This window comes from Priestia koreensis, from assembly GCF_001274935.1.
GTDB classification, from domain to species: domain Bacteria; phylum Bacillota; class Bacilli; order Bacillales; family Bacillaceae_H; genus Bacillus_AG; species Bacillus_AG koreensis.
Genome location: NZ_LILC01000011.1, coordinates 1 through 115,343, shown reverse-complemented (window position 1 = coordinate 115,343; position 115,343 = coordinate 1). Strand labels below are relative to the sequence as shown.

General features: G+C 40.0%; 108 protein-coding genes, 13 tRNA genes, 1 pseudogene, 2 riboswitches and 2 other annotated features (1 of these 126 running past the window's edge). Of the genes and pseudogenes, 37 read left to right on the top strand and 85 right to left on the bottom strand.

The window, feature by feature from the left end; genetic code table 11:
* Nucleotides 1–824: the 5' portion of a signal peptide peptidase SppA gene (gene sppA / locus AMD01_RS07835; protein WP_053400833.1), read on the bottom strand. 187 nt of this gene lie to the left of the window's left edge; only the first 824 of its 1,011 coding nucleotides appear in the window; the start codon lies at nucleotides 822–824; its stop codon lies off the left edge, out of view.
* A gap of 149 nt (nucleotides 825–973) precedes the next feature.
* On the opposite strand from sppA, the gene AMD01_RS07830 reads away from it, so the two are divergent.
* Nucleotides 974–1,777 (top strand): NAD kinase, encoded by an 804-nt coding sequence (locus AMD01_RS07830; protein WP_053400832.1) that lies wholly within the window; start codon nucleotides 974–976, stop codon nucleotides 1,775–1,777.
* Between the two features lie 62 nt (nucleotides 1,778–1,839).
* Here the strand turns inward: AMD01_RS07830 and AMD01_RS07825 are convergent, their stop codons facing one another.
* From AMD01_RS07825 to AMD01_RS07810, 4 genes are all read right to left on the bottom strand, one after another.
* Nucleotides 1,840–3,435: an amidohydrolase gene (locus AMD01_RS07825; protein WP_425415121.1), complete on the bottom strand. Its 1,596-nt coding sequence runs from the start codon at nucleotides 3,433–3,435 to the stop codon at nucleotides 1,840–1,842.
* Between the two features lie 95 nt (nucleotides 3,436–3,530).
* Nucleotides 3,531–3,725, bottom strand: a complete 195-nt coding sequence (locus tag AMD01_RS07820) for an alpha/beta-type small acid-soluble spore protein (RefSeq protein ID WP_053401048.1) — start codon at nucleotides 3,723–3,725, stop codon at nucleotides 3,531–3,533.
* Nucleotides 3,726–3,961: 236 nt separating this feature from the next.
* Nucleotides 3,962–5,182 (bottom strand): tRNA uracil 4-sulfurtransferase ThiI, encoded by a 1,221-nt coding sequence (gene thiI / locus AMD01_RS07815; RefSeq protein WP_053400830.1) that lies wholly within the window; start codon nucleotides 5,180–5,182, stop codon nucleotides 3,962–3,964.
* Nucleotides 5,179–6,327: a cysteine desulfurase family protein gene (locus AMD01_RS07810; RefSeq protein ID WP_053400829.1), complete on the bottom strand. Its 1,149-nt coding sequence runs from the start codon at nucleotides 6,325–6,327 to the stop codon at nucleotides 5,179–5,181. Before AMD01_RS07810 ends, thiI begins: the two co-directional genes overlap by 4 nt.
* Nucleotides 6,328–6,517: 190 nt before the next feature.
* On the opposite strand from AMD01_RS07810, the gene brnQ reads away from it, so the two are divergent.
* Nucleotides 6,518–7,855 (top strand): branched-chain amino acid transport system II carrier protein, encoded by a 1,338-nt coding sequence (brnQ, locus tag AMD01_RS07805; RefSeq protein WP_053400828.1) that lies wholly within the window; start codon nucleotides 6,518–6,520, stop codon nucleotides 7,853–7,855.
* A gap of 36 nt (nucleotides 7,856–7,891) precedes the next feature.
* On the opposite strand, the gene ezrA is transcribed toward brnQ, so the two are convergent.
* A complete protein-coding gene (gene ezrA / locus AMD01_RS07800) occupies nucleotides 7,892–9,583 on the bottom strand; it encodes a septation ring formation regulator EzrA (protein WP_053400827.1) in 1,692 nt (563 codons plus the stop codon).
* A gap of 321 nt (nucleotides 9,584–9,904) precedes the next feature.
* Here ezrA and hisJ point away from each other — a divergent pair, with 321 nt between their 5' ends.
* Complete coding sequence (gene hisJ, locus AMD01_RS07795) at nucleotides 9,905–10,702, top strand: histidinol-phosphatase HisJ (RefSeq protein ID WP_053400826.1); 798 nt, start codon at nucleotides 9,905–9,907, stop codon at nucleotides 10,700–10,702.
* Here hisJ and refZ read toward each other — a convergent pair.
* The gene (gene refZ, locus AMD01_RS07790; RefSeq protein WP_053400825.1) at nucleotides 10,699–11,346 is read right to left on the bottom strand and encodes a forespore capture DNA-binding protein RefZ; all 648 of its coding nucleotides are present in this window, start codon (nucleotides 11,344–11,346) and stop codon (nucleotides 10,699–10,701) included. The two genes, hisJ and refZ, sit on opposite strands and share 4 nt — an antisense overlap.
* Before the next feature lie 390 nt (nucleotides 11,347–11,736).
* Between refZ and AMD01_RS07785 the strand changes: the two genes are divergently transcribed.
* Complete coding sequence (locus tag AMD01_RS07785; protein ID WP_053400824.1) at nucleotides 11,737–12,216, top strand: GAF domain-containing protein; 480 nt, start codon at nucleotides 11,737–11,739, stop codon at nucleotides 12,214–12,216.
* Between the two features lie 44 nt (nucleotides 12,217–12,260).
* Here AMD01_RS07785 and AMD01_RS07780 read toward each other — a convergent pair whose 3' ends face one another.
* Nucleotides 12,261–14,162: a sensor domain-containing diguanylate cyclase gene (locus tag AMD01_RS07780; protein WP_245638914.1), complete on the bottom strand. Its 1,902-nt coding sequence runs from the start codon at nucleotides 14,160–14,162 to the stop codon at nucleotides 12,261–12,263.
* Between the two features lie 401 nt (nucleotides 14,163–14,563).
* Between AMD01_RS07780 and rpsD the strand changes: the two genes are divergently transcribed.
* Nucleotides 14,564–15,166: a 30S ribosomal protein S4 gene (gene rpsD, locus AMD01_RS07775; RefSeq protein WP_053400823.1), complete on the top strand. Its 603-nt coding sequence runs from the start codon at nucleotides 14,564–14,566 to the stop codon at nucleotides 15,164–15,166.
* Between the two features lie 404 nt (nucleotides 15,167–15,570).
* On the opposite strand, the gene tyrS is transcribed toward rpsD, so the two are convergent.
* Nucleotides 15,571–16,827: a tyrosine--tRNA ligase gene (gene tyrS / locus AMD01_RS07770; protein ID WP_053401046.1), complete on the bottom strand. Its 1,257-nt coding sequence runs from the start codon at nucleotides 16,825–16,827 to the stop codon at nucleotides 15,571–15,573.
* A gap of 50 nt (nucleotides 16,828–16,877) precedes the next feature.
* Nucleotides 16,878–17,103: a binding site (T-box leader), on the bottom strand.
* Nucleotides 17,104–17,304: 201 nt separating this feature from the next.
* The gene (gene acsA / locus AMD01_RS07765; RefSeq protein ID WP_053400822.1) at nucleotides 17,305–19,020 is read right to left on the bottom strand and encodes an acetate--CoA ligase; all 1,716 of its coding nucleotides are present in this window, start codon (nucleotides 19,018–19,020) and stop codon (nucleotides 17,305–17,307) included.
* Nucleotides 19,021–19,201: 181 nt separating this feature from the next.
* Between acsA and AMD01_RS07760 the strand changes: the two genes are divergently transcribed.
* The 3 genes from AMD01_RS07760 (at nucleotide 19,202) to AMD01_RS07750 (ending at nucleotide 21,714) form a co-directional block, all read left to right on the top strand.
* Nucleotides 19,202–19,834, top strand: a complete 633-nt coding sequence (locus AMD01_RS07760; protein ID WP_053400821.1) for a GNAT family N-acetyltransferase — start codon at nucleotides 19,202–19,204, stop codon at nucleotides 19,832–19,834.
* A 63-nt stretch (nucleotides 19,835–19,897) separates the two neighbouring features.
* A complete protein-coding gene (locus AMD01_RS07755) occupies nucleotides 19,898–20,545 on the top strand; it encodes an acetoin utilization AcuB family protein (protein ID WP_053400820.1) in 648 nt (215 codons plus the stop codon).
* Nucleotides 20,542–21,714: an acetoin utilization protein AcuC gene (locus AMD01_RS07750; RefSeq protein WP_053400819.1), complete on the top strand. Its 1,173-nt coding sequence runs from the start codon at nucleotides 20,542–20,544 to the stop codon at nucleotides 21,712–21,714. The genes AMD01_RS07755 and AMD01_RS07750 overlap by 4 nt, the downstream gene beginning before the upstream one ends.
* A gap of 26 nt (nucleotides 21,715–21,740) precedes the next feature.
* On the opposite strand, the gene ccpA is transcribed toward AMD01_RS07750, so the two are convergent.
* From ccpA to AMD01_RS07730, 4 genes are all read right to left on the bottom strand, one after another.
* Nucleotides 21,741–22,742 carry a catabolite control protein A gene (gene ccpA, locus AMD01_RS07745; RefSeq protein ID WP_053400818.1) on the bottom strand — a complete coding sequence of 334 codons (1,002 nt, stop codon included), beginning with the start codon at nucleotides 22,740–22,742 and terminating at the stop codon, nucleotides 21,741–21,743.
* 322 nt (nucleotides 22,743–23,064) lie between these two features.
* Entirely contained in the window at nucleotides 23,065–23,388 is a 324-nt protein-coding gene (gene ytxJ / locus AMD01_RS07740; RefSeq protein WP_053400817.1) for a bacillithiol system redox-active protein YtxJ, read from the bottom strand.
* A 129-nt stretch (nucleotides 23,389–23,517) separates the two neighbouring features.
* On the bottom strand, nucleotides 23,518–23,964 hold the full coding sequence (locus AMD01_RS07735) for a YtxH domain-containing protein (RefSeq protein ID WP_053400816.1): 447 nt from the start codon (nucleotides 23,962–23,964) through the stop codon (nucleotides 23,518–23,520).
* 14 nt (nucleotides 23,965–23,978) lie between these two features.
* Nucleotides 23,979–24,455, bottom strand: coding sequence for a DUF948 domain-containing protein (locus tag AMD01_RS07730; protein ID WP_053400815.1), 477 nt, complete (start codon nucleotides 24,453–24,455; stop codon nucleotides 23,979–23,981).
* Nucleotides 24,456–24,675: 220 nt separating this feature from the next.
* Between AMD01_RS07730 and AMD01_RS07725 the strand changes: the two genes are divergently transcribed.
* The gene (locus AMD01_RS07725) at nucleotides 24,676–25,791 is read left to right on the top strand and encodes an aminopeptidase (protein ID WP_053400814.1); all 1,116 of its coding nucleotides are present in this window, start codon (nucleotides 24,676–24,678) and stop codon (nucleotides 25,789–25,791) included.
* A gap of 179 nt (nucleotides 25,792–25,970) precedes the next feature.
* Here the strand turns inward: AMD01_RS07725 and murC are convergent, their stop codons facing one another.
* From murC to AMD01_RS07690, 7 genes are all read right to left on the bottom strand, one after another.
* A complete protein-coding gene (gene murC / locus AMD01_RS07720) occupies nucleotides 25,971–27,263 on the bottom strand; it encodes a UDP-N-acetylmuramate--L-alanine ligase (protein ID WP_053400813.1) in 1,293 nt (430 codons plus the stop codon).
* Between the two features lie 349 nt (nucleotides 27,264–27,612).
* On the bottom strand, nucleotides 27,613–30,780 hold the full coding sequence (locus tag AMD01_RS07715) for a DNA translocase FtsK (RefSeq protein ID WP_053400812.1): 3,168 nt from the start codon (nucleotides 30,778–30,780) through the stop codon (nucleotides 27,613–27,615).
* 379 nt (nucleotides 30,781–31,159) lie between these two features.
* Nucleotides 31,160–31,768 carry a YtpR family tRNA-binding protein gene (gene ytpR / locus AMD01_RS07710; RefSeq protein ID WP_053400811.1) on the bottom strand — a complete coding sequence of 203 codons (609 nt, stop codon included), beginning with the start codon at nucleotides 31,766–31,768 and terminating at the stop codon, nucleotides 31,160–31,162.
* Nucleotides 31,769–31,784: 16 nt separating this feature from the next.
* Nucleotides 31,785–32,582: a DUF1444 domain-containing protein gene (locus tag AMD01_RS07705; RefSeq protein WP_053401045.1), complete on the bottom strand. Its 798-nt coding sequence runs from the start codon at nucleotides 32,580–32,582 to the stop codon at nucleotides 31,785–31,787.
* A gap of 28 nt (nucleotides 32,583–32,610) precedes the next feature.
* A complete protein-coding gene (locus AMD01_RS07700) occupies nucleotides 32,611–32,928 on the bottom strand; it encodes a thioredoxin family protein (protein WP_053400810.1) in 318 nt (105 codons plus the stop codon).
* A gap of 128 nt (nucleotides 32,929–33,056) precedes the next feature.
* Nucleotides 33,057–33,572 carry a DUF84 family protein gene (locus tag AMD01_RS07695; protein WP_053400809.1) on the bottom strand — a complete coding sequence of 172 codons (516 nt, stop codon included), beginning with the start codon at nucleotides 33,570–33,572 and terminating at the stop codon, nucleotides 33,057–33,059.
* A gap of 108 nt (nucleotides 33,573–33,680) precedes the next feature.
* Entirely contained in the window at nucleotides 33,681–34,754 is a 1,074-nt protein-coding gene (locus tag AMD01_RS07690) for a M42 family metallopeptidase (RefSeq protein WP_053400808.1), read from the bottom strand.
* Nucleotides 34,755–35,016: 262 nt separating this feature from the next.
* Here AMD01_RS07690 and AMD01_RS07685 point away from each other — a divergent pair, with 262 nt between their 5' ends.
* On the top strand, nucleotides 35,017–35,322 hold the full coding sequence (locus AMD01_RS07685; RefSeq protein ID WP_053400807.1) for a PepSY domain-containing protein: 306 nt from the start codon (nucleotides 35,017–35,019) through the stop codon (nucleotides 35,320–35,322).
* Here AMD01_RS07685 and AMD01_RS07680 read toward each other — a convergent pair.
* The gene (locus AMD01_RS07680) at nucleotides 35,317–36,162 is read right to left on the bottom strand and encodes a YtnP family quorum-quenching lactonase (RefSeq protein WP_053401044.1); all 846 of its coding nucleotides are present in this window, start codon (nucleotides 36,160–36,162) and stop codon (nucleotides 35,317–35,319) included. The two genes, AMD01_RS07685 and AMD01_RS07680, sit on opposite strands and share 6 nt — an antisense overlap.
* Before the next feature lie 85 nt (nucleotides 36,163–36,247).
* The gene (gene trmB, locus AMD01_RS07675) at nucleotides 36,248–36,892 is read right to left on the bottom strand and encodes a tRNA (guanosine(46)-N7)-methyltransferase TrmB (protein WP_053400806.1); all 645 of its coding nucleotides are present in this window, start codon (nucleotides 36,890–36,892) and stop codon (nucleotides 36,248–36,250) included.
* A gap of 209 nt (nucleotides 36,893–37,101) precedes the next feature.
* On the opposite strand from trmB, the gene AMD01_RS07670 reads away from it, so the two are divergent.
* Nucleotides 37,102–37,380 carry a YtzH-like family protein gene (locus AMD01_RS07670; protein WP_053400805.1) on the top strand — a complete coding sequence of 93 codons (279 nt, stop codon included), beginning with the start codon at nucleotides 37,102–37,104 and terminating at the stop codon, nucleotides 37,378–37,380.
* 1 nt (nucleotide 37,381) lies between these two features.
* Here AMD01_RS07670 and AMD01_RS07665 read toward each other — a convergent pair whose 3' ends face one another.
* The 4 genes from AMD01_RS07665 to thpR all read right to left on the bottom strand — a co-directional run bounded on the left by AMD01_RS07665 (nucleotide 37,382) and on the right by thpR (nucleotide 42,341).
* The gene (locus tag AMD01_RS07665; protein ID WP_053400804.1) at nucleotides 37,382–38,155 is read right to left on the bottom strand and encodes a phosphotransferase family protein; all 774 of its coding nucleotides are present in this window, start codon (nucleotides 38,153–38,155) and stop codon (nucleotides 37,382–37,384) included.
* Between the two features lie 223 nt (nucleotides 38,156–38,378).
* Nucleotides 38,379–40,526 carry a type I pullulanase gene (gene pulA, locus AMD01_RS07660; RefSeq protein WP_053400803.1) on the bottom strand — a complete coding sequence of 716 codons (2,148 nt, stop codon included), beginning with the start codon at nucleotides 40,524–40,526 and terminating at the stop codon, nucleotides 38,379–38,381.
* Nucleotides 40,527–40,727: 201 nt separating this feature from the next.
* Nucleotides 40,728–41,660: a nuclease-related domain-containing protein gene (locus tag AMD01_RS07655; protein WP_053400802.1), complete on the bottom strand. Its 933-nt coding sequence runs from the start codon at nucleotides 41,658–41,660 to the stop codon at nucleotides 40,728–40,730.
* Between the two features lie 105 nt (nucleotides 41,661–41,765).
* Entirely contained in the window at nucleotides 41,766–42,341 is a 576-nt protein-coding gene (gene thpR / locus AMD01_RS07650; protein ID WP_053400801.1) for an RNA 2',3'-cyclic phosphodiesterase, read from the bottom strand.
* Between the two features lie 249 nt (nucleotides 42,342–42,590).
* Between thpR and cysK the strand changes: the two genes are divergently transcribed.
* On the top strand, nucleotides 42,591–43,520 hold the full coding sequence (cysK, locus tag AMD01_RS07645) for a cysteine synthase A (protein ID WP_053400800.1): 930 nt from the start codon (nucleotides 42,591–42,593) through the stop codon (nucleotides 43,518–43,520).
* Nucleotides 43,521–43,672: 152 nt separating this feature from the next.
* On the opposite strand, the pseudogene AMD01_RS07640 reads toward cysK, so the two are convergent.
* Nucleotides 43,673–43,849, bottom strand: a pseudogene (locus AMD01_RS07640) (IS5/IS1182 family transposase); the annotation flags it as partial.
* A gap of 60 nt (nucleotides 43,850–43,909) precedes the next feature.
* Here AMD01_RS07640 and AMD01_RS23970 point away from each other — a divergent pair.
* On the top strand, nucleotides 43,910–44,176 hold the full coding sequence (locus tag AMD01_RS23970) for a hypothetical protein (RefSeq protein WP_245638913.1): 267 nt from the start codon (nucleotides 43,910–43,912) through the stop codon (nucleotides 44,174–44,176).
* Here AMD01_RS23970 and AMD01_RS07635 read toward each other — a convergent pair.
* From AMD01_RS07635 to pepV, 5 genes are all read right to left on the bottom strand, one after another.
* Nucleotides 44,139–44,924: a glycosyltransferase family 2 protein gene (locus AMD01_RS07635; protein WP_053400799.1), complete on the bottom strand. Its 786-nt coding sequence runs from the start codon at nucleotides 44,922–44,924 to the stop codon at nucleotides 44,139–44,141. The two genes, AMD01_RS23970 and AMD01_RS07635, sit on opposite strands and share 38 nt — an antisense overlap.
* Complete coding sequence (locus AMD01_RS07630) at nucleotides 44,921–45,943, bottom strand: NAD-dependent epimerase (protein ID WP_053400798.1); 1,023 nt, start codon at nucleotides 45,941–45,943, stop codon at nucleotides 44,921–44,923. Before AMD01_RS07630 ends, AMD01_RS07635 begins: the two co-directional genes overlap by 4 nt.
* Nucleotides 45,944–46,212: 269 nt before the next feature.
* Nucleotides 46,213–46,515 carry a hypothetical protein gene (locus AMD01_RS07625; protein WP_053400797.1) on the bottom strand — a complete coding sequence of 101 codons (303 nt, stop codon included), beginning with the start codon at nucleotides 46,513–46,515 and terminating at the stop codon, nucleotides 46,213–46,215.
* Nucleotides 46,505–47,698, bottom strand: coding sequence for an MFS transporter (locus AMD01_RS07620; RefSeq protein WP_053400796.1), 1,194 nt, complete (start codon nucleotides 47,696–47,698; stop codon nucleotides 46,505–46,507). The genes AMD01_RS07625 and AMD01_RS07620 overlap by 11 nt, the downstream gene beginning before the upstream one ends.
* Nucleotides 47,699–47,814: 116 nt before the next feature.
* A complete protein-coding gene (gene pepV / locus AMD01_RS07615; RefSeq protein WP_053400795.1) occupies nucleotides 47,815–49,227 on the bottom strand; it encodes a dipeptidase PepV in 1,413 nt (470 codons plus the stop codon).
* A gap of 379 nt (nucleotides 49,228–49,606) precedes the next feature.
* On the opposite strand from pepV, the gene AMD01_RS07610 reads away from it, so the two are divergent.
* Nucleotides 49,607–49,828, top strand: a complete 222-nt coding sequence (locus AMD01_RS07610; RefSeq protein WP_053400794.1) for a DeoR family transcriptional regulator — start codon at nucleotides 49,607–49,609, stop codon at nucleotides 49,826–49,828.
* A 107-nt stretch (nucleotides 49,829–49,935) separates the two neighbouring features.
* Here the strand turns inward: AMD01_RS07610 and AMD01_RS07605 are convergent, their stop codons facing one another.
* Together AMD01_RS07605 and AMD01_RS07600 are read right to left on the bottom strand one after the other, a co-directional pair.
* Nucleotides 49,936–50,649, bottom strand: a complete 714-nt coding sequence (locus AMD01_RS07605; RefSeq protein ID WP_053400793.1) for a pseudouridine synthase — start codon at nucleotides 50,647–50,649, stop codon at nucleotides 49,936–49,938.
* 93 nt (nucleotides 50,650–50,742) lie between these two features.
* Nucleotides 50,743–52,383: a putative polysaccharide biosynthesis protein gene (locus tag AMD01_RS07600; protein ID WP_053400792.1), complete on the bottom strand. Its 1,641-nt coding sequence runs from the start codon at nucleotides 52,381–52,383 to the stop codon at nucleotides 50,743–50,745.
* 173 nt (nucleotides 52,384–52,556) lie between these two features.
* Between AMD01_RS07600 and AMD01_RS07595 the strand changes: the two genes are divergently transcribed.
* Nucleotides 52,557–53,825, top strand: coding sequence for a BaiN/RdsA family NAD(P)/FAD-dependent oxidoreductase (locus AMD01_RS07595; RefSeq protein WP_053401042.1), 1,269 nt, complete (start codon nucleotides 52,557–52,559; stop codon nucleotides 53,823–53,825).
* A 19-nt stretch (nucleotides 53,826–53,844) separates the two neighbouring features.
* Here AMD01_RS07595 and AMD01_RS07590 read toward each other — a convergent pair whose 3' ends face one another.
* From AMD01_RS07590 to AMD01_RS07575, 4 genes are all read right to left on the bottom strand, one after another.
* The gene (locus AMD01_RS07590; RefSeq protein WP_053400791.1) at nucleotides 53,845–54,036 is read right to left on the bottom strand and encodes a sporulation protein Cse60; all 192 of its coding nucleotides are present in this window, start codon (nucleotides 54,034–54,036) and stop codon (nucleotides 53,845–53,847) included.
* A 6-nt stretch (nucleotides 54,037–54,042) separates the two neighbouring features.
* Entirely contained in the window at nucleotides 54,043–54,279 is a 237-nt protein-coding gene (locus AMD01_RS07585; RefSeq protein ID WP_053400790.1) for a DUF2553 family protein, read from the bottom strand.
* A gap of 117 nt (nucleotides 54,280–54,396) precedes the next feature.
* The gene (locus AMD01_RS07580) at nucleotides 54,397–54,702 is read right to left on the bottom strand and encodes a rhodanese-like domain-containing protein (protein WP_053400789.1); all 306 of its coding nucleotides are present in this window, start codon (nucleotides 54,700–54,702) and stop codon (nucleotides 54,397–54,399) included.
* 613 nt (nucleotides 54,703–55,315) lie between these two features.
* On the bottom strand, nucleotides 55,316–56,971 hold the full coding sequence (locus tag AMD01_RS07575; protein WP_083446486.1) for a M4 family metallopeptidase: 1,656 nt from the start codon (nucleotides 56,969–56,971) through the stop codon (nucleotides 55,316–55,318).
* Nucleotides 56,972–57,418: 447 nt separating this feature from the next.
* Between AMD01_RS07575 and AMD01_RS07570 the strand changes: the two genes are divergently transcribed.
* Nucleotides 57,419–58,696 (top strand): tetratricopeptide repeat protein, encoded by a 1,278-nt coding sequence (locus tag AMD01_RS07570; RefSeq protein ID WP_245638918.1) that lies wholly within the window; start codon nucleotides 57,419–57,421, stop codon nucleotides 58,694–58,696.
* Between the two features lie 20 nt (nucleotides 58,697–58,716).
* Nucleotides 58,717–58,881 (top strand): hypothetical protein, encoded by a 165-nt coding sequence (locus tag AMD01_RS23965; RefSeq protein ID WP_157052657.1) that lies wholly within the window; start codon nucleotides 58,717–58,719, stop codon nucleotides 58,879–58,881.
* Nucleotides 58,882–58,921: 40 nt separating this feature from the next.
* On the opposite strand, the gene leuS is transcribed toward AMD01_RS23965, so the two are convergent.
* Nucleotides 58,922–61,336, bottom strand: coding sequence for a leucine--tRNA ligase (gene leuS / locus AMD01_RS07565; protein WP_053400786.1), 2,415 nt, complete (start codon nucleotides 61,334–61,336; stop codon nucleotides 58,922–58,924).
* A 57-nt stretch (nucleotides 61,337–61,393) separates the two neighbouring features.
* Nucleotides 61,394–61,617 (bottom strand) — a binding site (T-box leader).
* 160 nt (nucleotides 61,618–61,777) lie between these two features.
* On the opposite strand from leuS, the gene AMD01_RS07560 reads away from it, so the two are divergent.
* Nucleotides 61,778–62,332: a flavodoxin family protein gene (locus AMD01_RS07560; RefSeq protein WP_053400785.1), complete on the top strand. Its 555-nt coding sequence runs from the start codon at nucleotides 61,778–61,780 to the stop codon at nucleotides 62,330–62,332.
* 24 nt (nucleotides 62,333–62,356) lie between these two features.
* Here the strand turns inward: AMD01_RS07560 and AMD01_RS07555 are convergent, their stop codons facing one another.
* The 7 genes from AMD01_RS07555 to AMD01_RS07525 all read right to left on the bottom strand — a co-directional run bounded on the left by AMD01_RS07555 (nucleotide 62,357) and on the right by AMD01_RS07525 (nucleotide 69,415).
* The gene (locus tag AMD01_RS07555; protein ID WP_053401041.1) at nucleotides 62,357–63,547 is read right to left on the bottom strand and encodes an MDR family MFS transporter; all 1,191 of its coding nucleotides are present in this window, start codon (nucleotides 63,545–63,547) and stop codon (nucleotides 62,357–62,359) included.
* Between the two features lie 341 nt (nucleotides 63,548–63,888).
* Nucleotides 63,889–64,773: a phosphate ABC transporter permease PstA gene (gene pstA, locus AMD01_RS07550; RefSeq protein WP_053400784.1), complete on the bottom strand. Its 885-nt coding sequence runs from the start codon at nucleotides 64,771–64,773 to the stop codon at nucleotides 63,889–63,891.
* Entirely contained in the window at nucleotides 64,770–65,693 is a 924-nt protein-coding gene (pstC, locus tag AMD01_RS07545; RefSeq protein ID WP_053400783.1) for a phosphate ABC transporter permease subunit PstC, read from the bottom strand. The genes pstA and pstC overlap by 4 nt, the downstream gene beginning before the upstream one ends.
* Nucleotides 65,694–65,777: 84 nt before the next feature.
* Nucleotides 65,778–66,656, bottom strand: coding sequence for a phosphate ABC transporter substrate-binding protein (locus AMD01_RS07540; protein ID WP_053400782.1), 879 nt, complete (start codon nucleotides 66,654–66,656; stop codon nucleotides 65,778–65,780).
* A 30-nt stretch (nucleotides 66,657–66,686) separates the two neighbouring features.
* Nucleotides 66,687–68,459, bottom strand: coding sequence for a stalk domain-containing protein (locus AMD01_RS07535; RefSeq protein WP_053400781.1), 1,773 nt, complete (start codon nucleotides 68,457–68,459; stop codon nucleotides 66,687–66,689).
* A 303-nt stretch (nucleotides 68,460–68,762) separates the two neighbouring features.
* Nucleotides 68,763–68,921, bottom strand: a complete 159-nt coding sequence (locus tag AMD01_RS07530; protein ID WP_053400780.1) for a hypothetical protein — start codon at nucleotides 68,919–68,921, stop codon at nucleotides 68,763–68,765.
* Nucleotides 68,922–69,151: 230 nt separating this feature from the next.
* A complete protein-coding gene (locus AMD01_RS07525) occupies nucleotides 69,152–69,415 on the bottom strand; it encodes a YtzC family protein (protein WP_053400779.1) in 264 nt (87 codons plus the stop codon).
* 195 nt (nucleotides 69,416–69,610) lie between these two features.
* On the opposite strand from AMD01_RS07525, the gene mnmL reads away from it, so the two are divergent.
* Nucleotides 69,611–70,570 (top strand): tRNA modification radical SAM protein MnmL/YtqA, encoded by a 960-nt coding sequence (mnmL, locus tag AMD01_RS07520; RefSeq protein ID WP_053400778.1) that lies wholly within the window; start codon nucleotides 69,611–69,613, stop codon nucleotides 70,568–70,570.
* Entirely contained in the window at nucleotides 70,567–71,139 is a 573-nt protein-coding gene (gene mnmM / locus AMD01_RS07515; RefSeq protein WP_053400777.1) for a tRNA 5-(aminomethyl)-2-thiouridylate-methyltransferase MnmM, read from the top strand. The genes mnmL and mnmM overlap by 4 nt, the downstream gene beginning before the upstream one ends.
* A gap of 39 nt (nucleotides 71,140–71,178) precedes the next feature.
* On the opposite strand, the gene AMD01_RS07510 is transcribed toward mnmM, so the two are convergent.
* Both AMD01_RS07510 and AMD01_RS07505 read right to left on the bottom strand, forming a co-directional pair.
* Nucleotides 71,179–72,243 (bottom strand): tetraprenyl-beta-curcumene synthase family protein, encoded by a 1,065-nt coding sequence (locus AMD01_RS07510; RefSeq protein ID WP_053400776.1) that lies wholly within the window; start codon nucleotides 72,241–72,243, stop codon nucleotides 71,179–71,181.
* 34 nt (nucleotides 72,244–72,277) lie between these two features.
* Nucleotides 72,278–73,054 (bottom strand): alpha/beta hydrolase, encoded by a 777-nt coding sequence (locus AMD01_RS07505; protein WP_053400775.1) that lies wholly within the window; start codon nucleotides 73,052–73,054, stop codon nucleotides 72,278–72,280.
* A gap of 108 nt (nucleotides 73,055–73,162) precedes the next feature.
* Here AMD01_RS07505 and AMD01_RS07500 point away from each other — a divergent pair, with 108 nt between their 5' ends.
* The 3 genes from AMD01_RS07500 (at nucleotide 73,163) to AMD01_RS07490 (ending at nucleotide 75,644) form a co-directional block, all read left to right on the top strand.
* Nucleotides 73,163–73,678: a gamma carbonic anhydrase gene (locus AMD01_RS07500; protein ID WP_053400774.1), complete on the top strand. Its 516-nt coding sequence runs from the start codon at nucleotides 73,163–73,165 to the stop codon at nucleotides 73,676–73,678.
* Nucleotides 73,679–73,930: 252 nt separating this feature from the next.
* A complete protein-coding gene (locus AMD01_RS07495; protein ID WP_053400773.1) occupies nucleotides 73,931–74,461 on the top strand; it encodes a phosphatase PAP2 family protein in 531 nt (176 codons plus the stop codon).
* A gap of 19 nt (nucleotides 74,462–74,480) precedes the next feature.
* Complete coding sequence (locus tag AMD01_RS07490) at nucleotides 74,481–75,644, top strand: glycosyltransferase (protein WP_083446473.1); 1,164 nt, start codon at nucleotides 74,481–74,483, stop codon at nucleotides 75,642–75,644.
* A gap of 14 nt (nucleotides 75,645–75,658) precedes the next feature.
* On the opposite strand, the gene metK is transcribed toward AMD01_RS07490, so the two are convergent.
* Complete coding sequence (gene metK, locus AMD01_RS07485) at nucleotides 75,659–76,858, bottom strand: methionine adenosyltransferase (RefSeq protein ID WP_053400771.1); 1,200 nt, start codon at nucleotides 76,856–76,858, stop codon at nucleotides 75,659–75,661.
* A gap of 131 nt (nucleotides 76,859–76,989) precedes the next feature.
* Nucleotides 76,990–77,116, bottom strand: a riboswitch (SAM riboswitch).
* 338 nt (nucleotides 77,117–77,454) lie between these two features.
* On the opposite strand from metK, the gene pckA reads away from it, so the two are divergent.
* Entirely contained in the window at nucleotides 77,455–79,041 is a 1,587-nt protein-coding gene (gene pckA, locus AMD01_RS07480) for a phosphoenolpyruvate carboxykinase (ATP) (protein ID WP_053400770.1), read from the top strand.
* A 62-nt stretch (nucleotides 79,042–79,103) separates the two neighbouring features.
* Here pckA and AMD01_RS07475 read toward each other — a convergent pair whose 3' ends face one another.
* Nucleotides 79,104–79,346, bottom strand: coding sequence for a DUF2584 domain-containing protein (locus tag AMD01_RS07475; RefSeq protein WP_053400769.1), 243 nt, complete (start codon nucleotides 79,344–79,346; stop codon nucleotides 79,104–79,106).
* A gap of 76 nt (nucleotides 79,347–79,422) precedes the next feature.
* Nucleotides 79,423–80,205, bottom strand: a complete 783-nt coding sequence (locus AMD01_RS07470) for an alpha/beta hydrolase family protein (protein ID WP_053400768.1) — start codon at nucleotides 80,203–80,205, stop codon at nucleotides 79,423–79,425.
* A 168-nt stretch (nucleotides 80,206–80,373) separates the two neighbouring features.
* On the opposite strand from AMD01_RS07470, the gene AMD01_RS07465 reads away from it, so the two are divergent.
* Genes AMD01_RS07465 through AMD01_RS07455 form a run of 3 tightly spaced genes read left to right on the top strand, consistent with a single transcriptional unit; the run spans nucleotide 80,374 to nucleotide 82,942 of the window.
* Nucleotides 80,374–81,369, top strand: a complete 996-nt coding sequence (locus AMD01_RS07465) for an ABC transporter substrate-binding protein (RefSeq protein ID WP_245638912.1) — start codon at nucleotides 80,374–80,376, stop codon at nucleotides 81,367–81,369.
* 15 nt (nucleotides 81,370–81,384) lie between these two features.
* Nucleotides 81,385–82,155, top strand: a complete 771-nt coding sequence (locus AMD01_RS07460; RefSeq protein ID WP_053400766.1) for an ABC transporter ATP-binding protein — start codon at nucleotides 81,385–81,387, stop codon at nucleotides 82,153–82,155.
* Nucleotides 82,145–82,942 carry an ABC transporter permease gene (locus AMD01_RS07455; protein ID WP_053401040.1) on the top strand — a complete coding sequence of 266 codons (798 nt, stop codon included), beginning with the start codon at nucleotides 82,145–82,147 and terminating at the stop codon, nucleotides 82,940–82,942. The genes AMD01_RS07460 and AMD01_RS07455 overlap by 11 nt, the downstream gene beginning before the upstream one ends.
* Nucleotides 82,943–82,989: 47 nt before the next feature.
* Here AMD01_RS07455 and ytkD read toward each other — a convergent pair whose 3' ends face one another.
* The 4 genes from ytkD to AMD01_RS07435 form a co-directional block, all read right to left on the bottom strand.
* Complete coding sequence (gene ytkD / locus AMD01_RS07450; RefSeq protein ID WP_053400765.1) at nucleotides 82,990–83,472, bottom strand: RNA deprotection pyrophosphohydrolase; 483 nt, start codon at nucleotides 83,470–83,472, stop codon at nucleotides 82,990–82,992.
* A 74-nt stretch (nucleotides 83,473–83,546) separates the two neighbouring features.
* Nucleotides 83,547–83,879 (bottom strand): hypothetical protein, encoded by a 333-nt coding sequence (locus AMD01_RS07445; protein ID WP_053400764.1) that lies wholly within the window; start codon nucleotides 83,877–83,879, stop codon nucleotides 83,547–83,549.
* A 66-nt stretch (nucleotides 83,880–83,945) separates the two neighbouring features.
* Nucleotides 83,946–84,338, bottom strand: coding sequence for a phage holin family protein (locus AMD01_RS07440; protein ID WP_053400763.1), 393 nt, complete (start codon nucleotides 84,336–84,338; stop codon nucleotides 83,946–83,948).
* A gap of 155 nt (nucleotides 84,339–84,493) precedes the next feature.
* On the bottom strand, nucleotides 84,494–84,934 hold the full coding sequence (locus tag AMD01_RS07435) for a Dps family protein (protein WP_053400762.1): 441 nt from the start codon (nucleotides 84,932–84,934) through the stop codon (nucleotides 84,494–84,496).
* 151 nt (nucleotides 84,935–85,085) lie between these two features.
* Between AMD01_RS07435 and ytzI the strand changes: the two genes are divergently transcribed.
* Nucleotides 85,086–85,241, top strand: a complete 156-nt coding sequence (gene ytzI, locus AMD01_RS23470) for a YtzI protein (protein ID WP_083446472.1) — start codon at nucleotides 85,086–85,088, stop codon at nucleotides 85,239–85,241.
* Nucleotides 85,242–85,275: 34 nt separating this feature from the next.
* Here the strand turns inward: ytzI and AMD01_RS07430 are convergent, their stop codons facing one another.
* Nucleotides 85,276–85,749, bottom strand: a complete 474-nt coding sequence (locus AMD01_RS07430; RefSeq protein WP_053400761.1) for an S-ribosylhomocysteine lyase — start codon at nucleotides 85,747–85,749, stop codon at nucleotides 85,276–85,278.
* 222 nt (nucleotides 85,750–85,971) lie between these two features.
* Here AMD01_RS07430 and yidD point away from each other — a divergent pair, with 222 nt between their 5' ends.
* Nucleotides 85,972–86,211 carry a membrane protein insertion efficiency factor YidD gene (yidD, locus tag AMD01_RS07425; protein ID WP_053400760.1) on the top strand — a complete coding sequence of 80 codons (240 nt, stop codon included), beginning with the start codon at nucleotides 85,972–85,974 and terminating at the stop codon, nucleotides 86,209–86,211.
* Here yidD and AMD01_RS07420 read toward each other — a convergent pair whose 3' ends face one another.
* On the bottom strand, nucleotides 86,212–86,775 hold the full coding sequence (locus AMD01_RS07420) for a beta-class carbonic anhydrase (protein ID WP_053400759.1): 564 nt from the start codon (nucleotides 86,773–86,775) through the stop codon (nucleotides 86,212–86,214).
* A 114-nt stretch (nucleotides 86,776–86,889) separates the two neighbouring features.
* Between AMD01_RS07420 and AMD01_RS07415 the strand changes: the two genes are divergently transcribed.
* Together AMD01_RS07415 and AMD01_RS07410 are read left to right on the top strand one after the other, a co-directional pair.
* Nucleotides 86,890–88,077: a GTP-binding protein gene (locus tag AMD01_RS07415; RefSeq protein WP_483824224.1), complete on the top strand. Its 1,188-nt coding sequence runs from the start codon at nucleotides 86,890–86,892 to the stop codon at nucleotides 88,075–88,077.
* An 80-nt stretch (nucleotides 88,078–88,157) separates the two neighbouring features.
* Nucleotides 88,158–89,123, top strand: a complete 966-nt coding sequence (locus tag AMD01_RS07410; RefSeq protein ID WP_053400758.1) for a metal ABC transporter substrate-binding protein — start codon at nucleotides 88,158–88,160, stop codon at nucleotides 89,121–89,123.
* Nucleotides 89,124–89,165: 42 nt separating this feature from the next.
* Here AMD01_RS07410 and AMD01_RS07405 read toward each other — a convergent pair whose 3' ends face one another.
* Complete coding sequence (locus tag AMD01_RS07405) at nucleotides 89,166–89,411, bottom strand: type B 50S ribosomal protein L31 (protein WP_053400757.1); 246 nt, start codon at nucleotides 89,409–89,411, stop codon at nucleotides 89,166–89,168.
* A 165-nt stretch (nucleotides 89,412–89,576) separates the two neighbouring features.
* Here AMD01_RS07405 and AMD01_RS07400 point away from each other — a divergent pair, with 165 nt between their 5' ends.
* The 3 genes from AMD01_RS07400 (at nucleotide 89,577) to AMD01_RS23465 (ending at nucleotide 92,199) form a co-directional block, all read left to right on the top strand.
* Nucleotides 89,577–90,911, top strand: a complete 1,335-nt coding sequence (locus AMD01_RS07400) for a cytochrome ubiquinol oxidase subunit I (protein ID WP_053400756.1) — start codon at nucleotides 89,577–89,579, stop codon at nucleotides 90,909–90,911.
* 12 nt (nucleotides 90,912–90,923) lie between these two features.
* Nucleotides 90,924–91,955, top strand: a complete 1,032-nt coding sequence (locus AMD01_RS07395) for a cytochrome d ubiquinol oxidase subunit II (RefSeq protein ID WP_053400755.1) — start codon at nucleotides 90,924–90,926, stop codon at nucleotides 91,953–91,955.
* Between the two features lie 85 nt (nucleotides 91,956–92,040).
* Nucleotides 92,041–92,199 carry a DUF1540 domain-containing protein gene (locus tag AMD01_RS23465; protein ID WP_083446470.1) on the top strand — a complete coding sequence of 53 codons (159 nt, stop codon included), beginning with the start codon at nucleotides 92,041–92,043 and terminating at the stop codon, nucleotides 92,197–92,199.
* Between the two features lie 41 nt (nucleotides 92,200–92,240).
* On the opposite strand, the gene AMD01_RS07390 is transcribed toward AMD01_RS23465, so the two are convergent.
* From AMD01_RS07390 to AMD01_RS07355, 8 genes are all read right to left on the bottom strand, one after another.
* Nucleotides 92,241–93,281 carry a ribonucleotide-diphosphate reductase subunit beta gene (locus AMD01_RS07390; protein ID WP_053400754.1) on the bottom strand — a complete coding sequence of 347 codons (1,041 nt, stop codon included), beginning with the start codon at nucleotides 93,279–93,281 and terminating at the stop codon, nucleotides 92,241–92,243.
* Nucleotides 93,282–93,296: 15 nt separating this feature from the next.
* The gene (locus AMD01_RS07385; RefSeq protein ID WP_053400753.1) at nucleotides 93,297–95,540 is read right to left on the bottom strand and encodes a ribonucleoside-diphosphate reductase subunit alpha; all 2,244 of its coding nucleotides are present in this window, start codon (nucleotides 95,538–95,540) and stop codon (nucleotides 93,297–93,299) included.
* Nucleotides 95,541–95,669: 129 nt separating this feature from the next.
* A riboswitch (cobalamin riboswitch) is annotated at nucleotides 95,670–95,854 on the bottom strand.
* Between the two features lie 107 nt (nucleotides 95,855–95,961).
* Complete coding sequence (menC, locus tag AMD01_RS07380) at nucleotides 95,962–97,068, bottom strand: o-succinylbenzoate synthase (RefSeq protein WP_053400752.1); 1,107 nt, start codon at nucleotides 97,066–97,068, stop codon at nucleotides 95,962–95,964.
* Nucleotides 97,069–97,082: 14 nt separating this feature from the next.
* A complete protein-coding gene (locus AMD01_RS07375; protein ID WP_211263388.1) occupies nucleotides 97,083–98,567 on the bottom strand; it encodes an o-succinylbenzoate--CoA ligase in 1,485 nt (494 codons plus the stop codon).
* Between the two features lie 82 nt (nucleotides 98,568–98,649).
* Nucleotides 98,650–99,468 carry a 1,4-dihydroxy-2-naphthoyl-CoA synthase gene (gene menB / locus AMD01_RS07370; protein ID WP_053400751.1) on the bottom strand — a complete coding sequence of 273 codons (819 nt, stop codon included), beginning with the start codon at nucleotides 99,466–99,468 and terminating at the stop codon, nucleotides 98,650–98,652.
* A gap of 14 nt (nucleotides 99,469–99,482) precedes the next feature.
* Nucleotides 99,483–100,295, bottom strand: coding sequence for a 2-succinyl-6-hydroxy-2,4-cyclohexadiene-1-carboxylate synthase (menH, locus tag AMD01_RS07365; RefSeq protein WP_053400750.1), 813 nt, complete (start codon nucleotides 100,293–100,295; stop codon nucleotides 99,483–99,485).
* The gene (gene menD / locus AMD01_RS07360; protein WP_053400749.1) at nucleotides 100,295–102,052 is read right to left on the bottom strand and encodes a 2-succinyl-5-enolpyruvyl-6-hydroxy-3-cyclohexene-1-carboxylic-acid synthase; all 1,758 of its coding nucleotides are present in this window, start codon (nucleotides 102,050–102,052) and stop codon (nucleotides 100,295–100,297) included. Before menD ends, menH begins: the two co-directional genes overlap by 1 nt.
* Nucleotides 102,039–103,445, bottom strand: coding sequence for an isochorismate synthase (locus AMD01_RS07355; RefSeq protein ID WP_245638916.1), 1,407 nt, complete (start codon nucleotides 103,443–103,445; stop codon nucleotides 102,039–102,041). Before AMD01_RS07355 ends, menD begins: the two co-directional genes overlap by 14 nt.
* Before the next feature lie 258 nt (nucleotides 103,446–103,703).
* On the opposite strand from AMD01_RS07355, the gene AMD01_RS07350 reads away from it, so the two are divergent.
* The 3 genes from AMD01_RS07350 (at nucleotide 103,704) to AMD01_RS07340 (ending at nucleotide 105,897) form a co-directional block, all read left to right on the top strand.
* On the top strand, nucleotides 103,704–104,450 hold the full coding sequence (locus AMD01_RS07350; RefSeq protein ID WP_053400747.1) for a TraR/DksA C4-type zinc finger protein: 747 nt from the start codon (nucleotides 103,704–103,706) through the stop codon (nucleotides 104,448–104,450).
* 129 nt (nucleotides 104,451–104,579) lie between these two features.
* Complete coding sequence (locus tag AMD01_RS07345; protein ID WP_053400746.1) at nucleotides 104,580–105,044, top strand: TspO/MBR family protein; 465 nt, start codon at nucleotides 104,580–104,582, stop codon at nucleotides 105,042–105,044.
* A gap of 64 nt (nucleotides 105,045–105,108) precedes the next feature.
* The gene (locus AMD01_RS07340; RefSeq protein WP_053400745.1) at nucleotides 105,109–105,897 is read left to right on the top strand and encodes a TIGR00266 family protein; all 789 of its coding nucleotides are present in this window, start codon (nucleotides 105,109–105,111) and stop codon (nucleotides 105,895–105,897) included.
* 39 nt (nucleotides 105,898–105,936) lie between these two features.
* Here AMD01_RS07340 and AMD01_RS07335 read toward each other — a convergent pair whose 3' ends face one another.
* The 18 genes from AMD01_RS07335 to AMD01_RS07250 form a co-directional block, all read right to left on the bottom strand.
* Nucleotides 105,937–108,345: a glycogen/starch/alpha-glucan phosphorylase gene (locus AMD01_RS07335; protein ID WP_053400744.1), complete on the bottom strand. Its 2,409-nt coding sequence runs from the start codon at nucleotides 108,343–108,345 to the stop codon at nucleotides 105,937–105,939.
* A gap of 18 nt (nucleotides 108,346–108,363) precedes the next feature.
* Nucleotides 108,364–109,788 (bottom strand): glycogen synthase GlgA, encoded by a 1,425-nt coding sequence (gene glgA / locus AMD01_RS07330; RefSeq protein WP_053400743.1) that lies wholly within the window; start codon nucleotides 109,786–109,788, stop codon nucleotides 108,364–108,366.
* Nucleotides 109,785–110,810, bottom strand: coding sequence for a glucose-1-phosphate adenylyltransferase family protein (locus tag AMD01_RS07325; protein WP_053400742.1), 1,026 nt, complete (start codon nucleotides 110,808–110,810; stop codon nucleotides 109,785–109,787). The genes glgA and AMD01_RS07325 overlap by 4 nt, the downstream gene beginning before the upstream one ends.
* Before the next feature lie 17 nt (nucleotides 110,811–110,827).
* A complete protein-coding gene (locus AMD01_RS07320; protein WP_053400741.1) occupies nucleotides 110,828–112,003 on the bottom strand; it encodes a glucose-1-phosphate adenylyltransferase in 1,176 nt (391 codons plus the stop codon).
* Nucleotides 111,930–113,888, bottom strand: coding sequence for a 1,4-alpha-glucan branching enzyme (glgB, locus tag AMD01_RS07315; RefSeq protein ID WP_053400740.1), 1,959 nt, complete (start codon nucleotides 113,886–113,888; stop codon nucleotides 111,930–111,932). The genes AMD01_RS07320 and glgB overlap by 74 nt, the downstream gene beginning before the upstream one ends.
* A gap of 239 nt (nucleotides 113,889–114,127) precedes the next feature.
* Nucleotides 114,128–114,199, bottom strand: a tRNA-Glu gene (locus AMD01_RS07310).
* Nucleotides 114,200–114,208: 9 nt separating this feature from the next.
* A tRNA-Ser gene (locus tag AMD01_RS07305) sits at nucleotides 114,209–114,299 on the bottom strand.
* A gap of 3 nt (nucleotides 114,300–114,302) precedes the next feature.
* Nucleotides 114,303–114,377, bottom strand: a tRNA-Asn gene (locus AMD01_RS07300).
* Between the two features lie 5 nt (nucleotides 114,378–114,382).
* Nucleotides 114,383–114,459 (bottom strand) — tRNA-Ile (locus tag AMD01_RS07295).
* Between the two features lie 5 nt (nucleotides 114,460–114,464).
* Nucleotides 114,465–114,538, bottom strand: a tRNA-Gly gene (locus tag AMD01_RS07290).
* A gap of 16 nt (nucleotides 114,539–114,554) precedes the next feature.
* Nucleotides 114,555–114,630: transfer RNA gene (locus AMD01_RS07285), tRNA-His, on the bottom strand.
* A 43-nt stretch (nucleotides 114,631–114,673) separates the two neighbouring features.
* Nucleotides 114,674–114,749: transfer RNA gene (locus AMD01_RS07280), tRNA-Phe, on the bottom strand.
* 27 nt (nucleotides 114,750–114,776) lie between these two features.
* A tRNA-Asp gene (locus AMD01_RS07275) sits at nucleotides 114,777–114,852 on the bottom strand.
* A 15-nt stretch (nucleotides 114,853–114,867) separates the two neighbouring features.
* Nucleotides 114,868–114,944: transfer RNA gene (locus AMD01_RS07270), tRNA-Met, on the bottom strand.
* Between the two features lie 20 nt (nucleotides 114,945–114,964).
* Nucleotides 114,965–115,057 (bottom strand) — tRNA-Ser (locus tag AMD01_RS07265).
* A 17-nt stretch (nucleotides 115,058–115,074) separates the two neighbouring features.
* Nucleotides 115,075–115,151, bottom strand: a tRNA-Ile gene (locus AMD01_RS07260).
* 16 nt (nucleotides 115,152–115,167) lie between these two features.
* Nucleotides 115,168–115,244 (bottom strand) — tRNA-Met (locus AMD01_RS07255).
* A 23-nt stretch (nucleotides 115,245–115,267) separates the two neighbouring features.
* Nucleotides 115,268–115,343, bottom strand: a tRNA-Ala gene (locus AMD01_RS07250).

Here is a 115,343-nt window from a genome sequence, read left to right as displayed (position 1 = left end):
CCTTTTACCGTGTCATCAAAATATCCTAATTCATCTACTAGTTTTAACTCTTTTGCCTGTCTTCCGTCATACACACGGCCATCCGCAACCTTTCGTACCTGTTCTTCGGAAAGATTTCGTCCTTTTGAGATTACGTTCACAAATCCACCGTATGCATTATCAACGAGACGTTGCATAATTTGTCTTTCCGCCGCCGTCATCTCACGTGTTGGTGACATAATATCTTTGTAAGGACCGCTTTTAATGGTCTCATTTTTCACACCGAAGTTTTTGGCAAGCTCACCGTAGTTAAGACTTTGCATAATCACACCTAAAGATCCTGTTAGGGTATCAGGTATGGCATAAATCTTATTCGCTGCTGTTGAGATATAATAACCGCCTGATGCTGCCATACTGCCCATTGAAATGTAAACTGGATGCTTTGTCTTCTCTTTGAATTCTTCCAGCTTCTTATGTATTTCAGCACTCTCAACGACGCCTCCGCCAGGTGAGTTCACTTTTACAATAAGCCCTTTTACTTGCGGATCATTTTTCGCTTGATCAATCATTTTTAGGAACTCTTGGTGATTGTACCCTCCACTTTGAAATGGAGAAGATGATTCCCCTGTATCCTGGATGACTCCACTCACTTCGAGAACGACGATCTTCTTCGCGTCATTTCCATCTTTGATGACTTTTTCCGCAAACCCTTCGTCATCCCCCATAACAGATGAAAGACCTTCTCCGACATCGTTAAACAGTACGCTCGTCGTAACGCTTACAAGAATTGAAATTAAGAACAATCCTATCGCAAGTCCTAGGGCTACCCAACGCCTTTTGTTCATGTAAAAACCTCCTGTAATTAACTGAAAAATAGGATAATTCTTTTATTTTTCTGAAAAATTTCGTAGAATACATATATAGTGTATCAAATTCTTTTGAAGAACATGAATGCTTTCTTACTATTATTACGATCAAACAAGGGGGAACTTCCATGACAACAAATCGCCGCAACATTTATTTTTTCCACAAAAAAGATGCTGAAACAATTAATCGTGTTAAGCCCTTACAAGAGCTAGCAGAAAAACATGATTTTACAATCGTTCACACTATGAAAGAAGCAAGCATCATCATTTCAGTAGGCGGAGACGGAGATTTCCTTCAAGCTGTTCGTCAATCAGGGTTCCGTGATGATTGCCTCTATGCTGGGATTACAACAGCTAATCAACTGAGCTTTTATTGCGATTTCCATATTGAGGATACGGATAAGATGGTTGAAGCGGTTAGCAATCGCGAAGTAGAAGTAAGACGCTTTCCAGTCATCCAAACACAAATTGATCAAAACCCACCCGTTTATTCATTGAATGAATGTTCAATACGTTCTTCACTCATTAAAACATTTGAAATGGAAGTATTTATTAACGAGCTCCATTTTGAAACGTTCCGAGGAGACGGCATGATTGTCGCAACCCCAACTGGAAGTACGGCTTACAATAAGTCCGTAAACGGAGCGGTCGTAGATCCACTTCTTCCGTGCTTACAGGTGAGTGAAATTGCGTCTTTAAATAATAATCAATATCGTACGCTAGGATCTTCGTTTATCTTAAGCGACCAGAATACGTTAACACTACGTTTTTCGCCTGATAACCCACATTACCCAACGATTGGACTAGATAACGAGGCCATTAGTTCAAAGCAGGTAGAAAAAATCACCATTTCACTTGCAGATCAGCAAGTAAAAACCGTTAAACTAAAAGACAATTCATTTTGGCAACGCGTGCAACGCACTTTCTTATAATCCGTACTTTAGGAGACGCTCTCTTTTATTGAGAGCGCCTTTTCGTATTGATCGATCAAATCCTATTGTTGAAACATAGTAGTTCCGTCCACTACCGTCATATATACGCCTGCATTTGGAATTTCATCTTCTTCTATGTTGAATAAATCATGATTCAGAACTGTGAAATCTGCTTTGTATCCCGGTGAAACTAATCCAACCTCATTCTCTCTGTTGATCGCGTACGCACTTTCGTATGTAAATAATCGAACGGCTTCAAAAACAGAAAGCTTCTCTTCAGGCATATATACGTTATACGAAGCGGGGCTATTTTTACGTGATACCGCCGCATGAATACCAAGTAGTGGATCCATTGGCTCAATTGGGGCATCTGATCCTCCTGCACAGTGAAACCCTTTTTGAATAAGTGTTTTCCACACATAGCACGATTTCATCCGCTCATGGCCAAGTCTCTCCTCTACCCACGGAAAATCACTTGCTACAAATCGGGGCTGAATATCAAGAATCATCGGAAGAGTTTTCGCTCGTTCAATTAAGTCAGGACGCAAAATCTGAGCATGAATAATTCGATCGCGCTGACCTGCTTTTGGTGGATGCTTTTCTAAACTCGTAATTACGTATTCAAATGCCAAATCACCAATCGCATGGATGGCAACCGTTCGTCCAAATGTTCGTGCTTTTTTTACTAAATCCGATAGCTCGTCTTGGGTGTGAATCGCCACTCCTTGTGTCGTCTCATCATCTTCGTAAGGCTTACTTAACAGAGCAGACCTTCCGCCTAGAGAGCCATCTGCAAAAATTTTCATCGCGCCAATTTCAATAAACGGATCTTCATGGTGATCCGCATACGAAAAAGCATCCTCTGCTACACCATAATGAGCTAATAAGTGCGCACGAAATTTTGTTTTAGACCCATTAATCACTTGTTGAAACGTTTCATATGTACGCAAAAATCCACCATAATAGTTTAAGTCCTCTGAATGAGCTCCCGTCAATCCCTTGCTAAAAGCATCTTGAACCGACAACTGAAGAGCACGCTGCAAATAATTTTCGGAAGGAAGAGGCATTTTGCTCGTCACAAGTTGCTGTGCTTCATCCACTAAGAATCCCGTGATGGTTCCGTCTTCTTCTCTATCTACAATTCCGCCTTGTGGTTCTTTTACATCATTGGTCACTCCTGATAATGTCAGTGCATATGTATTAGCAATCAAGGCATGGCGACAAATACGTTTCATAATAATTGGATGATTGCTTGTGATTGCATCGAGCTCTTTGCGATGAATAATGCGTGGAGTCTTCCACTGATTTTCATCCCATCCTTCGGCAATAATCCATTCGTTATGTGGCGTTGTTTTTACTTTTTCCTCTACTAATTGCAGTACTTCCTCTGCTGATGTGGCAGCGGATAAATCTAGTCGAAGTAACTTTTCCCCGTGCCCGATTAAATGAATGTGACTATCTACAAATCCTGGGTATAACACCTTTCCTTGCAAATTGATTTTCTCATTTATTCGATTTTCGTACTTTTCTTGTAGGGTAGCCACACTACCTGTCTCAAGAATCGTTCCGTCCTCTACTAGTATCGCCTCCACTGTTTCATGTTCATTTACCATTGTATAAATCGTTCCACCAAACCAAAGTGTGGCCACATTCAACATCTCCCTAAAATTTTTTCATTATTCTTATTATAATCAATTAGAGAGAAAATAGAAAAGAGTGAGCTTTCGCTCACTCTCTGTAGCCATGTGTATAATTATTTGTAGCTTCCGCCTAATTGTTGTTGAGCCATTTGAACTAAGCGTTTAGTGATTTCTCCACCAACAGATCCGTTAGCGCGAGCAGTAGCTTCAGCTCCAAGGTTTACCCCGAATTCAGAAGCGATTTCGTATTTCATTTGGTCGATAGCTGCTTGAGAACCAGCAACTACTAATTTGTTTGTGTTTGCCATGTGTGTGTCACCTCCTTGTTGAATATAGATTGTGTCAAAGTTCAAATGTTCATACAAAAATTTTTTGGTAATTTTTTCTTTATGTTTAAACCCTTCTTCTTTTGTCAAATAATGAAGAGTTTTCACTTACAAAAAAGCCATTTCCGGCTCTATTTGAATCGTCTACCAACACAACAAAAAAGACTATCCGTGTTTCCTAGGATAGTCTTTCATTGTCTTATAAAATTATTCAACGATTAAAATAAATCGTTCTCAACGGCAACTGTTTCTTTTTGAGTCATGTCCGTTTCACTTGTAAATTCCAACACTTCTGTATTTCTTACCGCTTCATCAATTAACGGCTCGAAATCGTAAAATGCTTCGTAACGATTTACTTTTTCACGTCTCGGTCTCGTTTTTGGTTGAGCTGGTGTAAAGATCGTACAGCAATCCTCGTATGGACGGATTGAAATGTCATGCGTATCAATTTCTCTTGCGATATTAATAATTTCCGTTTTATCCATTGCGATAAGAGGTCGAATAATTGGCGTATTCGTCACTTCATTAATCGCATACATGCTTTCAACCGTTTGACTCGCTACTTGTCCAAGGCTCTCACCCGTTACAATGGCTAGCGCCTGCTCTTGCTCTCTGATTTTATCCGTGATACGAAGCATCATACGTCTAGTGGATGTCATCGTGTAGTTTTCAGGTACTTGTTTGTGTACAGCTTGCTGAACCTCTGTAAATGGCACAACATGTAAACGAACTTTGTGACCGTATTTAACAAGCTTCTGTGCAAGGTCGATTACTTTTTGTTTGGCACGCTCACTTGTAAACGGAGGACTATGGAAATGAACCGCTTCAATTTCTAAACCGCGCTTCATGGATAAATAACCAGCTACTGGGCTATCGATCCCACCAGAAAGCATAAGCATCGCTTTCCCACCGGAACCAACTGGCAATCCTCCAGCTCCTGGATAGTCAAAGCACATAATGTACGTCGCTTCTGTTCGAACTTCTACTCGCAGATTAATATCCGGTTTTTTTACGTTAACCGTTAAGTTCGTTGTGTTTCGTAAAATGTGACCGCCAACCTCATGATTAATGCCGTTTGTATCAAATTCAAACTGTTTATCTGAGCGTCTTGCAGATACCTTAAATGTTTTTTCCGGTTGATCAAACTCTTCAATTGCCTTTAAAGCCGCTTCTTTAATTTGATCCATTTCTGAGTCCACTTTTAAAGCTAGACTAAAGCTTTGAATCCCAAATACTTCTTGAAGCTTCGGAATCATTGGCTTTGGGTCTTCCCCTTTTAAATGAATGTACATACGATCTCTCGTTTGCTCAATTAGAATAGAGGGGAAATCAGCCAGCACATGTAAAATATGCTTACGTAAACGCGTTAAAAACTGCTTGCGGTTTTGACCTTTTGTCGACACTTCACCGTATCGAATTAAAATATGATTGTACATTATCGTTTCTCCTTCACAACTTCTTTCAATTCTTCTACTGCTTGTAAAATAGCTGTTACTGCCTTTTCAGCATCCTCTTGCGTTGTTTGATAGGAAAGACTGATTCGAATCGCTTGATCGGCATCTTCTCGTTTTTTCCCCATTGCAAGAAGCGTTTTACTTGGACTTTTCTTTTTTGATGAGCATGCAGACGTTGTAGATACATATATACCTTTGTCCTCTAAGGCATGAACAAATACTTCCGCCTTCATTCCATGAAACGTAACATTTAAAATATGAGGAGCACCATGTGACGGGCTATTAATCGTTAAGTGTCTTTGATCAGATAATTGGCCCACTAAAATCTTACGAAGTTTTTTTATACGTTCATTTTTATCGTCCGCATTCTCAAGTGTCATTCGTAGTGCTTTAGCGAGCGCAACAACTCCAGGAACATTTTCGGTACCTGATCGAAAATGTGACTCTTGTTCGCCACCACTTAATAAGGGAGCTAGTTTGATCCCTTCACGTGCGTATAAAACTCCTGTTCCTTTGAGACCATGGAACTTATGGCCCGATAAGGTAAGGAGATCAATAGAAGCCTTTTTAAAATCAAGCGGGACTTTTCCAATCCCCTGGACGTGATCAACATGAAAAATAGCCTTCGGATATTCATCCAGCATATGACCAATTTCAGCTATCGGCTGAATAACACCTGTTTCATTATTAACATGAATAACAGAGACAAGAATAGTATCCTCACGTAAGGAATTCTTTAATTCCTCCACTGAGATGAGACCTTCTTCGTTCACCGATAGATAGGTCACATCAAATCCCCATTCTTCTAGCTGTTTAAACGGCTGATGAACGGAATCATGTTCAATCTCTGTTGTAATGATATGTTTTCCACGGTTTTGATATTGAAAGGCGACACCTTTAATCGCCATATTATTCCCTTCTGTCCCTCCAGAGGTAAAAACAATCTCTTTTGGTGATACGTTCAAAAGAGTCGCAACTTGTTCACGAGAGCGACTGAGCAATCGCTCCGCTTGTCCGCCTAGTCCGTGTAAGGACGACGGATTTCCGAAATAATCAGTGCTAACTTTCACAAACGAATCGATTACTTCTTTATATGGTTGAGTAGTGGCGCTATTATCAAGATAAATCACTGCATTTACTCCCTTTTTTAAACAGTTAATGTTAATGTCAAGTTATGATACCACAGTTGAAAATGAATGAAAATAACAGCTCCCTAGGTTCTCTTATGTCAGAATATTCTTTTATCCCGTGATTTATTTCGTAATGAATTGACTGAAGATGTAACAAAATAGAGGAAAGAAGAAAGTAATAGGAGGAGCTATGAAACAATATGAACTAACAAAAAAAGAATTGCTTGCTGTAGGCTTAATGCTGTTTGCTCTTTTTTTTGGCGCTGGAAATATGATCTTTCCTCCTGCTCTCGGACAACAGGCAGGAACGAATACTTTCATCGGAATTGGCGGATTTTTGTTAACAGGAGTGGGGCTTCCCCTGTTGGGAATTATCGCTGCTTCGAGGGTAAAAGGTGACTTTTCAGGGGTAGCTAAAAGGGTTCATCCTGTGTTTGGCTTATGCTTTACATTCATCACGTATTTAACCATTGGACCTTTCTTTGGGATTCCTCGTACAGGAACGGTCGCTTTTCAAATTGGTGTTACTCCCTTTTTGAATGAAGCAGCTAAAAGTAGCGGTGTATATCTATTCATTTATACCGTTATTTTTTTCGGCATTACGCTTTGGCTTGCTATGAATCCTTCTAAAATCGTGGATACGGTTGGAAAAATACTAACGCCGCTTCTCCTAGGTGTACTAGCACTGCTCGTCATAAAAAGTCTGATCACTCCAATGGGATCGTTTCAGCCACCACAGCAGGCATATGCGAACGCACCATTTTTCAAAGGCTTTTTAGACGGCTACTTAACAATGGATGCCATTGCCGCCCTAGTATTTGGTATTGTTGTCATTACGAGTATTAAAGACAAAGGAATTACGGAGCCAAAACGAATCGCATCTACTTGTATGAAAGCGGGGGTAATTGCCGCTGTTGGGTTAGCGCTTGTTTACATTTCCCTTGCCTACATAGGAGCATCGAGCGTATCAGCTATAGGTGTTCAAGCAAACGGCGGGGACATTTTAACAAACGTAGCGAAGGTCCTGTTTGGACCCTTTGGCATCATCATTTTGGCTATCGCAATCACGTTCGCGTGCCTCACCACATCAATCGGGCTCTTGACAGCATGCGGCGAATTTCTTTCCAAACAAATAAGAGGTTTGTCATATCGAGTGGCGATTGTGCTGATTTCAATCTTTAGCCTAGTTGTGTCAAATGTAGGACTGACAAAGCTTATTAGCATTTCAACGCCTCTCTTAACGTTTCTTTATCCGATCGCGATTATTTTGATTATCCTTTCACTAGTCGATAAAAATTTTTGGATTTATCAAGAAGTCTACATCGGCTCCGTAACAGCAGGAGCCATAATTAGTTTTTTTGATGCGCTGAATGCAGCAAAAATTCCACTAGGCCCTATTAATCACTTTTTAACCAGCTACGTGCCTCTCTACGAGAACCAAATTGGCTGGCTTATTCCCGCCATTTTGGTGGGGTTCGTTGGCTGGATTATTGGTTATGTCCGACGCCAAACCACTGAGGTGAAATAAAAAAGATCGTTCACCATGTGCGGTGAACGATCTTTTTTATTTCCGTTCGGTTAAAATGCCTTGAATTCGTTGCATAGCTCCTGGCTCTACGCCTTCAATAGCACTAGCAGCTTGTTCGAGAGCTGCATGATACTCATAGTTGCGGAACGATTCTTCCGATTGTCGCAGTGACTGTGCAACAGCAGGATGCGTACTTCTGTAACGATTGCCATATTGAATGACTTTCTCTACAAGAAATACTTCGCCTACCATTTGCTCAGTTTCTTCAAAAAGAGACTGCACGGATTCGACTGCCTGCTGCAATAAGTCATTTACAGCCTCCATCGTCAACGGCTTCTCTTCTAACTTCAGGGATACCTCTTCTAGAAGTTGTCTAGCGACTTCTACGCGCTGTTTATATTCAACGCTTACCCCAGGAAGATTTCCTTGTTGAATAAGTCTTCTTGCTTCAATAAGTTGCTTTTTAAGATCCGTGATTTTTTCTTTTGCATGTATTTCATCTTTTCGTAACGTTTGAAGCGTTTCGACGTACTCTTTTTGAATTTCTTCGAGCTGTTTAAGCTGCTTGGATACCTCTTCTAGCTCTTCCTGAATAATAGTATATGCTAGCTGGTGATCCGCAATTTTGTTCGAAATGGTGTAATAAAGGTTTGTCAGTCTTTTCACTTCACGATCCATACGATGGAAAACTTCCACATCTTTTTCCTGAAGGTGATAGCTTTGCTGAACGAATACCGTTTCTTCACGTAAGCCTCTATTTTTTTCCTGCAATGTTTTTAAGAGATGTGAAATTGAGCTTAATTCACGATTCATCTTGTGGTAAGCCATAACCTCTTGCTCTAGAGAATCGTATAAGTGATCAAGACGATCATTCACATCTGCTAGCTGCACAATGGCTTCCTCAACCTGTAAATCCTCGATGAGCGCCGTGATAGCAATGGTTTGCTCTTGTAAGAGCTGAACAGCTTCTTCAACCTGTAGATGATCGAGCACATATCCTTGTGCCTGCATTTCTCTGTATCCATCTAATAACTCTTGTAATTGGGAAGGCAGCGTTGTCTGACACTCAACCAACAATTTTGGAATTTGTTCTACATACTCATTAAGAACCGTTAGATCCTCATGAATGCCGATTACAATTTCACGAGCATGTAAATAGTTCCCGTTATTCGTTGCTTCTTCAAATTCCACAAAGCGCTCTTTTACATTTTGAAGAACCTTATCCAAATTCTCCTCTGCATTTCCATATGAATGACGATGTGCGAGCACTTTTTTCTTTACGACACGGTGAAGCTCGGTCACTTCTTCAATATCATGACGATTGCTTTGCTCGCTTCCGATAAGGTTTTTTAACTCTTTTAAAATCTCTGAAATGCTTTCTTCGATCTCTAAAAGCGTTTGCTCCGTATGTATAATTAATTGGTTCGCTTTTTTAAAGCGATATTTATCAGCCACTTCTTCCGTTTCCAACAGCAATTCATCGATCTTCGGAAGGTCGGTTGTAACAATATCATCCCAATCATTACGCCAGCGCTCGAACAGCTGCTCCGTCTCACCAATCATATTTAACTCTTTAACCTTCGCAATTTCTTCCGCTACAGGTTTGTTCATCAGTTCCATTTTAAAGGCTTCAAGCCGATCTACTTCTTTGTAAATCTTTTTTCTTGAATAAAATCCATAAATAATTAATCCAATAATGAGGATAATTATCGCTATAGTAAGTTCCATACTAAGCCCCCTTAAACTCCCGGTCCAATGCTACAATTTATTATGTATATGAATGGTTTAAAATACGAAATAAACTTTTTTTGTCAATGTTTTTATGATACCACGATCCTAGCTGTTTTTGATGAAATTTTTATATTTTTTTGCATAAAATCTTGTGATTTTGTCGTTCCTTGCATTTTATTCGACAAAAACCACATGTATAAGCATTTGATCGGTAAAAAGACAGAAAAAATGAGCCTTCCGGAGAAATCAGTTTATATTTTTTTTGACTCGGTGTAGTCTATTATTACACGTATCGCAAGAGGAGGTAAAATGATACCTATGAAAACTGATCAACATATTCATACACCTTATTGTCCACACGGCTCCAAAGACCTATTTGAACGCTATATTGAACAAGCTATTAAGCAAGGATTTCAAATGATTTCATTTACCGAACATGCACCTCTGCCACCTTCTTTTGTTGACCCTACACCTGATCAAGACAGCGGGATGAAACTCGAACACTTAGAAGGTTACATTCATATTATTCAACAGCTTAAGGAATCTTTTAAAAAAGACATTCGCGTTAACGTAGGGTTTGAAGTTGATTTTATTGAGGGGTTTGAGGAGGAAACGAAGGCGTTTCTAGACACATACGGACACGAAATTGATGACAGCATTTTATCCGTTCATTTTCTTCAAAACAATGGAACTTATTACTGCATGGATTACAGCTCTGACGTTTTTTCAGACATGATCAACGTGTTCGGAGGCGTTGAAAACGTCTATAAAGCTTATTACGACACGGTCTATAGATCTGTTCTTTCTTCGCTAGGCGCATACAAACCAAAACGAATCGGTCATATGACGCTTGTCCATAAATTCCAAAAAGCATTTCCATGCCAAAACGAGTTTACATACGAGACCAATCGTATTTTAGATCTCATCCAAAAACAAAACATGCAGCTTGACTACAACGGTGCTGGGTTATATAAGCCGCTTTGCGAAGAACCTTACCCAGCTGATGCCGTCGTAAAAGAAGCAAAAAAAAGAAACATCCCTCTCATCTATGGGTCTGATGCCCATACTGCAAAGGATGTTGGTCAAGGTTATTCATACTTAGAACCAATGCTTTAAGACGACATTTTGACATAGAGACGTCTCTCAGACATAGGCTCAAGAATCACTTGGTGAACCCAATTTTCTAATTCTTTCGTATACTGCTCAATGAAGAAAGTTTCATGAGAAAAAACGTGCAACACTTCTGCTAGGTATTGAGGATGAAGATAAGGCATGCTGAGCATTCCCTTGAGCTGTAAAATAACGTATGGGATGTTTAGCTTTTTAAATGCCTTTTCTTTCATTCCTTGTTCAAACACCATTTTTAAATAATATTTTTCTTTCGTTAGATACGTTGTCATAATCTCACGAATTAACACCGTATCTAGCGAAATCTCACGATAAACGAATCGAGCAATGTGGCGATGTTCATGATGATAGCGAAGAAGGCTTTGAATGAGCTTATACAAGCACTCCGTTGGCCCCTTTTCCTCTAAATCCGTTATAACTGCTTCAACCTCTTGAATATATCCTTCTAAAAAAGTTGTGACGAGGTGCTCTAGCAAACCTTCCTTATTTTCAAAGTAATAAGCAATATTCGCTACGTTTACTTTTGCTTTTTGAGAAATATCACGCACAGAAGTTCCATTAAATCCTTTCGTATTAAAAAGCGCTACGGCTGCATCAATAATTCGATCTTTTGTTTTTGATTGAATGGCCAAGCTTAACACCCCATTTTCGTTTGATAAGCATTCATTTTAATTCCTTCTTCCGTCCCTTTCTTTTACTCAAAAGAAAGAAGATTAGTTATGTTCTCTCAAATTCTAAAAAAGATCGTTTTCGTTTAAGGTGATTTTTTAGAAAAGAAAGAAACAAAACAATTGAAAAGAGGATATAAGTATGCAAAAATGAAACCAATTATCAACAGTTTACTTATGAAATCACACGTGGCAAAAGGAATTTTGTAGAATCTTCTCCTAGAAAAGTCGTTATAAATACACTTTCTTGACTTTCTATGAAATTCCTCTAGTGACTTCTCGACAAAGTTAGTAATAAACTGACTAGTTCTGTCATTTATTTATATTTCACAACGATTACGGAGGGTAACGACCATGTTTAATGTCGAAAACTATAGCGGTAGCAAAGAGAAAGACTATGAGCTTCTGATTAAACAACTAAAAGCACTATTAGAAGGCGAGACAAATCAAGTCGCTAATTTAGCTAATGCATCCGCCTTATTAAATCAGTTTCTTACCGAAACAAACTGGGTTGGGTTTTATCTGAACGATCAAAACGAGTTAGTACTAGGACCATTCCAAGGTCTTCCTGCTTGCGTTCGTATTCCATTTGGACGCGGGGTATGCGGAACAGCTGCACAAACACAAAAAACACAGCTTGTCGCAGACGTTCACCAATTCCCAGGACATATCGCTTGTGATGCAGCTTCTCGTTCTGAAATTGTTGTTCCAATGGTTAAAGAAGGAAACGTGATTGGCGTACTAGATATCGATAGTCCAATTACAGATCGTTTTGACGAAATCGATAAAAAGTACCTTGAGCTATTCGTAGAAGAACTTCTTCCATTTATTTAACACGAAAAGAGGCGCCAGCTAATGAGCTGGCGCCTCTTCTTCTGTTAAACACGACTTTTTTGAACAACGAGCTGATTTTTCCCTTGATTTTTCGCTTGATATAAGGCTTTGTCAGCACGATGGAACAGCTGTTGAGCCGTATCCGGATCTTCCGCTTCATTTTTCCAAAAGGACACGCCGCATGAAATGGTCGTTTTCGGATTCGTCTGCTCTCGTACCTTTTGTAGCAATCGATTGCCAATTAAAATGCCTGCTTCTAATGAAACCGAAGGAAGATAGAGAGCGAGCTCCTCGCCTCCCCACCTTGCTCCAATATCCTTTGCCCGAATGTTCGATTTTATGATATTGGCAATTTGAATAATCACTTGATCGCCTATTTGATGACCGTACGTATCGTTAATTCGTTTGAAGTTATCAATATCAACTAAAATAAACGTTCCATATGGATCTTGAACCATGGAATCCTTAATCTTATCATCCAAATACCCTCGAGAAAATAGCTTCGTCAGGTGATCTGTTACGACTAGCTTTTCCAATTCTTCTCTCAACATCGAATTCGTGAATGCTAGCGTCGAGTGATGAATGAGAGATTGCAACAATTTAAAGTTATCGAAAGAAAAGAAATAAGGCTTCTCATGCAAAACGATGGCTGCACCCGTCACACGTTCATTCTGAATCATCGGCACAGCCATAATGGAACAGAATGGGAGATCTTTATAAGACATTTGTAAGGTCGCATCATTAATGAACAATGCATCATGCTCTACCAAGAACTTTTCGTATATAAAATCAACGTACTGATAAATGCCTGGAGTAAAAAAGAACGAGGTACTTCCAGGTAGCACTTTGCTTTTACGATTTTGGCTAAACAATACAAACCCTACTGCACTTGCATTAAAGAAGCTCGTAATTTGCGTTGACATGTAGTGAATCGTATCAGCCAATCTCAGGTTAGAGTTTAGTTGATGAGACGTTTCATTGATGAGTTTTAAATCTTCAATTACGCGCTTCGACTGTTGATACAACTGAGCATTTTCCAACGCGCTTCCGGCCGTGATACCGAGAAGCGAGATAAACTTTATTTCATCTTCCGGCATATTCACTTTTCCTGCCGCCCTCACTTGTAGAACACCATAAATCCCTTGTTTCCCTATTAGTGGCGCGTTCAACATAGAGTGCGAAACCTCACTGTGAATTTGTACTTTTCCTGATACGTAAGCCTTCATGGCATTCTCATCAAACTGATCACCTTCATAGTGAAGATGTTTAATTGGTAAGTTATGAGGGTTATTAATATCATGAGACAAAAGCAAAAAATAGGTAAAGTGAGGATAAACGGTTTCTAGTGTATGAATAATTTGATACAAAATGTCGCTCATATTCATAGAGGAATGAAACTTATTTGTTACTTGATATAGCTGCTCGTAACGCTGTTCTTGATGAGCTCTGTGCTCTTGATGGTAGAGACGGTTAAGAAACTTTGAACACTCTACCTGAATCTCCTTCCACCAGGAAAGGGAGTAGGTACTCGTTTCTTCTTTTGAAATTATATATAAATAAGTCGGTTTCGCCTTTGTTTCTAAAGAAATAATATATGCGTGCTGATGCTGAAAATCAGTACATAAGATATCTGAGTCCAGCGGATCTCCTTCCACCGACTGCAGCGTCTCTTCCAAACTAACCAAAATGTTATCCAAATGAATAGAACGATCTGTACACTGCTCTACCACATACTGATTTGCACGATAATTTCTAGATATTAATGCTATGCCGGAAAAACCCATTGTCTCACAAAGTATGAGCAGCATCTCATCTATTAATTCAGTTATGTCTGTAGCCTCTTCTTCTCGTGCAAGCAGATCAAATAAAGCAGCACGAAACTTTAATAAGGTATATTCTTTCAAACCTTCCATTTCATCACCTTCATTATTCTCAAACAATGTCATTAACTGGATAAAATTAAGCGCGTTTTTCAAAGGATCGCCTGCCAATCCTCAATTATTTTCAATACGACAGTTTGTTTTATTTAACATAAAATTTGGTTATTATCTCTATTATAAGATAAACTAGCTATATTTTCCTAGTTATAAAATTATTACAGCGTATAAATTCATTTTTTTCTCTTATTTTCTTGACAGTCTACTTCTAAAAGCATATAATTGCGATTGTGTGAAATATTGCAGCCTATACATTATTCTTAGTGTCAGCATTTTATTCCTCTTTTACGAGGTGTATCGTGTAACTCTTAGCTGCTAGGGCGAGGATACATGAAAATAAAATGTGCATTATGCAAGATGTGTCTGGTTTTTATTTTGCATAAAATAAAAACATGTAAGGAGGAGTCTTCATGGCTCGTTATACTGGTCCAAGTTGGAAATTATCTCGTCGTCTTGGTATCTCTTTAAGTGGTACAGGTAAAGAATTAGAAAAGCGTCCTTACGCTCCAGGCCCACATGGCCCTGGTCAACGTAAAAAGCTTTCTGAATACGGTTTACAATTACAAGAAAAACAAAAATTACGTCATATGTATGGTGTAAATGAGCGTCAATTCCGCACTTTATTTGATGCTGCTGGTAAATTAGTTGGTAAACACGGTGAAAACTTCATGATTCTTTTAGAATCTCGTCTTGATAACCTTGTTTATCGTATGGGTCTTGCTCGCACTCGTCGTCAAGCTCGTCAATTAGTTAACCACGGTCACATTTTAGTAGATGGTAAACGTTTAGATATCCCATCTTACCGCGTGAAAGCTGGTCAAGTAATCAGCGTTCGTGAAAAATCTAACAACCTTGACGTAATCAAAGAAGCGATCGAAGTGAACAACTACGTACCTGACTACGTAACATTCGATGCTGATAAATTAGAAGGTACTTTCACTCGTTTACCAGAACGTTCTGAATTACCTGCTGAAATCAACGAAGCTCTAATCGTAGAGTTCTACTCTCGTTAATAAGTTCGTTGACTTTCAAAAAAGCTGGTCGTTTTTTAAACGATCAGCTTTTTTTATACCGTCATTTATCTATTGAGGAACAAAAAAAGATCCTGCATGCTACGAGGCCACTGAAAAAATCCTTAAAGGATTGCGTTCATAACGGAGGTGGTTGATTTCCACTTCAGGTCGCTTCGCTTTCCGCGGGGCGTGCGGTGAGCCTCCTCGCTCCTCTGTGGGGTATCGTTGGCATGCAAATGCAAGGGGCAATGGCCATTTTCACCGTTAACCTAAAAAGAATGAAGAAAAAGCTGGGTCGATTCCGGAAAACGAAATCGACCCAGCTTTTCTGTCTTACGTTCTACTGATCATCTAAAAAATCCGAAGTTTTTCAGTAGCCCTGCATGCTACAGGATCTTTTCATCTTAGTATTGAATAAGCGTGTATTTCTTCTTACCGCGGCGAACAACGGTAAATTGGCTTTCGATACGATCAGCTTCTGATAATACTTTTTGAAGATCTTGAACGCGCTCACCGTTGACGTAGATGGCACCGTTTGTAATATCTTCTCTTGCTTGACGTTTTGATGGTGAAATTTTTGCTTCCACAAGTAAGTCAATTAACCCTACTTCTTCACCGCTGTGTGTGTAAGATGGGACGTCTTTGAAACCTTGTTTGATTTCTTCAGCCGTTAGCTCCGCAATATTTCCGTTAAACAATGCATCTGAAATATGGATCGCTTGATTTAACGCTTCTTCACTATGAACAAGCTTCAACATTTCAGCAGCAAGTGCTTTTTGTGCTTCACGCTTTTCAGGTGCTTCTTGCATTTTCTTATCAAGTGCTTCAATTTCGTCATGCGTTAAGAAAGTGAAGTATTTTAGGTATTTCATCACGTCACGGTCATCTGTGTTAATCCAGAACTGGTAGAACTCGTACGGGCTTGTTTTCTCTGCATCAAGCCAGATTGCGCCACCTTCTGTTTTACCGAATTTCGTACCGTCCGCCTTTGTCACAAGAGGAACCGTTAAACCAAAGGCTTTTGCTTCTGGCTCTGTTTTACGGATTAATTCAAGACCCGCTGTGATATTCCCCCACTGATCACTACCACCAATTTGAAGACGGCAGTTGTGTGTTTGGTATAGATTTAAGAAATCGTATGATTGTAAAATCATGTAGCTGAATTCTGTAAAGGAAATCCCGCTCTCAATACGCGATTGAACAGAATCTTTTGCTAGCATATAGTTAATACCGAAGCTTTTTCCGATATCACGAAGGAACGTGATTACATCTAAAGATCCGATCCAATCGTAGTTGTTCGCAATAACAGCTGCATTCTCAACTTCTTCAAAGTCTAAAAAGCGTGATAGCTGTCCTTTAATACGTTCACTAAATGAAGCCACGACTTCTTGCTCATTTAACGTACGCTCTGCTTTTTTACCACTTGGATCTCCAATTAGCCCCGTTCCCCCACCAACAAGAGCAATCGGTTGGTGACCTGCTTGTTGGAAACGACGTAAAATTAAAATTGGTAGCAAGTGACCAATATGCAAGCTGTCTGCCGTTGGGTCAAACCCACAGTATAAACGTACAGATTCTTTATTTAGTAATTCTGTTAATCCTTTTTCATCTGTTTGCTGATTAATGAGTCCACGGAACTCAAGATCTTGTAAAATATCCAATGAAATCTCTCCTTTAACTTTTTGGGAAATAAAAAAAGCCCCTTCTAAGAAGAAGGGACGAAAAAATCGCGGTACCACCCTAATTGAAGCACCTATGTATAACATGATGCTTCCACTTAACGAATATAACGGTTTGCCCGTCTTTTGCTACTAATTATCTATTCACAAAAGATGCTCGAGGACGTAATTCACTGCTTTCTTTGCACTGATTTGCACCAACCATCAGCTCTCTTAAACAGGGAGAAAACCGCTACTAATTCCTTTCAACGCATTCACATTATTCAACTAAAAATTGATATACGACTATTATCTATCATTTTATCCTAAAATTCAAGTGCTATCCTAACTTTACCCATTTAGTTCCTTTCACATTCATCCAACATGTGATTATCTTACGTACCGTTCAGTAAAAGTGTGCCATCCTTCATGGGAAATAAAAAAGAAAGACTCGCTGTATACGAGTCCCTCTCATCCTAATTAATCTTCCATTGTAGATAAATCACCCGTCGGTAAATCCAACTCCCACGCTTTTAACACACGGCGCATAATTTTACCGCTACGCGTTTTTGGTAGCTTGTCACGGAACTCAATTTCTCTCGGAGCCGCATGAGCTGCTAACCCTTTTTTCACAAAGGAACGAATTTCTTCAATTAATTCCTCGGAAGGCTCATAGCCATCTCTCAGCGCAATAAATGCTTTAATAATTTCACCGCGCACAGGATCTGGCTTGCCAATTACCCCTGCTTCAGCAATTGCCGGATGCTCAACAAGCTTACTCTCCACTTCAAACGGCCCAACGCGTTCACCAGACGTCATGATGACATCATCAATACGCCCTTGGAACCAGAAGTATCCATCTTCGTCCATATAAGCTGAATCCCCTGATACATACCAATCACCAGGCATAAAATAGGATTCATATTTTGCTTCATTGTTCCAAATCGTCCGCATCATAGAAGGCCAGCCTTTTTTAATCGCCAGATTCCCCATGCGATAAGGAGGAAGCTCATTTCCTTGGTCATCCACAATCGCAGCCTTAATCCCTGGAATTGGTTTGCCCATTGAACCAGGCTTGATTTCAATTGCTGGATAGTTACAAATCACCTGTCCACCTGTTTCCGTCATCCACCACGTATCATGAATACGGTTATCAAACACCTTTACGCCCCATCGTACAACTTCTGGATTAAGCGGTTCCCCTACACTCAAAACGTGGCGCAGAGAGCTTAAATCATATTGCTTCACTAGTTCATCTCCTGCCCCCATTAACATGCGGAAGGCAGTAGGCGCACTATACCATACCGTCACACCATAGTCTTCTATGGCTTTGTACCAGTTTTCTGGGCTAAAGCGTCCACCAATAATCACGTTGGAGGCCCCAACAAGCCAAGGGCCGAAAATACCATAAGCAGTTCCCGTTACCCACCCTGGATCTGCCGTACACCAGAAGATATCTTCATCTTTCAAATCTAGCACCCATTTAGCGGTTTGATAGTGCTGAATCATCGCGTTATGAACATGAAGAACCCCTTTTGGCTTTCCTGTCGAACCTGACGTATAATGAAGAATTAGACCATCTTCACGGTTCATCCACTCGATCTCTACACGTTTGCTAGCTTTTTGCAGACGAGACTTAAAGTCAAGGTAGATTCCTTTCTCCTCAATGTCGTCTCCTACTAAAAGAACGTGCTTTAAATGTGGAAGTGATTCAACAGGAACACGTTCTAGAAGTGCTGGCGTCGTGACAAGAACTTTCGCCTCACTATCTTCTAAGCGATCCTTCACTGCACCTTCCATGAACGCTTCAAATAAAGGCCCTACAATCGCCCCTACTTTAATTGCTCCAAGCACGGCAAAGTAAAGCTCAGGAGAACGTGGCATAAAAATAAAAACGCGGTCTCCTTTTTCAACGTCTGCTTGTTTGAACACATTAGCTGCTTTGTCGGAAAAATCCTTCATTTCTTTGTACGTATACTTTTCATTTCGCTCCGCGTCACGGTAATAAAGAGCGACTTTGTTCTTACGATATGAGTTTGCGTGCCTGTCAATTGCTTCATGAGCGACATTTATCTTTCCTGTCTTAGACCACGAAAATTCCTTCTCCACTTCTGACCAGTTAAACGTTTTATACGTTTGTTCATAGTCCTGTAAATTATGTTCCCCTTGTTTTACAGGAAGCGCTTCCAATTTCATCACAAACTCCCCCTTATGTACAAAATTATACTGACTATTATAATATAAAAATAAATTATTCTCAATTTTTAAAACATTTAAGCTAGTAAATAGCGTACTTACTCATTTCGTGAAAACGCTTTACTTTTCGTGTATACTGTAGATATATGTAAAGAACTGATTATTCTAGGCGGTGAATGTGTTGGACCATAAAAAAACCTATAACGCAAAAGAATTAAAAACTCCTGTAGGTACCATCGTTATTGAAGGCCCGATTCCTTCTCACAAATTAGCAGAATATGAGTTTCATGATCAGCTAGTGGCATTTCGCCCTCCTGCTCAACAACGCAAAGCACTGTTAGAAATCGCAGATCTTCCTGAAGGACGTATATTAATTGCTCGTCATTTAAATACAATTGTCGGCTATGTAACCTACCTATATCCTGACCCGCTCGAGCGGTGGTCGGAAGGAAACATGGAAAATTTAATTGAGCTAGGCGCGATTGAAGTCGCTCCTGCTTTTCGAAGCTATTCGATAGGCAAACAGCTGCTTACAGTTTCAATGATGGACGACATGGTGGAAGATTATATTATCATCACTACTGAATACTATTGGCACTGGGATTTAAAAGGATCTGGATTAAACGTATGGGAATATCGAAAGGTTATGGAAAAGATGATGAATGCCGGAGGTCTAACCTGGTTTGCGACCGATGATCCTGAAATAAGCTCGCATCCTGCTAACTGCCTAATGGTTCGAATCGGTAAAAGAGTTCCCGTTGAATCTATTCAACAATTCGATAGGCTTCGCTTTCAAAATCGTTTTATGTACTAAGTATTCTTCATTGACCCAACAGCTATGACACTATTTTAGGAATAGTAAGGAGTCGTTCTAAAGATGATTGTAGAAGAAATGATGAATCAAGATGTCATTACATTAAACCCTAGCGCAACGATTGCAGATGCAATTAATCTCATTCGAACTCATAACATTCGCCATATCCCTATTGTAAATCATGATTTTACCATCGCAGGAATTGTATCAGATCGTGACATTCGAGATGCAAGTCCCTCCATTTTTCAACCGAGCGACTTGGCAAATGATTTACATAAACCTGTTGCTGATCTTATGACCCGAAATGTGATCACCGCTCATCCGTTAGACTTTGTCGAAGAAATAGCAGGCATATTTTACGAGCACAATATCGGCTGTGTTCCAATCGTTAAAGAACACAAATTAGTAGGCATTGTCACAGAAAAAGATATGCTTCACACGCTTATTCAATTAACAGGTGCCCATCAACCAGGCTCTCAAATTGAAGTAAAAGTAGACGATCGCCCAGGAATTTTAGCTGAACTCGCTGCTCTCTTAAAAAATTCGAATATTAATATCCTAAGTATACTTGTCTACCCAAGCCCGACAATCAATGAAAAAATCCTTGTCTTTCGTATTCAAACGCTTAACCCGATGATGGTTGTCACAAAGCTCAAGCAGAATGGTTACAATGTCATTAATTGGCCACAGGTTCCTGGTGCTTCATCATGAAAAAAGAAGCTGTATTTGTTTACTCAAAGGACTTACTAAACTATAAATTCAGTGACAATCATCCTTTTAATCAATTACGAGTCAAACTAACTTACGATCTGCTTCGCATGAGCAAAGAATTGAATGAGCAAGACATCGTGCTACCCCGAGTAGCAACAGATGAAGAACTTAGTCTCATTCACGATCCTAACTATATTCAGGCGGTCAAGCTAGCAAGTGAAGGGAAACTGCCTACAGTAGAGGCAAACAACTATGGATTAGGAACCGAAGATACGCCGATGTTTGCTAATATGCACGAAGCTAGTTCCTATTTAGTAGGTGGGACGCTAGTGGCGGCTGATTACGTTATGTCCGGGCAGGCTAATCATGCTTTAAGTCTTGGTGGTGGTCTTCATCATGGTTTCCGAGGCAAAGCATCCGGCTTTTGTATTTATAATGATAGCGCTGTTGCGATTAAATATATTCAGCAAAAATATAACGCAAAGGTTCTTTACATTGATACGGATGCACATCATGGTGACGGCGTACAGTGGGCTTTTTATGATGATCCTTCTGTTTGCACCTTTTCTATCCATGAAACTGGGCGCTACCTGTTCCCTGGTACAGGAAATGTCAATGAACGGGGATATGGGGAAGGATATAACTATTCGTTTAACATTCCTGTAGATGCGTTTACAGAAGATGAGTCATGGATTGACTCTTACTCTACTGCGCTTCGTGAAGTCACGGAATTCTTTAAACCAGACGTTATTTTAACTCAAAACGGGGCAGATGCTCACTATTATGATCCTCTTACCCATTTGAGTGCGACCACAGCGATCTATCGAGAAATTCCGAAGCTTGCACACGAGCTTGCCCATCAATATTGTGAAGGTCGCTGGATCGCAGTTGGTGGCGGCGGTTATGATATTTGGCGTGTCGTACCTAGAGCATGGTCGTTTATTTGGCTTGAGATGAATAATCGTTTTCTTCAAGGGGATCTACCGAAAGAATGGATTGATAAGTGGTCTTCATATTCTCCTGTTCCCCTTTGTACAACGTGGGATGACCAGCAAGGAATTTATGAGCCCATTCCTCGAAAAGGAGAGATTACTGAAAAAAATCGAAATACCGTTTCAAAGGCTTTGTATGTAATTCGCTCTCAGACTGAAAAAGCTCGCGAGAAATAACTTCTTCGCGAGCTTTTGACAGTAAATTATTCTTTTGTTGATTGGCGGTACTCGATACGGTGTGGCAGTTCAACGATACTGCTCTCAACCGTTTCTTTGTTCATGTACTTTGTTAATAGACGCATCGCTACTGCCCCGATATCATACATTGGCTGTACGACTGTTGATAACGTAGGACGTACCATTGTTGCAAGCTTCGTATTATCAAAGCCTACTACTTCAACATCTTCTGGGATTTTGAATCCGCGATCCTGCGCTCCGTGAATAACTCCTAACGCCATTTCATCTGTTCCAACAAAAATAGCAGTCGGTTTTTCATCTAAAGAAGACAGCTTTTCAAAAGCTTCCATTCCAGAATCGTACGTATAATCGCCTTCAAATACCATTTCTTCATTATAAGGAATTTTATGATCGATAAGTGCTTGTTGATAGCCTTTTAGCTTTCTTTCTTTATTCATTGGCTCTTCTAGCGGTCCTGTTACAAAAGCAACGCGCTCATGGCCCTTTTCAATTAAGGCATGGACAGCATCATATGCTGCTTGTTCATAGTTAATATTTACTGAAGGAATTTGTTCAGACATTTCAATAGAAGCAGCTAACACGATTGGAACCGGGGATTTTTTGAACTCTTCGACGTGCTCATCAGTGATATTCCCACCCATAAAGATGATTCCGTCCACTTGCTTACCGAGCATAGTGTTTAAAAGGTGGAATTCTTTATCTGTGTTTTGATCCGAGTTACTTAAAATAATATTATACTTGTACATTGTGGCAATATCTTCAATGCCACGTGCTAGTTCAGCGTAGAAAATACTTGAAATGTCAGGAATAATAACCCCAACAGTTGTCGTTTTTTTACTAGCTAATCCACGAGCTACCGCATTCGGACGATACCCCAGACGTTCAATTGTTTCTAGCACTTTTTTTCTTGTTGATGGCTTTACGTTCGGATTACCATTAACAACACGTGATACCGTTGCCATTGATACATTCGCTTCTCTTGCTACATCATATATTGTTACGTTCACAACTTAACACTCCTTGTATTCAGCACATTTTCTGTTAGTTTACCCAGAAACCGTTATTTATAATTATGTACAGTCTATAATGTCTGTAACTACTATACGACACTATGTGCACAACCGCAATTAATTTACAGGATTTTTATGCAATGTTCGCTAAAAACACACCCAATAATACAGAATAGCATAATACAAAGCAAAAATCATCATTATTTTTACATTTTTCCAAAAAAAATACCATTTACCTTTGGCATCCCTATTCACAGAAACAGTCTACAAAAAAGCCTCCAAGACAAAAATGTCCGGGAGACTTTTGAATGTTAGGCTCTTACTTTTGAGTCTGCTCTGTTAATGCTCCACTTGTAATATTGCTGTGAGATGCATTCCACTTTGGCTCTCCATTCTCAAATACAAATACCTGAGGAGATTCGTGTTTAATATTAAACGTTTCTGCAATGTGTGCAGAAAGCGGACGCGCTTCTTGCACATGCAGATAATACGTTGGGACTTCCTCATGTTCATGTGCAAACGCCGTATATTCTTCATATGCATGAGCACTAATTGGACAGGTTGTACTATGTTTTAAAAAGGCAAACTGCTTACCTTTTTGGAGAATTTCTTCGAATTCTTCTACCGTTGAGATTTTATGCATGTTGCTCACTCCTTTTATTAGTAATGTGAAGAAAAAGAAGACGTCTCTAAAATAACGATTTAGGAGGCGTCCTCTTCTTCACATGTATTCTTTTAGAATGCAAAGGTGATGAACCTTTTATGCATTCTATTAATGCTTTAAGCCTTGCTCCATTTCATCCAGTGCTTTTTTCGTTTGATCAAGCTCCTGTTGAACGTTATATTCTTTTTCAATTGATTGAGTTTCTACTTCGTCCTCTAATACGTTTAGGCTACTTTCTGGAAGAACTTCTTCTTTTTTACGTATCCCTTTTACTTTGTTGATCACCTGTGCTGATTGGCCAGAGATTGTTTGTGAAAGGCTAACCGTTTTGTCTTTAGCGCTAGAAGCAAGACCTTGTCCCTTTTCCATCGCTGAATTTCGAAGTTTTTCCGTTTTCAAGCGAACAAACGTAGCTTGTTCATTGATGTCTGAGCGAAGCTCTTTTCCAGCTTTAGGAGCTAGTAATAATGCTGTTGCAGCACCTACAACTCCTCCTACGATTGCTCCTACTACAAAATCCTTATTTTTTGTTGTATTTGTATTGTTTTTAGCCATCCTTATTTCCTCCCTTAAGAATATGATCGGCGACGCTGTTCTTCTCTTGGCGGTGTTTCTGACACTGCTGCGTCATTTACTTGCTTTCTGTTTTTAAATCGATCCCAAACGTCCATTGCGACATTGCTCCACTGAACAACCTGAGCCACTGACTCCTTATGTTCTTCTGCTTTTCGTGAAACGGTATTAGATACCCCACGAATAGAACGATTCAATTCTTGAATTGAACCACCGACTCCTTTTACAGAATCCACTACGACGTTCAGTGCTTCAGATTTGCGTTGAATGTCCTCAGCAAGACCATTTGTTTTATGTAATAGCGCTGTGGTCTCTACAGTAATGCCATTCATTTGCTTTTCAAGACCATCTAAGGTTCCGGCCACAGAATTTAGCGTTTTTTGTACAGATCCAAGTGTTCTTGCTACTGATATTACCAAAAATAAGAACGCGATGGCAATAATTGCGACACTTATATACAGGATTAAAATCATAATATACGTCCTCCTTATGCTAGCTCGATTACTTAGTTCTACCCTCTAGTTATTTACAATAAACATCCTTATTTGTATTGCCATTTCGTTAAAAAACTATAAGATAAGCCTCCTCCTATTCGTATATTTTTCGTTTCTAGCATGGATAAGTAAACAAATGAAGCCTTTTGAGTTACAATAAATAGGTATATTTTATATCGTACACTAGGAGGTAGTAAAAATGAAAGACCCTCGCATTGAGAAATTAGCGAAAAATCTAATTAATTACTCCGTTCGTCTACAAAAAGGAGAAAAAGTTTTAATCGAAAACTTCGGCCTACAGCGCGAACTTGTGAATGCACTTGTAAAAGAAGCTTATGCGGCTGGTGGTTTCCCATTTGTATCATTAAAAGATCATTCCGTTGATCGTTCTCTATTAATGGGTGCTCAAAAAGAACACTTTGATATGATCGCTGATTTTGAAGCAAACGTCATGTCGAACATGGATGCATATATTGGTCTTCGCGCAGGAGACAACATTTCTGAACACTCTGATGTGCCCGCAGAAAGCATGAAAGTACACGGAGAAACAGTTGGCAAGAAAGTTCACCGCGACATTCGCGTACCTAAAACAAAATGGGTAGTGCTCCGCTATCCAACAAACTCAATGGCTCAGCTTGCAAAAATGAGCACAGAAGCATTTGAAGACTTCTACTTTAACGTGTGTAACTTAGACTATGCGAAAATGGATAAGGCAATGGATGCTCTTGAGTCCCTCATGAACAGAACGGACAAAGTACGTTTAGTAGGTCCAGGAACTGACCTTACCTTCTCAATCAAAGACATTCCGGCCGTGAAATGTGCGGGTCAAATGAATATTCCTGATGGAGAAGTATATACAGCGCCAGTACGTGACTCTGTGAACGGAACAATTACATACAATACACCTTCACCTTACCAAGGATTTACGTTTGAGAACGTTCAGCTAACCTTCCGTGACGGTAAAATTGTTGAAGCAACGGCAAACGACTCTGAACGTATCAACAAAATCTTTGACACAGACGAAGGCGCTCGCTACATTGGAGAATTCGCTATTGGTGTAAACCCGTATATCCAACATCCTATGCAAGATATTTTATTTGATGAAAAAATTGACGGGAGCTTCCACTTCACGCCTGGTGAATGTTATGAAGATGCGTACAACGGAAACAAATCAAATATCCACTGGGACATGGTAATGATCCAACGCCCTGAATACGGCGGCGGAGAAATCTACTTCGATGACGTACTCATTCGCAAAGACGGCCTATTCGTCGTGCCAGAACTCGAAGGATTAAATCCAGAAAACCTAAAATAAAAAAAGAAGCAGAAGCCATCGTCCTGCTTGGGAGGACGGCTTCTGCGAACGACCTAAGAAGATCTCCATAAGTGAAAGAGGCCAAGCCCGAAAGGGCTGGCCTCTTCCACTTATGCTTTACCAAAAAAAGGACCTGACAGCTCCTCCGTCAGGTCCTTTTTTGGTAAAGTGGATTCAAATTAGATGGATTGATATAAGTTTTCGAACTTTTGAATGTCTCCTGCACCCATGAACACCAATACTGCGCGATCATGATCCTTTAAGTTCTCCACCGTCTCTTCATCAATCAATCGTGCCCCGTCAATACGTTGACGAAGATCTTCAATGCTTAGTTTCCCTTGATGCTCACGAGCAGATCCAAAGATATCACATAAATATACTTGATCAGCACCTTGTAAGCTTGAAGCAAACTCATCTAAAAACGTTTGCGTACGAGTAAACGTATGTGGCTGGAATACTGCTACGACTTCGCGATCAGGATATTTCTGACGCGCAGCTGAAATCGTTGCGTGAATTTCAGTTGGATGATGAGCATAGTCATCAATAATCACCTGTTCGCCGAAAGCTTTTTCACTAAAGCGACGTTTTACTCCTTGATACGTTTTTAAGCGCTCTTGAAGAATTCCAACATTGATCTCCTCATAGTGACATAACGCGATCACTGATAACGCATTTAAGATGTTATGATCGCCGTAGCCAGGAATTTCAAACGTTGCATAAAAATTGTTACGAATGAACACATCAAATTTCGTTCCTGCTGTACTCTTCACGATATTACGAGCCTGGAAGTCGTTTTCTTCGTTCAAGCCGTAATATAAAACAGGTACTTTGGCTTGAATGCGCTGTAAATGCTCATCGTCTCCACAAGCAATGATTCCTTTTTTCACTTGCATCGCCATCTCTTGGAATGCACTGAATACATCTTCTACGTTAGCAAAGTAATCAGGATGATCAAAATCAATGTTTGTCATGATCGCATAGTCAGGCGTATAAGACAAGAAATGTCTACGGTATTCGCATGCTTCAAATACGAAATACTCACTCCCGTCAGTTCCTTGACCTGTTCCATCACCAATAAGGAAAGATGTCGGACGAGCTCCTTGAATCACATGTGATAGCATGCCTGTTGTTGATGTTTTACCGTGTGCTCCCGTTACGGCTACACTTGTATATTGTTTCATAAAATCGCCTAAGAACTTATGATAGCGAATCACAGGAACATCTTGCTCAACCGCTGCTTGAATTTCTTCATGTGTATCTGGGAACGCGTTTCCTGCAATGACAATCATGCCTGGCTCGATATTCTCTTTGTTAAAAGGTAAAACAGTAATGTTCTTTTGTTCTAATGATTTTTGTGTAAAAATTTCTTTTTCGATATCAGAACCTTGAACATGGTAATTCATATCATGTAAAATTTGTGCTAATGCACTCATTCCAGTCCCTTTGATTCCAACAAAATGGTAAACTGTCATATAAAGAAACCTCCAACATTCGTCTATCTGTAAGACAGTATATGACGTTTATCTAGAATTGCTCATTTATCACAGTTCATATAGTCTTCATAATAGGTTTTATAATATTGCATTTCATCATTATAGCACTAACTTGTTTTATGCACCAAGGAATAATCATCCATAAAACAAAGTACTTCCTTATCTACCCTTCGCCTCTTCTAGTCCATGTCCTTGGTGAAGGAGAATAAGAAAGTACGATCTGTACGCTATTATATAAACTATTGAACAATTCTACTCTACGTCTGTCTTCTCAGCATTACTCCATAAGCACTATAACATACTCTTTTAAAAAGAAGAACGCCTTCTTTTAAAAAGATGAACTTTGAATATCTGTTAAATCATCTTCTGTAATTAATACGTCCCTTGGTTTACTGCCTCTTGCCTCTGAAATGATCCCTTGCCCCTCCATCATATCGATTAGTCGTGCAGCACGGTTGTATCCGATACGGAAATGACGCTGCAGGCTAGATGTTGAGGCTCCACCTTGATCTAATACAAACTCACACGCCTCGACGAATAAATCATCTTCGTCTGAAGAAATGGTTTGCTGTTTTTTCAATAAGTCTTCTTGTTGAAATAAATAGTTAGGCTTCATTTGCTTTTTCACATGATCCACAACGCGATCGATTTCTTCATCTGAAATAAAGTTTCCTTGAATACGAACCGTTTTAGACGATCCATTTTCTAGGAATAACATATCTCCCCTACCGAGAAGCTTTTCAGCGCCTCCTGTGTCGATAATCGTACGAGAATCAACTTGAGAAGATACAGAGAACGCGACACGAGTTGGAACGTTTGCCTTAATTAGCCCTGTAATAACGTCTACAGACGGTCGCTGTGTCGCAAGCAACAGGTGAATTCCACACGCACGAGCTTTTTGAGCAATACGGCAGATTGCTTCCTCTACTTCACCTGGTGCCACCATCATCAGATCTGCTAACTCGTCAATGATGATAACAAGATATGGAAGCTCCCCACTTTTCTCACCGTGTTGTTTTACTCGCTCATTGTATTTCGTAATATCTCGGACTCCGCTATGAGCAAAAAGTTCATAGCGTCTTTCCATCTCCTCAACCGCCCATTTAAGTGCAGCCGTTGCAGCCTTTGCATCCGTAATAACCGGGCTTACGAGGTGTGGGATGCCATTATAAGGCGCTAGTTCGACCATTTTGGGGTCAATTAGCATTAGCTTTACTTCGTGTGGCGCTGCTTTATAAAGAAGACTGACGATAATCGTGTTAATACACACACTTTTTCCTGACCCTGTAGCACCTGCAATCAAACCATGAGGCATCTTTTTCAAATCCGTTACAATTGGTTCACCTGAAATGTCTAAGCCTAGTGCGACATTTAACGGAGAGCTATTCTCCGAGAACGCTGAACTTTGCAAAATTTCCTGTACGAGTACAGCTTTACTTTGGCGATTTGGCACTTCAATTCCAATTGTATTTTTTCCTGGAATTGGTGCTTCGATACGAATATCTCTGGCTGCCAAACTCAATTTTATATCATCAGTTAAGTTCGTAATTTTATTTACTTTTACACCTGGCTCAGGATGAACCTCAAAACGTGTCACGGTAGGTCCTTGTGTCACATTGACTACTTTTGCACGCACGTTAAAGTTTTTAAGCGTCATATCTAATAGCTCACGCTGTTCCTCTAACCACTGCTTGTCTTCTTCTACCTTTTCTGGAGGGGTGTTCAACAAGCCCATGCTCGGAAATTCATAAACACCATTCGTTCTTGTTTCGACAAGTGGAGAAGTCAGTTGAGCATCGGGCTGTAATACAGTTTCTTCTGATACTTGGGCTACCTCTTCCCTCTTCACATGCTCTTGAACGGTTTCCTGTCGACGAACCTCTGCGCGTCTTGCATCAGCTTCACGATGCAGAGACATTTGGCGACGATCTTTTTTAAGCATCATTACGTTGTATGGTACAAAACGCTTTCTGCGCGGCTCTTCGGCAGGTTCAGCTGCGTCCTGCATGTCGCTAGCCACTTCCATTGTGGAGGGAGCTTGCTCCCCAACGGAAGAAACGTCGGAACTTACGGCGGTTTCTTCAACCGTAAAGGCTACTTCTCGTTGTGCTTCTACAACTGTTTCTGGCCGCATATGTGCTTGTTCAACAGGCACATTTTCAATCATGCGCTCCTCTTCGTATACAGGCTGTACAGGACGTTCAGGCAGTGACTCAAGACGAACCGGTTCAGCCTGAAGCTCTTCCCCGTCAAACGATTGAACAGTAGATGAGAACTCGTTCATCTCTGGTCGGTTAATATCTTGCTGTTCACGGCGCTCATACGCCGGACGTTCTAAATTCATATGCTCTTCTTCATACACAATTGGTTCTTCTCGATAGACGCGCGGCTGAGGTGCCTGTGCTAACGTTTCTTCTCCCTGCATACTCTTCACTTCTTCTTGTACAGGATGTACGTTGTATACTGGTTCTTGACGCTGTGGCACTGGACGCTCTTTAGAAAAGACTTCCTCCACCTCAGAATGTGAAACGACAGGATTTTGCTGTCTTATTTGATCGACAGTCTCATGAGAAGAAATGCTGTCCTCTCTCACTCCTCGATCGGTAGAAGGCGTAAGCTCAAATTCTATTACGTCATCCTCTGGCACATACGTATCTTCATGACGGGGCTCTTGAGTAACAACTTGACTCTGCTGCGACTGTGATTCAGTCGACTCATGCGCAGGTCGGAAGTTTTTATACACCGTTTCGTTTAACTTTAAGTATTCTCTAACCTGCTCATACGTCAGTTCAGCACGCTTAACAGGGACTACAGGACGAGGAGCACGATAAGGTGAAGCGTAATGCTCCTCCCCTTCTTCACAGTCTAAATAAGAATAGCGTAATGAGGAGGTGAGCTGTTCGGGACGTTGCTTGAATCCATAAATCGGAGAAGGAACCTCCGTTGGTCGGAACGGATGTGAACGTTGTTCCTCTGGGTCTTTCTCTACTTTCATTTCTCGTTTCGGCTGGTGCTCTTTCTGTGGCGGTGCTTCAAACTGCACACGCGGCTTATGTAGCTCTTCTACCTCTACCTTACGCTCTCTTTCTATACTTTCTTTCGGATACTCTCTGCGTTCGGGTAGTTCTGTTACTTTCTCTGCCTTCTCACGCTGAGTGGAGCGAGCATAACTTTGTTGCTCCATTTCCTCATCCGCAATCAACGGGAAGCGAAATTTCCCTTTTGGATACTGATAGGCAATCTTAGCTTGCACGTCTCGCCCCGCCTGCTCCTTTTGTTCCGGTTCTTGAAACTTGAGAGGCGTGCCCGTTTTAACTGGTTTTATATATTGTTCGGCTTTTTGCTTAGGTATATGTTCACTAATTAATTTCGGATTATTTTGTTTGGATGCGGACGACGAAACAGGTACTTCCTTTTCGCGGCCTTCTTCATCGACAATAATTTCTTTCACTTCATATCCTAATAAGTAATCAAATGCTTTTCGGATCCAACTCATATTAAATCACTCTTTCTACCTTTCCTTTGGCAATAACTTATTTTAACATGTATAATTTCGTAAAAATATAGATAAATAAGAGGGATTTTGTAAAACTTTCCTGCTTACATCGCACTTCTTAGTTAAACAATTAGTTTTTGAGCAGTTCTTTATGTCCTTCCAAAAGAGATTTCTTACTTTTGAACCAAATGTTTTACTTATTCCCAGACCTATTTCTTCTTAAACCTTAACAAGCCACTAGTTTACACTAGTGGCTTGTTATTTTATCAAATAATCTTCCAATATTTCAACGAATTTCATGCATATGTAACGGTTGAAATGAAGATGTAAAAGTAACAGCTCCTATTTAACTAGAATAAAGGACGCAATTTCACCCTTATTAGCGTTGAATGAACTCATTACCTACTACATAATCATCAGTCAATACCAAAATTCCTTTTTCTTGAGGCGCGTCTGGTAAAGCTAGCTCTCGCGCCGAGCAAATCATTCCTGAAGAAGGAACACCGCGGAGCTCTGCGTCTTTAATGACTAAACCACTTGGCATAACCGCTCCAACCTTTGCCACTACTACCTTTTGACCTGCATCAACGTTCGGTGCACCACAAACGATTTGTAGTGTTTCTGTTCCTACGTCTACCTTGCAAATATTTAGCTTGTCCGCATTTGGATGCTTTTCTTTTTCTTGTACAAATCCTACAACGAACTTAGGAGACAAATCGACCTCTAATTTTTCATTAAAGCCGTTCTCCTCTAAAATGCGTTGAAGTTTTTCAACTAGCTCCTCAGTTAATTCAACAGAACCGTTCTCTGTAATTGTCATATAGCTAGAAGCGTCAAAAATATTGTACCCAGCCGTTTCGTTCGTTTCACGGTCGAAGACGCGCGCAACATTTCCTTTGCGCTCTGATGTACGCTCTTCTACATTAATATCTTTTATTGCTAAAATTAGCGTATCGCCAATACCTTCTTGATTATAAAACAGATTCATATGTTTACCTTCCTTTTTACTTTTTTCGATTCTTTCCAAGAATAAAGATCGGTTCTAGCTCCCCATTTTCATAGAGAAATGACAATGCCGTTACGGGCACATGACCACTCGCAAAAAAGCTCATTGTCATTTGAGCAAGCACGTCGTATCCAACCTCATTTTGAATATCACCAATGATTAATACATCCTGATGTGGAACAGCTAGCGTCATCGTTCCTGTAATCGTCTCTTCGGAAAACTGCTTTAAAAATTGGTCGTTTAAAATTCGGCTCGCATCATAGCCATCGTTGCTGTTAACGAAGTAAAACGGATTTCCGGCCACCGTATCTTTTTTATACGTCACCTTCAAGGAACGGAGATTAAATCTTGCCATCTCTCTGATCTTTGCTTCTGTCCAATTTTCTTTTTCCATCATTCGCTCATCAATTAATCGGTACGTGCTTCCTAAATCCAAGGCATAATAGATGCGTGTCTCAGCCGTATGATCATCATAAAAAAGAGAAATCTCATCTCTTGTTTCCGTTGGAAATGAAGTAGAGCGGATAACCGGAAAAATATTTTTCTCTTTTCCGGTTAACTTTTGCTCCTCATTCATTACGTGAAGAGCTTCTCTAATATAATACACCATTTCTTCAAGGGCTGCTTCTTGTTTTTCCTCCCACTTGGCGATTAAACCAGGGATGGAAATCGTGATGCCTTTTTTCTGCTCCGCATGCTCTACTCGCAGTGTATCCTTTTCACGATCATAGGAAAAAGACCAATCAGAACCAGATAGTTTTTCTTCCAATAGCTTGCGCATTTTTAAGCTAGTCATTTTCATGGTCATCTTCCCCCTCTACGCTTCAGTCAGCTAATCCATCAATGAATTCTTCAATTTGCTCTTGCGTCTTACGGTCCTTACTTACAAAACGACCTGTTTCCTCACCGTCTTTGTATGCAACAAAACTAGGAATACCAAACACGTTTAGCTCGATGCAAAGATCAATAAATTCATCACGATCGACATAATAGAATTTATAGTCACTGTATTTTTCCATTAGTTCTGGTAGGATTGGATCAATGAATCGGCAATCCGGACACCAGTCAGCTGAGAACATTAAAATATGTTTCCCTGTTTTGATTTCTTCTCTATATTGTTCAACGCTTGTTAGTTTTTCCATTTTTATTCCTCCTAGATAGGCTTTTCTTCTATTATTGCTAATCATATGAAACCATAATCTATAAGGCCATGCAAGATTTTGCTTCTATCTGACAAGGGTAATAAAAGGATTCCCCTTATCCGTTTCACTTACTCACCTTGTCCATAGTCGTATTGCCCGGCTAATAGCTTTACGATATGAACAAACATTTCCTTTCGCCCAATCCAATTGTTTGTAAACACACCGATTGCTCCTTCACGTTTGCTTAGATCATTTGTATGGAGAAGCTCATCCATTACGTGCCCTAATTCCATTCCACCTCGTACTTTTACCGCGAACTCATGAGGTAATAAAATTCTTGCTCCCCCTGCAATGAGTGGGGCGTTTCCTTTCGTAACGAGCGCTCCCCAGTTACATAAAAACATGCCGTAGTCTGTTTCAAGAACGCCTCCTTCAAGGCCAATTCCAATTTCAGCTTTTGCTTTTTCCAATGCATTTGTCGCGCGATTAATTGCACCTTGAATGGTTTCTTCATCCGTAAATGGCTGTGGTGATACTTCCGATGGAACACTAAGAGCGCTAAAAGAGCAGTCTTCCCAACTTCCTAATGCGGTTTGAACTGCCTCTACTTTCGCTGGATTTTTCGTACCAATGGCAATTTTCACTGTTGTTCTCTCCCTCTGGTCATGAAAAAATCGCCTTGAATGCCATTTCAGCAAAACAGCTGAAATGGGCAAGAATGGCGATTTGTCATCTAATTTAGTCACGTAAAATTATGAATTTTGATGAATGGAAGCAAGCGTCGTACGATCAGTTGCTCTTACAAGTCTTGTCACAAGCTCTTTCGCTGCCGCATAGTCATCAATATGAATCATAGATGCATGTGTGTGAATATAACGAGAGCAAATACCAATAACAGCAGAAGGAACTCCTTCATTTGTCGTATGAACACGCCCTGCATCTGTTCCACCTGGGGACACGAAATATTGATATGGAATGTTATTTGTTTCAGCCGTATCTAAAATAAATTCGCGTATTCCTCTGTGCGTAACCATCGTGCGGTCATAAATACGGAGAAGTGCTCCTTTTCCAAGCTGGCCGAATGCCGTTTTGTCTCCGGACATATCATTAGCTGGACTTGCATCAAGCGCATAGAAAATGTCTGGTTTGATCATATTTGCAGCTGTTTGGGCACCGCGAAGACCCACTTCTTCTTGCACAGTTGCTCCGGAATAAAGCGTATTTGGTAACTCTTCACCCTGCACTTCTTTTAAAAGTTCAATTGCAAGTCCACAGCCGTAGCGGTTGTCCCATGCTTTTGCTAAAATTTTCTTTTCGTTTGCCATTGGTGTAAATGGACAAATTGGAATAATTTGCTGACCTGGTTTAATGCCCATACGCTTCACATCTTCAGGATCATCTGCACCGACGTCGATTAACATGTTTTTAATATCCATCGGTTTTGAGCGCTGTGCATCTTCTAATAAATGTGGAGGAATGGACGCAATCACACCGATAATAGGTCCGTTATCCGTGATCACCTGTACGCGCTGTGCTAGAAGTACTTGACTCCACCAGCCACCGAGCGTTTGAAAGCGAATAAGTCCCTTCTCAGTGACAGACGTTACCATAAAGCCGACTTCATCCATGTGTCCTGCTACCATAACGGTAGGACCTTCTGGATTTCCCTTTTTCACGCCAAAAATACTTCCAAGGCGATCTTGTACAATTTCATCTGAATATTTTTCCAGTTCCTGACGCATAAAAGCTCGCACTTGATGTTCGTTACCAGGTGCACCGGGTAATTCAGTCAAGGTTTTAAATAATGCTAACGTATCTTGATTCATGATATGTCCCCTTTATGTATATTGACTTTTCTTCTTTCATTGTACCGAAAACGGAATATTCTTTCCACTTTCCTGGTAATGGAATTGTTTAAAACTTAACAAATTCGCTTCGTTTTTGTATACTTTTTATATTCTCCTTATTTTCAGCTTGTCCCTTATGCTTTATGAAACGAGGATACATCGCTCCCGATACGGAGAGAAATAACCTTTTATTGATGCCTTTTAGCTCTACCATTTATAAAAACGAAAGCGAGTGACCAATATGAAATTGAAACATGTAGTGGCAGGATTCGCGGCTGGTTTTGTGAGCGCATACATCATTGAAAAGAAAAAAGCAGCAATTTCTTCTGGAGAAGCTCTTCAAATTGCGAAAAATGCCTTCAAAAAAAATGGAACCATTGATGGCTCCTGGATTCATACGACAACAAAGTTTTTCGAACAAAATGGTTTAACGTTCGAAGGCTATAACGGAGGAATTATTCGTACCGTTGATAACCTTCAAGAACATTATGAGTTTTTTATTGATAAAAAAAGCGGTGCTATTCTAGATTTAAAAACTGTATCATGATCGCTTTCTTTCAACTTTATCGATCAATTCATTGGCGTCATTCCATTTAACCGCTCGATAATACGCGTCGTGATAAAAACTAAACCACGCGTTATGCTGAATGCCCCTTGGCGTCCACAGTTGTTTTTGAGCAACAGACGTCATTGGGTAATCATCATATGCCATTACCCACAGTATGTTCGCGTGTGCGTGAGTTGCGAGTAAATCGCCCATATGTAATAGTTGCTCTCCACCATCTTCTAGTAAAATCACCGCATGTCCATCACTATGTCCACCTGTATGGAACATGTTGATGCCTTCTAGCACTTCAATCTCTTCGTTAAAAGTGATCACCTGCTGCTGAATAGCTTCCCAATTTTCTTTCCAATACGTATTACGTGATCGTATGTTTGGATGACGCATTTCGTTCCATTCTACTTCTGATACATAAATTTTCGCTTTTGGAAATACCGACGTATACGCGTCATTTTCTTTCACAGTTAACCCGCTCGCATGATCAAAGTGGAGATGCGTCATTAACACTTTGTCAATATCAAAAGCGCTCAGACCAAGCTTTTGAAGCGCATCTAACACATCAGATTCTTCTGTTACTCCAAAGTTTCGAAGCTGCTTCTCATTTAGCTTTCCTTTTCCGATTCCGGAATCGATCAGGATATTTTTTCCTCTCACTTGAATGAGTAACGGGTCCGTCCGCAATTCGATTTGGTTTTTGTCATTTACCGGATACTTTTTAGACCAAAGTGGCTTTGGCACTACGCCAAACATAGCACCTCCGTCTAAATGATTATTTCCTCCGTTTAGCCAAGTTACTCTAATATCTCCTATTGATAACGTTTCCATTTCTCTTTCCACCCCCATGAAAATTTCCCTTTTATTGTATCATAAAAAAAGATCCCCTACTCTCTACAGAGCTAGGGGATTGTCATCAGTCATTGAGGTACTTTACTTCACAGCGATAAATGCGCTGACCTGCGTTTGAAAATTTCTCTTCATACTCCGTCATTACATTTCCTTCAAAATCACTTTTATGAAGATCTAGACTTACGTATTTCAATAGCAGTCCATACTCTGAAAAGCTTGTTAGAGAGTATTCAAATAACCCTTGATTATCCGTTTTAAAATGAATTTCTCCGCCGTCAACTAAAAGATCTTCATATCGCTTTAAAAACGTTTTGTATGTTAAACGTCGTTTTGCATGACGGTTTTTCGGCCACGGATCAGAAAAGTTCAAATAAACTCGTTCGACGTCGTTCTTTCCAAAAATATCATTTAACGTTGCCGCATCCACATTCAGTAGCTTAAGGTTAGGAAGTTTTTCTTCAATTAGACGATCTAATGCGACTACAATAATGCTCTCAAATAGTTCAATCCCAATATAATTCACATTAGGATTTTGCTTTGCCATTCCGACTAAAAATTGCCCTTTTCCTGTTCCAACTTCAATATGAATCGGGTTATCATTTCCAAATACTTTACTCCAGTTTCCCTTGTGAGACTCTGGATTCGCTACCACGTACTGAGGATTTTCTGCAATACGATCCTTCGCCCATGGTTTATTTCTTAAACGCATATTCACACCTCGTTAATTAAATAATTCGCTAAAAATAATCATAAAAATAACATCGTCCGTTGCTGACTCAGTAAAGGAGGTTCCTCTAATGGACATTGAACGATGCTCGTACAAAGTATTTTCCAATGGGAAAATACTTCAACATTCACGAATAAAGAGATAAGTAAAGCAAAAACTAAAATGATTACATTTGAAAGGATGTGGACGCGATGCCACTAGATTATTCTCATCAAATGGGCGTTTTAAAAGATATTTTATCTGATCACCAACTCGATTGCTGCGGAACAGCTTCCGAATGTGCTCAAGTTGGTCGCCTCATTGAATCTATGTTAGCCAATAGTACCACGAACGAAAGGCTAAAGGATACGTTACATCACATTTACGCGTATACTCAAACCGCGAAGGATTGTCCGGATTTGAATCAACACATACACACAAATCAGCAAAATTTATCTCAATGGGTAAATGACCTCTCTACCCTATCTTAACTTAAAGTAATTGCGCTAAGTATTTCTCCCAATATTGCATATCTTTGTGCTCTTGCTTGCTTTTATGCCATTGAATTTGAAGAATCGTTTGACTAATTACGTACCATTTCATTCGTTTTTGAAGGTTATCTGATAGCTCAATACCATAGGCTTGTAGCCACTCTTCCCAATTTTGTTCAGGAATGTACCAGTATAGAAGCAATCCAAGATCAATGGCTGGGTCTGCTATCATAGCACCGTCCCAGTCTATTAAATACAGTTGCTCCTCTTCATTGAGCATCCAATTATTATGATTAACATCGCAGTGACAAACAACGTAATCGGTAGGATGTACGGCTGCTAGATCTCGTTGCAGATATCGAACAGCCTGCTGAATTAATGGAATCTTCATCAATTCCACGTCAAGACGCGAGTAAATATCCTGAAGCACATGCTCAGGTAATAGCGGCACTTTTCCTAATCGTTTCAGCATATCTAATAATTCTTTCGAATGATGAATCTTACTTAATAAAGCTGTCACTTTTTCAGATGCCATGTCTTTTGGCTTTAGTTCACGACCTTTTAACCAATGTTGAGCCGTGATCACATCACCATTCTCCATCCGTCTTGTCCACACAAGTTTCGGTACAATTCCCTCAGCTGAAAGAACTGCCAAAAAAGGAGAAGAGTTTCGCTTCAGAAAAAGCTTACGCTCACTGTTTTGAGCAAAATAAGCATCTCCCGTGGCACCACCAGCAGGTGTGACTTCCCAGCCGCTTCCTAATATATTTTCCAACCAATTCACCTTCAATTTTAACTCACACATTTCATTTAAGGATTTCGTTTTCACTTAACTTATCTTAGTTTCATATGTCTATCTGATCGTCATTGTTTATTAAATAAAAAAGACGGCTATTGAGCATATCTATATCAATAGCCATCATCTATAGATTTTAGCTCTATTGTACTTTTCGCGTCAAGTAGTTGTCAGGTAATTTATTGATAAAGTGGCGCTTTGTTTATTCTCTACCTAAAATCAAGACGCTAAGAGGTGGAACTTTGTAAGAAGATACCACTTCTTCCTCCTCTCCCTTATCGAAAAAGCATTGATCTTTCAATAAAACACGCCAACGGTTACCGTCAGGAAGCACAAATTCTTGCTCTTTAAGGTCATTATTAAACGCTAGCAAAAGGTCATTCCATTGACTAAATTCTTTTATGTGTGTCAGATGATAAGCAATGACAGCTTCTGATGTCTGCAAAAACCGAACGTGCTGTTGAATGTGAGAACGGCTCGGAAGACGTAGCGCCATTTCTTGCTTTCGAAAGCGTATGAGTTTCTGAATAAATTGAATATTTCCATCAAACTTTTCACGTCTTTGCCAATCAAGCTGATTAATATAATCAGGATCTTTATAGCTATTTTCCACACCAAATTTTGTTCGATAAAATTCTTGTCCGCTATGCAAAAACGGGATTCCCTGGGCAAGCAACACCATTGATGTTGCGAGTGTATGGCGCTTTTGACGAATAATGTCGGTTTCGTAATGGTTGCATTTACTCATTTTGTCCCAAAGCGTGTGATTATCGTGTGACTCAACATAATTAATACTTTGAAACGGTTCTGCAAAAAGATATTTTCCGTATTTTTCATAGGCGACGCTTCCACTCAAGGATTGCTTAACATCGTTTTTACGATGGAGATGTCCAAGTGCATAGCCCCGATCATAAATATTAAATGTACTTCCCTTCACATAATCTCGAAACTGATCATTAAACTGTGCAATTCCAGGAATTTTCTCTGCGTTATAAAGCGTTGCTTTTTGATCATATGGAAGAGGAGTATTAAGGTCCCAGCCTTCACCTAAAAGTAAAATAGTTGGATCCGTCTTGTCTGCCAATGCTCGAATCGCATTCATGGTTTGAATATCCAATATTCCCATTAAATCAAACCGAAATCCATCTACTTGAAATTCGGTAAGCCAATACGAAATAGAGTCGATTATAAACTTTCTCACCATATTTCGTTCTGATGCAAGATCATTTCCAACTCCGGTCCCATTTGATGGCATTCCGTAGTAATCATGTCGAAAGTAATAGCCAGGAACAAGCTTCTCAAACGACGACGTTTCACGAACGTACACGTGGTTGTATACGACGTCCAAAATGACCCGCATCCCGTTTTGGTGAAGAGTGCTAATCAATTTCTTTAATTCATTCACTCGTGTGTAACCATCGCTTGGATTTGACGAATAGCTACCTTCAGGAACATTGAAATACAGCGGATTATACCCCCAATTATACTCTTTTAAAGGGTTCATTTCGTCCACGCCACCGTAATCGTTCACCGGAAGAAGTTCAATGTGGGTAACGCCGAGCTCTTTTAAATAGCTAACACCTGTTGAGTAGCCGTTTGATGTGGTTGTGTTTTCTTCCGTAAATGCATGGTATGTGCCTTTCGCCTTAATTCCACTATGTGGAGAGATCGAAAAATCACGTATATGCGTCTCATAAATAATCGCATCCGTTAGAGCTGCCAGAGCAGGCCTCGGGGCAATTGGTTGTGTTGAACGCGTCAAATTGATAATCATTCCATACTCGCTGTTTGCTGTAAGTGCTCTTGCATAAGGATCAACAGCCTCTGCCCAAGTACCATTTATTCGAACAAGATACGTATAGAGACAACCATCCAAATCTTGAGGCTCACACCACGTCCATACTCCCTTTTCACCTCTCACCATCTCCTTCATTTTCTCTTCTTTCGTTTCAGGATGAAGGAGCTTTACTTTCGCTTCGATTGCACTCGGTGCCCATAGCTTAAATATGGTTTCTGTATCTGTTAACGTAACGCCCAAATCGGAGCCGGTATAGAAAAATAATTGATCAAATTCTGGTGTACGAATAACGGCTCCAATTTGAAGATCTGTTCGTCGAGACCTTGAATCAATAATTTCATACGGCTTTCCAATTTCAATTGGGAGCGTTGTGATACATTCATATTTTTGCATAGTAGGAAGATGAATCGTTCTCGCAATCGGAAGTTGTATCTGTTCATTCCGTTCCATTAAAAAAAACGCGGTTGGCATTTCACCTTCATAAGGTACTAGAATAGTGACTGTATCCATTGTATCCAGATAAGCTTCGTACTCACGTTTGGTGACGTTCATATGCTTCAGTCCTTTAATCGCAATAAAGTTATAAGCAAGTAATGCTTTTTACTTTTACTATTGTATTCTATGTTTACGCTCTCGATTGTTGAAAATCCTCTGTGCGTTTTCATTTGTACTAGTATAAACAACTTTTATACGTTTCTATCACCACTACCCGATAAACAAAAATACCCCTCTTAGTCATGAGGGATACTCTTCTCATATTCGAGTTTCTGCGGTCGTTTGGCTGCTTCTTAACAACGCATTCGCCGCCTTTAGTTGACTATGCTTAAGAGGAGACACTGATTTCCGCGCCTTTTCAAACCATTTATCGTAACTTCTTGCATCTACTAGCTCAACTCCATATGGTGGAGTTGGACAATCGAAATAACCATTTCGACTTAATAAAATACGCTTGATTGGAATATCTAGACCGTTTGCTTCGTAAAGACTTTGCACCACGTTGCCCATTCGATTGAGACTAAGAAGTGGATTAACGATTTTCTTTTGTTTATCCTGAAACAGCTCCGTCCAAAAACGATCTTTCGAGTATTGAAATACGCTCCCCTGCTGTGATTCTATAATTGAAATACACCATGTTTCCATCGGGGTAAGAACGACAATGTCTACTTCAACCGTTGCTTTTCTCACAGCCAAAATAGGCTTATAGAGTATGAGGTATGTGTCAGGAAAACGCTGAAGCAAATAACGGAGCACTGGATCATGGTAAAAGCGGCGATCAACGTTTGAAATTTCAAAAGCAGTAGAGCTTGCCCATTTAATCTGCATCTCCAATAAATTTTCTAAAAACAATATCTTTGCATCCTCAATTGTCTTTGGTTCTGTACTATATACGTGAAGATCTTGATCAACAGATTCGGGATGTAAAAATACATCTTCCTCCTCAAGCTCTTCAACCTCTTCTTTATTTTCTTTTTGAAAATAGCCCTTTATCGATTGAAAAAGTGATGCCTTTGGCTCTTCACTCTCTTCTACCTCTTCATGTGGAAGAGTTAAAAACTTCCCTTCATCAAACAGACTCTTGGCGTGCTTCCAGTTTTGCTGTTTCAATCGAATAAATCGAGATGGATATTCGTAAATATGCTGCTCATAACGTGAAATATAATCTTGTAGCTTTAATAGCTGTGCCATGTTAATCTTCCCCTGATTAATTTTATGTACATTCTTCTCTCCCTCTTATTTATCGGATGTTACCAGTCTATTTTCATGAGTCATAACGATCATCTTCTACACCGTTTATAAAGCGGCGTTATTTCGGAGTGAAAAACTTTCCACCGCTTCGTATTTAGGCTGACGATCCATGTGAATACGATACAAATAGAATGCCTCAACAGAAAAAGATGAAGGAAAAATAGGTTGCTTCTGTTCATATTCGTTGATCGGAAAAGTCTCTTCACCTTGCCACTTTTTCGCAATGGTTATATGCGGCGTATAAGGTCGGTTGTCTGTTTGAAAACCAGAGTCATCGCAAATCTGCCGTACTTTGCTTTGCAACTGATTCAACAGTGGCTCCTGCTCGACTCCAAGCCACAGTATACGAGGAGTCTCATCATTCCCAAATGTGTGTAAATGCTCAGTCGTTAGATCAAAAGACAAAAATTCTTGAGCGACTTCCTGTAAACGATACGTTAAACTCTCAAGCGCTGCCGAATCGGCTTCCCCTAAAAATGAAAGGGTAATATGATAATCCTCAAGGTGCGTCCACTGCTTAAAAGGCAGTTGGCGCATTTGACTCGATTTCCACTCTGTTAATTCCATTTGCAGCTTTGATGGTAGCGGAATCGCAATAAAAAAGTGTGTATGGATAGTCAACGATTTTCACTCATTTCTACAAATAATGATGATGTTCATTCATATGTATTACCCCTATGATAACAGGATTATGAATTATTTTTATTATCATGCACATTTCTTCAGTCTATTACTATAAAAACCCGGCTCTTTTCAAGAGATAGCGTCAGCCATTTCCCTATCCTGTATTCATTGAATCGATGAGAACCTCTAATTGGGGCAAGATATGTTAGTATGGAAGATATACTTTAGGAAAAGGAATGAGCAGAAATGAAAGTCGTACAAAACATGGCCGATTTAATTGGCGAAACGCCCCTCCTTAAATTAAATAAACTTCAGCCTGAAGGAGGCGCTTCTGTTTATTTAAAGCTCGAGTTTTTTAATCCAAGTAAAAGCGTGAAAGACCGCGCAGCTTTTAACATGATTATTGAAGCTGAAAAGGCTGGATTATTGTCAGCACAGTCTACGATTATTGAGCCAACAAGCGGGAACACAGGGATCGGACTGGCAATGAATGCAGCCGCTCGTGGATATAAAGCGATTTTAGTAATGCCAGACACGATGAGCCAGGAGCGTATCAATCTACTAAAAGCATATGGTGCCGACGTGGTGCTAACACCTGGGGATGAAAAAATGCCCGGCGCTATCCGCAAAGCAGAGGAGCTTGCAAAAGAAATTCCTCATTCTTTTGTGCCGATGCAATTTAGTAACGAAGCAAATGCAGATGCTCACCGAAATACTACTGCACTTGAAATCGTTGAAGCAATGAAGGAAATTGGCAAAGACTTGTCCGCTTTCGTCGCAACAGCAGGAACGGGCGGAACAATTACCGGAACAGGAGAAGTATTAAAGGACCATTATCCTGACCTAACGGTGCACGTGGTGGAACCAAAAGGATCTCCTGTCCTAGCTGGAGGAAAACCTGGAAAACACAAATTGGTCGGAACAAGTCCTGGGTTCATTCCGAAAATCTTAAATCAAGATGTTTACAACGAAATTATGCACATCAAAGATGAAGAAGCGTATGACATTACAAGAAGACTCGCCTCTGAGGAAGGTATCTTAGTTGGTCCATCTTCAGGAGCTGCTTGCTTTGCTGCCTTAGAAGTCGCAAAGCGCTTAGGTCCAGATGAAGTTGTGGTATGTATCGCATGCGATACGGGTGAACGCTACTTGTCTACAGACGTATTTTCGTTTTAAGCACTAAAAAGAGAGAAGTCTTGACCGAGTCCACTGAAAAACTTTGGCTTTTTTAGATGATCAGTAGTACGTAACACAGAAAAGCTGGATCCATTCCGTTTTTTGGAATAGATCCAGCTTTTTCTTCATTCTTCTTCCCATGTTTTCCTTCATTAGCTTTCACATCTTTTTAGGTTGAGGGTGAAAATGGCGATTGCCCCTTGCATTTCCATGACAATGAGACCCGTGGATGTGGCGACATCATACCCGTGCCTATGCTTGAATTCGCTATTATTTGCTTCAATTTTAGACCGTTCCTTGGATTTCTCCTTGAAGTATGCTTCCTTTTGAATAAATGGATTTTCTTCTTTATCAAGCAAAAACAGCCAAGCTCCTTTCAAAATGGAAACTTGGCCACTACATCTGATACAGTCGCTCTAGGTTGTTTGGAACGGAAGGTGCGAGACTCCTGCGGGATGAGCGTGACAGGTGAGACCCCGAAGAACGGCGAGGAGGCTCACCGCACGCCCCGCGGAAAGCGAAGCAACCTAGAGTGGAAATCAACCGACTCCGTTATGAACACGACCCTTTACAGACTTTTTCAGTGTCCTCGTCTTGACAGGCTTCTCTCTTTTCTTATTACACGATTTTTCTTTTCATGCGATTACGTAGCTTAATTTCTTGAATTCGTCGATATTTATTTTCTTTCATGCGCTGGTGGATACGTTTTTCTGGATCAATGACGTAAGCAGACACGTCTCCTTTGTAGGATACTTTCTTAAACATCGCACGCAGTTCCTCATCTTTGATACGCCACGTATGACTTGAAGTATTCGCTTTTCGAATGATTAAATAATCGTATTGATCCCCCGCATAAATGCGAAAACCGGCCTCAAGAGCTGCTTTTTGAAACTCGGTATCGGAGCGATTTGGCAGGTGCGGAAATTGCACGCTTTTAAATACCTTTTTTTGGATGAGCATGCTTGAATCAGCAACGTGAGGTACATACTGATTGATTTTTCTAGACCCCGTTGATAGTAGTTCTTTACTTCCTTCTAAATAATAAAAGCATTCTTTTTTCCCTACAATCGCTGCATTGGTCTTTTTCATCACTTTCATTGAGCTATCAATAAAAAACGGTGAATAATAGTCATCGTCATCCAATTTGGCAATCACATCGTACGTTGCTTGATCCACAGCAAAGTTTTTACACTCGCCAACCGTCACGCTCTGAGGAACTTGATATACCTTCACATTCTGATATTGCAAAGCTTTCTTTTTCCATTTTCTAATATCCATCTCATCATTGTTCAGAACAATAATAAGCTCCATATGACCATTCCATCGTTGACGCTGATAATTATCAAATACTTCGTTCATTAAATGATCTCGCATCGTACAGGTGATAATGGAGACACCTTTCATTCCTTATCCTCCTCTCTCTTGGTGTAATAGTTGAGATACCACTTTACAAAATGTCCTACGCCTTCTTGAACCGACGTTTTTGGAACATAGTTAATCACATTTTTTAATGCTTCAATATCAGCATATGTTTCTGGAACATCGCCCGGCTGAAGAGGCAAAAATTTCTTTTTTGCCTTTTTCCCTATCTGTTTTTCAATTTCTTCGATAAAGTCTAGTAGCGAAACTGGAGAATGGTTGCCAATATTAAATACTTGATACGGTGCATAACTTGAACCTGCATGAGGAGCCGTCGCATCCCACTCGTTGTTTGGTTTTGGAGGAGAGTGAAGGAGACGATGAATGCTCTCTACTACGTCGTCCACATACGTAAAATCTCGTCTCATTTGACCATGATTATAAACCTCAATTTCTTGTTCGTTCAAAATCGATTTGGTGAATAAAAAAAGAGCCATATCCGGACGCCCCCATGGACCGTAAACCGTGAAGAATCGCATGCCTGTTGTAGGAATTTGATAGAGGTGACTATAGGTATGAGCTAATAGTTCATTGGACTTTTTCGTTGCTGCATAAAGGCTGATAGGATGATCAACATTGTCACTCACGGAAAACGGAAGGGTTTTATTCGCTCCATATACGGAGCTCGACGAAGCATATATTAGGTGGTCGATTTTATAAGAACGACAGGATTCTAGTATGTTTAAAAAACCTACAATATTCGATTGAACGTAGGCATCAGGATTTTCAATGCTATAGCGTACCCCAGCCTGTGCAGCCAAATTAATGACAACTTGTGGCTTGTAACGATCAAATATGCGAAAGATCCCCTCTTTATCTTCTAGAGAACATTTTATGAAGGTAAAGCCGTCTTGGTTCAACATCTTTAACCGATCTTTCTTTAAAGCAGGGTCATAATAGTCGTTTACATTATCAATTCCGATTACTTCATGTCCTTCTTTTAATAGCCGCTTGGATACATGAAAGCCAATAAATCCAGCAGCACCTGTTACAACGATTTTCAAGCGCATACACCTCAATTTATATATAGTATTAAAGAATGAGCTTCTTTTCTATCGAGCGGTCGTCATAGCAAAATACAGCCCTTTTTCATTAACGTCATGTTTTGCTTCTTCATATACTATTGAGTTTATGCGCAATTGGCGCTAGTCATCTATCTTGAAAAGCTTGTTTTCATGATAAAAATAGGAGCATGTCTATCTAATAACAAGGATTTCAACAAAAAGCAGCTCTTCCTCTGAAAAGCTGCTTCTCTATTTAGATGATCAATTATTCAATTAGGTCCTGATAAGCCAACAGCAAGCAAGAGGAAAAATAAAAGTGTCGTTGTCACCCCTAGACAAAGAACGTTTAAGAAAACGGTAAACCACTTCATACTTTTAACCTTCACAAAAAAGCTCCAAACAAATGTAATTACAAAGCCAAAATCCACAACAGCATAAATCCAAATGGGAATCCATAAATTCATATCCGGTCCCCGTAGAAAAAAAGTAGCAACCCCCATGCCAATTAAGATCATCGTGACAAGCAGTGGAAGCGTCTCTTTTTTATTCACCTCGTATGAACTAGAAATCATAGCCTTCCTCCGTTCTTTGACGTGATTCAAGCTTCCAGATGACAAGAATTAATCCTAGTCCGATGAGCGTCATTATGCTAAAACATCCGTACATTACTGTAATTGAGTAGCGCTCAATGATTATGCCACCAAAAAAGGCGCAAAACCAGCTCCCTAGTCCGTTTCCAACAGCAGAGTACAAGGAAACAGCTGTTACTTTTACTTCATTCGGTGCAATAGATCGAACATACTCTAGAGCAGAAGGAATAAAGAGACCTATTGATATTCCTTGTAAAATCGTCGTTGCGTATACAAGAGCAAGTGGAGGTTCAATAAAGTAAAAGCCCCATCGAACGAAAGAAGTAGCACCCGCTATACATAAGATTTGCATAATACCGAACTTCCGTATGACCAGACTTGAAATTTTCATGAAAGGTGCTTCGCTTCCTGCTGCTAGTAAAAAGGCAATTCCAACGCCCGTTAACGTGCCTCCGATTGTTGTAATATACAACCCAAAATAAAAATTATTGGCAAAAATCGGACCAAATACTAAAAACGTAGTCATTAAAAACAGTACAAACTTCGGAATACGAAAAAGCTTCGCAACGCCACTTCTTACATTTACACGCATCGTTTGACTTTCCTTCGGTAATTGCCACGCAAAAGCAGAAGCAATGAATAGAGAACAAGCAAACACATAAAAAATAATGTGTAGACCAAATTCTTCTGAAAGCCTTCCGACAATTAATACAGCAACCGCAAATCCTACAGCTCCCCATAAACGAATAGAGCCATAATTACCTTTTGTTCGCTGAACATGATTCAAGGAGATACTATCTGATAACGGAACCAATGAGCTTTGAAAAAAGGCAAGCAGCGCTGCGACGAATAAGATCGTTGTATACGCATTCATAAATGAAAAGGCAATGCCCATTGCCGCTGTAAAAATGAGCGTAACGGTTAGGACCACGCGTGATTTTTGTGTGTAATCCGCAAGCACTCCCCACAGCGGCTGTGCGAAAATCATCACAACCGGGCTCATTGAGGTGATCATCCCAATCTGTGTTCCTTTTAAATGAATGATCTCCGTTAAGTAAACGGTCAATAAAGGAGAAAAACTGCCGATCCCAAAGAAAATCATAAAATAATAACTACAAAAAATAAGCTGTGTCACATTTCTCTGTTTCTTAATTACCACTTCCATTCTTGTAAGTCACCTTCTATTCGTTAAGTTAACAAGCTCTGCACATATTAAAGAACCGCTCTCAAGCTGAGAACGGTTCTTTACATTTTACCATATTTCCCATTTGTTGAAAGCGTTTATTTTGCGAGTTCTAAAATGGCCTGAGCATAAATAGCCGTCGCTCTTAGAAGATCTTCAACCACCATATATTCATCTTTTTCATGAGCAAGTTCCTCACGCCCTTCGAACAGCGGACCGAATGCCACCCCTGCATCTAACGCACGTGCGTATGTTCCTCCTCCGATTGCAAGAAGAGTTGCTTCTTCACCTGTTTGCTCTGTATATACGTTTTGGAGCGTTTGAATTAACGGATGGTTTTTATCTACATGATGTGGCTTAGAATCTGAAAAGTTTTGAATTTCCATGTTAAACGAAGCGCTATGTGATTTAATGGAATCCACAATTTTATCAATATCTGCTGTAACAGGATAGCGCGTGTTTAGACCAAGCTTTCCGCCCTCTTCTTGTGAATATCTTAAGATCCCTACGTTAATTGTTAGATCGCCAGTGATATCATCACGGTAAGAAGCCTCTAGTGCTTGTCCTACAGTATCTCCAACAAGATAACGATTTACAAAGTCTACGTATTGTTTACCTTGCTCATCTAATTGAATCGTTTGTAAGAAGGCATTTAGCAATAGACCTGCATTTTTACCCTTTTCAGGTACACTTCCATGTGCCGATACACCCTGTAATTCTAGTGTTAGTTGCTTTTGATCCATACTTGTTTTTCCTTGTAGCTGCTTTCCTTGCAAGAAGCTGTTAAAACGCTCTTGAATATCTTCAGCTCCCTCTTGTACATTTAACATTGCTTTTGCGAAATCTGGAACCATATTGTAACGGCGACCTGATTCTAATGCCGTTAACGTCACGGAACTTGGTGATGCATCTTTTAATGGTGCTTGCACAAGATCAAAATCAGCGATTCCTTTTTCAGCATTGATAATAGGGAAATCTGCGTCTGGCGCAAAGCCCATTTTCGGCATTTCTTCGTGTTTGAAATAATGATCCACACACTGCCAATTGCTTTCTTCGTCTGTTCCGATGATCATACGCACGCGTTTGTTTAATGGAACACCAAGATCTTTGACAATTTTCATCGCATAGTAAGCTGCCATTGTCGGACCCTTATCATCAATCGCTCCGCGAGCATAAATTTTACCGTCTTTGATTTCCCCTCCGTACGGGTCAACAGACCATCCGTCTCCTTCAGGAACGACGTCAATATGACAAAGGATTCCGATCACATCTTCGCCTTGGCCAAGTTCAATATGTCCCGCATAACCATCAACATTTTTAACAGTAAAGCCATCTTGCTCACCTTTATGTAATAAGTGCTTCAACGCTTGTGCAATGCCTTCTCCAAACGGCGCTCCTTCTGAAACAGTGGTTTCATCTAAAACACTTTTAATTTTCAGAAATTCTTGTGTAGATGTTAAAATTTCATTTTCTCTTTTTTGGACTTCTTCAGACCAATTGATATTTGTCATATGGATTACTCCTTTAGCACAGTATTTTCTCGTTCAAATGTATCATATTTCGTATAGAAAACAAACTTCTTGTCCTTCACCTTTCCCCCCTACCAATGAAGGTTTTTTCACAAATAAAGTAAAAAACAGGAAAATATAATTCTAAATTTTCTGTTTTTTATGTATAATGTTAGTAACAGGACGTAAAAGGGGTGATTGTTACAGGGAAATTACATAATTATCTCATTTGTTTGTAAATATTATGTGAATTAAGGTTTTCCACTTTTATTTTTACGTCACTTGTGTGTACAATGGTATTGTAAAAACTTCATACATGTGTTTGACATCTGAGAGTGGAAGTCAGTTATGCCTTGCGAAAAATGTATAAGGAAGTGGTTTTTTGAAGCCTTCAACAAATCGCATGCTAACTCGCATTAAATCTGTTTACATGTTTATTCGTAACAAGGGAACTGTTACCACGCAAGAACTGGTAGATGAATTTGGAATTACACCTAGAACCATTCAAAGAGATTTAAATGTACTAGCGTATAATGACTTGGTTCATAGTCCTACTCGAGGCAAATGGTCCGCTACAGAGAAAAAAGTTCGGATGTCATCATAAAACGTGAAGTGGTTTGTGATGAAGATAACATATGAGAGTGAATGTAAAAGTAGAAATTGAAAATAGAAAGGAACCTTCTTAATCAGGTTCCTTTTTTTTGCGTTTCTTTAGTTATTTCCTTTTAACAGCTTAATTTCTTCTTCATCAAGCTCTCGGTATTCGCCAAGCTCAAGATCTGGATCTAGCTGTAGGGAACCCATTGAAAGTCGTTTTAAGTACGTTACCTTCTTCCCTACCGACTCAAACATTCTCTTTACTTGATGAAATTTACCCTCAACGATTGTAAGCTCAATTTCAGACGTATCACCTGATGATAAAATTGTCAGCTCTGCCGGTTTTGTCAAATAGCCATCATCAAGCGTCACACCCTTCGCAAAAGCCTTCTGATCCTCTTCTGTTACGGGTGCATTAATTGTTGCATAATACGTTTTAGGCACATGCTTTTTCGGTGAAAGCAGCTGATGCGATAGCTGTCCATCGTTTGTTAGTAGCAGGAATCCCTCTGTATCTTTATCTAAGCGACCTACCGGAAACGGCTGAAACACGGCATCTTCAATTTCTAATAAATCAACTACCGTTTGGTGCTGATGGTCTTCAGTAGCAGAAATAACGCCAGGTGGCTTATTCATCATTAAATAGACAAATTCCTTATACACAACCACTTCATCATAAACCGTTACTTCCTGTTCATTTGGGTTCACGTGCTGCTTTGCGTCTTTTACTTTTTCTCCATCTACTTTAATCGCACCGGACTTCAACAGTCCCTTCACTTCTTTCCGGCTGCCATAGCCTACGTTAGCGAGAAGTTTATCAATTCTCATTCTATTACGCCCTCCTTCTTTATTTACGAAAGAAAGCGGCGCAGAACATATCCTTTCTGCACCGCTTTTTCTTTTAATTTATTTACCCTTCACTCAAGAAGCTTTTGATACTTTTTTTCGAAGTAATCTGCGTTGAATCACTCCAACGATACGACTACCCATCACCTTCTCGAGAAGACCTGTGCGATACGTGAGTATTCCATATACCGCTAGTCCAACTGTCGCTCCTGCGATCGTGATGATTCCAGCTGCTATTCTTCCGTCTTCATAGTTCACAGCGAAAGAAAGTAAGAATTCTACGATCCAAACCGATAATCCCATCAAAGCAGCAAAAGCAAACATTAAGACCGTTCGCTTCCAAAATACCGTTGCCTTGTATTCCGCATTGTTTTGAATCATAGCAGATGTGTATACAATGGAGATCACATAGCCTAATGCTGTTGAGACAATCGATCCTGTACCACCTAACCACATAATAAACAGTGAGTTAGTAGAAATTTTTACAATTAAACCAACGATTAAGCTAATAACTGCGTACTTTTGCTTGTTAATACCTTGTAAAATCGCCGCGTTTACGGTGAAGTATGAAAACAATAGCGCAACTGGTGCATACATCATCAGAACAAATCCGCCGTCTTTACTTCCCGTGAACAGGAAATTGTATGCTGGATATGCTAATACAATTAAGCCTACAACAGCTGGAAGTACTAGAAACATGATCGTCTGATACGTTTGGTCAATTTGTTTTTTCAACAAATCATATTGACCACTAGCATATGAACTAGTGATGGTTGGAACAAGTGTTAACCCAAAAGCCGTAGCAAGTGATACTGGAATCATAATGAGTTTTGGAACCCATGATTGAATAATTCCATACATATACTCTGCTTTGTCAGCCTGTCCAGCTGCGACCATTGCCTTGTTGAATGTAAACTGATCGATGTACTGATAAAGAGGAATTGCTAGACCGATAAAAACAAACGGTCCCGCATAAGAAAAGAGCTCTTTAAACATCTGCATAGTCGTCATTTGTGCTGGTTCAACGCTTTGCGCCAACAGCTTATCTAAATTTGGCTTGCGTTTTTTCCAATACCAAAATAAAACGGCTAATCCAGCTAGTGCACCGATAAATGCACCGAATGTCGCAAAACCAACCGCAAGCGCCATGCTGCCATGAAACACTCGCATAACAATATATGTGGACACGAGTAAAAAGACAACGCGTGCTAACTGCTCCACTACTTGGGAAACAGATGTTGGTCCCATTGATTGATGTCCTTGGAAAAATCCACGGATAATACTCATCATTGGCACAATAATCAGCGCGACACTTACCATCCGAATAACCATCGTTACATCTGCAAGAGAGTTATTAAGCTCTTGATTTCCAAGCGTTGCTTTCGCGAGGAAAGGAGCCATAATATACAGAAATGCAAACGTAACAAGTCCCGTTATGAACATCATCTTAATTCCAGCACGGAACATTCGCCTGCTCGTATAGTAGTCTCCAAGCGCATTATATTTTGATACAAATCGCGACACGGCCATTGGAACACCCATCGTCGCAATGCTTAAGTAAATGGCGTATTGATTATAACCATAGCCAAACAATGCCCCACCCACATCACCTACAAGTGCAGCGAATGGAAATAAATAAATCATACCTAAAATTCTTGAAATATACGTGCCTAACGTTAGGACAAACGTTCCACGCAACAGTTTTGATTCAGACATGGATTTGCCTCCAATAATAAAACTTACATATTGATGATAGTGATAACATTGAAAATAAGCAAGTGACAATTTAAAATAAGTAGAATGAAAAGATATTCTAGCCCATTTTATAAGAAAACAATCATTTTGTCAGGTTCAATGAAAATGGGCATTGAAATGAGGTTATGAAGAACGTGAAATATGATGTGGTAGTGATTGGAGGAGGACCTTCTGGATTAATGGCCGCTATTGCTGCGGGTGAGTCTGGTGGGAAAGTCCTTCTATTAGATAAAGGAAATAAGTTGGGACGAAAGCTTGCCATTTCTGGTGGTGGTCGCTGTAACGTGACGAACCGTTTGCCTATTGATGAGCTGATCAAACACATTCCCGGGAACGGACGATTTCTACACAGTGCCTTTTCTGTGTTTAATAATGAAGATATCATTCGTTTTTTCCAAAATCTTGGGATCCAATTAAAAGAAGAAGATCATGGACGAATGTTTCCTGTCACAGACAAAGCTCAGTCAGTGGTAGATGCACTCATTGGTGAATTAAAACGCTTAAAAGTGACGGTGCGCACGAATCTTCCGGTCAAAGAAGTTCGTTATACAGACGAAGCAGTTTCCTGCGTTGTGTTACAGAACGGTGAAGAAATTCAAACGAACAGTGTCGTGATTGCAGTAGGTGGTAAATCCGTTCCACACACCGGGTCAACTGGTGATGGCTATGCGTGGGCAGAAGCTGCCGGTCATACGATTACGGAGCTTTTCCCAACCGAAGTACCGATTGTTTCAAACGAAGCATTCATTAAAGGGAAAGTACTTCAAGGACTTTCCCTGCGCGATGTAGGTGTCAGTGTGCTAAATAAAAAAGGAAAACCTGTTATTACGCACCAAATGGATATGATTTTCACCCATTTTGGGATTTCAGGCCCAGCCTCTCTTCGCTGCAGTCAGTACGTTGTAAAGGAACTGAAAAAGCAAAAGATCTCTCAAGTCATGATGAGCATCGATGCCCTACCAGATCAACGAGAAGACGCTGTTTTCCAACAGATTGTGAAGCTGTTTAAGGAAGAGCCAAAAAAAGCGAGCAAAAATGTGTTAAAGGGCTTCTTACCTGAACGTTATTTGCTCTTTTTACTCGAACAGGCAGACATTGATATGCAAGCGCCTGCGAACCAAATCTCACATGAAAAATTGCGCCATTTTGCAAAGCTATGCAAAAGCTTTACGTTTAACGTTCACGGAACGCTTTCACTAGAGAAGGCATTCGTGACGGGCGGTGGTGTATCGGTCAAAGAAATTCATCCAAAAGAGATGGCTTCAAAATTTATGAACGGTCTTTACTTCTGCGGAGAAATTCTCGATATTCACGGATATACAGGTGGTTATAACATTACCTCTGCCTTAGTGACAGGCCGCTTAGCTGGAATGAACGCAGGACAATATGCAACAACCAACTAAACAAAAAAAGGCATGAAGCTTATTCATGCCTTTTTTCTTCATACATGACAAGTGCTGAAAAACAATAGATTTGTGAACCGTCCATATCCTTCCCTACCGCTACTTGATATTTAATGTCCGTGATGCTTTTGTGAGGAAGAGATTGCAAAAACTCATTTAACACCTCTTCTAAATCCTGCTCATGCTCCTCATCAAAAATTTTCACCCTCATCTTCCCTCAACACCATCCTAAATCACAGTCTTCAACGTACTGAATTGGCTCTTGTGCACAATCGATAAGCTTCAAAATTTGGTTATCTTCATACTCATACCCTTCTATCATGTCATAGACTTTTCCCTCTTCTAAAAATTTCACCGTGCCAATTCTTTCTTTTTGCAGATAGAGTTCTACATAGTCATCCCGAACTTTCGCAATAACCTTGTCTGTGACATTCATGATATGAATCATACTCATGCACATCCCTCCTTTTCTTATGTTTACGACCAGATTTTAAAATTATGATTGTGCTCATTTCTGAACATAAAGGAATAAAAAAAGAGACCTGCTTATAAGCAAGTCCCTTCATCATTCTTATTCTACTTTTCCGTGCCAGTCAAGCATACCACCTACAAGATTTCGAACGTTGTATCCTTGATCTTGTAAATACATGCATACATTCTCGCTACGTTTTCCAGAACGACAAATGAAAATATACTCTTTATCTTTGTCAAAGTAGTCCACGTTCGCTGGAATATCACCCATTTTAATATGCTTTGCACCTGGAATCATTCCGTCTGCCACTTCTTCATCTTCTCGTACGTCTACAAGTAAAACAGGCTCTTTTTTCTCTAGTTTTTCCTCTAGCTCATCTGTTGTAATGACTTTTACTTCTTCCACGCTGATCGTTCCCTTCTTTATATAGACTATGTGCATATTGTAGCAGAATGAGTAAAGCACATTCCACTTCTATCGCCTAAAAAGAAAAAGAAGGCAAGTATTCAGAGTCCACTGAAAAAGTCCTTAAAGGATTGCGTTTATAATGGAATGGGTTGATTTCCACTCCAGGTCGCTTCGATTTCCGGGGGGGCGTGCGGTGAGCCTCCTCGCTGCTCTGCGGGGTCTCACCTGCCACGCTAATCCCGCAGGAGTCTCGCATCTTTCGCTCCAAACAACCTAGAGCAACTGCATCAGATCATAATAGCCAAGTTCCCATTTTAAAAGGAACTTGGGTGTTTTTTTGCTCTATAATGAAGAAAATCTATTTATTCAAAAGGGTGCTCTCAATGATTCCGTTTCATTGAAGTCAACGGAACATACTGAACAAGCACCTTTTTAAAGAGGAGCATACCTCAAGAATAAATCCAAGGAACGGTCTAAAATTGAGAAGAAAAAGCTGGATCAATTCCAGAAAACGGGATCGATCCAGCTTTTTTGTTTTACGTTGTACTGATCATCTAAGAAATTCGAAGTTTTTCAGTGGCCTGAAGTATTCACTCACCTTATTTTTCCTTTATTTTACACCAACCGCATCAAATGCCTGATTGACTGACTTAACCTCTTGGCTTCCTGAGCCATACAAGTCTGTGGCAGCTTGAACCGTTGCAGAACGAAGCTGGCTAAATGTAGCATTAGCTGTTAAGTACTGCGTTAGCGTTCGGTATAAAATCTTTCCAAGCTTATCAGATCCTACGCCTTGTACGGTGATTCCGTAGTGCGTTCCACCTTGGCTTAACAAGTAAGCTGCTTTGTTGACGATTCCACTATTCGTGTGAACTCCCCCATTGTCCTGTGTGCCCGTATAACGTTTTGAATAATGATCTGGATCTCCGTATTTTGTCGGATCTGACATCGAACGAAGTGCATCTCCTGATATTTTTGGCGTGTACACATCTTCACCAATTTCCCAATCTGGATTATCATTCGCCCAAATTTCTGCTAACGTTCCAAAAATATCAGAAACCGCTTCGTTAATGGCTCCGGATTCGTTTTGATACACGAGTCCCGCCGTATATTCTGTCACCGCATGCGTAAGTTCATGTGCCGTCACATCTAATGCACCGGATAGCGGTACAAAGGTTTGACCGTCCCCATCTCCGTACACCATTTGTGAACCGTTCCAGAACGCATTGTTGTAGCTTCGTCCATAGTGAACCGTTGATTTCAGAGTTGCTCCCTTATTGTCATAGCTATTTCGCCCAAATACATTTTTATAGAAATCATACGTCACTCCTACATAATAGTGAGCATCAACAGCTGGTGCATCATAAGTCGTAAACAATTGATTATCGGCGTCTACCCACAGTGCACCAGGGACTTGCTGACGATTTTTTGCATCATACGTAAAAATCCCATTTCCTCTTGTACTATCCTGCAAATAATAAGAATTAGAAGAGAACGTCGTATTAAGCGTTCTTGTTGCGCCTAAAACTCCCTTTCCACTACCTGTTGTTGCTGTTCCCGTAACCGATGGGCCTTGCTTTGCCTGGTCAAGTTCATTGAACTTTTCAATGATTTTACCATCCCTAGCGTCAACCATGTACGTCCAGTTTCCAGGGGCAGGACTTAAGAAGTTAAAGTTGACCGCGTAAGCTAACTGCGGTGTTCCTCCTTTTGAAACAATTACGAGATTAGAAGTTGGCGCTTTTTCATAACTTGGTGAACTTTTCAGAAGACCCTTCAAATCCTTCTCGGCTTTGTTTTTCGCTTGCGTAGCCGTTATGCTTGCTTTTTTGTTCACGCTTTTACTAGTTTCAAGATTAGGAAGTAGTGTCCCCGACACAGCTGTTAAGGTTCCTTCCTTATTTATATGAGCCGTAATAGTTCCACCATAGACGGGAACTCCTTTATAGGTTTGCTGTAATCGTAAAAAAGTATATCCAAGATCATCTACTCTTTCTTCTTTTACAACGAGGGCTTTTTCAGCCTCCTGATGACCTAGTTTGAATAACCCTTTGTTTTCATTAAAATAGGAGAAAACAAGATTCTTTGGATTTTGTGCTACAAGACCTTTAGCGGTTGCAAGATTACCAGAAACAAATTCAGGTGTGTTCGTTTTAGCATTCCAGTTAATTTTTTCTTTCACATCTGCTGCTAGCGTATGATATGGAAATGAAACAGAACTGCTCAAACCTAAAACCAAACCAATTGTTAATAATCTCTTTTTCACCCTAACCACTCCCTTGATCATGTATAAGTCTTCCTCCAGTAAACGAGGATTACTTCCTAAAATGAACCATCTCTTTCTACTACCTTAACTACCAAAAAAAGCATACATTTTATTTCTAAAGCTTATGTACAACATCAAAGGTGTAAAATCCTCTTCAAAAATCAAATATATAGTAAGGAAAATAATAACATTCCATCTATTAAAATGGTATTGAGAAAAATAGAGATTTTCTCCCTTTCTAACTACTTCAAAAAATATCTTTTAAAACTACTATATAATTCCAAAGAATCAGGACTTTTTTCACTTTAACTTTCTGATTTTTTTGCGACATAATGTTATATAGAGATAAATTAGAAAAAACTTGAGAAAATGGGAGAATTATATACTTCTAACACCTGTATTTTTAATCAATTTTCTCAATATAAAAAAGGGAGTTGGGAATTGATTATGCACCTCCTAGAGGATAATATTAGTATAAACCTTGGAACTTTAATTGCTGCTACTCGTCAGGAGCGAGGGCTTACCCAAGATGAGCTAGCAAAAGGGATCTGTTCAATTCCTTATCTGAGTAAGTTAGAAAATGATAAAATTGAACCAAATCAAGAAATTGTTTCATTGCTTTTGCAACGGCTTGGATTTTCGGTAGATCAGCTCATTCAAGAACAGCAGCAGTTAAATGTGGATATTTTAAAGTGGTATCAGGCAATCCTCGAACGAGATGATGCAAATATCGAAGCTTACCACGACCAACTGACAAAATCTACCAAAAATATTCAAAATATTTCATTAATTCATAACTTTAAGCTAGCAAAGCTTCGTTATTTCTTATACAAACAGGACGCGATCGCCGCTAAAGAATTAATCAAATATTTTACCAAGCTAAAGAGTAAGCTAACGCTCTCACAGTCCTTATATTTTTATTGTTTTTATGGGATTTACTACTGCATTATTAATCAACACGAAAAAGGAATTGAATCATTTAAAGAAGCTGAAAAGATTAGTCAACGCTTACGCTATGAGGAACCTGAGCTCATTTATTTTCTTGCTCTTACATACAGTCATTTGTATAACTCCTCCGTTGCCATTGTATACGGCTTTCGGGCGCTAGACTTATTAAACAACAGCTCGCAATTTCTACGAAGTATTGACTGTCAGCTCATCATTGCGACTAACCTTTATCGAATTGGGCAATATGAGCAAGCCGATCAGTATTTGCAAAACACGCTTAAAATTGCTCATTCATTAAAACTCGATCATGTTCGTACAATTGCCTATCATAACTTAGGAAATCTCTACGTAAAACGCGGAGAATTAGAGAAGGCCCTTGGTTATTATCAGGAGAGTCTATCCATCAATGATCCAAAAGCGGACTCGTCCTTCTACACTACTTATTGTATTGGGGAAATCTACATCGAGCTAGGTCAAATTGAAAAGGCAAAGGACTTAATTGGGCATGCGATGAATAAGCTGAGTCTTTTAAATCCCAAAAGCTCACTTCTTTTAAAATTAGAGCTTCTAAAACTTGAAATACTGGGAAATGACCAGCAAATTGAGCAGTTTCTCGAGCACAGATCATTACCATTATTCCGTGAAAAAAGTGATTGGCGCTATTTAATTGATTGCTATGAAAAATTAGCGAAAATCAATGCCAAGAACTTTCTTTATAAAAAAAGCAGTCATTATTTTCAGCTAGCAAATGACACACGCAAGAAAATAATGTATTAATTTAAAGGGGGAAAAGAAACATGAAAAAATTATTAGCATGTTGCGTATTAACGGCTCTAGGATTTGGAGTAGGTCTAGGAGTAACAGGCGTACATCAATCTGCAAAAGGTGATGACTTATTACCTCCGTACTCTACTGATCCAGTGCACGTAGCAAAAGGTGACGACTTATTACCTCCATATTAATAAAAAGAGGGATTTCCAAATTGGAAATCCCTTTTCTTTATTAGTTTGCTACGATGTTAACAAGTTTGCCTGGAACGGCAATAACCTTGCGAATTGTTTTTCCTTCAATTTGCTGCTGAACACTTTCATCAGACATCGCAATCTCTTGCATCTCTTCACGAGAAGCTTCTGTTGGAATACTTAACTTCGCACGTACCTTTCCATTTACTTGAACAACAATCTCTACTTCGTCTTCTACTAATTTAGCTTCGTCATATGCTGGCCAAGCCGCATATGTGATTGATTCAGCATTGCCCATTTTATCCCAAATCTCTTCTGCCATATGAGGAGCAACTGGTGCTAGAAGCTTCACAACACCTTCTACATATACCTTTGGTAACACATCTGCTTTGTATGCGTCATTAATGAAGACCATAAGCTGAGAAATACCCGTATTGAAACGAAGACCTTCGTAATCTTCCGTTACCTTTTTCACCGTTTGATGATACACTCGTTCTAATGTTGCGTCATTGCTATCTTGAACTTTGTCACTTAGCGTCCCATCTTCGTTAATCAATAAACGCCATACGCGATCTAAGAAACGTCGTGCTCCATCTAAGCCATTTTCTGACCAAGCGATCGATGCTTCAAGAGGTCCCATGAACATTTCGTATAAGCGAAGCGTATCTGCACCGTGACTTTCAACGACCGCATCAGGGTTTACAACATTCCCCTTTGATTTACTCATTTTTTCGTTATTCTCACCTAGGATCATTCCTTGGTTGAATAGCTTTTGGAACGGCTCTTTTGTTGGTACTACGCCGATATCATATAAGAATTTATGCCAGAAACGTGCGTATAACAAGTGAAGAACCGCATGTTCTGCTCCTCCGATATAAATATCGACGGGAAGCCATTCTTGTAGTTTTTCTGGCGATGCTAATTGCTCGCTGTTTTTCGGATCAATGTAGCGTAGGTAATACCAGCAGCTACCTGCCCATTGCGGCATTGTATTCGTTTCACGACGACCTTTTTTCCCTGTTTCAGGATCAACAACATTCAACCAATCTGCAATGTTTGCAAGTGGTGATTCACCTGTGCCTGATGGCTTAATTTCAGTCGTTTGTGGCAACACTAACGGAAGTTCTGATTCTGGAACCGTTGTGGATGTGCCATCTTCCCAATGAATAACAGGAATTGGTTCGCCCCAGTAGCGTTGGCGGCTAAATAACCAATCGCGAAGACGGTATGTTACTTGCTTTTCACCCTTTTTATTTTCCTCTAACCATGCGATCATTTTTGTGATGGCATCTTCTTTATTAAGACCGTTTAAGAAGTCAGAGTTCACATGTTCACCGTCACCAGTGTATGCCTCTTTCTCAACGTCTCCACCTGCTACTACTTCTTTAATCGGTAAATCGAACGTTTGAGCAAACTCGTAGTCGCGCTCATCATGTGCTGGAACCGCCATAATAGCACCTGTTCCATAGCTCATTAATACGTAGTCAGCAATCCAGATTGGCATTTTTTCGCCGCTCACAGGATTGATTGCATAAGCACCCGTAAATGCACCTGTTTTTTCTTTGGCAAGATCTGTGCGCTCAAGATCACTCTTCATTTTTACTTTATTTAAATACGCTTCAACCGCTTCTTTTTGTTCAGCTGTTGTAATGGACTCAACTAATGAATGCTCTGGAGCAAGTACCGCATACGTTGCACCGAAAAGCGTATCTGGGCGTGTTGTGAATACGGTGAACGCCTCACTTGTTCCCTCGATGTTAAACGTTACATGTGCCCCTTCCGAACGACCGATCCAGTTGCGTTGCATATCTTTTAAGCTCTCAGGCCAATCTAATTCTTCAAGATCCTCTAACAGACGATCAGCGTACGCCGTGATTTTTAACATCCACTGTCTCATCGGACGGCGCTCTACTGGGTGACCACCGCGCTCACTTTTTCCGTCAATTACTTCTTCATTCGCAAGTACTGTACCAAGTGCCGGGCACCAGTTTACAGCAACTTCGTCCACATAAGCCAAGCCTTTTTCATAAAGCTTCGTAAAGATCCACTGTGTCCATTTGTAGTAATTCGGGTCTGTCGTATTTACTTCGCGATCCCAATCGTATGAGAACCCTAATGCTTTAATTTGACGACGGAATGTATCAATGTTCAGCTCTGTGAAATCAGCTGGGTCATTACCTGTATCTAATGCATATTGCTCAGCTGGTAAACCGAAGGCATCCCATCCCATTGGATGAAGAACGTTATAGCCTTGCATACGCTTCATACGAGCAAGAATATCTGTTGCCGTATATCCTTCTGGATGACCTACATGCAGGCCTGCTCCGGATGGATAAGGAAACATGTCTAACGCGTAAAAGTTATCTTTCCCTTTATCTTCAGTCGTTTTGAACGTATGATGTTCATCCCAATACTTCTGCCATTTTTTTTCGATGTCTTGATGTTGAAACGTCATTTTATTTCCTCCTTAAAATTCGACAAAATCAACGCAATAAAAAAACCCCTCATCCCTAAAAGGGACGAGAGGATTGTTTATCTTCCCGCGGTACCACCCACATTAGTACAACATATGTACTCACTCAAATCCTTAACGCGGATGGAAACGGCAAATGTTACTGTTGATTCACATTTGCAACTCAAAGGCGAGTTCATGAACGTTCGCTTACTGACTTGCACCGACCGCCAGCTCTCTATGCATACGTTTCGTTCACTACTACTCCTTTTCAAGGTTGTTCAAATTTAGATGTTAATTTTATTTTAAATAATATGAGCTTAAACTGCAAGTTGTTCATATAAAATTTTAGCCGAAAAAAAATCACTCTATACCCCCTGCTAGGTTTTTACCTCCGTTTCCCTTATAGTAGAGGAGAAATTGAAATAAAGGATGGGATAGTTGATGAAATCTATCGTGGTATTAAATGGTAGTGCACGTAAAAACGGTAATACTGAACAATTAGCAGCTCTTGTTACAAAAGATCTTGATGCTTCTGTTATTCACTTAGCAGACTTAAACATCAAGCCTATTGAAGATAAACGTCACACGGAAGAAGGATTTACGCCTGTGGATGATGATTATAATGACGTCATTCAACAAGTACTAAAAGCAGATATTTTAATTTTTTCTACCCCTGTTTATTGGTACGGAATGTCAACAGCAATGAAAACGTTCGTTGATCGCTGGTCACAAAGCTTGCGTGAACCAAATCTATTCTTTAAGGAAGAAATGAGCAAAAAAGAAGCTTATATCGTGACATGTGGAGGAGATCAGCCAAAGATCAAAGCGCTTCCTCTCGTTCAGCAATTTAAGTATACGCTTGATTTCGTCGGAACAACATTCAACGATTACATTATCGGCGAAGGAAATCAACCTGGGGATGTGCTCAACGACAAAGCGGCATGCCAAAAAGCTGCGATTATCAATCAACAGCTCCACACACACTTTTCTAACTAAAAAAAGTATCCTAGCCTTATAAGGTTAGGATACTGATACTACTTCTTGACGAATAGCTTTTTTTAGCTTTCGATCATAAATAGAGGTTGTTACGATTGAAACAACTAAAAAGCCAATTAACACATAGAACATAACGTTAATATTAAACGTATCTACTAAAATCCCACCAAGCAACGGGCCAATCATTCGTCCACCTGTAGCGGTACTGTTTACGATTCCTTGATAAAAACCTTCTCTTCCTTTTGGAGCTAGCGTATTCGCAATGGCCGGAACAGCTGGCCACACGAGCATCTCACCAATAGTTAAAATAATCATCGCAACGAGGAAATGTGTGAACGTCTCCGCTTTTGCCACCATTAAAAAAGAAACGATAAAAATAGATAATCCGATCATGATCTGTACTTTAATTTGCTTCTCTAAAAACTTCAGCGCAGAATTAATAATCGGCTGACCTAGCACAATAAGCGCTCCATTAATAGTCCATAACAAACTGTATTGATCGAGAGAAATATCGAGATGTCTCGTATGAGTGGCAATTGTAGACTGCCATTGTACATATGTTACCCATGCAAGCAAATACCCCACACACAGCGTCATTAATGCATGGAAATTCGCTTTGTTGCGAACCGTACTTTTTTCGGTTAACACACTCGCCTGCTTAATAGATGTGGCACTGATTTGTTTATAAAAGAAAAATGCGACCAAAAAGAACAAAACATACATACCTGCATTTGCAATAAAGATGTATTCAAAGGAGAATGAAGCCACTACGCCACCGAGCGCTGCTCCAATGGCAACTCCTGCATTTTGAGCTATGTAAATAGCATTAAATGACTTTCTTCCACCTTCTGGCCAAACCGTCCCAGCCATCGCATACATAGATGGGAATACTACACCTGAACCGAATCCTACAATTGTAAGAAACACAACGTAGAAGAGCCAATCATGATTAATGACCAACCCAATTAACGCCACAAGCGTAATGATAATTCCTGTTAAGACGGATTTGTATCCGCCAATTTTATCAAACAACGTACCGCCAACTAAGTTTCCAACTACGCTAGCAGCAGAGTTAAGCATTAAGACAATACCTGCTACAGAGAGCGATTTGCCGAGATGTTCATTAATATAAATTGTGTTAAGCGGCCATAAAAAAGAGGCTCCTGTTACGTTCACAAACATACCAAGAACCAACAGCCAAACTGCCTTTGGCATTTTCATACCTTTTCCCCTCCTATTTTATTTTTATCTATTGCGTTAAACACAGCAATACATCTAGTCGTGCTGTGCAATTTTCATTTGTCAGATTTGCTTCCAAACCAACCTAAATTGTAGTTCTTTTAACGACCTTTTTCAATATGGCAACGTGTATTCTTTTTATAAGGAATTTTTAGTTTTTTATAAACTTACAGCACATTCAATTTCTATCCATTTTTTTCTTTTTATAAGAGAAAGATTCTCCCTCACACACTGTCTATTTCGCATAAAAGCTGTTTACTTTATAGTAAAATAATGAAAAAAACCTTAGATACTTTCTCTAAGGTTCTTAGCCACTTTTATTTATGCTTCGATCGTTGTAGAAATAACGGGATTCTTAAAAGAAGACTAATGAGCAGAACGACTATAATCAGGACCGCTGCCGAGCGATCGGCAATTTGTTTTGCATCTTCGACAAGTGCTTCTGACTGGATATACCAGAGGTGAACAGGCAACGTTCCACCTTGAGAAAGTAAATTGAAATCCCACATAAAGCCTGATGATGAGCTCCCGCCCGCTAGCAAAATAATGGCAGATTCTCCAAATGCTCGGCATGCGACCAAGCTGATTCCTGTCATAATGCCATTTAAAGCGGCAGGAAGTAAGACGGTCAGAATCGTTCTAGACTGCGTTCCGCCTAGCGCGTAAGAAGCCTCTCTCAATTCAAATGGTACGGCTGAAACAGCTTCTTCTGTGATTCGAGTTAAAATCGGTAAATTTAAAAAGGCAAGTGTAATCGAGGCCCCTACGATCGTTAATCCAATATCAAAGTATTCCACAAATAAGACAAAACCAAATAGCCCAAATACGATAGATGGAACAGTTGCTAAACTTTCTACCGATATTCGGACAAGGTTTGTGAAGCGATTGTCCGGTGCGTATTCAGATAAAAAAATCCCCCCGAACAAACCAATTGGTATTGAAAAAACGAGGGACAAAACGAGAACATACAAGGAATTGAAAAGAAACGGGCCGATCCCCCCGCCCACATCCATATCCTCAGGCAAATCCACTAAAAATTTGAACGATAGTCCTGATAAGCCCTTATGCAAAATAAAATAAAGCAACGAAATAATGACGACTAACAAGGATAGCGCTACTAGCCATATAAATCCTAATCCAATTCTATTCAACAGTTTTGCACTTGTGTGTTTAGATAATGAAAACGAGGTTGAATTTTTCATGATTTGTACTCCAACTTTCGAATAATAAAAATCAAGACAAGCGAAATAAACAACAAAATGAACGCCATCATGTACAAAGCATAGTTCCAAGTAGAATCAAACTGCACGTTAATAATTTGCATAACGATATTACTTGTAAGAACGGATGTAGGTGTCACAAGGTTGAAGCCGAACTGAGGCGTATTCCCAATCACCATTACAACCGCCATCGTTTCACCGATAGCTCTTGCCATGCCTAATATAATCGCTGTCATAATCCCTTTTTTTGCGACTGGTAAAATAATTTTAAAGATCGTCTGAATTTTCGTCGCCCCGAGCGCATAGCTACCGTCTTTGTATTGAGACGGAACGGCCGTGATCGCATCATCACTAATTCTTGTTATCGTTGGTAATACCATCAGCGCTAACACGAGAGAAGCCGCAAAAAAACCATCGCCAACAAGCGTTCCCGTCACCTCTCGAATAAACGGTACTAAAATAGTTGCTCCCAAATATCCGTAGACAATAGACGGAATACCTACTAATAAATCAAAAACAGGCCGTAATAAATTTCGTAACCACTGCGGTGCCACCTCGGCGAGAAATACTGCCATGAGAACGGAAACAGGTGCAGCAATCACCAAAGCCAAAGCTGTTAAACAAAACGTCCCGATAATAAAAACAGCTGCTCCGTAATGCTCCTGCTCTGGTTGCCAGTTAGAAGACAAAAAAAACTCTTTTATTGATACATCTTTAAAAACTAAAAAGCCTGTTTTGCTAATAAATAGCACAATAGCGAAAAGCGTAACCCCTAAGCAAAGTGCACTTCCCCAGCATAAATATTTAAATAACTTATCACGAGACAATACGTTCTTCTTTTTTAATAACAGCTTAGGTTGACTCACAACCCTGGAAGAGGTTCCTTGTAATTGTTTCTCCATCCCGTTTCTTTTCCTCCTAACGTTCCATTATGAAAGCCAGCCTAATGGCTGGCTCTCTTAAACTACTCGTTTTTGTATCAATCCTTATTTAACAGCACTGATCGGAATAAACTTCATTTTCTTTAACGTTCCTTTTTGAAACTTAGCACCTTGGATATATTTGATGAATGCAGCGTTTTTACCACTTGGCTCACCCTTTGTTAATAAGTATCCATATCCATAGACAGGATATTTTTTACTTAACACATTTGATGTAGATGCAGCTACTCCATTGTAACTAAGCGCTTTAATTCCTGATTTTACATAAGCAAGGTCCGTGTAGCCGATTGCATTTGGATTTTCTTTTACTGACGTGATCATATCTCCATTACTTTTTACTTCTTTATAATGGCTGCCTTTACTCATAAAATCTTTTCCTTTTAATGCTTTATCCTGATAGTTAACGCGAGTACCAGATCCATAGGCACGGTTCACAACAACAATGTCAGCATCTTTTCCGCCAACTTGCTTCCAGTTTTTAATCTTTCCTGAAAAGATTCCTTGAAGCTGTGCAGTTGTTAAATTTTTCACCGAGTTTTTTGCATTTACAACTGTAGCAAACGGAATGACAGCGATTTTGTGAGCTTTTAATCCTTTAAAAGCTTTGAATCCACCAACTGATTTCGTTGCATCCCAGTCACAAGCGCCAATCGTAGCTGATCCTTTTGTGACAGACTGCGGCCCTGCAATTGACGAGGAACCAGAAACTGAAATCGAGACGCTAGGATTTTCTTTTTTGAATCCTTTTGCTGCTTGCTGAGTTAATGGTAATAAAGCAGTCGAGCCAGCGATGACAATTTTATTAGATGCTGCTTCCTTTACAGTTGCGGCATTTGCGCTATAGCTTCCTGCACCTGCTCCGACTAAAAGTGAAGATGCAATTGTAATACCTGCGAATTTTCTAATAAGTTTTTGTGTTAACATTATGATTCTCCTTTTCCCTTTATAGGTATATTATTTTGTAATATCTGCGACACGTTGATTTCGAACAACTGCTACTTTTTCACCTTGATCAGTAGAAAGTGAAAGAAGCAGTTGCTTTTTATCTTTAGAAACCGAAATAGCTGTGATGTCCTCTTTTACAGACACCATTTTATTCAAAGAACTGTTCGCGCTGTTAAAGGTACATACATAATTCCAGCCTTTTTCTTTGATCACTACATAGAGAGCATTCTCTTGGCGCGAAATGAATTGAATACTTTTGCCAGAAAGAACATTCTTGACCTTTCCATTTACCATCAGCTTTAGCGTTGGTAACTTCTTCTCATCTTCAAGGTCAAAGCTCACGTATCCCACATTGCCTTTTGAGTCAAAAAAGGAAAACATTTTATTGTCTTTTGTCGTTGTTAACTTAATAGCTTTCTTTTCAGTTGCATGCAAATCCACTTTGTACAGCTGAGGCTCTGTTCCAGATGTATCAATTGATCCTACGTCAGTTTTATCATCATCCGTATAGCTCGTTTCTGCTTCTTTGGATGCTGTATAAATAACCGTAGACTCATCATTTGATAATCTGAGATCGCTTTTATATTTGAGCTTGTCCTCCAGAAGCTTTGTGATTGCTCCATCAGACACCCTCACCATTGAAATATTTTCATTATCTTTTCCATTGATATAATACAGACGATTTGAATCCTTTGACCACGTCAGCTCTACTTTAATCTCATCATTATCATTCAAGATGCGATCCTTGTAAGAGCTAAGGTCTACTACATGGATGTAGCCATCTTCATCTGTATAAGCGGCCTGTCTACCATTTGGAGAGACCGTTAGTTCATCTTCTTTAAATTCATGAATGACTTTTTTCGTTTGGACATTCATGATTTTAGTGGTCGCTTGCTCTTGATCATGTGTAACGAGAATACTATCTTCGTTCAACCACTGGGCATCAAAAACGCTCCCCCTTACAAAGCCTTCAGATGCTACAAACCATTTGTTATCCGGCTCGACAGATAATTCCCCGCCTAAAGCCTGGACGATATCAGCTGGATGAGCGTAGAAAACATTTTTATACACAAACGGCACGTTAGTCGCTTTAGTAACATGGCCATTTAGTTTTATTTCGTCCTTCAGTGCTTGAAATGTAGCCGTCCACTTTCCTTTTGAGAGCGTTACGGTTTGCGTTTTCGCATCGAACTTCAGTTTCGCTCCTAGAGACGTTGCGACATCCTTCACAGAGAACAGTGTCACTTTATTCATCGTCAGTGCACGAGACTTAGACGTAATTCCGTCTTTCAGATAAGAGACTTGGCTTAATTGAATTGGTTTTTCAACTGAAATGAGATTGGTTTTACCGATGCTATACATATAATTTTTACCTAATGCTTGTACAATCGGCGCTGCCTCAACGTACACGGCTCCTTGAATCATTTTAGGTGCAACAGTCAATTTGCCTTTTTCTCCATTCACATGAAAGGATGGATTTCCGACTGTTAGAAGGATATTTGTTTTGCTCCCATTCACAGTTTTTGTACCCTTTACGGCCTTTGTTTTAGAGTTATAGCTATAGCTAGAGTTCAATACGTTAAATAAGTCCTTCACAGCAACAAGCTGTTTTCCTTGGTAGTCTACTGTATGAAGAGAAGCATTCATTCCGTTCACAATCCAAGATGATTTACTTGGCTGATTTACTTTCTTTGTTACTGCAGCTTCCACTTTTACCAATGGAACAGCAGTAGAGCTAGCAATAACAGAGCCCACTAAAATACTTGTTACGAACCGCTTCATTTCTTTCTCCCCTTTACCATAATCAAATAAGACGTACGCTTACTTTACCGAACTCCCCCTTGCTCAAAAACAGTTAATATGAACTAGATACTTCGTATTATATTTATGTAATATTAAGGAAGTTTTTAAAATATATGGATTTTGTAAATTTTATGTAGGTGAATTGTGGATTTTAAGAATGAAGCATAGAAAAAACTGATATCACGGGGTTTTGAACAAGGAGTTTTTTTATTTCTTTTCTAATTAAAGATCTCTTAACACTAAAAACGGCTCCATTCTAAAAAGAACAGAGCCGTTTTTTCCTTATTTCTTTTGCTTTGAACGAATAGGCTGAGCCTTTTTACTATTCTTTTCCTTCAGCTCTTTCACCGGATCAAAATCTTTCCCCAGCTCCATATCATTACTATTTACACCATTTTTCGTTTTCTGCTCAGGATTATTTTGCTTTGAACGCGTCGCCATAAAAGACCACCCTTTCAATTGAAATTTGTTGAAACTATCCCATTGTTATTTGCTTACACTTTTCTAACAAGTAAGAACTAGCATTAAACCTCTTACCTCGCCACCTTAGAATTACCACAAAAGGTCTACACAAGTGGCAGATGACAATCCTCAAACAGTAAACAACCTCCAAAAACGGGTACCCAGACACCCCAGAACTACCCAAAAAGGTTCACATAAGTGGATCCAAATTAGTGGTAGGTCGTGATGAGCTGATTTTGTAGCTGCTGCACTTGCAGTCTCATGCGATAAAGCTGTTCACGCTGCTGAGCGTTTGCGCTATGAGCAAACTCCTCGAGCTCCTTGTAGGCATTCTCAAGCCCCATTTGTGCTTTTGTGAACTCTGTATCGTTATAGTGCTCTTGGCGCTGTCCTTCTACTAACTGCTCTTGGCCGAAGCGAACTGCATCCTCACACTGCTGCATTAACTTATCAATCGCTTGACGTGTTGTCATGGCTAATCCCTCCATTTTTAAAATCCAATCTCGCACGTGCATGCTTAGTTTGCGCAAATGAGAGAAGTTTAGCATTGCTATTTTATTGAAGAAACACGGACCTCTTAGTGAAATGTATTTGGATATCTGCTCGTTTTTTGATAAAATTTGAAGATGTATGTTCTACATTAATGCAAAACAAAGGAGGTTGCTGACTTGACTCAGACTAACCCATTTTCATATAGCGTTGATCAAAAACGTTATCACACATGGAATTACCATTTGCGCCAGCAATTTGGACATAAAGTATTTAAGGTCGCACTAGATGGAGGTTTTGATTGCCCGAATCGTGACGGCACTGTAGCACACGGAGGTTGTACATTCTGTAGTGCGGCTGGTTCAGGAGATTTTGCTGGAAACCGTGCGGATGATCTCATCACACAATTTAACGAGATCAAAGATAAGATGCACGAAAAGTGGAAAGACGGAAAATACATGGCGTATTTCCAAGCGTTCACGAATACTCATGCACCAGTAGAAGAACTGCGTGAAAAATTTGAAGCCGTTTTAAATTTAGAAGGTGTGGTTGGGCTCTCAATCGCTACAAGACCGGACTGCCTGCCAGACGATGTTGTAGAATATCTGGCTGAATTAAACAAACGTACGTATTTATGGGTAGAGCTTGGCTTGCAGACCGTTCACGAACGAACTGCACTGTTAATTAACCGTGCTCATGATTATCAATGCTATGTTGAAGGTGTTGAAAAGCTTCGCAAGCATGGGATTCGTGTTTGTTCTCATATCATTAACGGACTTCCACTTGAAACGCCTGAAATGATGATGGAAACAGCTCGTGCCGTTTCCAAGTTGGACGTTCAAGGCATTAAAATTCATCTCCTTCACCTTCTAAAAGGTACACCAATGGTGAAGCAGTATGAAAAAGGAATGTTAGAATTTTTATCTCAAGAAGATTACGTAAACCTTGTTTGTGATCAGCTCGAGATCATTCCTCCTGAAATGATCGTTCATCGAATTACCGGTGACGGGCCAATTGATCTCATGGTAGGTCCTATGTGGAGCGTAAACAAATGGGAAGTATTAAATGCAATTGATAGTGAGCTCGCACGTCGCGGAAGCTATCAAGGGAAAAAGTTCTCTCGGGAATTGCTTGTATGAAACTAGAACGCATTCTCCCCTTTGCACGCACTTTGTTACAAAAAGCGATACAAAAAGGCGATATTGCGGTTGATGCAACAATGGGAAATGGACATGATACGGTCTTTTTAGCAGATTTAGTCGGTGAAAAAGGCCATGTCTATGCGTTTGATATTCAAGACACAGCTCTGCAAAGCACACGTAGAAAGATCGAGGAAAGGCAGCTTGAGGACCGTGTGACGCTTCTTCAAAAAAGCCACGATCAAGTGCAAGAGTGTCTTCCAAAAGACGATTTACGAAAGATTACGGGTGCTATTTTTAACTTAGGGTACTTGCCAGGTGGAGACAAAGAAATTGTTACAAAACCAAATTCCACCATTGAAGCCATTCAGCAGCTTCTTATGTTGCTAGCACCTGAGGGAATCATTGTTCTTGTTATTTATCATGGACATCCTGAAGGAGTGATTGAGCGCGACGAAGTACTAACATTTGTTCATACTCTTGATCAGCAGGATGTTCACGTGCTTCAGTACCAATTTTTAAATCAACAAAATAATCCGCCCTTTATTATCGCCATTGAAAAACGGTAAAAAAAAGAGAAATTCCACCAATAGGAATTTCTCTTTTTTTTATTTGGCTTTGCTCAATTTTCGATATAAACGCCCATTCCAATAAAAGAAGTAACTAATTGATCCTCCTTGACGAATAAGCTTTTTCGCATGAGGATAGACGTCTTCTTGCTTACGAACTTTATCATCAGACAGGTAAACACCTAACAGACCTCGATTAATTAACCGATGAAAACGTTCATCTCGAATTCCTCGAAGGTGACGATCCGCTTCACTGACAAAATGTCCAAAGCGATCCATCATTTCTTCTTGGTGATCATAATAGAAGCAAAAATTTAAATCTCCACCCTCTTTATCCTCTTCTTGATCAATAAAGTAATCAAGCAGAATATGGAGGCCTTGCACGTATGGAAAATAGCTTTTCTTTACCTTATAAGCTTCATCACTGCTAAATCCATTTTGAAATCCATATGCGACTAAGCAAAAGATCCCCAAAGTGGAACCAGAGCACGCAGAAAATTCATACCACTCCATTTTAGGCAAAGCTTGCTTATAGTCTTGAAACCACTTCTCAAGGCGTGGCACTCGCTCCTCAACTTTTACGTGTTTGTGTACTTGAAGCGCGCAGTAATAGTCAGCGAGCTCTAGAAGATGCTGAGAGATCGCTTCGTAATTCGGCACTCGCTTTAATACTTGCTGACAGGTTTGAACCAAATCATGCAAATATCCTCCATCATCTTGATCTTCGCGATGACGATAATAATTGTTAAGCGTGGCCTCTGGGTTTAATGCATGTGGCATTGACTCATGTAAAGCCTCAAAATCCAAAGGGTCTAAAGACGTGCTTCTATCGCATAAATTATCTAAATAGTCGCTTATCGTCTGGTATGCCACAATAAACTCAATACAGTCCTTGAGCTGATCTTTTGCTAAAATTGCTAAAATACCTCCACCTTCACAGTGAAAGGTTTTATCGGTGATGCTGTTTAACGCTTGCGTTCGTAGCTCTTCGTTTGGAATGGCTTCAGCCTTTGCTTTCCATACCTCTAATTGCTTATGTACAGCTGGAATAACTTGTCGATATACGGTCCTCATTAATGGTAACGGACGGGAAGGAATCTTCACGATCTAACACCTCAATCATTCACCAGTTGTTTCATTAGATGTGAACATCAACGAAACTTTTGGCATATAGAAAAACTTGATCACGTTCTGGCTCATTAAAAATTTCATGATATAGCTGTGGCCACTCTTTATAAATTTTTTCACTTAAATCTAATTCATCAAACCACTGTTTTACAATTAGCTTTTCAACGATCTTATCATCTCCTCCTTGCATAACTAAAAGAGGGACATCTGGTAACTTTTCAATATTTTTAAATGCTTGATTCATCGCTTCCACTAATTCTCGGTACCAGCGAACAGACACCTTTGTTACGTACAGCGAGTCATTCATATCTGTTTCACGAATATCCGGATTTCTCGTTGCGTCTTCAATTCGAAGATTTGAATCAAATAGCATACCGGGTCTTAGCTTGTTTAAGCCCTTCGATAACACATCCATATAAGAAGGAGGCTGCTCTTTTAACCCTAAGCATGGAGAAGATAACATTGCTCCCCAAATCGGCAGACTGCGCTCCTGTAGCGTGCGAATAACAGCTAATGCACCCATACTGTGTCCTAAAAGAAAAATTGGCAGATCATACCCTTGAGCCTCTTCAACCCATCTTTCAATTTCTTTTACATATTCTTCAAATGAATGAATATGCCCTCGTCGTCTTGTTGTTAATCCTTGGCCAGGTAGATCGCCCATCACAACATTCATTCCAATGGAACGCCACATTTCGATCAACCATCGATAGCGTCCATGATGTTCGGCTGCTCCGTGTACGATGACGACCACGCCTCTAGGATATTCTGCTTCCCATTTCCACATATGTCGCGACTTCCTTTCTTTCTATGTTTACCTAAATAAAAAAAGTTTGTACACTTACATTAGAGGATTTACACTATTTTTTCAACTTTTTCGAGAGGATGATACAAAATGATTTATCCGTACAAAGATGTATTCCCAACGATTGATGAGTCCGTTTTTATTGCAGATTACGTAACAATTAGTGGAGATGTAACGATTGGTGAGCAAAGTAGCATTTGGTTTAATACCGTTATTCGAGGTGACGTTTCACCTACAATTATCGGAAAAAGAGTGAATATTCAAGATCAGTGCACCCTTCACCAAAGTCCTAATAAAACACTGATTTTAGAAGATGACGTGACAATTGGTCACCAAGTGATCTTACATAGTTCTGTCATTCGAAAAAATGCTTTAGTTGGGATGGGCTCCATTATTCTAGATGGTGCTGAAATCGGTGAAGGAGCTTTTATCGGCGCCGGGAGCCTCGTTCCACCTGGAAAGAAAATCCCGCCCCACTCACTTGCCATTGGGAGACCCGCTAAAGTGGTACGAACATTAAATGAAGAAGATTTAAAAGATATGGAGCGCATCCGTCAGAGCTACGTTGAAAAAGGACAATACTACAAAAGTTTGCAAACGAAATAATCGGTAATTATATAGAAGAAATCATTTTATTTAAAAACAACGCGCCTGCTAGAGATCTCTACACATTAATATGCAACATTCTAGCGTATCAATACTTTCATAGGAGGAGTGTTTCGTCACTCTCCTCCTATCTGTATTGATCGTGCCGAGCAGCTTCATCACGAAGAGCATTTATTTACACTTTCTTATTACTACCTTTACATTTTTCTTTTACAATGATAAGAAAGAATTCTTAATAAGGAGTTTTCATCAATGAAAAAGAAAATCATTCAGAAACTCTATGAATTAGAATGCCAATTATTTCGTATGCTTAACCGCCACTTTGACCGCAAATTTCTAAGTCGCTATTTTCGCTTTGTCACACACTTTGGTGGAGCACTTCTAACCATCGCCATCGCTTTGTTGCTTATGATCTTCACATCTGGTTCATTAAAACTTACCGCCTATGCTGGGGGGCTTTCACTAGCTCTTAGTCATGTGCCAGTAGCCATCATGAAAAAACTTTATCCACGAAAGCGTCCATATTTGCAAATAAAAGATACAAAAGTCTTAGAGAATCCGTTAACCGATCATTCCTTTCCTTCAGGACATACGACGGCAATATTCTCTCTCACAACACCGTTCTTTATCTATTTCCCTTTTGCCGTCATTATTCTGCTTCCCTTAGCTTTTAGTGTAGGACTATCACGAATTTTTCTAGGCCTTCATTACCCAACAGACGTTCTTGTAGGAAGCATATTAGGGACTTGTACAGGACTGTTTTGCTTTTCATTTTTTCATTAGTGACTAAAGGAGCTGAGGTTTGTTGCGCATTGCTATTTTCACTGATATATCTCCTAAACATTTGAACACATCCGAAAATCTCGAGCGGTTAATTTCTTACTTTTCTAGACATAACATTTCGTTTCAGCTGTTCTTACCTACTACTCACTCTCTTACATCAGAAAATCAAACACGTACATGCTCGTTTCAGAGTTTTCCTTTAAACGCACATTATCGTTTTTCGTTGCCAAATGCTACTAAAATCCGACGTAGGCTTAACGAATTTCAGCCGGATTTTATCCATGTGCTAACTCCTTTTACTCTTGGCCTATATGGAAGACAATATGCAAAACGAACAAACCTACCTCTCATTGGTTACTATATGCTGAATATACAACCTGATATGGATCATTCAAACGTTCCTTTTCTACGTTCGCTGTTCGATAAGTATGTTCAATGGTTTTATCGCCCATTTCACAAATTGCTTGTTCCTAATTTCTTAACTAAACACACGCTAGAGGGAAATAATTTTCCGAACATCGCCGTCTGTTCAAAAGGCGTCGAGCTTGATGTATTTCATCCTGCTTATGAGCGTTTTGATGTGAAAATTAAATACAATATCAAGCGTCCTTATATTTTGACCTATTCCGGGGAATTAACAGCAGAAGATAATGTAGAAGCAATCTTTACGATTGCTCGCTATTTGCCTCCTCATATTAAACATAAAGTACACTGGCTGGTTGTAGGCGATGGCCCGTTAAAAGAAGTATTTCAGAGAGAAGCCCTAGAGCATATGACGTTTACGGGTTCATTACAAAAAGAAGATCGGGCACGTGTCTATGCAGCGTCTGATTTGATGATTTGCCCATCATCAAAACCGCGTGATGATATGTTATTAGAGGCTTTTGCAACTGCAACGCCTGCCATTGTGTCTGAAGCTCAGCAATCTGATATTGTGAAACACGGAGAAAACGGCTTTTTATGTAATCTAGAAAATCTTGATCAATTTTCTGAGTATATTACACTTTGTTTGGAGCATTCTGATCTTCGGGAACGCTTAGGAACGATGGCTAGGAATCATGCATTAACCAAAGGATGGGATCAAGTATTTGATCATCTAATGGTGCATTATACGCAGCTTATTGAAGAAACAAAGCGCTCCCGTACAATAAACATAGAAAAAGCGCTAAGGAAGGCTCCTTAGCGCTTAGTTTTTGATTAGTTTAATGCCGCTGCTTTTAACGCTTCTGCTTTATCTGTAAGTTCCCAAGGAGCGTCAATGTCTGTACGGCCAAAGTGACCATAAGCAGCTGTTTGACGATAGATTGGGCGACGAAGATCAAGCATTTTAATGATTCCTGCTGGACGTAAGTCAAAGTTATTGCGAACCGCATCAACTAGAACTTCTTCCGTTACTTTACCTGTACCGAATGTATCAATTGAGATTGATACTGGCTGTGCTACACCAATTGCATAAGCTAATTGAACTTCACACTTGTCAGCTAAACCAGCAGCAACGATGTTTTTCGCTACGTAACGTGCCGCATAAGCAGCAGAACGGTCTACTTTTGTAGCGTCCTTACCAGAGAATGCACCGCCACCGTGACGTGCATAACCACCGTAAGTATCAACGATGATTTTACGACCAGTTAAGCCCGCATCACCTTGAGGACCACCGATTACGAAACGCCCAGTTGGGTTAATGAAGTATTTTGTATTTTCGTCAATTAATTCAGTTGGAACAACTGGCTTAATTACGTATTCTTTAAGGTTACGTTGGATTTGCTCTAAGCTCACTTCTGGGTGATGCTGAGTTGAAATAACAATTGTATCGATACGTACAGGGTTGTCATTTTCATCATACTCAACTGTTACCTGAGTTTTGCCGTCTGGACGCAAGTAAGGAAGAATTTCTTCTTTACGTACTTCTGTTAAACGACGAGCTAATTTATGAGCAAGTGAAATCGGAAGAGGCATAAGTTCTTTTGTTTCGTTATTTGCATAACCAAACATTAAACCTTGGTCTCCTGCGCCAATTGCTTCGATTTCTGCATCTGTCATTTGACCTTCACGAGCTTCTAAAGCTTGGTCAACACCCATTGCGATATCAGCAGATTGCTCATCGATTGATGTTAAAACTGCACAAGTTTCAGCATCGAAACCATATTTTGCACGTGTGTAACCAATTTCTTTAATTGTTTCACGGACAATTTTTGGAATGTCTACATATGTAGACGTAGTGATTTCACCACTTACTAATACTAAACCAGTTGTAACAGTTGTTTCACATGCTACACGAGCGTTTGGATCTTTTGCTAAAATGGCATCAAGAATCGAATCAGAAATTTGGTCACAGATTTTATCTGGATGTCCTTCTGTAACAGATTCAGACGTAAACAGACGACGTTTCGTTGACATCAATTTTCCTCCTTAATTATACAACAGATGATACGGTACTCATTTCCCTTATTGTTGTTCAAAAAACGTTAGAAATATAAAAAACCTTTCCCAATCGAGGAAAGGTAGCAAATTTTCACTAAAGCCTTTCACTCTTATCGATCAAGGGCTTTCCCCTTGCATCAGGTTAGCACCTTATCACCAAGTAAAAAAATATAAAGTATGGTGATGGTTGCTGGGTTTCATAGGGCCTGTCCCTCCACCAGCTCGGGATAAGAGAGTATCCGTTCAAGGAACAATATTACATGAAAAGCTCGAATTCTGTCAACCGTATTCAAGGAGAAAAAATGAATAAATTCTTTGTTGAAAATAACGTATTCGTTCCTCGTTTTGCTATGGTTTATTAAACTCGCCTTGTGAACGTTCTTTTATTATAAAATGAAATGGATTGTGTTCATTTTTATCTAGGAGAATATCATTACTTTTCCTTTTCAATGTACATTTTTTTATGAAAAACGAACGATTATCGTTAAATAGTATACAATAATTAAATAAATGTGTTATACTATTTTCGAATTAGCTTGTTTCGTACTATATATATAAGGGTGGTAGAGCTTATGAATACAGTTGATAAGTCCATTAAATTAGCAGAATTACTACAATTAGAAGCTGTACAGCACAATTTATCCGTTCCGCGCTTAGTAGAAAAAGTGTTAGAGCGTCAGGAAGGAACGTTAACTGCCACAGGTGCTGTGCAAGTCCATACAGGAAAATATACGGGAAGATCCCCACAAGATAAATTTATCGTTGATGAAGAAAGCGTAACGAGCAAAATTGACTGGGGAAACGTGAATCAGCCATTTTCCGCTGAATTATTTGATTCTCTCTACAATAAAGTTCTTCGCTACCTAAGCGAACAAGACGAACTGTTCACATTCAACGGTTTCGCTGGAGCTGACGCTCGCTACCGTTTGCCAATACTTGTTGTCAATGAATATGCGTGGCATAACCTGTTTGCCAAACAGCTATTCATTCGACCAACAGAAGAAGAGCTAGCAGAACATGATCCACAGTTTACCATTATTTCTGCTCCAGGATTTAAAGCAGATCCAGCTGTAGACGGGACTCATTCTGAAACATTTATCATTGTATCATTTGAGCGTAAAGTCATTTTAATTGGTGGAACTGAGTATGCAGGAGAAATGAAAAAATCTATTTTCTCTATTATGAACTATTTGCTTCCAGAACAAAACATTTTACCGATGCACTGCTCGGCAAATGTCGGCACTGAGGGCGATGTTGCTTTATTCTTCGGCCTTTCAGGTACTGGGAAGACAACTCTCTCAGCCGATCCAAAACGCCGTTTAATTGGCGATGATGAACACGGTTGGTCAAGCTCAGGCGTCTTCAATATCGAAGGTGGTTGCTATGCAAAATGTGTGAACTTATCTGAAGAAAAAGAGCCGCAAATTTACAATGCCATTCGATTCGGGGCTGTATTAGAAAATGTAGTCGTGAATGAAGATAGTAGATTACCAGATTACGATGATGTTTCACTGACTGAAAACACGCGTGCAGCTTATCCATTGCAAGCAATTGACAACATTGTCGACCCAAGTGTAGCAGGTCATCCGACAACTATCATCTTCTTAACAGCTGATGCGTTTGGTGTGCTTCCTCCAATCAGTCGCTTAACAAAAGAGCAAGCAATGTACCATTTCTTGAGCGGGTATACAAGCAAACTAGCAGGAACTGAAAGAGGCATTACGTCTCCAGTTGCAACATTCTCTACCTGCTTCGGTTCTCCTTTCCTTCCGCGCCGCGCTGGAGAATATGCAAAAATGCTTGGGGAAATGATTGATCAGCACAATGTAAGCGTCTACCTGGTCAATACTGGTTGGACTGGTGGGGAGTACGGAGTTGGTCAACGTATGAAGCTTCAATACACACGATCAATGGTGCAAGCCGCTCTTGAAGGTGAATTACGAAACGCTGAAACTGTTCAGGATCAAATTTTCGGTCTTCAAGTTCCCACTCATGTTCCAGGTGTACCAGACGAAGTTCTTCAGCCAGCAAAAGCGTGGAAAGATCCACAAGCATATGAAGTGAAGGCACAAGAACTTGCGATGAAATTCAAAGACAACTTTAAGCATTTTTCAGAAGGTTTAGATGCGATTAAAAACGCAGGCGGACCGCTAATCTAAATACTTACTTTACACAAACAAAGGCAATAGCGAAAATGATTGGTTCATTTTCGCTATTGCCTTTAATTTGTTGAGTGTAATTTAACTAGTTCATACGTAATAAGCGTTTTATCGCCGGACATTTCGAGCTTTCGAATTAACGCTTGTCCGCTGCTTTCGCTTTGCTTTGTCTTATGGACACTGACCGGAATATCAATCGGATATAAACGATAACCGTCTTTTTCTAGTAAAAAAAGATTTTCTTCTAAACGCGTCTCTTTTCCTTTTGTCACGATCATTGTGTTTAATTCTAATGGCATCCCCATTTTATAATCCTCCTCAAAAACACTTGATTGCATAAAGCATTTCTAACTATTACTCCCTCTTATCTTATCACGTTTTTCATTGTTCTTTCATCCACTGCGTAAGCTCCCTGACCATTTTTCGATTCTCCTGTGGAGGAAAATAATGCGTGTATTGAGGATAATAACGTGTTTGTACACTCTTCCCTGCTTCTACCAACCTTTTCTCTAAACGATAAGAATGTTCAACAGAAACATTTTGGTCCTGTTCACCGTGAATAATGAACACGGGGGAGTTCAGGCTATGAATATCATGAAGCGGCGTACGCCATCGATAGCGCTCTGGATACTTACGAGGCGTACCGCCAATAACCCGCTTCATCATACGGCGCAGATCTTCCCGTTCCTCATAGGTTAGAACCATATCAGAAACTCCTCCCCACACAACGATAGATCGAACCTCAGGAATCAATAGTCCAGTGAGCAGCGCCATCACACCGCCTCTAGAAAACCCAAATAGGTGAATGCGATCTTTTTTTACTTTTGGGTAGTGAGCAAGCAGTTCATAGGCATTCACTGCATCAAAGCGATCATCTCCTGCAAAGTCCTCGTTTCCTTGACCTCCTTGATTGCCGCGATAAAAAGGAGCCATCACCACAAAACCTTCTGATGCAAATTGCACAATTCGTCCAATGCGCACCATTCCTACCCCTTTAATTCCGCCTCTCAAATAAACAAAACCATCGTATGTACCTTCTTCTTTTGGCTCTGCTAACAGTCCTTTTACTCGCAGTCCCTCACTCAGATAAGTCACAAGATAAAGATCAATGCGAGGATTCGGAGATGGATAGCGTTGTTTTTTAATAATTGTTCCATTTTTCATTTCTGTCTCCTCACTTTCTTACTCTTTAGTTTCCCCTTCACTCTTTAAATCACACTCCTAGAGCCATATATCAAACGTCAAACATTTTATTTTAGGCAAATCACACAACTCCATCTATTGTCATACTTTATGAGTGTTCCAAAAATATTTGAAGGAGGTTACACACCAGTGAAACTTTCGAAATTACTTTTAAGCTGTGTACTAATTATCGTCTTACTTATTCCACTTGCAGCCTGTGGTCAAAAAGATAATTTAACAAAGGTTACGGTTGGCGAGGTTACCCATTCACTGTTCTACGCTCCGTTATATGTCGCTTCCTCTGAAGGCTTTTTTAAAGATGAGGGATTGGATGTCAATATAAAACCAACGTGGGGCGGCGACAAGACGATGACAGCTCTTTTATCGGATGGCATAGATATTGGTCTAGTCGGCTCTGAAACGTCAATCTACGTGTACGCACAGGGCACACGTGACCCGATCATTAACTTTGCTCAGCTCACACAAACAGACGGTACGTTTCTCGTCTCACGAAAAGCAGTCGAAAATTTCTCATGGCAGGACTTAAAAGGCAGCACGTTCCTCGGTCAGCGTAAAGGTGGCATGCCACAAATGGTCGGCGAATTCGTACTTAAAAATCACGGAATCGATCCACAAAAAGATTTGAAGCTCATTCAAAACATTGATTTCGCTAATATCGCTAATGCCTTCGCATCTGGAACGGGCGATTATGTACAGCTATTCGAACCAACGGCAAGTATTTTTGAAAAAGAAGGTAAAGGGCATATCGTAGCCTCGTTCGGAAAAGAGTCTGGCCTTGTACCTTACACTTCTTTTATGTCTAAACAAAGCTTTATTAAAAACAATAAAGAAACCGTTGAAAAATTCACTCGTGCGATTTATCGTGCACAGCAGTGGGTAGACTCTCACAGCGCTAAAGAAATTGCCGCCTCCATCAAATCGCAATTTAAAGATACCCCAGCAGATATTAGTGAAACGGTGATTGCTCGTTATAAAGAACAAGGATCTTATGCAACCAATCCAATTCTTGATGAGAAGGAATGGGCGAACTTACAAAATATCATGAAAGAATCCGGCGAGCTTCCAAAAGAAGTGGACTACAAAACGCTTGTCAATACGAAAATCGCTAATTCAGTTAGCAAGTAAGGAGGGCGTGATTTCATGCTGTCAATTAATCAAATTCACCACACCTATCTCACTCGCACCTCCGCCAATACGGTTTTAGAAGACATTAGCTTGTTTATTGAGGAAGGAGAATTCATTTCCTTCCTCGGCCCTAGCGGCTGTGGAAAAACGACGCTTTTATCCATTGTTGCAGGGCTAATTGAACCAACAGAAGGAAACGTGACGATTCACAATAAACCCATTAAAGATGTACGCACACAAATTGGCTACATGCTTCAGCACGATTACCTGTTTCCTTGGAAGACGATTAAGGAAAACGTATTAATGGGATTAAAAATCATGAACAAACGATCAGATGAAGCTGAACAGGAAGCATTAGCCCTTTTACGTATGATGGACCTCGGTGATGTAGAGGAAATGTATCCTCGCCAATTGTCTGGAGGGATGCGTCAACGTGTCGCGCTTGTTCGTACGCTGGCAACCAACCCGTCCATTTTACTTTTAGATGAGCCATTTTCCGCATTAGATTTTCAAACGAAGCTCAAATTAGAAGATCTCGTCTCAAGCACGCTCAAAGATTTTCATAAAACCGCCCTACTCGTTACGCATGATATTGGTGAATCTATTGCGATGAGCGATCACATTTTCTTATTTGCCCCTAACCCAGGGCGTATAGCGAATATCTTTACCGTTCCAGAAGAGTTGCGAACCCTATCCCCTTTAGAAGTCAGGCAACATCATCGGTACAACGAACTGTTTCAAGACATTTGGAAGGAGCTTGATAGCCTTGGAAAAAATGAATACTAGTCTCCTTCATCAGCAATATTTGAAACGCTTAAAAGTCGAGAAGCGCTGGATCTTATTTATTCAGGCGTTAATCTTCATCGCTTTTTTCAGTCTGTGGGAGACAGCTTCTAGACTAGCGTGGATTGATCCTCTGATCTTTAGTTCTCCTGTAAAAATTGGGCATTTATTTCTCGAAAAAATGCAAGACGGCTCGTTACTCGAACACATCGGAGCTACTCTACTCGAAACACTGCTTGGCTTTTTGCTAGGAACTGTCGCCGGTGTCCTTCTCGCAACTCTCCTGTGGTGGTCTCCTAAGATCTCAAAGGTACTAGATCCTTATTTAGTTGTTCTCAATGCGATGCCCAAAATTGCACTAGGACCCATCCTCATCGTGGCCATGGGACCGGGCTTTTTTTCCATCCTTACAATGGGAGCCGTCATTTCAGTCATTATTACAGCCATCGTCGTCTATACCTCATTTCGTGAAGTAGATCCTAACTATTTAAAAGTACTAAAGTCCTTCGGAGCTACGAGAAGACAATGCTTTCAAGAAGCGATCCTCCCCTCTTCCTTTCCAGCTATTATCTCCACCTTCAAAGTAAACGTGGGGCTGTCATGGGTTGGTGTAATCGTTGGAGAATTTCTTGTTTCAGGAAAAGGGCTTGGATATATGATTATATATGGATTTCAAGTATTCAATTTCACGTTGGTGCTCTTAAGCTTGCTGCTCATTGCTTTTTTCGCCACGATCATGTATCAAGCAGTTGCTTTCCTTGAGAAAAAACTAATTAAAGACAATAGCTAAAAGACGAAGGACTCTTTCCCCATTCCTTCGTCTTTTTATGCGTTTGCTTAAAATGATGAAACAAACTGTTTTTGCACAAGATGTTTCATCACATATTGAAGGACGTTATCCTTCATAATAAAGCTAAACTGTGAGTTGTGCTTAATATTACTCGGCAACTCATCTCGTAACACGGGACCTTTTGTTTCTAAATAATGACGATGTGGAATAATTTCATCAATCGTCGCAAAATAAATATTTTTAATAATTTCTTTTTCTCTACCTGCTACCTTGTATTGACCGATATATGTGAGGTTCTTGATCGTCCCTCCTGTTTCTTCTGATACTTCTCGTGCTGCTGCTTCTTCAGGTGTTTCCCCTTCTTCTACTTTTCCACCTGGAAATTCTAATCCTCTTGTTGAATGATTTGTTAATAGCCACTGACTTCCATAGCGGCATACTACCCATACGTGACGAGGAGATTTTGAAAAGGGTAAGCGTTCGAATGATAAAAAGACTTGATTGTGATAAGCATCTTTAAAAGTATACATAGATTCTCCATACTCCATTGTGTTTATTTTCTATCATTTTCTAACAAAATGAAAAAATGAGCAATCCTAAAGAATTACTCATCTATATGAGGTAAGATGTTCATTTCCTTAATGTGTTGTTTGGTCGCATCATCTCCGAGCTTATAGAGCTGTTCATATATCAACGACATTCCTTGATCATACGCATCATTTTGGCGATCAAAGTGATATTGAATATACGGAACGTGAGCACGAAAAAAACCTTGCCAATCTTCATTATCGTTGCCATTGAACAAATCCCGCAAATGAGTAATTTCGTCATCCGTTGCTTGAATAACATAATTCCAATCAAAAGCTGATTTACTAAGTGAAATTTCTCCATACCCTACATTTATATAATACGTTTTTTTATGCGTTGATTCATTCATTTTCGCCACTCCTTCATAGTAAAGACCTACTCTTTGTATCTCACGTTTTGATCTTTTTATGCAGTCTTATTTTTTGAAGCGGCTTTTAATCAACTCAATTCCTTTTTTTAGCGTATCAGGGATTGGGACCCCAATGCTTCTAGCATGCTCGATCATCGACACTACTTCATTACAAATATAAAATAAAATCGTCGCATCGCGAATCATATGGTTTTCCCAAAGAAGCGTATCCAAGAAGTTGGCTACGGCAACTAAAAAGAAAAGGAACATTTTTTTCGCAATGCCTCGAAATCCCACTTTACTTGAAAGTTTTTTTCGAATAGCAGCAATAGCGACTCCCATTACATAGTCCATCACTACGCATGCAACTAGAATCATTAACAGTTCATCCCAGCCACCAAATAAGAAAATGAGGTAAGAACTCACACCAGCCATGAGAATCAGATCTTCTTTCCCCATTTTTTATACTTCCCTTCTCTCAAAAAGCCTTTAGTACATGGTATGAGAAAAGTTAAAAAGTGACTATGCGTTCTCCTATGAAACCAAAATTTAATAGGTTCTGCATATGGAAAAAAGAGTAGAAGCCGTAATGCTTCTACTCTTTTGACTGATGTTTATTTCCCTAAGAACGCATTCAGCATCCAAAGATGTTTTTCTAAATCCTTGTGGATCGCTAATAGCATATCGCCAGTTGTTTCGTCGTTTGCTTTGTCTGCGATGTCCATTCCTTCTTTTAATTCAGAAGTAAGCTTATTGAAATCTTTCGCAAGGGATGCAACCATGTCTGTCGCATTTTCATTCCCCATTGCTTCTTCAATAGACGAAAGCTCTAAAGCTTCTTTCATCGTCGCTACTGGCTTTCCTTCAAGTGCTAACAAACGCTCAGCTAAATCGTCAATGTAAGTCCCAGCAGCCGTATAGAACTCCTCAAATTTCTCATGTAATGTAAAGAACTGTTCGCCCTTTACATACCAGTGGTAATTATGTAACTTCGTGTACAAAACTGTCCAGTTTGCCACTTGTAAATTCAATGCTTCATGTAATTGTTTTTCCATTCTGATTCACTCCTTCTAGTATAGTAGTACCCCATTCGTCTCCTTTAAAACGCCGTCTTAAAATATTTTAATTTTGTGTCTTTTTAAACGATTTGAGGAGCAGACATGATAAAATAAAGGTGCTCTAAGATTAGTTGAAGGAGGAGATTCCTTGTTCACGATTATTTTTATTACCTGTTTTGTCATTGTGGCTATCGTGCTGCTTCTCAGCTTGGTCACAACGTCAAAAGCATATGACTTCAAACACACAGTTGATCCACTCGATGAAAACCCTCATCTAGATTCCACAGATAAAAAAGACACATAAAAAAGGAGCGGAAGTTACCCCGCCCCTTCTTTTATTAACCAAATACTTTTTCTAGATCTTCTTTGCTTTGATCAAGCCAGAAACGCATTAAGCGCTTCGCACCTTCTAGGTCATGAAGCTTCGCTTGACCACATTGCTTTTCATTTGCTGCGGGAATTTCAGTGATTTCAACCGCCGCTTTCATCGTATCTTCAAGCAAATCGATAATTTCACGTACCGTTGGCTCACCGCTTACTACTAAGTAGTATCCTGTTTGGCAACCCATTGGTGAAATATCGATAATATCAAAGTGATCGTATTTATCAGCATACGTACGTAAGTTAAATGCTAATAAATGCTCAAGCGTATGAATCACGTCTGGTTTCATTGCTTGTTTGTTTGGCTGGCAGAAACGAATATCAAATTTATTAACGACACCGTCGCTTCCTACTTTGTGCACACCACAGTGGCGTACGTAAGGTGCTTTTACGGCATTATGATCTAATTCAAAGCTTTCTACTGATGGCATAATGTCAACACTCCTTTTGTATTGTTTGCCCTATTCTCCTCTTCCCGAAAACAATAGGTGCGAAAAGTCATTTTTACAATTTCTCGTTCATGTTTCTATCATACACGTAATTCCGATTTATTTCATCTATTTAATCTGAATTAATTTAATTCGTTGAATTACGAATTCTCTTGAAGTATATTGAAAACTAGAAACTGAAATTCCTAAAGGAACGTGATTTTCTTGCTAAAAAGATTAGTTCTATCACTTATTCGCTTTTATCAGCTTTATTTGTCACCGCTTAAGACCACTGGCTCGTGCAAGTTTTATCCTACTTGCTCTCACTATGGCATCGAGGCCGTGCAACGATTTGGCGCTTTAAAAGGCGGATGGATGACGGTAAAAAGAATTTCGAGATGCCATCCATTTCACCCAGGCGGCTTTGATCCGGTCCCTCTTAAAGAAGAAAAAGAATCAAAATAATTACTTATTGTAGCCGTCTACGATTAAATCAAGCTTCCCTGTTTCTGGATCGATTGCCATTCCATGAACAGGGGTGTTTTTTGGAAATAGCGGATGTTTTCCGATAACATCTACACTGTGACGAACGCTTTCCTCAACGCTCTCAAATCCTTCAAGCCACTTGTGCAAGTCAACTCCAGCATAATCTAATGTATCGATTGTTTCTTGTGTTACGCCTTGACCTTTCATTTTTTCGAGTACCTCTGCTGAATTGATTTTGCTCATTCCGCAATCATGGTGACCGATCACACAAACTTCATCTGCTCCTAGTTCATACACAGCCACTAAAATACTTCTCATAATACTTCCAAATGGATGAGACACAATCGCCCCTGCATTTTTAACAATTTTCACATCACCATTGCGTAAATTTAGTGCATTTGGCAATAGTTCCACTAATCTTGTGTCCATGCATGATAAAATGACCATTTTCTTATTTGGGAATTTAGTTGTTTGAAATTTTTCATATTCCTTTTTGGCTACAAATTCCTCGTTAAACGTTAAAATGTCTTGTAATAAACTCATGTTTTTCTACATCCTTTCAAAAATAAATATACTTGTATTATAAATCATTTTCATATATTATAAAGCATGTTACAAATCGTAATCATTACTATTTATAAAAAGGAGCAAATAAAAGTGGAGAAAAAAATCCCCATTACCGTTTTAAGTGGCTACTTAGGTTCTGGAAAAACAACGTTATTGAATCATATTTTACATAATCGACAAGGCTTAAAAATTGCTGTTATTGTCAACGATATGAGTGAGGTTAATATTGATTCTGAACTCGTTCAAAAAGGTGGATTTTCTCGTACAGAAGAAAAACTCGTTGAAATGCAAAACGGCTGCATTTGTTGCACGCTACGAGGTGATCTCATGAAAGAAGTTGAAAAACTAGTAGACGCTGGTGACATTGACTATATTGTGATTGAATCATCAGGTATTAGCGAACCCATTCCCGTGGCGCAAACATTTACATATGTGGACCAAGAGCTCGGTATTGATTTAACGGCCAAATGCATAGTAGATACGATGGTCACAGTTGTAGACGGAAATCGTTTTTGGGAGGATTTTTCTTCTGGAGAAAGTCTTCTAGATCGTCAGCAAGGAACCGATGAGAATGATACGAGAGAAGTCGTTGATCTTTTAATTGATCAAATTGAATTTGCGAACGTTATTTTGCTCAATAAAGTTGATTTATTAGATCTTGAAGACGCAAAGGAACTTGAAATGACATTGAAACGTTTAAATCCGGATGCACAAATCATCCAGACACAAAACAGCTGTGTAGATCTTCATCGCATTCTTGATACGCGTCTTTTTGACTTTGAAAAGGCAAGCCAAGGTGCTGGTTGGATGAAAGAATTAAACGAAGAGCATATTCCAGAAACAGAAGAGTATGGGATTTCTTCATTTGTTTATCGAAGAAAACGCCCTCTTCATCCTGAACGTTTCATGAAATGGCTCCAGAACTGGCCCGTTGATATTGTTCGAGCAAAAGGTTTTTTTTGGTTAGCAAGCCGTAACGATATGGCAGGACTCCTTTCACAAGCCGGAACATCTATTATGATTCAAGGTGCAGGCGAATGGGTGGCAGCTTATTCAGAAGAAGAAAAACAGCGTACGTTGGCAGAAGAGCCTGAACTACTAAAGAAGTGGGATGCATCCTACGGTGATCGGATGAACGAATTAGTTTTCATCGGAATTGATATGAAGCAAGCCGAAATTGAAGATACACTTGATGCATGCCTTCTGACGGATGAAGAGATGACAATGGAATGGTCAGCGCTCGCAGATCCCCTTCCCCGTTTTACCGTTAGCTCATAAAATTTTTTAGTTTTCAAATCGTAACAATTACGATATAATAAGCAAATGTTTGAGAAAGAGAAAGGAATGAGATACATAAAATGAAACTAAAAGCACTCTTTTTTACGCTTTTGTTAGTAATCGCTGCAGCTCTTGCCGGCTGTAGTTCTGACGGCGCCAAAAAAGATAAAAACGATAAATTAAAAATCTACACCACGATTTTTCCGATTCAAGACTTCACCCAAAAAATTGGTGGCAAATATGTGGATGCACAAAGCGTGCTTCCTCCTGGAGTAGACGCTCATTCATATGAGCCAACATCTAAAACGATGGTAAAAATTGCACAAGGCGATGCCTTTATTTATGCGGCCATCGGTTTAGAAGGCTTTGCTGATTCTGCAAAAGAAACGTTAAAAAATGAAGATGTACAGGTCATTCCAGCAGCAAAAGGTATTAAACTTGCTAAAGGTGCTAATCACGAGCACGAAGGCGAAGCTCACGACGAGCATGGCGAAGGTGATGAGCATGATCATGATCATGGAGATAAAGATCCACACGTTTGGTTAGATCCTATTCGCTCCATCCAAATCGCTGAAAATATTAAGGAAGAGCTTGTGAAACTACAGCCTGCTCATAAAAAAGACTTCGAGAAAAATTTTGATGAACTAAAAACCAAGCTGGAGAAACTGGATCAGGATTACAAAAACACGGTTTCAACAGCTTCTCATAAAGAATTATTAGTTTCACATGCTGCTTATGGTTATTGGGAAGACCGTTATGGCATTCATCAAATTAGCATTGCGGGACTTTCACCTACAAATGAACCGTCCCAAAAGCAGCTGAAAAACATTATAAAAGAAGCTGAAAAACATAAAATTAAGTACATCATTTTTGAAAAGAATGTGAAGCCACGCGTAGCAGACGTTGTAAAAAAAGAAATCGGTGCCGAATCTCTGACACTTAATAACCTTGAGTCCGTGACAAAAGAACAATTAAATGACAAAGAGGATTACTTCTCTCTAATGGAACAAAATTTAGATGTATTGAAAAAAGCGTTAAATAAATAACAGAAAAAGCGTAGATGCCTTTTAGCACCTACGCTTTTTTTATTAATTCAAGTTGTATTTATTTTTAAAGCGCTCTGCGCGTCCGCCTTTATCAGCAAATTTTTGACGACCTGTGTAAAACGGATGTGTATCGGATGTTACCTCTACTTTAAATAACGGATACGTATTTCCATCCTCCCACTGAATCGTTTCATTTGAAGTTTTAGTCGAGCCACTGATAAATTTAAATCCGCTGTTAACGTCCATATATACAACTTTTTGATATTCCGGATGAAGATTTGTTTTCATCATGTATCTCTCCTTTTCGATTAGCTTGTTTCTATTATAAAACGAAATGATTACTATTTTCAACCCTTATGCTCATGTTCAGAAAACTAAAAATCTCATGCATAATTTGTGGAAGAAGATGGACAATAAGGGTCATGAATACTTATTTGGAAAGGTTGATTCTACATGGATCATTTAGTTACCGCACGTTCAATGTTTGGAATTACAATGGCCTTTCATATTATCTTCGCAACGCTTGGCGTTGGAATTCCACTCATGATTTTGTGTTCAGAACTACTTTATCAGAAAACAAAGGATAACGATTATGCCATTATGGCAAAGCGCTGGACTAAAACAATTGCGGTCTTGCTTGGAATTGCGATTCCAACTGGAACGATTGCAGCCGTTCAGCTCTCTTTATTATGGCCTGGTTTCATGGAAGTGATTGGACGAGTTATGTCACTGCCTTTTCAAATTGAGGTGTATGCATTTTTTGTTGAGGCACTCTTTATGTCCATCTATGTATATGCAGCGGACCGCATCTCTCCTATCATGAGGATCGTCAGCATCACGCTCGTTTTAATTGGTGCTCTCGGATCGGCGGTTTTAATTACAAACGTACATGCTTTTGAAGGGACGCCTGCAGGCTTTCGAATCGAGAACGGAAAGATCGTGGATGTCGATCCATGGGCGGCTTTCTTTAATCCAAGCTTTGCAGTTACCGCAGGTCATGTGGCGGTATCAGCATTTATGACAGGTGCCTTCGTCATCGCTTCAGTCGCAGCCATCAAAATGATTCGCTCTCGTAAAAAAAGCGAAGCGGTGTACAAATTTCATCATAAAGCACTCATTCTTGGCCTTGTCGTAGGAGGCATTTTTTCGATTGCCACCGCACTAAACGGACACGCTTCCGCACAGGGTCTTTATGATTATCAGCCTGAAAAGCTAGCCGCAGCTGAAGGGTTATTTGAAACCCAAGATCATGCTCCTCTTGCCGTTGGTGGTTATACGAGTGAAAAAGAACAAAAAGTGAAGTGGGCATTTGAAATTCCTTGGGGACTAAGCTTCTTATCAGACAACCGCTTTGATACGGTTGTGCTCGGACTCAATGACTTTCCAAGAGAGTACTGGCCTCCGTTATTTGTTCATACCCTTTTCAACGGAATGGTAGGAATCGGGTCGCTTTTAATCTTGTTATCAATTGTTGGATTTGCATGGTACAAAATTCTCAAAAAACGCTTGTTCCCACGCTGGCTTTTGTGGATTTTTGGGGTCGCAGGACCTCTTTCCATGCTATCTGTTGAATTCGGATGGGTGTTCGCCTGTACGGGCCGTCAGCCTTGGGTCATTTACCGCATTATGAAAACAGCTGAGGCGGTCACCACCTCGTCTGATCTTCACCTTTTATTTGCCTTCTTCCTTGCGGTGTATTTGATCATGGGCATCGCTGTCGTACTTGTACTGCTGTATTATTTCAAACGTCATCCAGTGTCAAAAGAGCTGGAAGGACAAGTCGAATAGAGAGGTGATCATATGACAAGCGCACTAATTGCAATTATCGTACTGTGGGGATTTATTTTCATTTATGCAGTTATGGCAACAATGGACTTTGGTGCAGGATTTTGGTCGATGATTTATATTAATCGCGAACAAACGAATGCAACGAGCGTTGCCAACCGCTACCTTTCCCCTACTTGGGAAGTAACGAACGTTTTTATTGTGGCGATCGTTGTTGGGTTGTTTAGTTTCTTTCCTGGTGCTGCTTTTACGCTCGGAACCGTTCTACTCATCCCAGGGAGTATTATTTTGTTACTCTTATCTATCCGGAGTAGCTTCCTGGTTTTTTCTCACTATGCCAAAACGTACGAGAAAATTTTAACCTACGTATCCGGAATATCAGGATTTTTAATTCCTGCTTTCCTGATCTGCGTTCTTCCTATCACTCATGGGGGATACATTGACATAATTGATGGTACAAATAAACTTAATTTATCAAGCGTATTTACAAGTCCACACGTGTATTCGTTTATCGGCTTTGCCATTAGCTCTACGCTATTTTTATCTTCACTGCTTTTGGCAGACTACTCAAAGGTTTCGAATGAATTTGAGTCGTACAAAATTTACCGCCGTGACGCTTTAATTACAGGTCCTATTTCATTACTAATGGGCGTGTTTATTATGCTAACGATGCGTTCTGAAGCTTCATGGCTTTATGACAATATGATGAATGTAAAGGGATGGCTAATTGGATCGGTCATTATGTTTTTGCTCACATTTGTGGCGCTGTGGATTCCTTCCACAAGAGGACTCGGTATGCCAAGGCTTGCCGTAATCACAACGATCATTCAGTACTTTTTAGCAAGTTATGCTTATGGAAAAAGTCATTTGCCATACATCGTTTACTCAGATGTTACCATTCATTCCGGATTCACCGATCCAGGTGCATTCAAAGCAGTCTTCATCACGTATATTGTTGGATTCGCTATTCTTTTCCCAGGTTTCTTCTACTTTTGGAAGTTATTTATGAAGGATCGAGATTATTTAAAGAAAAAGATTTACAAATAAATGCTTCTATCAAGTAGATGGATATGATGAAAGATGAACGGTGAAACTACAAAGGTAACGTTATTGTACAAAGGAGGGACAACAAGTGGCTAAGGACGTAATGTGTGAAGTAAACAACTGTCATTATTGGAAGCAGGGAAATAACTGTGGAGCAGAAGCGATTTATGTAGTCAGTCACGCTGGCAATATGGCTTCTGACAGCTATGAAACGGACTGCAAAACCTTCAAACCTCAGGATTTATAAACGAAAAAAGCGCCGCGATTTATCTTTCGCAGCGCTTTTTCTTATAGTTCATCAAATCCGTTTACATCGGATGCCTTTGTATACTGTCTTGATTTTTGTTCGAAGAAATCTGTTTTTCCTAAATCCACCTCTTGGTAAGCGACAATCCAACGAAGTGGATTATCAATCGGTGCCTCTGGAAAAGCCTCGCGTCCAAACCCTAATTGGTTGCAGCGCTTATTGGCCATATACTCAATATACTGTTTAATCTCTTGCATCGTAATGCCTTCAAACTTCTCACCAATGACCGTTTGAGCCCACTCAATCTCTAACCGAGCCGCTTCTCTAAACGTCTCCACCACAAACGATGCAAGCTCTTCTGTACGGTATTCAGGATTTTCGTTAAGCGTTTCTTTAAACACTTTCTCAAATAATCCTACGTGCAGCTGTTCATCGCGATTAATGTAATTGATCATCGTCGACGTTGCGACCATTTTTTGATTACGAGCAAGGTTATAGAAGAACGCAAATCCACTATAGAAGAAGAGTCCTTCTAAAATGACATCGAATACCATGGAACGCAGGAAGTTTTCAATCGTTGGATTTTCAGCAAATGCTTTGTATCCGTTGGTCACAAAATCGTTTCGTTCACGCAGCTTTTCTTCTGTTCTCCAGTACTCAAATACCTCATCTTGCTTTGGCTTTGGTACAAGGCTTGAAAGCACGTAAGAATACGAATGATTGTGAATTACTTCTTGTTGCGCTAGGATAATCATCAGCGCATTGACAGACGAATCTGTGATGTATTCTGCAACTTTTCCTGCGTAATCTGATTGAATGCTATCAAGAAGAGCAAGGAGACCAATAATCTTTAAAAAGCTTTCCTGCTCATCTGCTGTTAGCTGTGGGAACTGCTTGATGTCCTGTCCCATATTAATTTCAAACGGTGTCCAAAAGTTTGCTAGCATTCGCTTATATTTTGGGTACGCCCATGAAAAGCGCACATCGTCCCAATTTAAGATGTTGGAGCTTCTTCCATTAATAATGCCCGTTGAGCGGTTTGGTGCCGTTTCGTCCATTAACGTACGTGTTTGTAAAGTCATGTTCTTCGTCCTTTCTTAGCTATGGCAGCTTTCACATTCTTCAATAACGTCACTCGATGTAGAACGCACATAATAGGTCGTTTTTAAATCTTCCTTCCACGCCGTTAAGTGCATATCTAATAGTTCTTTTGCTTTTACATCATTTCGAACATATAAGTTAAATGAAATGGATTGATCAATATGACGCTGACGCTTCGCATTTTGTTTAATACTCCACTGTTGGTCGATTAAGTAGACTGATTTGTAATACCACGTTGTTTGCGCATTTAAGTCTGGTGCCGTTACAGGAATCTTGTAGTTTTTCTTCTCCTCTGAGTAAAACTTACGGAAGATCGGATCAATGCTTGCTGTAGATCCTGCAATAATTGACGTTGATGAATTGGGCGCTACGGCCATTAAGTATCCATTTCTGACACCATGCTCTTTCACTTTTTGACGCAGTTCCTGCCAGCTACTTGATACATACTCTCGCTTATCAAAATAACTTCCATTATCCCAATCAGATCCTTTAAAGAGCGGATAAGCACCTTTCTCTTTTGCAAGCTCCATACTCGCTTCAATTGTTAAGTAAGCAATCTTCTCATAAAGAGCATCACAGTATTCAACCGCTTCATCGCTTTCCCATACCATTTTCTTCAATGCTAATAAATGACTCCAGCCGAATGTTCCAAGTCCGACTGCACGATACTTTTTGTTCGTAATCTCCGCTTGAAGCACTGGAATATTATTTAAATCGATTACGTTATCAAGCATGCGAACTTGAATAGAAATTAAGCGCTCTAAAACATCCTCTTCTACCGCTTTTGCAAGTGAAATAGACGATAGGTTACAAACAACAAAATCTCCTGGATCTTTCGTAATGACAATTTTGCCGTCCACCGTTACCTCTTCAGTCACAACTGTTGAGCTTGTATTTTGCATAATTTCTGTACATAAATTACTGCAGTAGATCATCCCATTGTGACGATTCGCATTCATACGGTTCGCCGTATCACGGTAAAACATGTATGGTGTTCCTGTTTCTAGCTGTGAAATCATAATGCGTTTAAACACGTCGATTGCCGGAATTACTCGTTTAGATAAAGCTTCGTTTTGGACGCACTCTTCGTACTTTGTTCGGAACGTTCCTGCTCCCTTTTCTTCGTCATAGAAGTCTTCTAGCGAATAGCCCATCACGCGGCGTACTTCATGCGGATCAAATAAATACCAATCTTCCCGGTTCTCGACTTTTTCCATAAACAAATCAGGAATACAAACACCTGTAAATAAGTCATGTGTTCGCTGGCGCTCGTCCCCGTTATTTAAGCGAGCATCTAAAAAGGAGTCGATATCTTTGTGCCAAACGTCTAAGTAAACAGCAATAGCCCCTTGACGCTGTCCTAGCTGATCAACGCTTACTGCTGTATTATTCAACTGTTTCATCCAAGGGATAACTCCTGATGAGACACCTTTAAATCCTTTAATGTCACTACCACGGCTACGAATTTTTCCTAGATAGATTCCGATTCCGCCACCATTTTTCGAAAGGTTCGCTACGTCTGTATTTGAATCATAAATTCCTCGCAGGCTGTCATCGATTGTATCGATGAAGCAGCTTGAAAGCTGGCCGTAGGACTTTCCTGCATTTGATAGCGTAGGAGTTGCCACCGTCATATATAAATTTGATAGAGCCCAATACGCTTCCTTTACTAATGAAAGACGCTTATCCTTCGCCTCCTTCATCATGAGGGTCATCGCAATGATTAAGAATCGATCTTGTGGAAGCTCATAGACATCACCCTCGTGTGATTTCGCTAAGTATCGATCCGCTAATGTTAAAAGTCCAATGTATGTAAAAAGTGAATCTTTCGTTGGATCAATGATGTTAGCTAGCTCATTGATTTCTTCTTTTGTGTACGAGGTAACCAGCTGATTATTGTAAATCCCTTTGTCTGTTAATACTTCAAGTAACTCACCGAAAGAACTATATTTTAGGGACGCATCATAGTTACGTGATTTTGCTGCTTTTGCATAGAGCTGGTCTAAGTAAACAGTAGATGCCACATATGTCCAATCCGGTTCGTCAATTGAGATACGTTCTAGTGAGGCAAGCGTTAGTAGATTGACAAGCTGATCTTGATCCATATTTGGTCGTGCAGCGACCGTTTGTTCAATTTTTTCTTCAAAATCGTCAAAGTATAGATGCGAAAACCTTTCTTTTAAATCATTTATGTATGATGAGACCTCTTCAATTGCAGATGTTTGTAATACGTTCACCATTCATTCCTCCTCCATTTTTTCACCAAATAAAAAAGCTCATCGATTACATTCGATGAGCAGATAGAACGAAGAAGGAAAGAAACCATTTCTTTTCTTATCCTCGCTCTATCTTCTCACCTCCCGAAGAAGATAGATTTCACAAACAAGGCAGGTCTCCTGACTTATGCTTCTTTTTACTTTAAGGCCTTCCCATGATGATTCATCACAGTGGTTTCCCTTATTTCATCAGCACTCACAGTTGCGGGTACAGTTCTGGACTTTGACCAGATTCCCTTTCAAGTCGATACTACGACACCTAGTTCATCGGAAATACAATATATAGTATGTTAGTTGTTATAATTAAACTAAATATAGATTTGAGTTTAATTATAAGTCATAACCCATGAATAAGACAACCATTTTAAAAAATGTTTTGTAAATCTTATTTTTTATGAGCTACTATCTTTTTAGCAATTTTTCTGATATAATCCACGTCCACCTCATAACCAATTCCTGGACGATTCAAAATCGTTATATCACCATTCTCTACCGTTACTTCCGGCATAATAACGTCTTTGTTCCAATAACGAGCAGATGCTGAAATGTCTCCAGGGATATGAAATTGAGGTAGAGTCGCCAATGCTACATTATGAGCCCTTGAAACGCCAGATTCAAGCATTCCGCCTACCCAAAGCCCAATTTCTTTGTCTACGCAGTAGTCATGAATTCGTTTCGCTTCTGTTAGACCGCCGACTCGTCCTACTTTGACATTGATAATTTTTGCGCTTCCAAGTTCAATTGCTTTTCTCGCATCATCAAATGAAACAATGCTCTCATCTAAACAGATAGGCGTTTTGATCGCTTTTTGAAGTATCGCATGATCAATAATATCGTCCGATTGAAGTGGCTGCTCAATCATCATTAAGTTAAAATCATCGAGTCTCTTCAACAGCGAAATATCGTTGAGGGTATACGCAGAATTTGCGTCAGCCATCAGCGGAAGCTCTGGAAACTCTTCTCGAATCACTTTAATGAGCTCATAGTCCATTCCGGGCTTAATCTTAATCTTAAAACGCTTATATCCATCGTGTAGATGCTCTCGTATTTTCTCCTTCATTTTATGGGGCTGATCGATACCCACCACTACGCCTGCTTCTACTTTAGAACGTGTTCCGCCTAAAACATCCCAAAGTGGCTTTTGAAGTCTTTTTGCATATAAATCCCATACGGCGCAATCAAGCCCCGCCTTAGCCATATTGTTACGCTTAATCGGTGCAAAATGCTTTTGTAGATCGCTTGGATGCTCTAGCATTTGATTTAGTACAGATGGGATAAGGAATGTCTCTAGAATATGGGTACACGTCTCAATCGTTTCTTCTGTGTACCATGGCGTCGAAAAAGCTACGACTTCTCCCCACCCGCTCAGTCCATTCTCATCAACAACTTCAATAAGAATAAGTGCTCGATCTTTTACCGTACCATAGCTCGTTGAAAAAGGCGTTAGAAGAGACATTTCAATATGATATAAATTAATTTCTGTAATTACCATACACGCTCACCCTCCTAGTCCAGTAGCGAAAGTAATTCTCGTCTTAACAGCTTATTTGACGCGTTACGCGGTAGGTTTTGTACAAAGTAGACATGCTTTGGAACTTTATACTTTGCTAAATGGGTCAAGCAATGAGCTATAATATCTTTCTCTTCTACATCATCGCTATTAACCACGACAAACGCGACCGGAACTTGACCCCACGTCTCATCTTCAAGACCTGTAACGCCTGCTTCCACAACGGCGTGGTGCTTTACGAGTGCATTTTCAATTTCAGCAGGGTAGATATTTTCCCCACCTGAAATAATTAAATCTGAACGGCGATCTAGCACATAGAGAAACCCTTCTTCATCCATATAACCAATATCACCTGTATGAAGCCAGCCGTCTCGAATCGTGTCCCTAGTTGCATCTGGGCGATTCAAGTAACCACTTGTAACGTTTGGCCCTTTTACGACAATTTCACCAGGGAGATTGTCGTGCTGTTGCTCGTCTGCTTCACTCATGATCATTACTTCTGAAGGAAATAATGCCTTACCCGCAGAACCGATTTTTTGCAAGCTGTCCTCAGGCGATAGCGTCACGATTTGAGAGGATGTTTCCGTCATCCCGTACGTTTGATAAACGGGAATGCTTAAGCTTGAGCACTTTTCTAAAATCGTAACAGGCACTGGCCCTCCTCCTACTAACATACAGCGGAAGGATGCTGGATAAGGTGCTCCATTTTCCTCTTGTAATAGCCTTGAAACCATGGCTGTTACAACCGAGACAATTGTGACACCCTCTTCATGTATCGCTTGGTTCATACGAGTTGCATCGAATTTCTCGTGAAGGATCACCTTCATCCCATAGATCACGCTTCTCATCAAAATTGACAGCCCGCTAATATGAAACAGGGGAACCGCAATAAGCCAACAGTCATCTTCACGAAGACCTAAGTTTAAAGATGAACCAATCGCACTCCACCAATGATTTCCATACGTTTGCTTTACACCCTTCGGCGCTCCTGTCGTTCCCGATGTATACATGATGGTATCCGTATCACCGAGAGAAATTGTTTGAATGGGAACAATAGATGCAGAAGGCATGCGCTGCAATTCCTCAAAAGAATGAACCGTAACTGTACGACCTTTTGCAGATTGCGCAGCCTTGTCAATTAAAGATGAATCAGTAAGCAAATGAGACACCCTTGCATCCTCTAGCTGAAAGGAAACTTCAGAAGGACTGAGCTTTGTGTTTAACATGACCGTAATGGCTCCTACATATTTGAGGGCATGAATCATGACAATCATCTCGACCGAATTCGGTGACAAAATTCCTATATACTGACCTTTTTTCATACCAGCAGCTGTCATTTTCCCTGCTAGTTCTAATGCTTTTTCGTGAAGTTCTTGAAACGTTAGAGCCGTCTCACCCATTTGTATCGCCACACGGTTCGGTGTGAGCTTAGCTCTCTTCCATAAAAAAATAGGCATTTCATGTTCTATTAAACCGTTCATGTTCATTCTCCTTTCCAAAATTTCCTTCACATTAAAAAAACAGCTCGATGAGTAACTCATCAAGCTGTAAGTTTTGTTCGACTTAAGGGAAACGTGGGAACTGTTGGAAGTCTGGATTACGTTTTTCTTTAAACGCATCGCGGCCTTCTTTTGCTTCGTCCGTTGTGTAATAAAGAAGCGTTGCATCTCCAGCTAATTGCTGTAGTCCAGCTAAACCGTCTGAATCTGCATTGAACGCTGCTTTTAAGAAGCGAAGAGCTGTTGGGCTCTTTTCTAACATTTCATTACACCATTGTACTGTTTCCTCTTCAAGTTGCTCTAAAGGTACAACTGTATTAACCAGTCCCATGTCAAGAGCTTCTTGTGCGCTGTATTGACGGCATAGGAACCAAATTTCACGCGCTTTCTTATGACCAACGACACGTGCTAGATAGCCTGAACCGTAACCAGCATCAAAGCTACCTACTTTTGGTCCTGTTTGCCCAAAGATTGCATTGTCTGCTGCGATTGTTAAGTCACATACAAGGTGTAGAACGTGTCCTCCACCGATTGCATATCCTGCTACCATCGCTACGACTGGTTTTGGAATTACGCGAATTAAGCGTTGTAAATCAAGCACGTTTAAGCGTGGAATTTGGTCTTCACCAACATAACCACCATGACCGCGTACTTTTTGGTCTCCACCTGAACAGAATGCTTTGTCTCCAGCACCTGTTAAGACGATTACGCCTACGTTTTTATCATCGCGCGCGTACGCAAATGCGTCGATTAATTCCATTACCGTTTTAGGACGAAATGCGTTGCGCACTTCAGGACGGTTGATGGTAATTTTCGCGATTCCGTTGTAAGTTTCGTATAAAATATCTTCATACTTACGTTCTGCTACCCATTCAATAGCCATTATAATTCCTCCAATTATGTAGTAGTTAAAAACTCTCTTACTATTTTACCAAAAATCTTTGGTTCTTCCACGTGAATTGCATGTCCAACATTTTTAATTACTGTTATTGTGCTATCAGGAAGCTTCTTGTTCATCTCTTTCGCAAGTCGACAAAACTTCTTATCACGCTCTCCTACAAGCAGCAATACAGGCGTATGAATGTCAGAAAGATGTGTCCACCAAGATGGCTGAGAACCAGTTCCCATTCCGAGCAAGCTCTGTGCTAACCCTTGTTCGCTGTTCAATAGCCGCTGTCTTCGAACGGACTGCTGAACAGCCTGTGGAAGCTCTTTTTGTGTGGCAAAAAGCGGGATGTTTTCCCATTTTTCCACAAATGATGCAACCCCATTCATCAAAATACGTTCAGCAAGTTGCTGATCTTTCTTCTGACGCTCATGGCGCTCATCTTCTGTTTTCAGTCCAGGTGAGGAACTTTCTAGCACCAATCTTTTAATAACGGTTGGGTAGAGGACAGCCATAGTTAAGGCTAATCTTCCTCCCATAGAATATCCTACCACGTGAAACTTTGAAAAACCAATCTCTTTCATCAAAGTGACAAGATCTTTAGCCAAGCTTTCGATCTTATAACGACTAATCGTAGCGTCCTGCTCGGTTTCACCATGACCGATAAGATCTACCATGACAAGCTGAAAATGAGAGGACCATTCCGCTACAAACGGCTCCCAATTTTCCTTTGCTCCTGTAAAACCATGCAAGAGGAGAAGAGGAAAACCATTTCCTTTTATCTCCACTGCATACGATAGCCCATTAATGACATATTTCTTCATTATTTTTCACCAAGAAATGACTTATTTATTTCCTGGGTAACACGATTCCACAAATTCCGATGATGAAGCACATTTTCATGTCGCTTTGTCTTAATTTCCACGACTGATACTCCCTGCTCGTTCATCGATTGAGAGAAGGCCTGACGGAAAGCTTCCCACGTATCTGCCTGGACGTATTTCCCGCCATACATTTCGACTGCCTTTTCAAACTCGAGATCGGCTGGTGTGCCAAACAATGCTTCAAAATGCTTTTCTTCTTTGGATTGAGGAAGGAAAGAGAAAATTCCTCCTCCATTATTATTAACTAACACAATCGTTATATTTAGACTGTGCATTTTTGCAGCCAATAAACCATTCAAATCGTGATAAAAAGATAAATCACCAATTAAGAGAACCGTATTCTTTTCCACTAAGCTTGTCCCTAGCGCTGTTGACACAACCCCATCAATTCCATTCGCGCCGCGATTCGCTAAAATTTTAATGTGCTTATCGTTCTCGATAAAGAAGCTATCAACGTCCCGAATTGGCATTGAGTTACCAACAAACAATGTGGATTCGTCTGGTAAAAGCCTGCTTAACTCTAGCACTGCTTTTCCTTCTGAAAGCTCATGCTCACTTTCTAGCTCTTGAAGACCTCTCATTGTTGCCTCGTGAACCGCTAGCCATTTCGAAGACCACTCGTTTGATGCTTCTACAGAAGAAAGATGGGATAGTACGCTTTTACAAAATACTTCTTCATCGCACGAAATCATTTCTGTTGCAAGGAGTGTCGGATCTCTCCACCCCGCTTCTTCATCCACCACAATTAATTCTTTCGGCGTATATTGTTTCATGAACAATAACAATGCCTTTGAAACAGGCATCGCACCAAAACGAATAATTATGTCTGGTTTTAAATCGCCCAAGATCGCTTCGTTACGCAAAAACGTATCATAACTATTAACCATCATCGTTTGATCATGATTACCACTTCTTAGCTGTGACAATGGATCCGCTAGAATAGGAAAGCCTAGCGTTTTAGCAAGCTTCGTTAAGACATTAGCTGATGAAGAATCAGCTAATCCACCACAAACGATGACGCCTTTTTTATAGGTGGCAAGACGTGTTGCAAGGTGTTTGAAAGACTCATCTGAAAGCGTTGAAAGGCTCTTTTGCACCGTCACATAGTGATTTGATATGCGCTTTCCTTGACCCCATAAATTATCTAGGCTCAAATTTGGAAGCAGCGGCTCACGAAGAGGTACGTTTAAGTGGACAGGTCCCTTAGGTCCTGAAAGTGCTGTTCCAACTGCACGAGCAGCGACTGTACGAATGTACTGAAGCATCGCAGGCGTATCTTCTGGAAGTGCAACCTCCGCAAACCATTTCGCAAACTCCCCGAATAGACGAATTTGATCAATAGCTTGAGGTGCTCCAACATCTCGAAGCTCATGAGGACGATCTGCTGTCACTACAATTAGTGGAACGCGCGCATAAAATGCTTCTACTACTGCGGGATAGTAATTCGCTGTTGCTGTTCCTGACGTACAAACGAGTACAACAGGTTTTTGCTTTGCTTTAGCAATTCCTAACGCAAAAAAACCAGCTGAACGTTCATCAATATTAATATGAACGTTCAGTGCTGGGTGATCAGCTGCTAAAATAGCCAAAGGTGTTGATCTTGAGCCTGGACTTACGACAACATCCTGAACATCAAGGCTCGCTAGTTCATCTATAAATGATGCAATATATGCAGTCATTTTATCAGTGTGTGTCATGTGTAGCCCCTCCTAGTGCTGATAGCATTGGGTTGAATTTTATATTCGTTTCTTCGTATTCACTTTCTGGATCTGAGTCTGCTACGATGCCACACCCAGCGAATAAGGATGCTTCATTTTTTTTGACAAGTCCCGAACGGATTCCTACAATAAACTCTCCGTTTCCTTCCACATCCATCCAACCAATAGGTGCAGCGTACCAGCCGCGGTCCAAACGTTCAACGTCTCGAATAAATTCAACAGACGTTCGTTTTGGATAACCACCAAGAGCTGGCGTTGGATGAAGATGCTCCACTAGAGAAAGCAATGTATGGTCCTTCTTCATTTCTCCTTCTACGGGGGTATATAAGTGTTGGATATGCTTTGTTTTATATAGAGCTGGATGAGAAGGTGATTCAATCCACTCGCAATATTCGTTCATCGCTTCCTTGATCATGTGAACCACAACATCATGTTCAATTAGATTCTTCTCATCCGTAAGCAATTCTTTCCCAAGCACTCCATCTTCCTCTTCGTCTTTGCCACGTCGAATGGACCCAGCTAAACACGTAGAATAAACTTTGTCTTTTACTTTTTTCACAAGTCTTTCGGGCGATGCGCCTAAAAAGCAATTTTCTCCTTGCTCAATTGCAAACACATAGCTCGTTGGCTGTTCAGCCATGAGTCGATCTGTAATTTGCTCAAGCTGTAATTCTTGATCAAAGGTCACTCGTAGCTCACGAGCTAACACTACTTTCTCGAATTCGTCTCGTTTAATCGCTGACGTAGCCTTTTGAATCGTTTTTTTCCATTTATCTGGCTCTATTTCATGTCTGTTTACCATGATAGAGGAAGACTTCTCTGGAATCGTCGTGAAGTTAAGGAGCATTTTTTCAGCTTCTTCTACTTCTTTTATATAGTCATGCACTTCTTTATGAGGGTGCACCATTACGTTAGCTGTAAAATATGCTTGGTCATTGACCACTGTATACAGAAAGGCAGGAATAACAAATTTCGCACTCGGAAACTTATTCCACAAATTAGTCGACTGCTTGTTGGGATCAAATGAAAATCCTCCTACAATCAAGGGACCTGTCCCATACGGATATGAAATGCTATGAACAACGGTCTGTTCATTAAAGCGCTTCCATTCTCTCTCAATATCTTGAAAACGTCCGTCGGCATTATCTGTTGTAAAAATGTGAGAAACCCCCACACCTGCGAATGTATATGATCGATCTGGATTACTCCATAAAAATCGGTCTCCGTTGTAGACACGTTTTCCGTTCATTAAAAAAGTCTGGGGGCTCATTTTATGAACGTCTTTCACTATGCTCACTAATTTAGGCATTCCTGTTTCTTTAGCAAAATCACTAGCGTCTTGTAATGTTTTTTGAATAAAACTCTCTGTCATTGCAATCACACTAGATCCCCCTACTCATTGTTTTCATTCTTATCTTTAACCAATTTATTATATATTGTCATAATAAAAAAATCCAGTGAATGGTTTTGGTCTACCTTCTTATTCCACCAGCACTAGCACACATAAACTTATTTTTATTGTTTTGAACTCTTTTCGAACCTATTCAGGTAATTAACAGTTCGTATTGTTTTTTTTTATTACTTTTCGCAAATAATACTGAACAGAAACAAAAAGAAGGGAGAATTTGCTTTGTTAACCAAACAACAGCTTTCTGAATTAAAACAATCATTAGTAGAAATGAAGCATGAAATAGAAGGGCACGACCAACAAGAAAAGCAATTTGGTCTTCTTCGAAGTGATGCCCATGATTCAACAGGTGAGCTTTCAAGCTATGACAATCATCCCGCTGATACAGGTACAGAAACCTTTGAGCGCGGGAAAGATCTAGCGTTAAATGAACTAATTCATGAGCAGCTTGAGGAAATCAATGAGGCGTTAAAAGCGATGGATGATCACACATATGGAAAGTGCCGAACATGCGGAAAAGAAATTAGTGTTGAACGCTTAGAAGCTCTTCCTACAGCTCTTTACTGTAAAGAACATAGCCCAGAACAAAGCGTTTCTAGAGATCGCCCTATTGAAGAAGCATCTCTCCGCCATCCATTTGGACAATACGAATTTGATGAGAAATTTTATGAGCCATATGATTCTGAAGATAGCTGGCAGGATGTTGCTCGCTATGGTACGAGCGAGTCTCCATCTGATTTTGTTGAAGACACAGAAAATTACAGTGAAACATACATTGAAGCGGATGAAGCGTTAAATTACGTAGAAGATTACGAAAGCTTCGCAGCGACTGATATGTATGGAAACCCTCTTCCCCTTTATCCAAACAAAAAGCACGAAATGTATGAAGACATGTTAGATGAAGAAGGGACGATGACGATCTTTGGAGATTTGCCACGTGATGAGAAGGAGCCTTATATAGAGGATTAATGGCCTAAAACAAGGGTATAAACCCATAACAAGGAGCTTCATTATCCATCTAAACGATCTCTCATTTAACCCATGGATAGTTCGCCTCTTCATGGGTTAAATGCATTTACTCCAGAAAGGAAGATGAACATGAAAAAAACGGCGATTTTGGTCTTTCTGATCACTTACCTCTTATTTAGTTTGAGCGGCTTCCTATTCCCTATCGATCAGTCTTGGTATGATGCGCTAGATAAGCCTAGTTGGACCCCTTCCGGAGGCGTCATTGGCATTGTGTGGGGAATTTTATTTGCACTCATCTCTTTTTCAGTAGCCATTGTTTACAATAAGGACAGCTTTTTTAGAGGAGACAAGTTTTTCTGGACCATCCTCATCATCAACTATATTTTGAACCAAGCCTTTAGTTATTTCCAATTTACCCAAAAAGATTTATTTTCGGCTACAATTGATTGCGCTCTGATAGCCATCTCAACGCTCCTCTTAATCATTGCTGCCATGCGCCATTCAAAACTAGCGGGTCTGCTACTTATCCCATATCTTCTCTGGAGCGCATTTGCAACATTCCTTTCATATACCATTTATTCCATGAACGTATAAAGAGGAAATTATACACTTGAAGACGAATTACCATGTTGTAAAGTATAGATGAGGTGATAAGTGTATGAATGCTCATGAGATTGATTATGAAATTCACGGGGACGATATGCAGTTTGTTGAAGTAGAATTAGATCCTGAAGAAAGCGTTGTTGCTGAAGCCGGTGGCATGATGATGATGGATTCCGGTATTGATATGGAAACCATCTTCGGAGACGGTGGAGGCGCAACAAAAGGATTATTCGGAAAGCTGATGGGCGCAGGGAAACGCGTGCTTACCGGTGAAAGCCTATTCATGACCGTTTTCACAAATATTGGTCATGGAAAGAAAAAAGTATCGTTTGCTGCCCCGTATCCAGGAAAAATCATTCCTATGGATTTAGATGAACTAGGCGGGAAAATTGTTTGTCAAAAAGACTCCTTCCTTTGTGCCGCGAAGGGTGTGTCCATTGGAATTGATTTTCAAAAGAAATTAGGAACAGGCTTTTTCGGTGGTGAAGGATTCATCATGCAAAAGCTTGAAGGTGATGGATTAGCCTTCTTGCATGCAGGGGGTACGATTATTCGTAAAGACCTCCAGCCTGGTGAAGTATTAAAAGTAGACACTGGCTGTTTAGTAGCGATGACAAGAGACGTTGATTACAATATTGAATACGTCGGAAAAGTCAAGACGGCTCTCTTCGGTGGTGAAGGTCTATTCTTTGCTACGCTAAAAGGACCCGGATCTGTTTGGGTTCAATCGTTGCCGTTTAGCCGTCTAGCTGAACGCGTACTAGTCAATGCAACCGTTCCTGGAAAAAAACGTGATGAAGGCGGAATTCTAGGTGGATTAGGCGACCTATTCGGAGATCGCTAACAAGAAAAAGGAGGAAAGCCAATTGGCTCCCTCCTTTTTTCATCTCATCATTTCCGCTGCTTTTAACTTCCAAATATCTTCTGAATACTCCTGAATTGTACGGTCACTTGAGAAGTAACCAGAGTGGGCAATATTCAAGCTGCTCATTTGTAACCATTTATCTTCATTTTGATACGTATTATTGACTTGCTCTTGTGCATGCACATAAGATGCAAAGTCTCGTAATACGTAATACTCATCGTTTTGCATTAGCAACGAATCATAGATGGGCTCAAAAATATCAAAGGAATTCGGAAAGAATCCATTTACGAGCTGTTCGAGAACCTGTTTAATTCGATTATCATGATAGTAATAATCAAAGGATCTGTAGCCTCCGCTTTGCTCGTAGTGAAGAACCTCTTCTGCTTTTAAGCCGAACAGATACATGTTTTCTGCCCCTACTTCTTCACAAATTTCCACGTTTGCACCGTCCAATGTCCCGATCGTTAAAGCGCCGTTCATCATAAACTTCATATTGCCTGTGCCAGATGCCTCTTTGCTAGCTGTCGAAATTTGCTCACTAATATCGGAAGCAGGGAAAATATTTTCTGCCAGTGATACACGATAATTCTCCAAAAAGACCACTTTCAGTATGGACGATGTTTTAGGATCGTTGTTCACCTTTTCAGCGACTGAGTTAATCAGTTTAATGATCTTCTTAGCATAGTAGTAACCAGGCGAAGCTTTGGCTCCAAATATAAATGTTCGCGGATGGATGGAATAATTCCCTTCCTCCTTCAGACGATTATATAAGTACATAACGTGTAAAATGTTTAAAAGCTGCCGTTTATAAGCGTGAAGGCGCTTTACATGAACGTCAAAAATAGAATGGTCATCGACTAGAAGCCCTGTTTGCTGATAAATAATATTAGACAGAATGGTCTTTCGCTCCTGCTTTACTTTTTTTAGGCTTTGTTGGAAACTACGATCAAATGAAAAAGGCTTTAACTGAATCAATTGCTCTGGCTCATGGACCCACTTTTGTCCAATCGTTTCTGTAAGAAGCGATGAAAGCTGTGGATTTGCTTTTAACAGCCAGCGGCGGTGAGCGATACCGTTTGTTTTATTATTAAACTTGTCTGGATAGATTTGATAAAAGTCAGCCATTTCTCGTTTCTTTAAAATCTCTGTATGAATCTTCGCTACGCCATTCACCTTATAGCTTCCTACCAACGCTAGATGAGCCATTTTCACTAACCCATGAGCAATAATGGCCATTCGCTCAATACGTTCCCAATCGCCAGGAGACTGCTCCCACAGCTCTTTGCAAAAGCGTTCGTTAATTTCCTCAATAATCATATAGATACGCGGAAGTAGTGGCTTAAAAATTGAAACAGACCACTTTTCAAGCGCCTCTGACAATGTCGTATGATTAGTATACGAAATCGTCTGGCTTGTAATATTCCAAGCGGTATCCCAGTCTAACAGCTCTTCATCTAATAACACACGCATGAGTTCTGGAATGGCTAGAACGGGGTGGGTATCATTAATATGAATGGCTACTTTCTCATGAAGATTGGTTAGCGTCCCATACGTTTTACGGTGATTTTCGATAATGCTTTGTAAACTTGCTGAAACAAGAAAATATTGCTGTTTTAACCTTAAAATCTTGCCATCGTCATGAGTGTCATCTGGATATAAAAATTCAGATACTGCTTCTGTTTCACGCTTGTAATCCATGCTGTTTTTATGCACAGGAAAAGGAGATGGTTCCGCATTCCACAATCGTAGCGTATTCACAACATCTATTTCGTAACCAATAATTGGGATGTCATATGGAACTGCAGCAATCGTTTCACCATTTCGGTGACGATATCTCCAGTAACCATCCTGATCTTGATATGCTTCAATATCACCCCAAAAACGAATTTCAACTGCTTGATCGGATTTTCTCACTTCCCATGCATTTCCGTTTCGCAGCCATTGTTCTGGCAGTTCAATCTGAAAGCCATCCACAATCTTTTGATCAAACAGCCCGTGCTTGTAGCGAATTCCATAGCCGTGACCAGGCAGACCAAGAGAGGCCAATGAATCCAAAAAGCACGCCGCTAGCCTTCCCAATCCTCCGTTTCCAAGCCCTGCATCAGGCTCCATCTCTTCAATATCTTCTAAACAAATTCCGAGTTCCTTTAATCCGGCTTCGACCACTTCTCGAATTCCTAAGTTCGTTAAGTTTTGTCCAAGCAACCGGCCTAGTAAAAATTCAATGGATAAATAGTACACTTGTTTTGAATGAGTTGATCGTTGACGTTCATTAGTGGAAATCCAATTTGAACTAATGTACTCCCTCACCATATTCCCTAACGTATGATATTGATCTTGAATGGTTGATTCTTTAAAACTTTTCCCATAAGTCATCTCAAGCTTTTTCAGAAAAATATGCTGAAAGCTCTTTCGGTTAGAGAACATGATTATCCATTCCTTCCGTTATGTACTGATAAGATCAGCGTATAGCTGATTATAAATGAAAGCTGATTTCGCCCACGTATAGTCTCGATTCATAGCCTCTTCTATAATTGCTTGCCACGCATCTTCTTTTTGATAGAACATGAGCGCGCGCTCAATCGTATGCAACATGTCATGCGCATTAAAGTTTGTAAAACTAAAGCCATTTCCTGTTTTTTCGTACTCATTGTAAGGTTCCACCGTATCATTTAGCCCACCGGTTTCTCTCACAACAGGAATGGTTCCATATTTTAACGCAATTAACTGTCCCAGTCCACATGGCTCAAACTGCGACGGCATGAGAAATAAATCTGATCCTGCATATATGGTATGTGCAAGCTCCTCATTAAAACCCACTACGCAGCGGATTTTTTCCGGGTACTGTCGCTCCATCTCTTGAAAGAAATGCTCAAATTCCTTTTCGCCACTTCCAAGTATAATTAATTGTATGTCATGACTCATTATTTCATGAAAAACGTGTCTGACAAGGTCCAATCCCTTTTGCTTCGTTAGCCTTGTAATCATCGACATAACAGGAATTTTCTCGTCTACATTCAGGCCTAATGACTTTTGAAGCTCTGTCTTATTTACAGTCTTTTTAGTTAGCGATTTGACACTATACTTCTGTGCGATATACGTATCCTCAGTTGGGTTATAAATGGTGTCATCGATACCATTTATAATGCCTACTAAATCTTGATTTCGTCTTCGTAACAATCCATCAAGCTGCTCGCCGTAATAAGGCATCTGAATTTCATCTTTATACGTTGGACTAACGGTCGTAATTTTATCAGCGGAAACCAGTGCTGCTTTCATGAAGCTTACGTTGCCGTAAAATTCAAGCTGACTCGTCGTAAAATAATAATCATCTAAGTTTAGTAATTCATATAAAATTCCCTTTGGAAAAATCCCTTGGAACTGTAAATTATGAATCGTAAAGACCGTTTGAATAGAAGAATAGTACGCATAATCAGCACGAAGTAAAAACGGTACCATTCCTGTATGCCAATCATGGCAATGAATGATGTCAGGTAACTGATCCAAGTGCGGAAGTGCATCAATCACCGCTCGACAAAAGAATGTAAATCGCTCAGCATCATCATAGTGACCATACAAACTGTCACGATTAAAGTAGTACTCATTGTCTACAAATATATACTGCACACCGTCTTGCTCTAATACTTCTAATCCACAATACTGACGACGCCATCCCACTTGGACGTACAGCACTTTTTTAAGCACCATCTTCTCTTTAAACTTTTCAGGTATTAGCCCATATTTTGGCATCATTACAGTCACATTTGTTCCAAGCTGTGCCAACTCTTTTGGAAGTGCTCCTGCTACATCAGCTAATCCACCTGTTTTAATAAAGGGTACGCATTCTGAAACAACAAACAGTACATTCACGAATTCATCAGAGCTCCTTGACGAGTTCCTTTTGCAACGACGTGAGGATTTGTAGCATCACCTTTAATAACTGTATTTGCTTCTACTTTTACGTCCTTATCAAGGATAGCGTACTCGATATGGCTATTTTTATGGACAGTTCCTTTTTGCATCACGATGCTATTCTTAATGACGGCTCCTTTTTCTACGCGCACGCCCCTAAAAATAATACTATTTTCAACATGTCCTTCAATGACACAACCGTTTGCCACGATTGAATTTTTCACATTGGATCCTTTTACGTAACGAGTAGGTGGCTCATCTTTTACTTTTGTTAAGATCGAACGTTCTTTTAAGAATAACCGGCTCCATGTATCTGGTTTCAATAAATTCATGCTCGCAGAGAAATAAGAAGGAATATCTGAAATTCTTGCTACATATCCTGTATGTTCATAAACATGAATCGTTTCATGGCTTTCAATATGCTCGATCATTTCATGAATATCTTTAAAATCATGCTCTGTATCTTGCAATAAGGAAATGAGTCGGCTTTTTTCAAGGACATACATTCCAAGCTTCTCACCTTCGTGTTCGATCGATGTTACTGGAGCTCCTACTTGGACATGGCGTCTAAGTACAGGTTTGAAATCAATGTTACTAATGTTAAAGGTGTTACTAATTAACACATATTTTTGGGTACTTCGCAAAAAGTAATCAATGTGATAACGTAATTGCGAAAATAGTGTTGAGGGTTCAGTTTGAAGCTCGCTCATAATTGGCGGGAAAATGTAAAGACCATCTCGTTTTCGGTCTAAATCCCATTCCTTTCCTGAACCTAAATGGTCCATTAATGAACGATAATGACTGCGTGGAAAAATGGCGACGCTACTAATACCGGAATTCACCATGTTCGATAAGATAAAATCAATTAGACGATATCTTCCTGCAAAAGGAACTGCTCCAACAGAACGGTACGCTGTTAATGGGGTTAAAGTGTTGTGATATGTTGATGCTTCAATGACTCCTAACATTTGCTTGTTCATGATAACCCATCCTCCTATTATGAATTTAATTCTTCGTGTACTGCTCGTTCCTTATTTAATACTTCAATCATCTCATCTGTAACTAAAATAACTTCTTCTGCACCTTTGATTGGTCGAATAATCGCCCCGTCTGGAATGCTCATTCCTGATGGAACAATCGCATTTTCAATGTACACATGCTTTCCGATATGGGCTTCTGGCATGACAACGGTACGGTTGATTTCTGTTCCTTTTCCTATATGTACACCTTGGAAAAGAACCGAATTTTCAACCTTCCCTTCAATGACACACCCTTCATTAATTAACGATTCAATAACGGTTGCCTCTGGCGAAATATATTGTGGTGGATAATTTGGATTTACTGAATAGATTCTCCATGAATAATCAAACAAGTTTAGGTCGGAATTCTCTTTCAACAAATCCATATTTGCTTCCCATAAGCTTTTAACCGTTCCAACATCTTTCCAATAGCCTTTGAAAGGATACGCGACTAGACTTTTCTTCTCATCCAGTAAAAGAGGAATCACATCTTTACCAAAGTCATGACTTGAGTGTGGGTCTCTTGCATCCATTTCAAGATACTCTCTTAACACACTCCATTTAAAAATATAAATACCCATCGATGCTAAATTACTTTTAGGATTTGCTGGCTTTTCATCAAATTCGACGACATTTAAGTTCTCATCCGTATTCATAATACCGAATCGACTTGCTTCATCCCATGGAACTTCAATAACTGAAATCGTCACATCAGCATCTTTTTCAACGTGATGCTCTAGCATTTCCTCGTAATTCATTTTGTAAATGTGATCACCCGACAAAATAAGCACGTACTCAGGATCATACTGTTTAAGATAGTTCATGTTTTCATAAATCGCACTAGCTGTCCCCTTGTACCATCTCACGCCTGAAGACTCTGAATAAGGAGGTAGGACTGTGACCCCTCCATTGCGTTTATCTAAGTCCCACGCACTTCCAATCCCAATGTATGAATGAAGTACAAGCGGCTGATACTGGGTGAGAACGCCCACCGTATCAATACCTGAGTTCGTGCAATTACTTAAAGGGAAGTCAATAATACGGTATTTCCCTCCGAAAGGAACCGCTGGTTTTGCTAGATTAATTGTCAGAGAGCTTAGTCGACTCCCTTTTCCTCCTGCCAATAACATTGCTACGCATTTTTTTTTGACCATTTTTCTTTTTCTCCCCTCTGCTCTTCTTCGCTCGCAGTATATTAATTCCAAACGCCGGAATATTTAATTCAATGTGATACGGTTTTCCGTGATAGGACTCTTCATGAAACTTTAATTCTTTTTTATTTGTAATACCTGATCCACCATAGCTACTATCATCGCTATTTAAAACTTCAATATAGCTTGTCGGGAGTGGTACCCCCACTTTGTAGTCATGATGAACATGCTCAGAAAAATTACAAATGATTACGTACACATCGTCTGGATTTTGCCCTTTTCGAATAAACGAAAAAATTTTTTGAGCACGATTATTTACATCGATCCACTCAAAACCTTCAGGAGAATAATCCACTTCAAACAGCGGTTTACTTCGATTGTAGATTTTCATCAGCTCTTTGAAATAAATGTTCATTTTCGCATGCATATCAAAATCAAGTAACAACCAATCTAGCTGCTCAAGATCTTTCCATTCATCAAATTGACCAAACTCACCTCCCATAAAAAGTAGCTTCTTTCCTGGATGTGAAAAGAAAAAGCCATATAAAAGTCTGAGCTGTGCAAATTTTCTCCAATAATCACCCGGCATTTTATTTAGTAAAGATCGTTTGCCGTGAACAACTTCATCATGTGAGAACGGTAAAATAAATTTCTCATTAAACGCATATAGAAGAGAAAACGTAATTTTATGATGCAAATGCTCTCTTTCATCTACATTTGCCTCCATATAACTTAAAACATCGTTCATCCATCCCATATTCCACTTGTAACTAAATCCTAGACCGCCTTCAGCAGTTGGACCTGTCACATCAGGCCAATCGGTTGAATCCTCAGCAATCATTAAGGCCGTTGGCTCATGAGCGTGAACGGTGTCGTTGAGCTTCCGCAAAAATTGGGCTGCGTACTCATTCCCCACTAACTCATTCGAATTGTTCCAATAAAGCATGTTAGCGACAGCGTCCACTCGAAATCCATCTACGTGGTAATGTTCGAGCCAAAATACAGCATTAGAAATTAAAAAGCTTTGAACTTCAGGTTTCCCTAGATCAAAGTTTGCTGTTCCCCATACATAATTTTCTCGATCTCGATCTCGCGCATATTCATAGGTAGGTAAACCATCAAACATATATAAGCCATGCTCGTCTTTGCAAAAATGACCTGGAACCCAGTCAAGTATTACACCTATGCTGTGCTGGTGACATTGATCAATAAAATACATAAAGTCTTTTGGAGAACCATAACGGCTCGTTGGAGAGAAGTACCCTGTTCCCTGATATCCCCATGATCGATCATATGGATGCTCAATGACTGGTAAAAGCTCTACATGCGAAAACTGATGTTCGACTAAATATGGAATTAATTCTTCTGCCATTTCTACATAAGAATACAAAGTATCGTCTTTATGCTTTCGCCATGATCCCATGTGAAGTTCATAAATAGACAATGGCTTTTCAAACGTTGACTTAACTTTCTTTTTCCGGAACCACGATTGATCATTCCATTTGTATCCAGAAAGATCAGCAACCACCGAAGCAGTATTAGGTCGGAGTTCACTGAAAAAAGCATATGGATCAGCTTTTAAAATGATTTTGCCATTAGACGAATGAATTTCATATTTATACATTGTCCCAGCAGATAATCCTGCTACAAAAAGACTCCATATGCCTTGTTCATTTATTTTTTCAAACTCATAGCCAGCTCCTGACCAATTATTAAAATCACCTACAACTGCGACTTTTTGAGCACTTGGAGCCCAAACAGAAAATCGAACGCCCTGTTGACCGTTTTGTTCTACGAGATGGGCGCCAAAAAGCTCATGGCTTTTAAATAGATTTCCTTCATGGAACAAATGAATATCGTGCTCAGTAGGTTTAATCGTCGATAGCACTCACTTCACCCTCTAACATTCGTTTATAAGCATATTTAATTCGATAATAACCGCTAAAATCCTCTATATATTCTAAATATTATACACAAATAATCATTCATTTCTCGACTGGATGATTATAATCTCTTTTCTATTTTTTTACATGCCTCATATGCTTTACCCTCTTTTTAAAAAAGAAAACCAAAAGAAAAAAATACAAAAAAAAGCAGTTTGCAAATTTGCAAACTGCTTTTTTGGGATGACCCGTACGGGATTCGAACCCGTGTTACCGCCGTGAAAGGGCGGTGTCTTAACCGCTTGACCAACGGGCCATTTAAGACTGGCGGAGAAGGAGGGATTTGAACCCTCGCGCCGCTTACGCGACCTACACCCTTAGCAGGGGCGCCTCTTCAGCCTCTTGAGTACTTCCCCGTATGGCTCCACAGGCAGGACTCGAACCTGCGACCGATCGGTTAACAGCCGATAGCTCTACCACTGAGCTACTGTGGAAAATATGGTGGGCCTAAGTGGACTCGAACCACCGACCTCACGCTTATCAGGCGTGCGCTCTAACCAGCTGAGCTATAGGCCCCTAAATGGAGCGGGTGATGAGAATCGAACTCACGACATCAGCTTGGAAGGCTGAGGTTTTACCATTAAACTACACCCGCTAAATATAAAAATAAATGGGGCGACTGATGGGAATCGAACCCACGAATGCCAGAGCCACAATCTGGTGTGTTAACCACTTCACCACAGCCGCCATCATCTANTTAACCACTTCACCACAGCCGCCATCATCTAAATGGTGGCTTGGGACGGAATCGAACCGCCGACACAAGGATTTTCAGTCCTTTGCTCTACCGACTGAGCTACCAAGCCACTATAGAATATGTTTATTGAATTAAATGGCGGTCCCGACCGGGATCGAACCGGCGATCTCCTGCGTGACAGGCAGGCATGTTAACCGCTACACCACGGGACCATGTTATGTATTAATTGGTTGCGGGGACAGGATTTGAACCTGCGACCTTCGGGTTATGAGCCCGACGAGCTACCAGACTGCTCCACCCCGCGGTAATAAGTAATAAAATTTATGGAGGAGGAAGGGGGATTCGAACCCCCGCGGGCTGTTACACCCCTGTCGGTTTTCAAGACCGATCCCTTCAGCCGGACTTGGGTATTCCTCCGTATAAATGGCTGCTACTGGTGGACCTTGTAGGACTCGAACCTACGACCGGACGGTTATGAGCCGTCTGCTCTAACCAGCTGAGCTAAAGGTCCTTCATAATAAGCTATTTGGTAGCGGCGGAGGGGATCGAACCCCCGACCTCACGGGTATGAACCGTACGCTCTAGCCAGCTGAGCTACACCGCCAAACAGTTTATAATGATAATATATGGTGGAGCCTAGCGGGATCGAACCGCTGACCTCCTGCGTGCAAGGCAGGCGCTCTCCCAGCTGAGCTAAGGCCCC

What these genes read in the sequence shown, in the direction of transcription:
- AMD01_RS07410 (WP_053400758.1), top strand. Translation starts at nt 88,158, where the DNA reads ATGAAACTAAAAGCACTCTTTTTTACGCTTTTGTTAGTAATCGCTGCA.
- AMD01_RS07625 (WP_053400797.1), bottom strand. Translation starts at nt 46,515, where the DNA reads ATGATTTCTAGTTCATACGAGGTGAATAAAAAAGAGACGCTTCCACTG.
- AMD01_RS07440 (WP_053400763.1), bottom strand. Translation starts at nt 84,338, where the DNA reads ATGGGGAAAGAAGATCTGATTCTCATGGCTGGTGTGAGTTCTTACCTC.
- AMD01_RS07420 (WP_053400759.1), bottom strand. Translation starts at nt 86,775, where the DNA reads ATGAGTTTATTACAAGACATTTTAACGTTTAACGAGGAATTTGTAGCC.
- AMD01_RS07400 (WP_053400756.1), top strand. Translation starts at nt 89,577, where the DNA reads ATGGATCATTTAGTTACCGCACGTTCAATGTTTGGAATTACAATGGCC.
- AMD01_RS07555 (WP_053401041.1), bottom strand. Translation starts at nt 63,547, where the DNA reads ATGCCAAAGGCAGTTTGGCTGTTGGTTCTTGGTATGTTTGTGAACGTA.
- AMD01_RS07325 (WP_053400742.1), bottom strand. Translation starts at nt 110,810, where the DNA reads ATGAACAAGCAAATGTTAGGAGTCATTGAAGCATCAACATATCACAAC.
- murC (WP_053400813.1), bottom strand. Translation starts at nt 27,263, where the DNA reads ATGACAGTTTACCATTTTGTTGGAATCAAAGGGACTGGAATGAGTGCA.
- AMD01_RS07785 (WP_053400824.1), top strand. Translation starts at nt 11,737, where the DNA reads ATGTTTAATGTCGAAAACTATAGCGGTAGCAAAGAGAAAGACTATGAG.
- ytkD (WP_053400765.1), bottom strand. Translation starts at nt 83,472, where the DNA reads ATGTATACTTTTAAAGATGCTTATCACAATCAAGTCTTTTTATCATTC.
- acsA (WP_053400822.1), bottom strand. Translation starts at nt 19,020, where the DNA reads ATGAAATTGGAAGCGCTTCCTGTAAAACAAGGGGAACATAATTTACAG.
- AMD01_RS07700 (WP_053400810.1), bottom strand. Translation starts at nt 32,928, where the DNA reads ATGGAAAAACTAACAAGCGTTGAACAATATAGAGAAGAAATCAAAACA.
- AMD01_RS07725 (WP_053400814.1), top strand. Translation starts at nt 24,676, where the DNA reads ATGAAAGACCCTCGCATTGAGAAATTAGCGAAAAATCTAATTAATTAC.
- AMD01_RS07495 (WP_053400773.1), top strand. Translation starts at nt 73,931, where the DNA reads ATGAAAAAGAAAATCATTCAGAAACTCTATGAATTAGAATGCCAATTA.
- AMD01_RS07525 (WP_053400779.1), bottom strand. Translation starts at nt 69,415, where the DNA reads ATGACAACACGTCAAGCGATTGATAAGTTAATGCAGCAGTGTGAGGAT.
- AMD01_RS07355 (WP_245638916.1), bottom strand. Translation starts at nt 103,445, where the DNA reads ATGACAGAGAGTTTTATTCAAAAAACATTACAAGACGCTAGTGATTTT.
- AMD01_RS07570 (WP_245638918.1), top strand. Translation starts at nt 57,419, where the DNA reads ATGCACCTCCTAGAGGATAATATTAGTATAAACCTTGGAACTTTAATT.
- AMD01_RS07605 (WP_053400793.1), bottom strand. Translation starts at nt 50,649, where the DNA reads ATGAGAATTGATAAACTTCTCGCTAACGTAGGCTATGGCAGCCGGAAA.
- AMD01_RS07780 (WP_245638914.1), bottom strand. Translation starts at nt 14,162, where the DNA reads ATGACATTGTTTGAGAATAATGAAGGTGATGAAATGGAAGGTTTGAAA.
- hisJ (WP_053400826.1), top strand. Translation starts at nt 9,905, where the DNA reads ATGAAAACTGATCAACATATTCATACACCTTATTGTCCACACGGCTCC.
- AMD01_RS07405 (WP_053400757.1), bottom strand. Translation starts at nt 89,411, where the DNA reads ATGAAAACAAATCTTCATCCGGAATATCAAAAAGTTGTATATATGGAC.
- leuS (WP_053400786.1), bottom strand. Translation starts at nt 61,336, where the DNA reads ATGACGTTTCAACATCAAGACATCGAAAAAAAATGGCAGAAGTATTGG.
- AMD01_RS07445 (WP_053400764.1), bottom strand. Translation starts at nt 83,879, where the DNA reads ATGAATGAATCAACGCATAAAAAAACGTATTATATAAATGTAGGGTAT.
- AMD01_RS07670 (WP_053400805.1), top strand. Translation starts at nt 37,102, where the DNA reads ATGCCACTAGATTATTCTCATCAAATGGGCGTTTTAAAAGATATTTTA.
- AMD01_RS07385 (WP_053400753.1), bottom strand. Translation starts at nt 95,540, where the DNA reads ATGGTGAACGTATTACAAACATCTGCAATTGAAGAGGTCTCATCATAC.
- AMD01_RS07500 (WP_053400774.1), top strand. Translation starts at nt 73,163, where the DNA reads ATGATTTATCCGTACAAAGATGTATTCCCAACGATTGATGAGTCCGTT.
- trmB (WP_053400806.1), bottom strand. Translation starts at nt 36,892, where the DNA reads ATGCGTTTAAGAAATAAACCATGGGCGAAGGATCGTATTGCAGAAAAT.
- AMD01_RS07335 (WP_053400744.1), bottom strand. Translation starts at nt 108,345, where the DNA reads ATGTTCTCTAACCGAAAGAGCTTTCAGCATATTTTTCTGAAAAAGCTT.
- brnQ (WP_053400828.1), top strand. Translation starts at nt 6,518, where the DNA reads ATGAAACAATATGAACTAACAAAAAAAGAATTGCTTGCTGTAGGCTTA.
- rpsD (WP_053400823.1), top strand. Translation starts at nt 14,564, where the DNA reads ATGGCTCGTTATACTGGTCCAAGTTGGAAATTATCTCGTCGTCTTGGT.
- AMD01_RS07690 (WP_053400808.1), bottom strand. Translation starts at nt 34,754, where the DNA reads ATGAATCAAGATACGTTAGCATTATTTAAAACCTTGACTGAATTACCC.
- AMD01_RS07825 (WP_425415121.1), bottom strand. Translation starts at nt 3,435, where the DNA reads ATGTTGAATGTGGCCACACTTTGGTTTGGTGGAACGATTTATACAATG.
- AMD01_RS07375 (WP_211263388.1), bottom strand. Translation starts at nt 98,567, where the DNA reads ATGAACGGTTTAATAGAACATGAAATGCCTATTTTTTTATGGAAGAGA.
- AMD01_RS07680 (WP_053401044.1), bottom strand. Translation starts at nt 36,162, where the DNA reads ATGGAAACGTTATCAATAGGAGATATTAGAGTAACTTGGCTAAACGGA.
- AMD01_RS07685 (WP_053400807.1), top strand. Translation starts at nt 35,017, where the DNA reads ATGAAATTGAAACATGTAGTGGCAGGATTCGCGGCTGGTTTTGTGAGC.
- AMD01_RS07540 (WP_053400782.1), bottom strand. Translation starts at nt 66,656, where the DNA reads ATGTTAACACAAAAACTTATTAGAAAATTCGCAGGTATTACAATTGCA.
- ezrA (WP_053400827.1), bottom strand. Translation starts at nt 9,583, where the DNA reads ATGGAACTTACTATAGCGATAATTATCCTCATTATTGGATTAATTATT.
- metK (WP_053400771.1), bottom strand. Translation starts at nt 76,858, where the DNA reads ATGTCAACGAAACGTCGTCTGTTTACGTCTGAATCTGTTACAGAAGGA.
- AMD01_RS07460 (WP_053400766.1), top strand. Translation starts at nt 81,385, where the DNA reads ATGCTGTCAATTAATCAAATTCACCACACCTATCTCACTCGCACCTCC.
- AMD01_RS07730 (WP_053400815.1), bottom strand. Translation starts at nt 24,455, where the DNA reads ATGATTTTAATCCTGTATATAAGTGTCGCAATTATTGCCATCGCGTTC.
- AMD01_RS07750 (WP_053400819.1), top strand. Translation starts at nt 20,542, where the DNA reads ATGAAAAAAGAAGCTGTATTTGTTTACTCAAAGGACTTACTAAACTAT.
- AMD01_RS07530 (WP_053400780.1), bottom strand. Translation starts at nt 68,921, where the DNA reads ATGGCGACGCGTTCAAAGCAAAATAATCCTGAGCAGAAAACGAAAAAT.
- AMD01_RS07395 (WP_053400755.1), top strand. Translation starts at nt 90,924, where the DNA reads ATGACAAGCGCACTAATTGCAATTATCGTACTGTGGGGATTTATTTTC.
- ytpR (WP_053400811.1), bottom strand. Translation starts at nt 31,768, where the DNA reads ATGAATCTGTTTTATAATCAAGAAGGTATTGGCGATACGCTAATTTTA.
- AMD01_RS07435 (WP_053400762.1), bottom strand. Translation starts at nt 84,934, where the DNA reads ATGGAAAAACAATTACATGAAGCATTGAATTTACAAGTGGCAAACTGG.
- pstA (WP_053400784.1), bottom strand. Translation starts at nt 64,773, where the DNA reads ATGAAAAATTCAACCTCGTTTTCATTATCTAAACACACAAGTGCAAAA.
- pulA (WP_053400803.1), bottom strand. Translation starts at nt 40,526, where the DNA reads ATGAACGTCACCAAACGTGAGTACGAAGCTTATCTGGATACAATGGAT.
- AMD01_RS07340 (WP_053400745.1), top strand. Translation starts at nt 105,109, where the DNA reads ATGAATGCTCATGAGATTGATTATGAAATTCACGGGGACGATATGCAG.
- AMD01_RS07475 (WP_053400769.1), bottom strand. Translation starts at nt 79,346, where the DNA reads ATGGGGATGCCATTAGAATTAAACACAATGATCGTGACAAAAGGAAAA.
- AMD01_RS07830 (WP_053400832.1), top strand. Translation starts at nt 974, where the DNA reads ATGACAACAAATCGCCGCAACATTTATTTTTTCCACAAAAAAGATGCT.
- AMD01_RS07345 (WP_053400746.1), top strand. Translation starts at nt 104,580, where the DNA reads ATGAAAAAAACGGCGATTTTGGTCTTTCTGATCACTTACCTCTTATTT.
- AMD01_RS07560 (WP_053400785.1), top strand. Translation starts at nt 61,778, where the DNA reads ATGAAATCTATCGTGGTATTAAATGGTAGTGCACGTAAAAACGGTAAT.
- AMD01_RS07655 (WP_053400802.1), bottom strand. Translation starts at nt 41,660, where the DNA reads ATGGCACAGCTATTAAAGCTACAAGATTATATTTCACGTTATGAGCAG.
- menC (WP_053400752.1), bottom strand. Translation starts at nt 97,068, where the DNA reads ATGGTAATTACAGAAATTAATTTATATCATATTGAAATGTCTCTTCTA.
- AMD01_RS07820 (WP_053401048.1), bottom strand. Translation starts at nt 3,725, where the DNA reads ATGGCAAACACAAACAAATTAGTAGTTGCTGGTTCTCAAGCAGCTATC.
- cysK (WP_053400800.1), top strand. Translation starts at nt 42,591, where the DNA reads ATGAAAGTCGTACAAAACATGGCCGATTTAATTGGCGAAACGCCCCTC.
- pepV (WP_053400795.1), bottom strand. Translation starts at nt 49,227, where the DNA reads ATGACAAATATCAATTGGTCTGAAGAAGTCCAAAAAAGAGAAAATGAA.
- AMD01_RS07735 (WP_053400816.1), bottom strand. Translation starts at nt 23,964, where the DNA reads ATGGCTAAAAACAATACAAATACAACAAAAAATAAGGATTTTGTAGTA.
- AMD01_RS07535 (WP_053400781.1), bottom strand. Translation starts at nt 68,459, where the DNA reads ATGAAGCGGTTCGTAACAAGTATTTTAGTGGGCTCTGTTATTGCTAGC.
- AMD01_RS07505 (WP_053400775.1), bottom strand. Translation starts at nt 73,054, where the DNA reads ATGTGGAAATGGGAAGCAGAATATCCTAGAGGCGTGGTCGTCATCGTA.
- mnmM (WP_053400777.1), top strand. Translation starts at nt 70,567, where the DNA reads ATGAAACTAGAACGCATTCTCCCCTTTGCACGCACTTTGTTACAAAAA.
- AMD01_RS07715 (WP_053400812.1), bottom strand. Translation starts at nt 30,780, where the DNA reads ATGAGTTGGATCCGAAAAGCATTTGATTACTTATTAGGATATGAAGTG.
- menB (WP_053400751.1), bottom strand. Translation starts at nt 99,468, where the DNA reads ATGGCTATTGAATGGGTAGCAGAACGTAAGTATGAAGATATTTTATAC.
- AMD01_RS07430 (WP_053400761.1), bottom strand. Translation starts at nt 85,749, where the DNA reads ATGCCATCAGTAGAAAGCTTTGAATTAGATCATAATGCCGTAAAAGCA.
- pckA (WP_053400770.1), top strand. Translation starts at nt 77,455, where the DNA reads ATGAATACAGTTGATAAGTCCATTAAATTAGCAGAATTACTACAATTA.
- AMD01_RS07390 (WP_053400754.1), bottom strand. Translation starts at nt 93,281, where the DNA reads ATGACTTTACAAACACGTACGTTAATGGACGAAACGGCACCAAACCGC.
- AMD01_RS07320 (WP_053400741.1), bottom strand. Translation starts at nt 112,003, where the DNA reads ATGGTCAAAAAAAAATGCGTAGCAATGTTATTGGCAGGAGGAAAAGGG.
- AMD01_RS07755 (WP_053400820.1), top strand. Translation starts at nt 19,898, where the DNA reads ATGATTGTAGAAGAAATGATGAATCAAGATGTCATTACATTAAACCCT.
- AMD01_RS07635 (WP_053400799.1), bottom strand. Translation starts at nt 44,924, where the DNA reads ATGAAAGGTGTCTCCATTATCACCTGTACGATGCGAGATCATTTAATG.
- AMD01_RS07455 (WP_053401040.1), top strand. Translation starts at nt 82,145, where the DNA reads ATGAATACTAGTCTCCTTCATCAGCAATATTTGAAACGCTTAAAAGTC.
- AMD01_RS07600 (WP_053400792.1), bottom strand. Translation starts at nt 52,383, where the DNA reads ATGTCTGAATCAAAACTGTTGCGTGGAACGTTTGTCCTAACGTTAGGC.
- ytxJ (WP_053400817.1), bottom strand. Translation starts at nt 23,388, where the DNA reads ATGCATAAAATCTCAACGGTAGAAGAATTCGAAGAAATTCTCCAAAAA.
- AMD01_RS07620 (WP_053400796.1), bottom strand. Translation starts at nt 47,698, where the DNA reads ATGGAAGTGGTAATTAAGAAACAGAGAAATGTGACACAGCTTATTTTT.
- menD (WP_053400749.1), bottom strand. Translation starts at nt 102,052, where the DNA reads ATGACACACACTGATAAAATGACTGCATATATTGCATCATTTATAGAT.
- AMD01_RS07590 (WP_053400791.1), bottom strand. Translation starts at nt 54,036, where the DNA reads ATGAGGGTGAAAATTTTTGATGAGGAGCATGAGCAGGATTTAGAAGAG.
- pstC (WP_053400783.1), bottom strand. Translation starts at nt 65,693, where the DNA reads ATGGAGAAACAATTACAAGGAACCTCTTCCAGGGTTGTGAGTCAACCT.
- AMD01_RS07470 (WP_053400768.1), bottom strand. Translation starts at nt 80,205, where the DNA reads ATGAAAAATGGAACAATTATTAAAAAACAACGCTATCCATCTCCGAAT.
- AMD01_RS07705 (WP_053401045.1), bottom strand. Translation starts at nt 32,582, where the DNA reads ATGACTAGCTTAAAAATGCGCAAGCTATTGGAAGAAAAACTATCTGGT.
- AMD01_RS23965 (WP_157052657.1), top strand. Translation starts at nt 58,717, where the DNA reads ATGAAAAAATTATTAGCATGTTGCGTATTAACGGCTCTAGGATTTGGA.
- menH (WP_053400750.1), bottom strand. Translation starts at nt 100,295, where the DNA reads ATGAAGAAATATGTCATTAATGGGCTATCGTATGCAGTGGAGATAAAA.
- AMD01_RS07585 (WP_053400790.1), bottom strand. Translation starts at nt 54,279, where the DNA reads ATGAGTATGATTCATATCATGAATGTCACAGACAAGGTTATTGCGAAA.